Source organism: uncultured Draconibacterium sp. (assembly GCF_913063105.1).
In the GTDB taxonomy this organism is placed as follows: domain Bacteria; phylum Bacteroidota; class Bacteroidia; order Bacteroidales; family Prolixibacteraceae; genus Draconibacterium.
Genome location: NZ_CAJXYQ010000011.1, coordinates 1 through 115,343 on the forward strand (window position 1 = coordinate 1; position 115,343 = coordinate 115,343).

Annotated in this window: 90 protein-coding genes and 1 tRNA gene (1 of these 91 running past the window's edge); 20 read left to right on the top strand and 71 right to left on the bottom strand. The window is 41.2% G+C overall.

The window, feature by feature from the left end; genetic code table 11:
- Positions 1-347: superoxide dismutase (locus tag QZ574_RS11800; RefSeq protein ID WP_297089694.1), on the bottom strand; the 347-nt coding region annotated here is incomplete at its 3' end.
- A 219-nt stretch (positions 348-566) separates the two neighbouring features.
- Here QZ574_RS11800 and QZ574_RS11805 point away from each other — a divergent pair.
- Positions 567-1,877, top strand: a complete 1,311-nt coding sequence (locus tag QZ574_RS11805) for an MATE family efflux transporter (RefSeq protein ID WP_297089695.1) — start codon at positions 567-569, stop codon at positions 1,875-1,877.
- Positions 1,878-2,185: 308 nt separating this feature from the next.
- Here QZ574_RS11805 and QZ574_RS11810 read toward each other — a convergent pair whose 3' ends face one another.
- From QZ574_RS11810 to trxB, 3 genes are all read right to left on the bottom strand, one after another.
- Entirely contained in the window at positions 2,186-2,944 is a 759-nt protein-coding gene (locus QZ574_RS11810; protein WP_297089696.1) for a GDSL-type esterase/lipase family protein, read from the bottom strand.
- A 168-nt stretch (positions 2,945-3,112) separates the two neighbouring features.
- Entirely contained in the window at positions 3,113-4,252 is a 1,140-nt protein-coding gene (locus QZ574_RS11815; RefSeq protein WP_297089697.1) for a universal stress protein, read from the bottom strand.
- Positions 4,253-4,497: 245 nt separating this feature from the next.
- Entirely contained in the window at positions 4,498-5,499 is a 1,002-nt protein-coding gene (gene trxB, locus QZ574_RS11820; protein WP_297089698.1) for a thioredoxin-disulfide reductase, read from the bottom strand.
- A 177-nt stretch (positions 5,500-5,676) separates the two neighbouring features.
- Here trxB and QZ574_RS11825 point away from each other — a divergent pair.
- Positions 5,677-5,751, top strand: a tRNA-Pro gene (locus tag QZ574_RS11825).
- Positions 5,752-5,870: 119 nt separating this feature from the next.
- Here QZ574_RS11825 and QZ574_RS11830 read toward each other — a convergent pair.
- From QZ574_RS11830 to QZ574_RS11920, 19 genes are all read right to left on the bottom strand, one after another.
- Positions 5,871-7,157 (bottom strand): hypothetical protein, encoded by a 1,287-nt coding sequence (locus QZ574_RS11830; protein ID WP_297089699.1) that lies wholly within the window; start codon positions 7,155-7,157, stop codon positions 5,871-5,873.
- A 2-nt stretch (positions 7,158-7,159) separates the two neighbouring features.
- Positions 7,160-9,484 carry a hypothetical protein gene (locus QZ574_RS11835; RefSeq protein ID WP_297089700.1) on the bottom strand — a complete coding sequence of 775 codons (2,325 nt, stop codon included), beginning with the start codon at positions 9,482-9,484 and terminating at the stop codon, positions 7,160-7,162.
- Between the two features lie 42 nt (positions 9,485-9,526).
- Positions 9,527-10,966, bottom strand: coding sequence for a sulfatase (locus tag QZ574_RS11840; RefSeq protein ID WP_297089701.1), 1,440 nt, complete (start codon positions 10,964-10,966; stop codon positions 9,527-9,529).
- A complete protein-coding gene (locus QZ574_RS11845) occupies positions 10,966-12,069 on the bottom strand; it encodes a glycoside hydrolase family protein (RefSeq protein WP_297089702.1) in 1,104 nt (367 codons plus the stop codon). Before QZ574_RS11845 ends, QZ574_RS11840 begins: the two co-directional genes overlap by 1 nt.
- 7 nt (positions 12,070-12,076) lie before the next feature.
- Positions 12,077-13,201, bottom strand: coding sequence for a glycoside hydrolase family protein (locus tag QZ574_RS11850; RefSeq protein WP_297089703.1), 1,125 nt, complete (start codon positions 13,199-13,201; stop codon positions 12,077-12,079).
- Positions 13,198-16,365, bottom strand: coding sequence for a glycoside hydrolase family 2 TIM barrel-domain containing protein (locus QZ574_RS11855; protein ID WP_297089705.1), 3,168 nt, complete (start codon positions 16,363-16,365; stop codon positions 13,198-13,200). The genes QZ574_RS11850 and QZ574_RS11855 overlap by 4 nt, the downstream gene beginning before the upstream one ends.
- Before the next feature lie 37 nt (positions 16,366-16,402).
- Complete coding sequence (locus QZ574_RS11860) at positions 16,403-18,451, bottom strand: hypothetical protein (RefSeq protein WP_297089707.1); 2,049 nt, start codon at positions 18,449-18,451, stop codon at positions 16,403-16,405.
- Entirely contained in the window at positions 18,448-19,584 is a 1,137-nt protein-coding gene (locus tag QZ574_RS11865; RefSeq protein WP_297089709.1) for a glycoside hydrolase family protein, read from the bottom strand. Before QZ574_RS11865 ends, QZ574_RS11860 begins: the two co-directional genes overlap by 4 nt.
- Positions 19,585-19,635: 51 nt before the next feature.
- A complete protein-coding gene (locus tag QZ574_RS11870) occupies positions 19,636-20,745 on the bottom strand; it encodes a glycoside hydrolase family protein (RefSeq protein ID WP_297089710.1) in 1,110 nt (369 codons plus the stop codon).
- Between the two features lie 26 nt (positions 20,746-20,771).
- Positions 20,772-21,854, bottom strand: a complete 1,083-nt coding sequence (locus QZ574_RS11875; protein ID WP_297089713.1) for a glycoside hydrolase family protein — start codon at positions 21,852-21,854, stop codon at positions 20,772-20,774.
- A 40-nt stretch (positions 21,855-21,894) separates the two neighbouring features.
- Complete coding sequence (locus tag QZ574_RS11880; protein WP_297089715.1) at positions 21,895-24,852, bottom strand: glycoside hydrolase family 2 TIM barrel-domain containing protein; 2,958 nt, start codon at positions 24,850-24,852, stop codon at positions 21,895-21,897.
- A 65-nt stretch (positions 24,853-24,917) separates the two neighbouring features.
- Positions 24,918-26,018, bottom strand: coding sequence for a hypothetical protein (locus QZ574_RS11885; RefSeq protein ID WP_297089717.1), 1,101 nt, complete (start codon positions 26,016-26,018; stop codon positions 24,918-24,920).
- Complete coding sequence (locus QZ574_RS11890) at positions 26,018-27,121, bottom strand: glycoside hydrolase family protein (protein WP_297089719.1); 1,104 nt, start codon at positions 27,119-27,121, stop codon at positions 26,018-26,020. Before QZ574_RS11890 ends, QZ574_RS11885 begins: the two co-directional genes overlap by 1 nt.
- 16 nt (positions 27,122-27,137) lie before the next feature.
- The gene (locus QZ574_RS11895) at positions 27,138-27,791 is read right to left on the bottom strand and encodes a hypothetical protein (protein ID WP_297089721.1); all 654 of its coding nucleotides are present in this window, start codon (positions 27,789-27,791) and stop codon (positions 27,138-27,140) included.
- A gap of 21 nt (positions 27,792-27,812) precedes the next feature.
- The gene (locus QZ574_RS11900; RefSeq protein ID WP_297089723.1) at positions 27,813-29,732 is read right to left on the bottom strand and encodes a hypothetical protein; all 1,920 of its coding nucleotides are present in this window, start codon (positions 29,730-29,732) and stop codon (positions 27,813-27,815) included.
- Between the two features lie 160 nt (positions 29,733-29,892).
- Positions 29,893-31,563, bottom strand: a complete 1,671-nt coding sequence (locus QZ574_RS11905) for a RagB/SusD family nutrient uptake outer membrane protein (protein ID WP_297089725.1) — start codon at positions 31,561-31,563, stop codon at positions 29,893-29,895.
- Positions 31,564-31,587: 24 nt separating this feature from the next.
- Positions 31,588-34,623: a TonB-dependent receptor gene (locus tag QZ574_RS11910; RefSeq protein ID WP_297089727.1), complete on the bottom strand. Its 3,036-nt coding sequence runs from the start codon at positions 34,621-34,623 to the stop codon at positions 31,588-31,590.
- A gap of 30 nt (positions 34,624-34,653) precedes the next feature.
- Positions 34,654-36,936 (bottom strand): FAD-dependent oxidoreductase, encoded by a 2,283-nt coding sequence (locus QZ574_RS11915; RefSeq protein ID WP_297089729.1) that lies wholly within the window; start codon positions 36,934-36,936, stop codon positions 34,654-34,656.
- Between the two features lie 9 nt (positions 36,937-36,945).
- Positions 36,946-38,592 (bottom strand): sodium:solute symporter family protein, encoded by a 1,647-nt coding sequence (locus tag QZ574_RS11920; protein WP_297089731.1) that lies wholly within the window; start codon positions 38,590-38,592, stop codon positions 36,946-36,948.
- A 192-nt stretch (positions 38,593-38,784) separates the two neighbouring features.
- Here QZ574_RS11920 and QZ574_RS11925 point away from each other — a divergent pair, with 192 nt between their 5' ends.
- On the top strand, positions 38,785-39,804 hold the full coding sequence (locus QZ574_RS11925; RefSeq protein WP_297089733.1) for a LacI family DNA-binding transcriptional regulator: 1,020 nt from the start codon (positions 38,785-38,787) through the stop codon (positions 39,802-39,804).
- Positions 39,805-39,933: 129 nt separating this feature from the next.
- Here the strand turns inward: QZ574_RS11925 and QZ574_RS11930 are convergent, their stop codons facing one another.
- Both QZ574_RS11930 and rlmD read right to left on the bottom strand, forming a co-directional pair.
- Positions 39,934-41,478 carry an OmpA family protein gene (locus QZ574_RS11930; protein ID WP_297089735.1) on the bottom strand — a complete coding sequence of 515 codons (1,545 nt, stop codon included), beginning with the start codon at positions 41,476-41,478 and terminating at the stop codon, positions 39,934-39,936.
- 147 nt (positions 41,479-41,625) lie between these two features.
- A complete protein-coding gene (gene rlmD, locus QZ574_RS11935; RefSeq protein ID WP_297089737.1) occupies positions 41,626-43,038 on the bottom strand; it encodes a 23S rRNA (uracil(1939)-C(5))-methyltransferase RlmD in 1,413 nt (470 codons plus the stop codon).
- 413 nt (positions 43,039-43,451) lie between these two features.
- Between rlmD and QZ574_RS11940 the strand changes: the two genes are divergently transcribed.
- Together QZ574_RS11940 and rlmB are read left to right on the top strand one after the other, a co-directional pair.
- On the top strand, positions 43,452-45,398 hold the full coding sequence (locus QZ574_RS11940; protein ID WP_297089739.1) for an ABC-F family ATP-binding cassette domain-containing protein: 1,947 nt from the start codon (positions 43,452-43,454) through the stop codon (positions 45,396-45,398).
- A 61-nt stretch (positions 45,399-45,459) separates the two neighbouring features.
- Positions 45,460-46,215, top strand: coding sequence for a 23S rRNA (guanosine(2251)-2'-O)-methyltransferase RlmB (rlmB, locus tag QZ574_RS11945; RefSeq protein ID WP_297089741.1), 756 nt, complete (start codon positions 45,460-45,462; stop codon positions 46,213-46,215).
- Here rlmB and QZ574_RS11950 read toward each other — a convergent pair.
- Entirely contained in the window at positions 46,206-46,673 is a 468-nt protein-coding gene (locus QZ574_RS11950; RefSeq protein ID WP_297089743.1) for an Lrp/AsnC ligand binding domain-containing protein, read from the bottom strand. The genes rlmB and QZ574_RS11950 overlap by 10 nt on opposite strands.
- 362 nt (positions 46,674-47,035) lie before the next feature.
- Between QZ574_RS11950 and QZ574_RS11955 the strand changes: the two genes are divergently transcribed.
- A complete protein-coding gene (locus QZ574_RS11955; RefSeq protein WP_297089744.1) occupies positions 47,036-48,364 on the top strand; it encodes an ammonium transporter in 1,329 nt (442 codons plus the stop codon).
- A 48-nt stretch (positions 48,365-48,412) separates the two neighbouring features.
- Here QZ574_RS11955 and QZ574_RS11960 read toward each other — a convergent pair whose 3' ends face one another.
- The gene (locus QZ574_RS11960; protein ID WP_297089745.1) at positions 48,413-48,898 is read right to left on the bottom strand and encodes an Lrp/AsnC ligand binding domain-containing protein; all 486 of its coding nucleotides are present in this window, start codon (positions 48,896-48,898) and stop codon (positions 48,413-48,415) included.
- 151 nt (positions 48,899-49,049) lie between these two features.
- Positions 49,050-50,366, bottom strand: coding sequence for a mechanosensitive ion channel domain-containing protein (locus QZ574_RS11965; protein WP_297089746.1), 1,317 nt, complete (start codon positions 50,364-50,366; stop codon positions 49,050-49,052).
- Positions 50,367-50,421: 55 nt separating this feature from the next.
- On the opposite strand from QZ574_RS11965, the gene QZ574_RS11970 reads away from it, so the two are divergent.
- Entirely contained in the window at positions 50,422-51,696 is a 1,275-nt protein-coding gene (locus QZ574_RS11970) for a M64 family metallopeptidase (RefSeq protein WP_297089748.1), read from the top strand.
- Positions 51,697-51,754: 58 nt separating this feature from the next.
- Here QZ574_RS11970 and QZ574_RS11975 read toward each other — a convergent pair whose 3' ends face one another.
- Positions 51,755-52,081: a DUF6249 domain-containing protein gene (locus tag QZ574_RS11975; protein ID WP_297089750.1), complete on the bottom strand. Its 327-nt coding sequence runs from the start codon at positions 52,079-52,081 to the stop codon at positions 51,755-51,757.
- A gap of 282 nt (positions 52,082-52,363) precedes the next feature.
- On the opposite strand from QZ574_RS11975, the gene QZ574_RS11980 reads away from it, so the two are divergent.
- Both QZ574_RS11980 and QZ574_RS11985 read left to right on the top strand, forming a co-directional pair.
- Positions 52,364-52,930: a sigma-70 family RNA polymerase sigma factor gene (locus QZ574_RS11980; RefSeq protein WP_297089753.1), complete on the top strand. Its 567-nt coding sequence runs from the start codon at positions 52,364-52,366 to the stop codon at positions 52,928-52,930.
- Positions 52,927-53,334, top strand: coding sequence for a hypothetical protein (locus tag QZ574_RS11985; RefSeq protein ID WP_297089755.1), 408 nt, complete (start codon positions 52,927-52,929; stop codon positions 53,332-53,334). The genes QZ574_RS11980 and QZ574_RS11985 overlap by 4 nt, the downstream gene beginning before the upstream one ends.
- 239 nt (positions 53,335-53,573) lie before the next feature.
- Here QZ574_RS11985 and QZ574_RS11990 read toward each other — a convergent pair whose 3' ends face one another.
- The 3 genes from QZ574_RS11990 to mqnB all read right to left on the bottom strand — a co-directional run bounded on the left by QZ574_RS11990 (position 53,574) and on the right by mqnB (position 56,224).
- A complete protein-coding gene (locus QZ574_RS11990) occupies positions 53,574-54,224 on the bottom strand; it encodes a lysoplasmalogenase (protein WP_363314059.1) in 651 nt (216 codons plus the stop codon).
- An 83-nt stretch (positions 54,225-54,307) separates the two neighbouring features.
- Positions 54,308-55,273, bottom strand: a complete 966-nt coding sequence (gene rfaD / locus QZ574_RS11995; protein WP_297089757.1) for an ADP-glyceromanno-heptose 6-epimerase — start codon at positions 55,271-55,273, stop codon at positions 54,308-54,310.
- 264 nt (positions 55,274-55,537) lie between these two features.
- Positions 55,538-56,224 carry a futalosine hydrolase gene (mqnB, locus tag QZ574_RS12000; protein ID WP_297089760.1) on the bottom strand — a complete coding sequence of 229 codons (687 nt, stop codon included), beginning with the start codon at positions 56,222-56,224 and terminating at the stop codon, positions 55,538-55,540.
- Positions 56,225-56,409: 185 nt separating this feature from the next.
- Here mqnB and folE point away from each other — a divergent pair, with 185 nt between their 5' ends.
- Positions 56,410-57,033, top strand: a complete 624-nt coding sequence (gene folE, locus QZ574_RS12005; protein WP_297089762.1) for a GTP cyclohydrolase I FolE — start codon at positions 56,410-56,412, stop codon at positions 57,031-57,033.
- A 3-nt stretch (positions 57,034-57,036) separates the two neighbouring features.
- Here the strand turns inward: folE and QZ574_RS12010 are convergent, their stop codons facing one another.
- Entirely contained in the window at positions 57,037-58,149 is a 1,113-nt protein-coding gene (locus QZ574_RS12010; protein WP_297089763.1) for a lactonase family protein, read from the bottom strand.
- Between the two features lie 36 nt (positions 58,150-58,185).
- Here QZ574_RS12010 and QZ574_RS12015 point away from each other — a divergent pair, with 36 nt between their 5' ends.
- Positions 58,186-58,422 (top strand): CDGSH iron-sulfur domain-containing protein, encoded by a 237-nt coding sequence (locus QZ574_RS12015; RefSeq protein WP_297089765.1) that lies wholly within the window; start codon positions 58,186-58,188, stop codon positions 58,420-58,422.
- A gap of 12 nt (positions 58,423-58,434) precedes the next feature.
- Here QZ574_RS12015 and QZ574_RS19455 read toward each other — a convergent pair whose 3' ends face one another.
- Positions 58,435-59,175 (bottom strand): flavin reductase, encoded by a 741-nt coding sequence (locus QZ574_RS19455; RefSeq protein WP_363314063.1) that lies wholly within the window; start codon positions 59,173-59,175, stop codon positions 58,435-58,437.
- A 337-nt stretch (positions 59,176-59,512) separates the two neighbouring features.
- On the opposite strand from QZ574_RS19455, the gene QZ574_RS12030 reads away from it, so the two are divergent.
- Positions 59,513-60,874 carry a sigma-54 dependent transcriptional regulator gene (locus QZ574_RS12030; protein WP_297089767.1) on the top strand — a complete coding sequence of 454 codons (1,362 nt, stop codon included), beginning with the start codon at positions 59,513-59,515 and terminating at the stop codon, positions 60,872-60,874.
- 72 nt (positions 60,875-60,946) lie between these two features.
- On the opposite strand, the gene fabD is transcribed toward QZ574_RS12030, so the two are convergent.
- The 6 genes from fabD to QZ574_RS12060 all read right to left on the bottom strand — a co-directional run bounded on the left by fabD (position 60,947) and on the right by QZ574_RS12060 (position 68,310).
- Positions 60,947-61,834: an ACP S-malonyltransferase gene (gene fabD, locus QZ574_RS12035; protein WP_297089769.1), complete on the bottom strand. Its 888-nt coding sequence runs from the start codon at positions 61,832-61,834 to the stop codon at positions 60,947-60,949.
- A gap of 141 nt (positions 61,835-61,975) precedes the next feature.
- Complete coding sequence (locus QZ574_RS12040; RefSeq protein ID WP_297089771.1) at positions 61,976-62,500, bottom strand: VTT domain-containing protein; 525 nt, start codon at positions 62,498-62,500, stop codon at positions 61,976-61,978.
- 160 nt (positions 62,501-62,660) lie between these two features.
- A complete protein-coding gene (gene glmS / locus QZ574_RS12045) occupies positions 62,661-64,499 on the bottom strand; it encodes a glutamine--fructose-6-phosphate transaminase (isomerizing) (RefSeq protein WP_297089773.1) in 1,839 nt (612 codons plus the stop codon).
- A 68-nt stretch (positions 64,500-64,567) separates the two neighbouring features.
- Positions 64,568-66,601 carry a DUF4954 family protein gene (locus QZ574_RS12050; RefSeq protein WP_297089775.1) on the bottom strand — a complete coding sequence of 678 codons (2,034 nt, stop codon included), beginning with the start codon at positions 66,599-66,601 and terminating at the stop codon, positions 64,568-64,570.
- Positions 66,602-66,785: 184 nt separating this feature from the next.
- Complete coding sequence (locus QZ574_RS12055) at positions 66,786-67,775, bottom strand: PAS domain S-box protein (protein ID WP_297089776.1); 990 nt, start codon at positions 67,773-67,775, stop codon at positions 66,786-66,788.
- Between the two features lie 61 nt (positions 67,776-67,836).
- The gene (locus tag QZ574_RS12060; protein WP_297089778.1) at positions 67,837-68,310 is read right to left on the bottom strand and encodes a nucleoside deaminase; all 474 of its coding nucleotides are present in this window, start codon (positions 68,308-68,310) and stop codon (positions 67,837-67,839) included.
- 93 nt (positions 68,311-68,403) lie between these two features.
- Between QZ574_RS12060 and QZ574_RS12065 the strand changes: the two genes are divergently transcribed.
- Positions 68,404-68,586 carry a hypothetical protein gene (locus QZ574_RS12065; protein ID WP_297089780.1) on the top strand — a complete coding sequence of 61 codons (183 nt, stop codon included), beginning with the start codon at positions 68,404-68,406 and terminating at the stop codon, positions 68,584-68,586.
- A gap of 50 nt (positions 68,587-68,636) precedes the next feature.
- On the opposite strand, the gene QZ574_RS12070 is transcribed toward QZ574_RS12065, so the two are convergent.
- The 26 genes from QZ574_RS12070 to QZ574_RS12195 form a co-directional block, all read right to left on the bottom strand.
- Entirely contained in the window at positions 68,637-71,897 is a 3,261-nt protein-coding gene (locus QZ574_RS12070; RefSeq protein ID WP_297089782.1) for an ABC transporter permease, read from the bottom strand.
- Between the two features lie 17 nt (positions 71,898-71,914).
- On the bottom strand, positions 71,915-72,610 hold the full coding sequence (locus QZ574_RS12075; RefSeq protein WP_297089784.1) for an ABC transporter ATP-binding protein: 696 nt from the start codon (positions 72,608-72,610) through the stop codon (positions 71,915-71,917).
- Positions 72,611-72,650: 40 nt separating this feature from the next.
- Entirely contained in the window at positions 72,651-73,934 is a 1,284-nt protein-coding gene (locus QZ574_RS12080) for a glycosyltransferase family 4 protein (protein WP_297089786.1), read from the bottom strand.
- Positions 73,935-74,080: 146 nt separating this feature from the next.
- The gene (locus QZ574_RS12085) at positions 74,081-75,217 is read right to left on the bottom strand and encodes a PQQ-binding-like beta-propeller repeat protein (protein ID WP_297089788.1); all 1,137 of its coding nucleotides are present in this window, start codon (positions 75,215-75,217) and stop codon (positions 74,081-74,083) included.
- 20 nt (positions 75,218-75,237) lie between these two features.
- Entirely contained in the window at positions 75,238-76,782 is a 1,545-nt protein-coding gene (locus QZ574_RS12090) for an FAD-dependent oxidoreductase (RefSeq protein WP_297089790.1), read from the bottom strand.
- Positions 76,783-76,842: 60 nt separating this feature from the next.
- The gene (locus tag QZ574_RS12095; RefSeq protein ID WP_297089793.1) at positions 76,843-79,203 is read right to left on the bottom strand and encodes an NAD(P)H-dependent oxidoreductase subunit E; all 2,361 of its coding nucleotides are present in this window, start codon (positions 79,201-79,203) and stop codon (positions 76,843-76,845) included.
- A gap of 24 nt (positions 79,204-79,227) precedes the next feature.
- Positions 79,228-81,102 carry a PQQ-binding-like beta-propeller repeat protein gene (locus tag QZ574_RS12100; protein WP_297089795.1) on the bottom strand — a complete coding sequence of 625 codons (1,875 nt, stop codon included), beginning with the start codon at positions 81,100-81,102 and terminating at the stop codon, positions 79,228-79,230.
- Positions 81,103-81,133: 31 nt separating this feature from the next.
- Positions 81,134-82,486 (bottom strand): 4Fe-4S binding protein, encoded by a 1,353-nt coding sequence (locus tag QZ574_RS12105; protein WP_297089798.1) that lies wholly within the window; start codon positions 82,484-82,486, stop codon positions 81,134-81,136.
- A gap of 12 nt (positions 82,487-82,498) precedes the next feature.
- The gene (locus QZ574_RS12110) at positions 82,499-83,077 is read right to left on the bottom strand and encodes a 4Fe-4S binding protein (protein ID WP_297089800.1); all 579 of its coding nucleotides are present in this window, start codon (positions 83,075-83,077) and stop codon (positions 82,499-82,501) included.
- The gene (locus QZ574_RS12115; RefSeq protein WP_297089802.1) at positions 83,067-83,258 is read right to left on the bottom strand and encodes a hypothetical protein; all 192 of its coding nucleotides are present in this window, start codon (positions 83,256-83,258) and stop codon (positions 83,067-83,069) included. Before QZ574_RS12115 ends, QZ574_RS12110 begins: the two co-directional genes overlap by 11 nt.
- Before the next feature lie 30 nt (positions 83,259-83,288).
- Positions 83,289-84,254 (bottom strand): hypothetical protein, encoded by a 966-nt coding sequence (locus QZ574_RS12120; RefSeq protein ID WP_297089804.1) that lies wholly within the window; start codon positions 84,252-84,254, stop codon positions 83,289-83,291.
- A gap of 23 nt (positions 84,255-84,277) precedes the next feature.
- Positions 84,278-85,705, bottom strand: coding sequence for a PQQ-binding-like beta-propeller repeat protein (locus tag QZ574_RS12125; protein WP_297089806.1), 1,428 nt, complete (start codon positions 85,703-85,705; stop codon positions 84,278-84,280).
- A 33-nt stretch (positions 85,706-85,738) separates the two neighbouring features.
- Positions 85,739-86,980, bottom strand: coding sequence for a PQQ-binding-like beta-propeller repeat protein (locus QZ574_RS12130; RefSeq protein WP_297089808.1), 1,242 nt, complete (start codon positions 86,978-86,980; stop codon positions 85,739-85,741).
- A gap of 165 nt (positions 86,981-87,145) precedes the next feature.
- Positions 87,146-88,381 (bottom strand): PQQ-binding-like beta-propeller repeat protein, encoded by a 1,236-nt coding sequence (locus QZ574_RS12135; RefSeq protein WP_297089810.1) that lies wholly within the window; start codon positions 88,379-88,381, stop codon positions 87,146-87,148.
- Positions 88,382-88,385: 4 nt separating this feature from the next.
- Complete coding sequence (locus QZ574_RS12140) at positions 88,386-89,111, bottom strand: LytTR family DNA-binding domain-containing protein (RefSeq protein ID WP_297089812.1); 726 nt, start codon at positions 89,109-89,111, stop codon at positions 88,386-88,388.
- On the bottom strand, positions 89,104-90,159 hold the full coding sequence (locus QZ574_RS12145; RefSeq protein ID WP_297089814.1) for a histidine kinase: 1,056 nt from the start codon (positions 90,157-90,159) through the stop codon (positions 89,104-89,106). Before QZ574_RS12145 ends, QZ574_RS12140 begins: the two co-directional genes overlap by 8 nt.
- 126 nt (positions 90,160-90,285) lie before the next feature.
- Entirely contained in the window at positions 90,286-91,497 is a 1,212-nt protein-coding gene (locus tag QZ574_RS12150) for a PQQ-binding-like beta-propeller repeat protein (RefSeq protein ID WP_297089816.1), read from the bottom strand.
- A gap of 261 nt (positions 91,498-91,758) precedes the next feature.
- Positions 91,759-93,570: a translational GTPase TypA gene (gene typA, locus QZ574_RS12155; RefSeq protein ID WP_297089818.1), complete on the bottom strand. Its 1,812-nt coding sequence runs from the start codon at positions 93,568-93,570 to the stop codon at positions 91,759-91,761.
- Positions 93,571-93,863: 293 nt separating this feature from the next.
- On the bottom strand, positions 93,864-95,129 hold the full coding sequence (locus QZ574_RS12160; protein ID WP_297089820.1) for a PQQ-binding-like beta-propeller repeat protein: 1,266 nt from the start codon (positions 95,127-95,129) through the stop codon (positions 93,864-93,866).
- A gap of 158 nt (positions 95,130-95,287) precedes the next feature.
- Entirely contained in the window at positions 95,288-96,637 is a 1,350-nt protein-coding gene (locus QZ574_RS12165) for a saccharopine dehydrogenase C-terminal domain-containing protein (protein WP_297089822.1), read from the bottom strand.
- Positions 96,638-96,846: 209 nt separating this feature from the next.
- The gene (locus QZ574_RS12170; protein ID WP_297089824.1) at positions 96,847-98,388 is read right to left on the bottom strand and encodes an aldehyde dehydrogenase family protein; all 1,542 of its coding nucleotides are present in this window, start codon (positions 98,386-98,388) and stop codon (positions 96,847-96,849) included.
- 83 nt (positions 98,389-98,471) lie between these two features.
- A complete protein-coding gene (gene pcaF / locus QZ574_RS12175) occupies positions 98,472-99,674 on the bottom strand; it encodes a 3-oxoadipyl-CoA thiolase (RefSeq protein WP_297089826.1) in 1,203 nt (400 codons plus the stop codon).
- A complete protein-coding gene (locus QZ574_RS12180; protein ID WP_297089827.1) occupies positions 99,674-101,011 on the bottom strand; it encodes an aminotransferase class III-fold pyridoxal phosphate-dependent enzyme in 1,338 nt (445 codons plus the stop codon). The genes pcaF and QZ574_RS12180 overlap by 1 nt, the downstream gene beginning before the upstream one ends.
- An 11-nt stretch (positions 101,012-101,022) precedes the next feature.
- Positions 101,023-101,688 (bottom strand): 3-oxoacid CoA-transferase subunit B, encoded by a 666-nt coding sequence (locus QZ574_RS12185; protein WP_297089829.1) that lies wholly within the window; start codon positions 101,686-101,688, stop codon positions 101,023-101,025.
- Complete coding sequence (locus tag QZ574_RS12190; RefSeq protein ID WP_297089831.1) at positions 101,672-102,394, bottom strand: 3-oxoacid CoA-transferase subunit A; 723 nt, start codon at positions 102,392-102,394, stop codon at positions 101,672-101,674. Before QZ574_RS12190 ends, QZ574_RS12185 begins: the two co-directional genes overlap by 17 nt.
- On the bottom strand, positions 102,387-103,955 hold the full coding sequence (locus QZ574_RS12195; RefSeq protein WP_297089833.1) for a hypothetical protein: 1,569 nt from the start codon (positions 103,953-103,955) through the stop codon (positions 102,387-102,389). Before QZ574_RS12195 ends, QZ574_RS12190 begins: the two co-directional genes overlap by 8 nt.
- A gap of 471 nt (positions 103,956-104,426) precedes the next feature.
- Here QZ574_RS12195 and QZ574_RS12200 point away from each other — a divergent pair, with 471 nt between their 5' ends.
- Positions 104,427-105,758 carry a saccharopine dehydrogenase C-terminal domain-containing protein gene (locus QZ574_RS12200; protein ID WP_297089835.1) on the top strand — a complete coding sequence of 444 codons (1,332 nt, stop codon included), beginning with the start codon at positions 104,427-104,429 and terminating at the stop codon, positions 105,756-105,758.
- Positions 105,759-105,782: 24 nt separating this feature from the next.
- Complete coding sequence (locus QZ574_RS12205) at positions 105,783-106,034, top strand: hypothetical protein (RefSeq protein WP_297089837.1); 252 nt, start codon at positions 105,783-105,785, stop codon at positions 106,032-106,034.
- A gap of 43 nt (positions 106,035-106,077) precedes the next feature.
- Here the strand turns inward: QZ574_RS12205 and QZ574_RS12210 are convergent, their stop codons facing one another.
- The gene (locus QZ574_RS12210) at positions 106,078-107,001 is read right to left on the bottom strand and encodes an SRPBCC family protein (RefSeq protein ID WP_297089838.1); all 924 of its coding nucleotides are present in this window, start codon (positions 106,999-107,001) and stop codon (positions 106,078-106,080) included.
- Between the two features lie 143 nt (positions 107,002-107,144).
- Here QZ574_RS12210 and QZ574_RS12215 point away from each other — a divergent pair, with 143 nt between their 5' ends.
- The 4 genes from QZ574_RS12215 to QZ574_RS12230 all read left to right on the top strand — a co-directional run bounded on the left by QZ574_RS12215 (position 107,145) and on the right by QZ574_RS12230 (position 111,157).
- Positions 107,145-108,176: an AI-2E family transporter gene (locus QZ574_RS12215; RefSeq protein WP_297089840.1), complete on the top strand. Its 1,032-nt coding sequence runs from the start codon at positions 107,145-107,147 to the stop codon at positions 108,174-108,176.
- A 41-nt stretch (positions 108,177-108,217) separates the two neighbouring features.
- Positions 108,218-108,817 (top strand): carboxymuconolactone decarboxylase family protein, encoded by a 600-nt coding sequence (locus QZ574_RS12220; RefSeq protein ID WP_297089842.1) that lies wholly within the window; start codon positions 108,218-108,220, stop codon positions 108,815-108,817.
- A gap of 10 nt (positions 108,818-108,827) precedes the next feature.
- The gene (locus tag QZ574_RS12225; protein ID WP_297089845.1) at positions 108,828-109,637 is read left to right on the top strand and encodes a class I SAM-dependent methyltransferase; all 810 of its coding nucleotides are present in this window, start codon (positions 108,828-108,830) and stop codon (positions 109,635-109,637) included.
- Between the two features lie 65 nt (positions 109,638-109,702).
- A complete protein-coding gene (locus QZ574_RS12230) occupies positions 109,703-111,157 on the top strand; it encodes an aminoacyl-histidine dipeptidase (protein WP_297089846.1) in 1,455 nt (484 codons plus the stop codon).
- A 65-nt stretch (positions 111,158-111,222) separates the two neighbouring features.
- Here QZ574_RS12230 and QZ574_RS12235 read toward each other — a convergent pair whose 3' ends face one another.
- The 4 genes from QZ574_RS12235 to QZ574_RS12250 form a co-directional block, all read right to left on the bottom strand.
- Positions 111,223-111,705, bottom strand: a complete 483-nt coding sequence (locus QZ574_RS12235) for a hypothetical protein (protein ID WP_297089848.1) — start codon at positions 111,703-111,705, stop codon at positions 111,223-111,225.
- Positions 111,706-111,737: 32 nt separating this feature from the next.
- Entirely contained in the window at positions 111,738-112,304 is a 567-nt protein-coding gene (locus QZ574_RS12240) for a nitroreductase (protein WP_297089850.1), read from the bottom strand.
- A gap of 72 nt (positions 112,305-112,376) precedes the next feature.
- Positions 112,377-113,792 carry an arginine decarboxylase gene (locus tag QZ574_RS12245; protein WP_297089852.1) on the bottom strand — a complete coding sequence of 472 codons (1,416 nt, stop codon included), beginning with the start codon at positions 113,790-113,792 and terminating at the stop codon, positions 112,377-112,379.
- A gap of 182 nt (positions 113,793-113,974) precedes the next feature.
- Positions 113,975-115,003 carry an agmatinase family protein gene (locus tag QZ574_RS12250; protein WP_297089854.1) on the bottom strand — a complete coding sequence of 343 codons (1,029 nt, stop codon included), beginning with the start codon at positions 115,001-115,003 and terminating at the stop codon, positions 113,975-113,977.
- 104 nt (positions 115,004-115,107) lie between these two features.
- On the opposite strand from QZ574_RS12250, the gene QZ574_RS12255 reads away from it, so the two are divergent.
- Positions 115,108-115,343 carry the beginning of a saccharopine dehydrogenase family protein gene (locus QZ574_RS12255; protein ID WP_297089856.1) on the top strand. Its footprint extends 958 nt past the window's final position, so the window shows 236 of its 1,194 coding nt (coding positions 1-236); it begins with the start codon at positions 115,108-115,110; its stop codon lies beyond the right edge, outside the window.

The following is a 115,343-nucleotide window of genomic DNA, read 5'->3' on the forward strand; positions in this document are numbered from 1 at the left end:
TTGGTGAAGGCTTCCTGAAAATTTTCTATGCTTCCAAATGAATCATTTACTGCGTCTAATAAAACTCCTTCCGGAGCCGGTGCACCACCCGGTGCAATTACTTCCCAGTACAAATTGTGATTGAAAAAACCACCACCATTGTTACGTACTGCTACCGATTGACCAGACACACCACTTAAAATTTCTTCTATCGATTTTCCCGCAAGATCTGTTCCTTCTACCGCACCGTTAAGGTTGGTTGTGTAACCTGCATGGTGCTTGGTATGATGGATTTCCATCGTTCTTGCATCAATATGTGGCTCAAGTGCCTTGTAATCGTATCCTAATTTTGGTAATTCAAATGCCATTTTTGTATTATTAAAAGATTTAAATATATTAATTTCCTGTTAGCAAAAATATGCGCTATTTAGAATTATTCCAAATCTTTTGAATAATAAAACACATTGAAATCCTTTATTGTTCATAGACGGAACTAATAAGTGAGATTTAAGGTTCAAAAATCCTTTTAAACAAAGGGTTCAGCTCTTTTTTCAATAATATTAACTTTGTGCCTTTAGCTGTAAATTATGAATAGGAGCATCTTAAAACTCGCCATTCCGAATATCATTAGCAACATCACTGTACCACTGCTCGGGTTAATAGACCTCGCCCTGATGGGCCATCTTGGTTCAGAGGTTTATATTGGTGCGATTTCGCTTGGCGGTGTAATATTTAATATCATATACTGGGGCTTTGGATTTTTACGCATGAGCACATCGGGGTTTACTGCCCAGGCCTTTGGTAAAATAAATACAGCTGAAGCCATTACCATTTTAGCACGTGCATTGCTACTTACACTGGCAATAAGCATTTTTATTCTGCTGTTGCAAGCTCCAATTGCATGGGCAAGCTTTAAAGTTATTGGCGGTAGCCGCGAGGTGGAGACACTTGCCAACGAATATTTCCGAATTCGCATTTGGGCAGCACCTGCAGCATTGAGTCTCTTTGTATTTAGTGGTTGGTTTTTAGGAATGCAAAATGCGCGCTACCCCATGATTATAGCCATTTTGGTAAATATTGTAAATATTTTGCTAAGCGTATTTTTTGTATTTGGGCTGGGCATGAAATCAGACGGAGTAGCTATGGGAACAGCAATTTCGCAATACGCAGGCTTAATAACTGCAATACTTTTACTTCTTAAAAAATATCGTAAAATGCTGGCTTTGGTTACCAGAGCCGGTATTACAGACCTTAAGTTTATGGTGAACTTTTTTAAGGTAAATTCTGATATTTTTATTCGTACATTCTGCATCATCATTGTTTTTACTTTTTTCACATCTAAATCGGCAGGCATTAACGATACCATTTTGGCAGTAAACTCTATTCTACTGCAATTCCTGATGTTCTTTTCCTTTTTTATTGACGGCTTTGCTTTTGCGGGAGAGGCACTTGTCGGTAAATTTATTGGAGCAAAAGAAGTGGGAAACTTAAAAAAAGTAGTCCGTCTGCTTCTTTACTGGGGAGCTGTACTGGCCTTGTTATTTACTTTAGTTTATTGGGCAGGAACCAATTCAATTCTTAAATTACTTACCACTCAAATCGATGTAATTTCAACAGCACAACAATTCTTGCATTGGGTAATTTTAATTCCGTTTGCCAGTGTTGGTTCTTTTATTTGGGATGGTATATATATTGGGGCTACAGCTTCACGTGCGATGCGCAATAGCCTGTTAATTTCAACTTTTTTAATTTTTGCCCCGGTCTATTATTTTCTGAATCCGGTTTGGAACAACCATGCATTATGGTTGGGAATGCTTATGTTTATGTTTTCGCGAGGGGTAATTCTTACATTGCTTTATAAAAAGCGAATACTTATTCCCATTCAAATGCAAGAATAAAAAAGTTAAGTTACAGCTTATCTGTCATTAAAAGTAAGATAAAATGAAACGAGCATGTAAATTAATTACACCCAAGAGTAGAATTAAAATACTGCGAGTTCCATACTATACCCTTGAAAACAAACAATTATAATAGTATGAAAGGAGCATGGCCTAAGAAACACAAAAGGATATAAATAAATTAATCATGCGAGTTCCACGGGTATCTACCAGCAAATATTAAACAGACATCACATATGCCTGAAATGCAAAATGTTAACTTAATTACATTCAAGTAAAAAATAGAAACTGTAACTTGTTTTTTACGTTTATGCGCCCACTGCTTTTAACCAGGCTTCGGCCATAAGCTGTGCTCCTGCCATTGATGGATGCACACCGTCAGGAGTCCAATACGTTCCCGGTGCATGGTTCACTGCTTCATCAAATACTTTTTGAAAGGGTACCCAAATGGTTTCAAATTCTTCCGAAATTCTTTTGGCAGCTGCCTGGTATTTTTTCATGGGTTCAATCCATGTGTTATCAACAGCTCTGGTTTCCAGTACATAAAAAGGTTCGCACAAAATAAGTTTTATTCCCGGAAGAGCTTCTTGCGTTCGTTTTAAAAGGGCCCTGTAATCATTTTCATATATTTCAACGGTGCCATCGTAATTCCCATTGCGTTTGTGCCAATAATCGTTTACGCCTATTAAAATACTTAAAACATCAGGTTTTAACTGCAAACAATCTTTCTCCCAGCGGTCGGCCAGTTGAAAAACTTTATTCCCACTAATTCCGCGATTAAAAATGGTAAGCTGCTGTTCAGGAAATACATTCAGCAAATGCGATGCCGCAAGCAATGCATAACCATTACCAAAGGACCATGACCTGTTTGCCACTTCTTTTTGCTTGTCTCTTCCGGCATCGGTTATTGAATCGCCTTGAAAAAGGATGGTTGAATCTTTAGCAAAAACGGCTTGTTTTTTATTTTCAGGTTGGGTAACGCAAGCCGAAACGATTCCAGAGATACTTGCTGCCGCCACAACACCAGCAGATGATTTGAACAAAAAATTTCTTCTTGAAATACTCATTAAATTAAATTTTAGTTGATTGCTGAGAAGCAAATGTAAAAAATTTGGAGACGATTATAAAAGAATAATGCGTTGATTGTTTTACTATTTCAACGCATTATTTATTTCCACTTTTATTATGTAACTCTCTTGAGTTTACGCTACAGCTGCTTTAAAAGCTTGTCAACATCAACTTACAGTTTTAAAATTTCGCCTTACTTCTTCTTCAATCTTTCGATAAGTTAAATTGTTTTTTAGTAACTGCGAAAGCTCGTTATAGTGCTTAGTTTGTTCTTTATCTCCCATCTCATCATACGCATTGGCCAATGCCTGGATAGATGGAAGATGTAATTCGTTTAATTTTAAGCCGGCTTTGTACTGAATGATGGCTTCCTGCTTAAACCCGAGTTTGCGTAACTCATTACCCCTGTTAAAATGTTTTGCAATATTTTCTCCCCCTTTAGAAATACGTAATTTAAATACATTTTCGTTTTTAACGCTAACAACATTACATTGTACATTTTGTATAACATTTTCGCTTACCGAACCTTGAAATGCACGTTGGATTTCGGATTTTCCACCACTTCCAACATAAAGGATTGTTGCCTCATCGCAGAATTTTATTATTTGCTCATCGGCCTTACCCTTTAAAATATATGCTTCTGCATCCACATTTGAAAAGTCGAACTGCCGCAAAAATTCTTTCAATTCTCTCTTGAAATTCATGTGGTGCTGCTTGTTCTCTTTTTCAGGATCGAGTCCAAGACGTAATAACCTCGGCGAACTATATAATACCGGTTCAAAAACTGAAATAACCGACAGTTTTGCATCGAACTTTCGGGCATGCAGTATTGCAGATTTTAATGCAACTGCCGATGCTTTTGAATTGTTTACCGGGACAACAATATGTGCCTGCGAAGCGCTTTCAATATTGGAAATAACAGCAATTGGTTTTTGAATTTTTCGGTACGTACTCAATCCATTCGTTCCCAGAATTTCAGTCTTTCCTTTGTTTATTAGTACAATATTTACATTTTCTTCGTCAGCAACTTTGTTTATCTGATCGGCAATATTTCCGTACTCTATTCTTATTCTTACCTTGTACTCTTCAGCCAGGTTTAACTGACTAACTATCGTATTTTGCAATTCAAACCTTACCGATTTTTCAATTTTTTTTGCACTTGCGCCACCTTTAATATGTTTAGGAAGCACGTGTAATAAAATAATTTCGTTTCCGAAATTACCTGATATCAGACGAATTTTATTAATCGACTCGGAATGGTTATTGGCTAAATCAACTGCCCATAATACGCTGCTTAAAACTTTCATAACTTTACTTTTTAATGGTTAAACTTTGTTTTTATAAATTTTACAGCAGCAAAAATACCCGGTGCATGTGGTAAGTTTAACTCCAAAAAGCTCATCATAAAGCCCCAAACGGAATCAATTAAAAAAGAAAGCAGATTTGTGTAGGAAGGTTGAGATAAGAGTCACCGGAATGATCAAAAAAACAAACGGCCGCTTCAGTATTAAAATACTAAAACGGCCGTTAATAATTTATATAAAGCTACGAATTAAGCGTCTTTTTCAGAAAGGTACCTTTCAGCATCGATAGCAGCCATACAGCCTGATCCTGCTGCAGTTACTGCTTGTCGATAATGATCGTCCTGCACATCGCCACAAGCAAATACGCCGGGAACATTTGTTTTCGAGGTACCAGGTATTGTTTGAATATATCCCACATCGTTGGTGTCAATAAAATCTTTAAATATTTCTGAATTGGGTTGATGGCCTATTCCTAAGAAGAAACCGTCGATTTTAATTTTTACTTCCTCTTCTCCCTCTTCTCCCAGATTTTTAACCAGTGTTGCTCCTTCAACTAAACCATTATCGCCAAATAAACCTTTGGTTTGGTGTTTCCACAAAATTTCAATGTTTGGTGTTTTCATTGTGCGCTCGGCCATTACTTTTGATGCACGGAGTTCATCGCGACGCACGATAAGGTAAACTTTCTTACAAAGTCCGGCAAGATACATGGCTTCTTCAGTTGCGGTATCTCCTCCCCCAACAACAGCTACATCTCTTCCTTTATAAAAGAAGCCATCGCAGGTTGCACAAGCCGAAACTCCACCTCCTGCATATTTTTTCTCATCTTCCAATCCAAGATATTTAGCAGTTGCACCAGTGGCAATAATTACGGTTTCAGCCTCAATCAATTTCGAATCGTCTATCCATACTTTATGCACTTCGCCCGAGAAATCAACTTTTGTTGCCATTCCCCAGCGTACATCGGTACCAAAGCGTTGAGCTTGTTTTTTAAGATCTTCCATCATTACCGGCCCTGTAACTCCTTCCGGATAACCGGGGTAATTTTCTACTTCCGTTGTCGTGGTTAATTGCCCTCCCGGTTGCAATCCTTCGTACATTACCGGATTTAAGTTGGCACGTGCTGCGTAAATTGCAGCGGTATAGCCTGCCGGTCCGGAACCTATAATCAAACATTTTACCTGTTCTGCCTCCATAGCATCAAGGTTTTTCTTTTCTTCGTTTTCGTTAATATCAAGTGGTTTAAACATCTGCGTAAATTTTTAGTTCGACAAAAATACAAAACAAAGTGCATTGATTATCATAAATTCAATCGATAATAACAAAGTTGTGATAGTTGATTTCTATAACGTATAAAAAATTAGTTGCAAAAGCCCTAAAAAAGTTTTGTAAAAATCAATTGTAACACTACTTTTGCAATCCTGATTCGGGATGTGGCGCAGTCCGGTTAGCGTACTGGTCTGGGGGACCAGGGGTCGCAGGTTCAAATCCTGTCATCCCGACGGATTAGAAAGCCATTTGTAATTACGAATGGCTTTTTTTTATTTTACTGCAATAATCAATTCCGTGAAAACGCAAGAATTGTTTTCTGCCAATCACCCAATTCCAAGGCATTACACCTCTAATTTTTCGGCATCTTTAATCTTTTATTTTTTAGATTTCCTAAGCCTTGTTTAAAGTACACCTCGGGGCGGTGCCACACCCCGGTGCTTTTCAGCCACGGTTCATCTACATCCAAACTTAAATCGCAATCAACGCGGGCAATAATCGAATGTTTATTATCTGCAGAGGTTCCTGCGTTAATAAAATGACAAAGGCCCCAGGTAACACCTCTTCCATAATCTGTTCCGGTAAAAGCATCGGGGGTATAAAAACCGCAGGCAGTTGGTGTTAATTCAACTGTTGCTGCAATTTTAAAATTCACTCCATCCTCGGCATACTGCATGGTTTGCGCTTCGTTTCCGTCTTTTATGGCCATGGCGGCAATACCTTCTTTAAAAGGAAAGTAGCAGGTTTCGTGCCCCGAATTTAATACCGGATTCAGGGGATGCTTTTCAAACGGACCAAAGGGATTATCGGCAATGGCCAGACCATGAGCGACTGCATATTTATCGCGTACATCGGGCCATTTGTTGTACGCCGCTTTGTAATACAGGTAAATTTTATTTTTAAACACAATAAGGTGTGGGTCTTGAGTTTGATCCTGGTCCCACTCGCCTTTTTTACCAAAAGGTACAACCGGTTTCCCCACATGAGTCCAGGGGCCATCGGGCGAATCGGCATAAGCCATAGAAATGGGGCACCAGTCGCCACGAGTTCCACTTGGTTCGTTAAAGGCCTGAAAGTAGAGGTAATATTTTCCCTCCCAAACCAAAATATCAGGTGTTGCAACCGAGCGCCAGCCCAAAGCCGGTTTTTCGGGGCGGGCAACAGCAATTCCCTGTTCTTTCCATGTAAAACCATCTTGACTGGTGGCATACCAAAGGTCGCATAAATCCCAATCGGTTGAAGGAATTTTTTCAGTGGCTTCGTTTGCCCGGTTCCAGCCAATGGGCGGTACTTTTGTTTGGCGTTTAGTATACCAAATGTAGTATTTCCCATTCACAAATATAGGCCGCGAGGGGTCGCGCCGAGAAATAGTTCCATCTCCTCCGTTATAATCGAAACCTTCCAATCGCGTGTACTTAAACTGAGAAAACAGTTCATTGTCCTGTACCCGTGGTGCCGGATAGTCGAACATGCGTTCAGCAGCTGCACTCAAAGGAAAATCAGGTTTTGTTTCCGGCATTTTATGCGGAAAAACTTGATTTTCACCTACCACACCGGATTGTTCATGGTTCGTTTTTGTATTGGTACACGCACTTACTGTAAAAGCCATTACAAGCGCACTGAGAACAAGCTGCTTCATATTTATTGCTGTTGTTGGTTGTTTTGGCTGGCAATTCTTTCTTTTTGTTTTTCGGATAATCCCCAGCGGTAATAATCTTCAGGATTCCAAAGGTTGTTATGGTGTTTCATTTCGGGGTCGTGTATGTCAAGACTTAGGTCGCAATCGAAACGCGCCAGTTCCGAATGCATTTTTCCGTTAGGTCCGCGTACGTTTCTAAAATGGCAAATTCCCCATGTTATTCCACGCCCGTTTTTATTATCGGCAAAAGCATCAGGAATATAGGCATTGGGGCCAATAGGCATCATTTCAGTAATTGCCATAATTTCAAAATTCACCCAGTCTTTAGCATATTGAATGGTGAAATGCTCGCTCCCATCTCTGATCGTCATCGATGCTACCCCTTCTTTCCAGGGGAAAAAACAAATTTCATGTCCTGAATTTTGTACAGGATTTAGCGGATGCTTTTCAAATGGTCCAAGGGGATCATCAGCAAGAGCTAAACCAATCCCACTCCACACTGTTCCGGGGCGGTTAAAGGCAGCTTTGTAATACACATAAATTTTATCGTTATGCACCAGTGGCGTTGGTGCCTGAATGGCAAACTGGTCCCATTCGCCTTTTGCACCGGTAGGAATTACCACCTTGTCAACATGAGTCCATGGCCCGTCCGGAGAATCGGAATAAGCTACACCCACAGGGCAGTAATCGCCGCGCATACCACTGGGCTCGGTAAAAGCCTGGTAATAAATGTAGAATTTTTCTTTGTATTTCAGAATATCAGGCGTGGCTACCGCTCGAAATCCGGGAGTTGGTTTAGGAGGACGGGGAACGGCAACGCCTTGTTCTTGCCAGGTAAATCCATCTTCGCTGGTGGCATACCAAATTTCAGCTAGATCCCAGTCGGTGGAAGGGATGGTATCATTCCATGGAACTTTTCCCTCAATAATAAAACCTTTTGTATCGCGTGCAAAGGTTCCAACAGGTGGCGATGGGGTGTCGCGTTTGGTGTACCAAACGTAATACTTGCCGTTTTCATAAAGCACTTTTGATGGGTCGCGGCGGGTAATGGTAGCATCACCATCGTTGTAATCGAAACCACTTAAGCGAGTGTATTTAAACTGTGTGTATAGCTCATTCTCGGCATTTACATGCGAGGGATAATTGTTAAAACTGCGTTGCATGGCTTCGCTTAACGGACGTTGTGTACTTTCGGGGCTTACCGTGTAAGGGAAAGCTTCGGTGGTTTGTTTGGCTTGCTTCAAGGGAATAACCAGCGAAAATGATATTTCGCTGTCTTTAGGAAGCACGGCAATAATTAAAGCTTTGGGCACACCATTTTCCATATAAAACTTTGGCATATCGGCCGTGCGTTCGCAAAAGGTAGAAGTGCCATCTGTCCATTTAATTTCGCCGGCTTTAATGGCAAGTGGATTTTTGGCTAATTTCCAGTGTAGTCCCATGTCGTCAGACTCGAACAGCAGCGTGGATCCCTCGGGGCAATCACTCCAAACACCTCTGGAGTCTTTGGCAATACAATAAAAGTTTCCGTTATGCAGCCACTCCAGATGGTCGTCGCAGGCAAACGAAGCGGTTGGGTGTGTAATAAATGGTATGTCTGTGTCTTTAAAAGGCCCTAAGGGAGAGCTCGATATTGCGGTAACATGAATTACTTTCCCGTTTTTATGTTTTGGGTCGGCTTTTACGTATTTGTAGGCCATCAGAAATTTGCCATCCGTACGTTTTGTAACGGTTGGAGTTGAGGTCATCCAACGATCTCCGGTGGCATCAATCAGTGGTTTATCAAAACGTTTCCATGGCCCGTTTAAATCGTCGGCAACTGCAACACCAATGCGCTGGTTATTGCGATTTACCCACCATTCTTCGTCATCTTTTATCGATGGCATCCGATCATCAGGAGTATTCTCCCAATAGCCGCTACCCCGGTTTCCCATGTGATAAAGGTAGTATTTGCCATTGTGCTCAATTACATGCGGATTGTGGGTACAATCGCCATCCCAAAACTCGTTACCCCGTGGTGGCAGCACCAAATTTTTAAACTTATAAGGTCCGGTTAAATGGTCGGAAACAGCATGAGCAATTTCGGAATGGGTAACCCAACCATGATGCCCGCGGCTTTTTAACCAACGCGAATAAATAGCATGGTATTTCCCATCTTTTCCTCTTAAAATATTGGTTCCCCAAACATTATAATCTTCTTCTGCAATAATATTTGCTTTGTCAAATTTTTCAGGCAGCATCTCAGCAAAATCAAAATCGGTCTGCCCAAAACTATTTCCCGTTAAAAACAGGATAATCAGGTAAATGAAAACAAGTTTATAGTTCATCTTTTTCTTTGGTTTATTTTCAATTCTATTCTAACCATTCAGCTATTGTTCGAGCAATGTTTTTTCCCAATATTCCATCATTTGTTCATCGCTTATTTCTCCGGTGTAACCTTTATTTGCCATGGCGTTTTTAAACCATTTTGCCGAACTTTCCTTTGCTTTTGCAATAGTTGCCTCATCCTCGCTTATCATCCCTCGCTCATATACCTTTAAGGCCGATTGCAACTGTATTTTAAGTTTCGATTCTATTTCGCTGAATTCCTTTTTACCGGCCAGGTTATTAAATTCCATAGGATCTGACCTTAAATCATACAATTCAAATTCGGGTCGTTTTTTGGCCATAAACAAATTATATGGGTAGCCCAACTCCCCTTTCGAGTGGAGGTATTTGTATACAGTAAATGCCGGGTATTGTAAGCGTTTGTAACTGCTTAACTGCATATAGGGAATTTCAGGCATTCGGTTCCAAATCAACTTAAACTCTCCATTGTTTATACTTCTGATATTATCGGGAGCATCGCCACATCGCTGACGAAAACCATATACATATTCTCTTTTTACCGCATTTTCTCCTAAAAACACCTGTCCATGCATATATTCTGGTACCTGAATTCCCGCCAAATCAAGCGATGTTGCCGTAACGTCAATCATACTCACCAGCTTGTGACTCACTTTATTTTTTTCAGGTGTAAACGGATTGTACACAATTAAAGGAACATTTAATCCGCCTTCGTAAAGAAATTGCTTATCGCGTAAATGCGGACGGCCATTATCGCCGAAGAAAAAAATGATGGTATTTTCCCACAGGCCTTCCGCTTTTAAGCGCTCGGTGATGTTACCTATTACTTCATCCAAATGCTGAATACTTTCAAGGTACATGGCCCAATCGGCCCTTATTAATTCGTGATCAGGATAACAAGCAGGAACTGTTACTGACTTGTAATCAATAGGATGTTTGCTGTCGTGTTCAAAATCGCGGTGCGGATATTTTATATTAACCTGTGCATAAAAGGGTTGACCTTTATTCCTGTCCTTCCAGTCTATGGCATCGAAAATATTATCAGTTTCAAAATTAAAATCGGTTTTACCCATTTTTTCAAATGACTTATCCATATTGGAACAGAAATAACCTGCTGCTTTAAAAAATTCGGTAACAGGTTGAATATGATCCGGAAGAGGTAGCTTGTTAATGGTTCTGTGCTCGAGGCTGTTAATTGCCGTAGGATACATACCGGTTATAATTGACGATCGACTTGACGAACAAACGGAGGTAGTGGTATAAGCTTTTGTGTAACGAACGCCCTGAGCTGCAAGTGCATCAATATTAGGTGTTTTTACATCGGGGTTGCCATAACAGCCCAACTCCAAACCAATATCGTCGGAATAAATCCAGAGAATATTTGGTTGTGGTTGGTTTTTGCTGCAAGACGTTAATAATAGCGCAAAAAATAACCCGGTAAAAAGGCTTTTGAATTTTAACATTACTCCACTTCTTTAGTTACAATTAAAGGAATTTGCACATTAAACGACTGACGTACATTATTCTCATCGTACGCATCGGCAGCACAAATCAAAGCTATTGGTTCTCCATTTTCAATTAAAACCTGTGGGCGCTCGAGGTGGTCGTATTGAATAACTCTGCCATCTTCCCAGGTAAGCGTACGATCGGAGATCTTGAAATATTTGGCTTTTTCCCAGTTAATGCCATCAACCGAATCGTAGTGCACCAAGGAAAAAATGCGTTTGTGCTCGATGTGTTCAATTCGTTTTACAATGGCGCGGTACTTTCCATCCTGGTACCAGATGTACGGATCTTCTGCCGGAAATCGTTCCCCTTCGAAAGTAAATACCGGATCAGGATATTTTTTGAATGGGCCGGTTGGGCTGTCGGCAATAGCCACCATGTGCACCACAGGGCCACCTTGCGGCAGGGGAAATTTTTTACCAACAGCTTTGTAAACCATCAGAATTTTACCATCGGCCATTTGGCACACCGATGGATTGGACGTCATCAGTGCATCGTGCGCCGTTGAGTCGCCATGTGTTACATCCAAAACCGGTTTATCAAATCGTTTCCAGGGGCCCTTTGGGGTGTCGGCCACTGCCACTCCAATGCGCTGATTGTTACGGTGCATCCAGTTAATTTTTGCCTTACCCGGAACACTTACAATTTTTTTATCGCCAAAATTACCCATATAGTACAGGTAATATTTGCCGTTGAATTTATGAACCGTAGGATTATGGGTTGCCGAACCGTCCCAGAATTCGGGTCCGCGCTCCGGCAAAGCCACATCAACAAATTTGTAAGGGCCAAATGGCGAGTCTGACACGGCGTGGGCTATTTCGGAATAGTTGACCCACTCCCATCCAATGTTTTTTGGCCAACGCGAATACAACATGTGGTACAAGCCATCATCACCTTTTACCACCGAACCTCCCCAATGGCTCAGGCTATCTCCTCCGTCGAAAGCGGAATGTTTGGCCACTTTGCCAAATTCAATTTTATAATTTTCAATTACTTTTTCCTCTTGATGACATGCTGAAAAAATAATGACTAACACTGCCAGCAATCCAACTGTTTTCATAACTTTTCTATTTATTATTTTGTTTTAGCGGTATTTGCACATTAAACGAGTGCAACACACCATTTTCATCTTTTGTATCAGCAGCACATAATAAAGCTAAAGGCTTCCCGTCTTCGATGTACAATTGCGGGCGCTCAAGATGAGAGACATACTGTGTTTCGCCATTTTCCCATTCAATTTTCAAGGTAGAAACCAAGGGGTTTTTCGCCAGATTCCAGTCAAAACCATCTTCTGAGTCGAATAAAACCAATGACCGGCCAGCATTGGTAAAAGCGCCGTGCATGTCTTTTACAATGGCACGGTATTTCCCATCCTGGTACCAGATAAACGGATCTTCGGCCGGAAAATCGTGCCCCTCGGCCTGGAATACAGGCTTATCGTATTTTTCGAATGGCCCCGTTGGGCTATCGGAGGTTGCCACACAATGTACTACCGGGCCACCCCAGATGCCGGGTTTCTTTTTACCAACAGCTTTATAAACCATAAGGTAGCCCCCATCAGGCCGCTGCGTAACCGATGGATTGCTGGTCAATAAGGCATCCAGTGCTGCACTATCGGGGCTAACATCAACCAACGGTTTATCGAAACGTTTCCACGGACCGTTAGGAGTATCGGCAACAGCTACGCCAATGCGCTGATTATTCCGGTGAACCGGATTCAACTGAATCTTTCCCGGCCTGCTGTATATTTTCCCATCGCCGGTATTGCCCATGTAGTAGAGGTAGTATTTCCCATCGAATTTATGAATGGTTGGATTGTGCGTACATAGTCCATCCCAGTATTCGGCACCGCGAATAGGTAGAGCAACCTCTACATGCTTAAAGGGTCCAAACGGACTTTCGGCAACAGCATGGGCTATTTCAGAATGTGTTTCCCAAACCCAGCCCAGCTCCTTTTTCCAACGCGAGTAAAACATGTGGTATAAACCATCTTCGCCTTTTATAAGCGAACCTCCCCAAATGCTGATGGTGTCGTTAATAAATTTTGCTGTTGAGGGTACTTTCTCAAATTCAATTTTTAAATCAGCTTTTTTGCCACCCAGCAGTTCACCTGATTTTTGCTTGTTTTGCTTACCCGCACATGCTGCTAATAATAAAACAGCCGCCATTATAAATAGCAAGTTTCTTTTCATTTTGATTTTGTTTTAACAAGTTGTGACCAATTACTTTCTTCGCCTCCAAGGGTTCTTTTCATTTTAAAATAAAGCTCTTTTTCTCCATTCAAATCAATTGACACCATGCCTCTTACATTAGAGCTAAAAGTTTTGTCTAACTGATCTTTTGAAGTTCCATATTTTATGGTGTAAATACCATCAGCAAAATCGCTTGAATAGCCAATTACCAGTTTGTTATCGGTGATAAAAGAATCCCAGATAATTGGTGGTAAAGGTTTATTTACAATGGCTGTTTTTGCCATATCAGAGGGCTTGCTTTGCCCTTTATCGTTTAGGGCAAATAGTTTAACGCGATATGTTTTTCCTTCTTCTAAACCAGTAACATCAATATAGTTTGAAATTGTTTTGTACGACTCTTGTTCTTTTTCACCATCGGCTGAATAACGCACAAAGTATTCGCTTGCATTGGGCACATGCCCGAAAAGCACCCGCACAGCGCTTTTGCCGGGAATAAGTGCTGTAATTTTAGGAGTAATGGCGTTTTTGAACGATATGGTTTTATCGAGGCGCGAATAATTTGTTGGCGTTACAAGGCTTATGGTTAGGTCGAGTACATCGGCAGGTAAATTTTCCCAGGTGATTGTACCGTTCCATTGCTTGTCGGCAGGTTTTAAATCGGGTAATTCTTTTGCGTTCTCAAAAACAGTCTCGCCCCGGCTGTTTGTAAACTGATACACCAGTTTATAATTGCGCATGGCGTGGCTCGGATAATCACTTTCGCTACGAATTGGCAGACGAATATCAGCCGAATTTTTATCAAAATCGATGTTTGAAATTTCAATATCCAGAACAGGCGCATGTTCCTGCTTTATGCGCTTGAATAAACGGCGTTTTTGTCGCCAGGTAGTAATAACGCCCCAAACACGGTTTTCTTCGGCTGTTGTTCCGGCATAAGCGCTTCGGTAATCGTTAAAGGTCCACATGGATGTTCCGATTACAAACTCATTTTTATGTCTGAAATGATTGGTCCACTCTGAGAATATTTCTTTATCGGCATCTAAAGCTGTTGATGGCCACGGATCGAAACCAAATTCGGAAATAAAAACCGGTTTTTCGGGCCACTTCGTTCTTAACGCATTAAGTATGTCCTGTGGTTTGCCCTGCCAGCCATACATATTGTGCATAATCAAATCAACAAAAGTATTGGGGTCGGTTTCCGGTGTATATTCTTCTTTTTGCCCCGAGTTGCTCACACAGGTTACCAAACGATATGGGTCTAATTCCGTTTTTACATAATCGATGGCGGCTTCGCCGTATTCAAAATGATTATTCAACTCATTACCAACACTCCAGCCAATAATACTTGGGTGATTAATGTCGCGTTCAATCATCCCTTTTAACCAATATTTGGCAAGAAAATAGTTTTTATCCGTCATTTCCATGCCATGCTTTTCTGTCAGCATAACATAAGGCTCGTCAAACATCAAAATTTCTTCATCTTCCGGTTTTAATTGAATTCCTTTTTCTTTTTCAAGTTTCGCCAGTGGATAATAATTTGCACGAAACTCATCGTTATCCAAATCCCGAACATTAACCTCTTCAAAAAGCATAATTCCTTTTTTATCGCATAAGTCAATCAACTTTTCGTTTTGAGTGCCGTGCATAATCCGCATAAAGTTGGCTCCTGCTTCTTTCATTAAATCCACATCTTCTTCCAGTACCTCCAGTGGCTCAGAAGATCCCCAGAAACGGCTCTCGCTTACCCGGTTAAAACCGGCTAAACGAACAGGCTCGCCATTCAGCAACATTTTAGAATCTGTCAGTTCAACTTTTCGGATTCCAAAATTGTCACTCCTATTATTTAATTTATTATTCTTCTCTGAGATTGTAGTATGAACTTGATACAGCTTAGGATTATCAAAATGCCATAATTCCACATTTTCAGCATTTAAAACAGTTTCAAGATGAATATCTTTTCGCGAATTAGGTTCAATCTCAACAGAACCCGCCAAGGCGCCAATTTCCTTTTCATCCAATAATTTAGAACTAACTGTAATGGTTCTTTTTTTGTCAGAGTTGTTTTCAACCCTCACCTTTAGTTTTATATTGGCTGTCCCTGTTTCCAGGTTGGGGTCGGCATGAATATATTGATAATCGATTCTAACATCTTTGTTTTTGCTTAGAGTAACATCCCGGATTATACCGCCCCAATTCCAGGTGGCACTAACAATTGCGCTGTTATCGGCTTCAACTGCAATAACATTTTTCCCCTTGAAATTTAGTTCATCCGTCACGTCAAATTCGAAAGGCGTAAATCCTCCCCTGTTTCTTCCAATAAACTTACCGTTGAGATAAACTTTTGCGAGATGATAAACACCACCAAATTTTAAATAGTACCTGTCGCTTGCATCTTTTTTCCAGTTTTTTGGAAGATGAATTGTTTTCCGATACCAACCTTTTCCGGTATAGTTCGAGTACTCATTAATCATTCCCCAGTGCCCCGGAACGCTTAAGTTGTGCCAATCAGAATCATCAAAATCGCTAAGAAAAACCTGGCGGGGTTCTTCTTTTGCATTTAAATACTTCTCTTTGGGAATTTCGCGAAACATTACCGCATCTGCAGCAACATCACCACTTACTATCGCTGTTACTTCAACATAATTATCATCGTTGCTATTAAATTCAAAAATGCCAAGGCTGTTCCATTCGCCACAAAACACCCGCTGATTAAAATATTTGGTTGAAATGCCTTTTGCGTGTTTCACGTTGTATTGAGCTGTCATGTGAGATACAAAGGGGTATTTTGTAAACACCTCGTAGTAACCCGTTTTTTCGAAATTAGGATAAAACCGAACATTAGAATCATCGTTCCTGTCTGCATTTTCAAGATCGGTTATGGAAAAATAATGTTGCAAATAGTTTTCACCGTGAAACTTTGAATTAACCGCACCGAAATCAGACGTGCTCCAATTGCCCTTAACTTGTACATTTTCATCAATGTTATCAATTACGATATCATTTTCGGTTTCACGGATATTCATGTAGTTGGAACCTTCGCCATAAATGGCGTAAAACTTCCAATGACCATTTAACGAAAGTTGCTCATCAATATGCTTATCCTCATTATTACATGAGCTTAAGAATACGATTACACTTAATGCAAAAATTACGAATCTATTCATCTTGTTTTGTTTTGTAATTACAATATCTGTTTACTTATTATTCCTCGGTTAGAACCACCAGCTTAGCTGAAACCACATAGGTATCATTATCCGAAACGTCTTCTCCAAACTTAATACTTAACGTATTTTCACCTTGTCTCAAAAGAGATACCGGAAGTTCCACTCTTTCTACTGCATTGTACTTTGTGATTCCCCTGGTATGTCTGTGGTCAAGAATTTTACCCAGAACTTCCCCATTAAAAGTAAATTCGGGTGAATCATTCATACCTTCATCCACTGCTAAAGCAATATCTACAAAGCACTTTAGAGCATTTGCTGAAGCTTCTTTTAAACTGAACTTCATTTCATAAGGTGTATTCTTCTGAACCTTAGCCAGGTATCCTTTTGCATAATAAGCCTCCTCCACCATTTTTGATGATGGCTCAGTATCACTGTTCAATTCAATTCTAACAATTATGGTCTCTTCTCCACTAATATTAATATCATTCAATGATGCAAGCGATTGGTAATTGGAATCAATAATCAGCTTACCACTGACGTTCTCACTATTATGTGGCTCCGGATATTCACCTTCCCATTTAAGGCGTTTTATTCCTGTGGCTGTTATGTCATCTGCATCTATGCCCTCAATCGTCACATCCAAATCGAGCGTAAACTCTCCAATGGTTTTACCATAGTGCGCCAGCAGATATATGAATTTCCCATCTCTTATGACCTCATAGTTACTGAAGGTTTTCTGAGCAGTCTTTTCTTCAAAATACAGCCTTTCTCCATTTACATCTTTAAAATATTCATAGAATTGTAAAAACGGGGTTGAGGTGTGGTTTTTATTATCGGGATCATTTTGCAAATTATAAACGGCCTGCCCCCTATTTGGCGCGTACCCATAATCACTGTGCGCTAGGATAAATGGTACTGCTAATTGTACCTCCGGCACATCCATATAGAGCATCATTTGCCGAATTACTGTAGTCATATATAAGAAAAATTTAAAGTCATTTTCCCAGGGCCCAAATTGGGGTGTAATGGATTGCCTTCCGTATTCTGAAATGATTACAGGTTTTGGGCCAACATCGTACAAGGTGTTCTGCACCGCCTGTAACATGTTCAGTTGACTCTCTAAAGTGCCAAAATCATAAACCGTTTCATTCCCGTTATACATTCCTTTAAATAAGCTGGGATGATTTTGTTTTTTGGTCATGTCATTACGATTCCCTTTGTAATTAATAGAATCATACGCCCAGTATCCTTTTGAGTATGTATGCAAATCGTACCCACTCAGTGCATTTTGAGTTGCGGCTATAAAGTCAGCATAGAATTTCTGCCAGTCGCTCAAATCCTTCCCCGGAAAGGTCCACGCCCAGCAAGGGCCAAAAACGTGTACTTCTTTATGCTTTTTTTGTATAGAATTAGCCATAACCCTGTGAAACTCCCCGATATCAGTAATATTCCAGCTTTGTTTAGGCTCATTTTGTACTGTAAACCAAGTTGGCAAAGGTACATTATTTGATTCCAGTTCGTCCAGCCATGCATTGACTTGTAAGGCTGCTAACTCAAAATAGTTATTTTTTACTGCATCGTATACATCTCCGGATTCTCTCATCCAGGATGGATAAGTTTTTGAAATGCCTGCAATAGCCCATTTAAAATCCTGATTTGACCTAAATCCTTCCTCAAACGATTTGACGCGATCAAGAGTGACCTCTTTAACCTTTTTCTCAATAAGGTTCTTTTTTTTGTAATTTTTGTCTATAGCTGTTAAATGTGGCCCCAAACATCTTGTTGGTTTCATCATTTCCCATTTTGAATCTGTGTATCTGGTTCCGGTTAACGTGCCCATAGTGGTAAAATATTTTGACCTGTCAAGCCTGTTTTTAACAAATTCACCACTTCTCAGTTCTTTTTGTTGGTTTGGATATATAACAACTTCAGCATTGTCCTGGGCATGCAAGAATGAAGTACTCAATAGTGAGAAAAATAAAACAGTGTTTATCCAAATGTTAGTTATCTTTTTCATCTTATTAAAATTGTCTGTTTTTAAAGGTATAAGATGGAACTCGTCCCGACCAATCGGAACTCGTTTCATTTTAATTGAATTCTTAGGTTACAACAATGTCCACGGTGTACTCCATTAACGGTAATACCAAGAGCACCAAAAATGAATGTTGGCACACCATCTTCTACCAATAGTTGTGGCCGTTCTATCTTGTATTCCGTTCGTGTACCGTCTGTTTTTAAAATTTTACCCGGAACAACTAACGGATGTTTTGCCTGTACCCAATCGTAACCATTGTTTGATTCCATTAAAGCAATAGCTCCTGTGTCTCCGGTAAAACGTCCCTGAATGTCTGTCACCAAAGCATAATATAAGCCATCCTGGCTCCACACAAACGGGTCTTCAGCAATCATGTGCTCATCTTCAGAGCCCTTTAATTCAAAAATGGTTTCGTTATGCTTTTTAAAAGGCCCAAGCGGGTTCTCGGCAAAAGCCACCATATACCTCACCCGGTCTCCTTTTGAAACCTGCCATCCATCGGTGCTTTCCATATCTACTGGCTTCCAGCCTTTTTGTTTGCCAACCGCCTTGTATACCGCAAAAATACTTCCATCGGGAGCAATGTTAATGGCGGGGTTCGAGGTCATTAAAGCATCAGGTGCAGTTGGGTCGTCACTTACATCAATAACCGGTTTATCCAACCTGTTCCATGGGCCAGCCGGATTATCAGACCAGGCAACTCCTATTCGCTGACCATTCCTGTACATCCACCAGTCTTTATTTTTCATGGAAGTTGGCTGTTTGGCTTTTACCGATGATGTAGTGCCCATATAATACAGGTAATACTTGCCATCTTTTTTGAATACGGTTGGATTGTGTGTGGTTGTCCCATCCCAATACTCCTTACCACGTGCGGGTAAGGCAACACTTACATGCTTGTAGGGCCCCTCTGCTTTTTCGGCAACAGCATAGGCTATTTCCGAGTCGGTTGCCCAGCCAAAATGCCCCAATTCGTACTTCCACCGCGAATAATACATATGGTACTTGCCATCGTAACCTTTCACCACTGAGGCTCCCCAAATGTGGTAATCCGGGTCAATAAATTTATATTCCTCGGGAATGGGCTGAACCATTGCTCCAAGGTCTAAATCTTTTTTTTCCTGCGAACAAGCAGTAAAAACTCCCAAAAGTTGAACAAAAAGTAATATTACAATCTTTTGCATTTTATTTTAATTGATAAAATTCATTTTTATTATTTCAACAGTCATCATTTCTTAATCCTTTTGAAGTGGAATAACCACCGAAAACGAATCTTCGCATTCTTTTGGAAGAACTGCGATAATCAATGCCTTAGGCACACCATTTTCCATATAAAACTTAGGCATATCAGCCGTTCGTTGGCAAGAAGTTGAAGTACCATCGGTCCATTTAATTTCGCCGGCTTTAATGGCAAGGAAATTTTTGGCAGGTTTCCATTCCAAACCCATGTCGTCCGATTCAAACAGCATAGTTGAGCCATCGGGGTAATCACTCCAAACTCCGCGTGAGTCTTTAGCGATACAATAATAGTTTCCGTTGTGAAGCCATTCTAAATGGTCGTCGCAGGCAAACGAAGCTGTAGGGTGAGTTATAAATGGGATGCCCGTATCTTTAAAAGGCCCGAGAGGTGAACTCGATGTAGCCGTTACATGAATAACTTTTCCATTCTTGTGTTTTGGGTCGGCCTGAACGTATTTGTAGGCCATCAAAAACTTTCCATCGGTCCGTTTCGAAACGGTTGGTGTTGAGGTCATCCAACGATCACCGGTAACATCAATTAAGGGTTCATCGAAACGTTTCCAGGGGCCGTTTAAATCATCTGCAACAGCAACTCCAATGCGTTGGTTATTGCGGTTAACCCACCATTCTTTATCGTCTTTAATGGAAGGCATCCTGTCATTTGGAGTATTGTACCAGTAGCCACTTCCACGGTTACCCATGTGGTAGAGGTAATATTTGCCATCGTATTCAATTACGTGCGGATTGTGCGTACAATCGCCATCCCAGAACTCATTTCCCCGGGCTGGCAGCACCAAATTCTTAAATTTGTATGGTCCGGTTAAATGGTTAGAAACAGCATGTGCAATTTCTGAATGGGTTACCCAACCATGATGTCCACGGCTCTTTGGCCAACGCGAGTAAATGGCATGGTATTTTCCATCTTTTCCCTTTAGAATATTGGTTCCCCAAACATTATAATCTTCTTCCTGAATAATATTTTTTTTATCGAACTTTTCAGGAAGCAGCTCCTTAAAATTCAAATCATTTTGTGAGAAAACAGTACTGCTAACTGAGATTAACAATGTTATCAAAACCATAGATTGAACACTCTTCATCATTTTCATATCCGCATCAATTTTAATCTTTCTAATTATTCGCTAATAACAGGAATCTGAACATTCCATGAATGCAATACCCCATTGGCATCGCTTGTATCAGCAGCACAAAGCAGGGCAATTGGTTTACCATTTTCCATAAACAATTGAGGGCGCTCTAAATGTTTTAATTGAAGAACTTCGCCATTCTCTTTGGTTATTTGTAGCTTAGAAACCAAAGGTTGAGCTGCTAATTTCCAATCAAATCCATCTTCCGATTCAAACATAACCAGTGCCTGTCCGGCATCGGTAAATGCACCGTGCATGTCCTTTACAATAGCCCTGTATTTTCCGCCCTGGTACCAGATAGAAGGATCCTCTGCCGGGAACTCATGACCTTCGGCTGTAAATACCGGAAAATCATATTTCTTGAAAGGGCCCGTTGGGCTATCGGATGTAGCAACGCAATGCACAACCGGTCCACCCCAAATCTCTTTTGTCTTTTTTCCAACCGCTTTGTAAACCATTAAGTAACCACCATCTGGTCGTTTGGTAATTGATGGATTATTGGCCAACATGGCATCCAAGGCAGTTGTATCCTTACTTGCGTCAATTAAAGGAGTATCAAAGCGTTTCCATGGGCCATTGGCATTATCGGCCACAGCTACCCCAATACGTTGATTGTTTCGATGTGTCCAGTTGTACACAATTTTACCGGGAACACATGGATTTACCCCATCGCCAGTGTTACCCATGTAATACAAATAATACTTTCCATCGAATTTATGAATTGTGGGATTATGGGTACACAAACCATCCCAGTATTCAGCTCCTCGTGCCGGAAGTATTACGTCTTTATGTACAAACGGGCCAAAAGGCGATTCAGAAACAGCATGTGCTATTTCGGAATGAGTCACCCATGCCCAGCCCAGGTCTTTTTTCCAGCGAGAATAATACATATGGTATAATCCATCTTCTCCCTTAATCAGCGAACCTCCCCAAATGGTTAGTGAATCGCCACCACTAAAAATCGATTCCGGGGCAACTTTCCCCAGTTCAAATTTAAATTCAGTTGTTTCTTTTTCTGAATTGCAGGAGAAAAGTGTAATGATTATTAAAACTGCTATTAAGCTCTTCATATTCTTTTTTATTTTCAATTTTTTTTATTTATCACAGCGTTTATTTCGCCTTCAAATCAAATCCATTCAATCCGATGGTTCCTTTATTTTCTTCGGAACTAAAAACAATTTTTACAGATTGTCCTTTTGTTGCTTTAAACTCAAGTAACGAAAATCCTTTTGCCGCTTTGTTCGACCCTCCATCGCCACGATTTCCGCCACCGGCAGTGGATATTTGTATTTTTCGGCCATATGTTGGCTGATAATCTGATTTAACGATTTGAACTTCGCTATTTGCATCACTTACCTCAATTTTTAGAACCGGAGCCTCATCTTTTTCACCCGTTAAACGGTGATGCCAGCTTTTCAAACTGTATTCTCCTTCAGGAAGATTGTTGAAGGTTAGCATTATTTTACCTGGTGCATTTATTTCTACACCATCTTCAATCATAAAACTTAAATCGCCTGGCACACCCCAGGTGTGGGTCCATTTTAGGCTATCACCTACAGATTCGATGCTCACATTTATCTTGTTTTTATCTTCTACAATAAAGGACTGCTTAGCATTACCTTTATCCGACCAACTCCAGGCTACAAACTGATCCTGAACGTGCTGTTCGGGATTACCTAAATCTATTCTTAATCTAAGAACGTCTCTGATGGGCTTAGCATTTTGTAAAACATGGTTGCTGGTCCATGCTTTGCTGCTGATAACAGCATTTCCATTTTTCAGTCCTTTGGCGCTGGCTATAAGATTAATCTCCCCGGCTTCAGTACCCATTCTAACTAAAACAGGTGCTATTCCATTTTCCCACTTCACAGGGTTGGAACCAATATCTTCACCCCCAACAATACTTGCAGACCCCGATACTTCGAAACTTACCTCCGGGTTATAATCTACTACGGTGGTTCCGTTTTTATCACAAATGCGGGCAAATGCAAGTGCTATGCTCGACCCGTCGGCATATAAAGGTTGACAATCTTTATCAAATTCCAATTCTATATGGTGTGCTTCACCAGGCTTTTTTAGTGAGTGTTCAGCAACAATTTTGTTGTTTATATAACCTTTGGCGGTAATTGTTCCCGATTCCCAGGTGGAGTCAAAAACAAAAGCAGGAGAATTTAGATGAGCAACTTCAGGTGCATGGCACGGTTTAAGCCGGGCAATGGATTTCCCCTCAATCAATAACTCAACTTCATCGCAATTACTAAATACGATAATAGTAGAATCGTTTTGTGCACGATGATCCGGAATATGCACCATAGGTTCGGTGGTCATTTCCGATTTCATCCACCAATAAACAGGTTTTGGTAGTCGGAAGATATCCCAGGCCGCAGCACTCCAGCGCGACAGGTTTGGATATTGCTCACCTCTTTTTATAAATGAATAACTATCGTGGGCACTCCAAAGCGTAAGCCCGATTAAATCCGGATCGGCTTTGTAACGCGATACAATTTTTTGGTTGCCCCATGTATCTTCCGAACCACTGTGTTCCATGGCAAACAGGAATTGATCTTTCGGACGACGCGCCCCGCGATAATCCATTACTGCATAAAGATCGGTTACTCCTGCATGCTGAGGCCCCGTCCAAAGAGTACCATTGTTCATGGTGATACGGGTTGGGTCTTCTTCTTTTGCAGCATATTGTAAACGTTGAACAGGTCCACGGTGATTAATACCGGCTCCCCATCCCCAAGCTGAGGGGTGATTTCGGTGATTTCGAATTGTGCGCCTAAAAGATTCTTCCAATCTGTCCATCCAAATTTCAGGACCAAACTCAATCCATGTAGGCGGTTCTTCGCAAACCAGAATTCCCAGTTTATCGCAGGCGTCAAAGAATGCATTATCGTGCGGGTAGTGTGCCAGGCGAACCACATTCATTCCACTGGCCTTAAACTTATAGGCATCTGCCCAATGCAAGTTATCAGGAACTGCATCGCCTACATAAGGGAATTGTTGATGACGATTGGCACCAACCAGTTCTACAGGCTTACCATTCATGCAAAATCCTACTCCCGGTCGCATTTCAAACCACCTTAAACCTAATGGGTTTTCTACCATATCCACCACTTTTCCCTCATACAGAATCTGCGTATTCACCCGATATAAGTATGGATCATCAAATTCCCAAAGACGCATATTTTCGGTAATTCCTCCGGTTTGTATAAAGGTATGTTCTCGCCCCGGATCGATACTTGCTTTTTTATGAAGTTTAAGAACAACTATATTGTCTTTGTCAATTACCCGTGTTACAACCTCGCATTTTTTACTCTTTTCACCGGCATTGCGAACTGTAGTTCGAACTGAAACGGTCGCATTTCTGAGATTAACCGTTGGCGTGGTAATAAAAACACCAGCTTCTCTTTTCTCCCATGGGAAGGTAACGTAAAGGGGGTCGGTTACCACCAAAAATACATCACGGTACAATCCACCAAAAAGCACATAATCCCAGCGGTCACCGTCTGGTGGAATTTGGTCTGTTTTTCTGTTGTCGAGCTTGATGGAAACTTTATTTTCACCATTAATGTTTATCAGGTCGGTAATATCAAAATGAAACGGGGTATAGCCACTAATGGCATGTGCCCCTGCTTTTTTGCCGTTTACCCAAACTTCTGTTAACTGATGAGCCCCCTCAAATTCGAGGAAAACTCTTTGGCCGGGTTTGGCATTTACATCAATAGAGCGACGATACCAGCATATGTCGCGATGGAAGGTTTCCTGGGTGTTGTCATCGGTACAGTCGTCTAAATTAACAGAAGTTAACTGGTAGGTATGAGGCAGGTTCACATTCGCCCATTCGTTATCGTTGAATTGGCTTGCTGAGGCTTGATTACCTGCATCGCCTTTAAAGTATTTCCAATCCTGATTAAGAGATTGAACTTTTCTTCCCGTAGAAGGAACACCTTCGGGAAAATTTTGGCCTGTAGCGCTAAATTCAATTATAAAGAAGAAACACAACAGAATATGAAATGATTTCTTATGTAATGTTCTGATAGAAGAGCTGTTGTAAGGTTTCATGTTGAATATTTTTCATTTAGATTTAAGTTCTTACTATTTTTTCATTTTTGTTAAAGCAATTGCAGTTAATCCTTAGTCTTTTTATCAAGTTCTTTTATGATTAGCGGAATTTGGACATTTCGTAATATTTCCCTTCCGTCGTCAGTATAGGTAAGTGCAGCACAAAGTATAGCTGTTGGTTTCCCGTCTTCAATGTATATCTGTGGTCGTTCCAGAAAGTCAACTTGTTTAATACCTTTGTCTTCCCATTTTATTTGAAGTTTTGATGCCAAAGGATTCGTACTGTCAAGTTTCCAATCATATCCATCTTTCGACTCAAAATACACCAATGATTTTCCGGCTTCGATGAAGGCTCCATGCATATCTTTTACAATGGCACGGTATTTTCCGCCATAATAAAATATAAAAGGATCTTCAGCGGGGAAATCATGCCCCTCTGCAGTAAATACTGGCAAATCGTGCTTTTTAAAAGGGCCGGTAGGGCTATCGGAAGTAGCTACACAATGTACCACCGGGCCTCCGGCAATGCCTTTTCTTTTCTTACCGGCGGCTTTATACACCATTAAATACCCACCATCCGGACGCAGCGTAACCGAAGGGTTGCTAACCAGTAATGCATCGTGTGCTGTGCTATCCGGACTGACATCAATCAATGGTTCATCGAAACGTTCCCATGGCCCGTTAGGATTGGTAGCAACGGCAACGCCAATGCGCTGGTTATTTCTATGTACCCAGTTTATTGTTGGTTTAGTAGGGGTCGATGGTTTTTTCTCATCGCCCGTATTCCCCATGTAATACAAGTAATATCTGCCATTGAATTCATGAATGGTAGGGTTATGCGTACACATTCCATCCCAAAAATCAGCACCCCTGGCAGGCAGCGTAACATCTCTATGCTGAAAGGGACCATAAGGCGATTCAGATACAGCATGGGCAATTTCAGAGTCCGTTGTCCAATGAGCGGAATGCGATTTTGGCCATCGTGAGTAATACATGTGGTAAAGCCCATCGTTTCCCTTTGTCAATGATGCCCCCCAAATATGAAAGCTATCCGATTCAAAAACCGCCGAACTCGGAGCTGTTCCAAATTCGATGACAAGCTCTTTATTTGATTGACATGATAACAATCCAACGAATAAAATAATAAGTGTTATTAACCTTGCCATTATTCTACTTCTTTTGTAATAATTAAAGGTATTTGCACATTAAACGATTGACGAATGTTATTCTCGTCATATACATCAGCGGCACAGATAAGCGCGATTGGTTCGCCATCTTCCATTAATACCTGTGGACGCTCCAAATGGTCGTATTGTACAACCCTACCATCTTCCCAGGTAAGTATTCGGTCCGAAATATGGAAATATTTACCTCTTTCCCAGTGGATACCATCAAATGAATCGTAGTGTACCAAAGAGAATACTCGTTTATGGTCAATGTGTTCAATTCGTTTTACAATGGCTCGGTATTTTCCATCCTGGTACCAGATGTAAGGGTCTTCGGCTGGGAAACGTTCTCCTTCGAAAGTAAAAACAGGGTCTGGAAATTTTTTAAAAGGCCCGGTTGGATTATCTGCAATGGCTACCATGTGAACAACAGGCCCTCCTGCAGGCAAAGGAAACTTTTTACCTACTGCTTTATATACCATAAGTATTTTCCCATCTGGCATTTTACAAACTGATGGATTATTGGTCACTAAGGCATCGTGTGCCGTTGAATCGCCATGGGTAACATCCAGTACAGGTTTATCAAAACGTTTCCATGGGCCACAAGGGTTTTCGGCAACTGCCACACCAATACGTTGGTTGTTGCGGTGCATCCAGTTAATTTTTGCTTTACCAGGCACACTTACAATCTTCTTATCGCCAAAGTTGCCCATGTAGTATAAATAATATTTTCCTTTGATTTTATGAACTGTTGGATTATGGGTTGCTGAGCCATCCCAGAATTTTGAACCACGTTCCGGAAGTGCTATGTCAACGTGTTGATAAGGACCAAAAGGTGAGCTTGAAGTAGCATGGGCAATTATCGAATAGTTTGCCCACTCCCATCCAATATGTTTTGGCCAGCGTGAATAAAGCATGTGATACAACCCATCATTGCCTTTTATGACTGAGCCTCCCCAAAAACTTGCAGTGTCGGCTCCATCGAAACGAGAGTGCTTGGCTACTTTCCCGAACTCAATTTTATAATTCTGAATGATTTTCTCTTGTTGTTGGCATGAACTAAATATCAAAGCAACTAACACCAGCATAAAAAACGTTCTCATTTCTTAATTTTTTTATTTATTCACTCTTTAATGGAATCACCAGAGAAAAAGAGTCTTCACTGTTCTTTGGCAATGCCGCAATAATCAATGCCTTTGGCTTACCATTTTCGTAATATAATTTGGGCATGTCTGCTGTACGTTGGGTTTTAGTCACTGTACCGTCGGTCCATTTTATTTCTCCGGGCAACATTACCAATGGATTTTTAGTAGGTTTCCAAACCAAGCCTTCGGCATCCGATTCGAAAAGTAAGGTTGCTTCTTTTGGATGTTCGGAATAATATCCCTGACAATCTTTTGCTATACACCAGTATTTCCCGTCGCCGGCCCACTCAATATGGTCGTCAGTTGCAAACTTTGCTGTTGGATGCGTTATGAAAGGAACCTTTGTTTCAACAAAGGGCCCTAGCGGATTATCCGATAAGGAAGTAACATGAATAACTTGCCCTCCTCTGTTGTCTCCTATATCAACAACGTATTTATAGGCCAATAATACCTTCCCGTCAGGTCTCACCGATGCCACCGGTGTTAAAGTTATCACTTGTCCTTCGGAATTAATGTTGGCTTTATCGAATTTATCGGGTAGCAATTCTTTAAAGTTTAATTCGTTTTGAAAAAAACTTTGGGTGCAAACTATTGAAAATAACGATATTAAAACGGATACCCTACTCATGCGATTGATATAAAAGGTTAATTATTTTTTTACTTGAATTTCTGCCTCGTTTTCAAAACCTAAATAACCATAGCTTGCACTTAACTTTTCAATGTTATCTGGCACTATATATTTAGCAATAAATAAACCCGAATTTGGCTTACTTTCAAACACTTCGGTTTTTTCACCATTCAACAAAACCCAGCCTTTATCTTTTTCTTTTGCACTTTGGTTTAATGCAGCTTTTAATTCAATTATTATTGATTCCCCGGGTTTTGCTGTGGTGATTTCATTTTTATATGCTTCATCGAATATTTTTACATGTTGGCTTCCAAGAGTCGAAAAGGTTAGGCTGGCTTGCCATCCTCGATTAGAAACTCCCCAACCTTCTGTTGCGTAAGCGTTTTCACCAATTGCTTTTCCTTCATTTTTTCCTTCTACAGCTTCCATCTTTTCAATTATGGGAAACTGACTATCTAATGGAGAACCATCAAGCACTCCGCGTACTTTTCCGAGTTTTCCGTAGCCATGGGGGTGCGATTGAGGCCAACCGTATTCCACATCTTCCCAAAAGGCTCCAATTTCAACTCTTTCATCGCTTTTATTACTAAGATGTGTTCCGGCAGGATTTACTCCAAAAACAAAATCAACCTGCGCCCATCCAATCTTTCTAAGTTCCGGGTCGTTGAGTAAATGCGATACAGCAAACATTGAACCTGCCAATGCCGGAGCACCTCCCAATTCCTTTGTACGCGCATGAGCCCATTCAGTTTCCGAATGTTTTCGGTACATCCAAAAGTTATTGGTTTTTTGTTTCATGTGAATGGCCCATGCAGCTAATTTCTCTTTTGTACCTTCGGGAGCATGTTCAGGTGCAAGCATTAAAAAGTAAGCAAGAGCCTGTGGGGTTATGTGCTCTGCATTTCGTATCCACCACATGTGTCGTGAGTTATTAAAATCCCAGTTGGCTATAATATCTTTTGCTCCTTCCTGTGCCCATTCAAGGTATTTTTCAGCTTGTCCGCTTGCTTCATTCTTTTCACAGAAATACATAAAAATATTACGGAAAACCGACTGTCCAAAAGCGTTTCCCATTTCATTAAACTCCTGGAATCCCTCGTCCACCCATTTTGTACTGAAAGTCCAGTAACGCACTACTTTGTGCCTGTCATACGCTTCCCACTTCTCATTACAAACCGCACGGTATTTCTGGTATTTTTCTTCCGAAAGATAAGGTTTTAGAAATGAGTGGTAAGCCGCACAAACTGCTGCCAATTGGTCTAATGAGTTCCAATAATCATATTTCATACGTGGTTCTCCCCGGTAGCCAAGCGAGCCATGTCGGTTGGCAACATCACCATTATAGGTGTGGTATTTGTAAGCAAATTCGGCATGCCATAAAATAAGTTCAATCAAATCAGAAAGCTGTTCGTTATCCATTTCCTCAGTCCAGGTGTCAAACAAAGCAGGATTACTTGCATATTGCAAAATCTCAAAAATGGTTTCAAGTCCGTAAAAACCACCGTCACGAGTAGGCCCCCCGCCATAAACCTTGGTCATATCGTAATTGTCCAAATCTTCAAAACCACGGGCATCAATAAAAAAGCCATAGGCCATTTGGCTCGACTTTAGTTCCATAACATGGTCGCCAATTAAAAAGGGTACCGATTGCCCGTGACCTTCCACGTCAATGATATATTCTTCGTTTTCAGAAATCGGATTAAAAGCTGAAAACCATCCTTGAAAGTTTAGCACTTCCCCCTCGAATTCCACCTTTTTGGTGGTATTGTTTAGTATCCTGAACGGCGTATTATTTTCTGCGCCGTAACATACAAAACGTTTTGATTCCTTAAGATTATACCCCAACTGGTTTACATAGGGTGAGTAAACGTCTTTTTTGTTCTGGGCAACAGCACTTGATACAAATACCATGAAAATAAAAATGAATACAAATGGTCTCATTGGTTAATTCTTAGTTGGTTTCTATTTTTTTGAATTTACATTTTTTTTACGATGATATTTAGCCAAAGTTATTCCATCAGCTGTTATATCTTTTTGCAGTAAAGGGCCGACTCTAAAAGCCGGCCCTTATCTAACCAAACTATCTAACTATGCACATCCCTTAATAACCGGGATTTTGCACTAACTGATCGTTTACATCCATTTCTTTTTGAGGAATGGGCCAAAGGTAATTTTTGGAAGCATCGAAAGCACGTACCTGAATTACTTTAAACACATCATCCTGGTCGGCATAAACCGGATGCCCGTATTCGTTAATTGTTGGAATTCCCGGGTTAAACCATCTTTCCTGGAATTTTCGCCCTGGAAGTTTGCCTGGAATTACATGCTCCGCAATTTTCCATCTGCGTATATCAAATGTTCTCAAGCCTTCACCTGCCAACTCTATTTTACGCTCATTTCTAAGTACTTTTCTAAGTTCATCCTGAGAAAGTCCTGGTGTTACATCCGGCATGTCTGCTCTATTCCTTACCATGTTTATTGCATCATAAACCGATTGATCAATTTGATTTAACTCAATTTTGGCTTCGGCATATATTAAAAATACCTCTGCATATCGAATAAGTGAATAAGGCATATCCGTCCCGGTATATACCGGCATTTCATCAAAAGTCCTTTCATCGTTATTTTTCTTCCACAAGTAGCCGGTAAAGGTTGCATAAGGGTTGGTAACTTCCACGTTATTTACCCTGGCTCCTTTGTACACGGTCGTAGTACTATCAGGATGTGTTTCAAAACGATATTCCCTTATCCACGTACCTGGTACATAAAGACTACCTTTTAAGCGCGAATCACGGTTTTCATACGGATTGGCAGGATCATACAATGGAGATTCATCGATTGGCAAGCCATCTGTACATAAGTATGAATCAACTAACCATTTAGTAGGAACAGACAAACTCCACCCTTGTCCTTTACGGGAATTCATAATTACCGAATTTCTGTTCTTCATTACATCAATGTGAAATGAAAGTTTTAGAATAGCTTCTTTGTTATCTCTACCTTCATTCTGAAATAAATCGGTATAGCTCGGGTGCAATTCATAAACATCATCCATATCCATAACCATTTTTGCAGCGGTTGCGGCATCGTTATACATACCGTTAAACAATGCGATACGTGCTTTTAATGCCAATGCAGCTCCTTTGGTTATTCGTCCGTTGTCTTCTGAACCATATTCTTCCGGTAAAACAGATATACCATAATCTAAATCAGATAATAATAAATCAACAATCTGACTTTTAGGAGTTCTTGGAGTTTTTGATTCTTCAAGCGTTATCGTGCTTGTTATTAATGGAACATCACCAAACAGTTCGGTAAGATACATATATGACCAGGCTCTGATAAATTTAGCCTCGGCTTCGGCATTGTCGCAAACTGCGGCATCAATTGTTTCACGGGCCCTCTCCATATTTCCAATAATAAAGTTGGTCCGTTGAATTGTCCCATAATAGAATTGCCATGCCGTAGAATATAATGAACTTGTTGGAGTACCGTCACCCATTACCTCTGCACCAATTCCGTTTGCTCCGGCACGATTAAAACTTTCATCCGTGGCATCGCGAAAAAATAGTTCATTAGTTGAATATCCCCAATTCCATTTGTTATAATGCAAGCCATTGTATGCACCGTTTACTGCAATAATCAGCTCGTCCTCAGAGCCAGGGAAGGTAGCACTTGACGGAGCATCCAGAGGATACTTTTCAAGGTAATCTTCGCATGACATAAAACCTGTCATTACAATGATCAGTATGAATAATTTATATAATTTCATTTTTACTTAGTTTTAAATTAACGATTAGAAGTTTAAGTCAACACCAAATACATAGGTTGATGTAATCGGATAAACAGAAGTATTACCCTGAGGCTGTTCCGGATCCCAACCATCATGAAGTTTACTAGACGTAAACAGGTTGTTACCGGAGAAATAGACTCTTAGTTTATCTAAACCAATTTTACTTGTAAGATTTTTAGGAAGAGTATAACCAAACTGTAAAGTTTTTGCTCTGAAATAAGCTGAATTATATACCCAAAAATCTGAAGGTCTGAAATTGTTATGCGATGAACCATCGATTAAACGCGGATAAGTTGCATCGGTATTTTCCGGAGTCCATCGATCCATTTGCCATTCTTCTATGTTACCGAGGTTGTAAAATGCCCAACCGATATATCCATCAAGATAAGTATCGCGTTTGCCAACACCTTGAAAAAATACAGAAAAGTCGAATCCTTTGTACTGTGCACTTAAATCGATACCATAGCTGTAGCGAGGAATATTGCTACCCACAACTACTCGGTCGTCGGCATTAATAACGCCGTCTGTGGCATCAGGTACTCCATCGTCATCGGTATCAACAGTAATCTGGTCAACATACTTAATATCACCAGGTGCAACGCTTCCAAATTGTTTTGCATGGTTATCAATTTCTGCCTGAGTTTGGAATAAACCATCAGTTTCATACATAAAAAGTGAATTGATAGCTTCACCTTCCTGTGTGATTGTATAATTACCGATATATGGTCCCGAACCTTTCAAATCAACCACCTCGTTTTTCACATCAGACAAAACAAAACCAACGGAATATTTAAACTCGTGGTCATTATTCGTGTAACTCACGTTAAAATCCCAGCCCGTATTTTTCACTTTACCTGCGTTCTGGTAAGGTGCAGTTAAACCAATGGTCATTGGAACAGGAAGTTGAAGTAAGATATCGTCGGTATTACGAACATACCATTCAAATGAACCAGATATTTTATTGAAAATACCAAAATCTAAACCAATGTTCGTGGTTGTTGTGGTTTCCCAGGTAATGTCTTCGTTAGCCATATCGGTTAATGCCGCACCAGGAACAGGGGTATCATTAAATATATAATCATTACCCAAACTAACTACTGAAGCAAACGGATAGTTACCGATATTTTGGTTACCCAGCTGTCCCCATGAAGCTCTGAATTTTAAATTATCCATCCAATCCACATTTGACATGAAATTTTCCTCCGAAATTCTCCAACCAAATGAGAATGATGGGAAAACACCATATTTGTTTCCTTCCGAAAAACGTGATGAACCATCATAACGAACATTGGCTTCAACCAAATATTTTTCGTTGAAATTGTAATTCAATCTTCCAAAATATGAACGTAATGCCCATTCGTAACCGGTACCACCATTGTTCATGTTAATTACAGAACCATTATCCAATACCATATAATCGACAAAAGGGAAATTTTCGCGATAAGCATTAAAGTTATTGCTCTTATAGTCAATTTGTTCGTACCCCGCCAATGCAGTAAAATTATGCTGCTCTATTTGTTTTGTATAGGTTACCAGAGCATTGAGATTGTTTCTCCAATAACGATCAAATCTTTCTGTTAAAGTCGACATACTTGGAGAATACATAGCCACTTCTTCCTCTCCTTCATGATACATAGCTACTGGTTTCCCATCTACACGGTTGTATGTATAACCAAAATCAGGAGCATATGAAAACATAACATCCATTCCTTCAATTGGCTGAACATTTACAGCGAACTTCCCACTAAAGGCATATTTATCAATATCTCTGTTTCCACCATCGTAAAACCCTGAGATTGGATTTCCGTAATTCATAAAATTAGTAGAATAACGACCATCGGTTGTATAAACCGCCATTAGAGCAGGTAGCCTGTTTACATTCGTAAATACAGATGATTCATCTACTCTTGGTTCATCTCGAGGTGAGTAACGACCAAATAAATCAAGTTTTATTTGAACTTTTTCAGAAACCTTGTAATCATTATTTAATCGAACCGAATAGTTTTTATAATTGTAATTTGGTAATAGCCCCTCTTGGTCCATATAAGAAATAGAAGCCATTGAACTTAGATTACCACTACCACCGGCCACTGTTAAGTTGTGATGTTGTTGTAAGCCAGGTTCAGAGAATAATAAATCCTGGAAGTTAACGTCGGGATAAGTTCCCGTATACAGTCCACTGTTATTTTTGTATTCAGCCATGTATTCTTCACTCCAAATTGGAGTTTTACCTGCATTTATCATGGCCTCATTGTTTAGTTCCATGTAGGTATAACCATCTGCATACTTTGGAAGCCCCGTAAATTCCTGCCAACCTGCATATCCTCGATAGTTCACCTTAAGTTTTCCTTCTTTTGCACGCTTGGTGGTAATAAGAATAACACCGTTGGCAGCACGCGAACCATAAATAGCTGCCGATGCCGCATCTTTTAGAATTGATATTGTTTCAATTTCGTTGGGATCTACAGCATTTAAATCGCCCTGAATTCCATCGACTAAAACCAAAGGATTTGAATCGCCTAATGTTCCAATCCCGCGAATTCGGATGGTTCCCTGGTCGCCACCTGGTTTACCCGAATTTTGGGTTACGGTAACCCCCGAGGCAACACCTTGTAGTGCCATGGAAGCGTTCATTACCGGTTTTTCTGCCAATGTTTCACCTTCAACACTGGCCACCGAACCGGTTAGGTTTACTTTCTTTTGTGTGGCATAACCAACTGCCACCACTTCTTCTAATCCAATTACATCGGCTTTTAAAGTTACATCAACTTTTGTCGCAGCGCTGATGTCGACTTCCTGACTGGCAAAACCAATAAAAGAAATTAGAAGCGTTTGAGCATTTTGCGGAACCTGAAGAGCAAAGGTTCCATCTGCTTGGGTTATAGTTCCGGTAGTTGTTCCTTTAACAACAACATTTACACCTGGCAAGGCCTCGCCAGCCTCGTCGGTAACTTTACCATTAACGGACTTTTCCTGAGCCCATAACACAGAACTTACAAATAATCCCAGAATTAGGATTATCATTTTTTTGATTTTCATAAGTTTTGATTTAATTTACATTTTTTGTTTTTATACACATATAATTTCAAAAAGAGCAGCCGGAACGTTTGTCGCAGGATGTTCCGGCATTATTCTTAATTCATCGCATATTATTTTGTTTTTAAATTCAATTTCATTCATGGTTTGGTAGTTCCCCCTCTTCTCAAAAAGGAGCTTGCCTTGCTTATCGTAAACAGCGTAATTCTGCACGCAAAATGGAATAATATCTTCAGGATGCCCCATTTGCACACTTTCCATTGGGTGGTCGTAATCGGTATCGAAGAATAACTTAAGCTTATTTATTTGTTGTGGTTTATCCCACGAAAGGATAATTTCCGGAGAAGTGTCATTTAGGTCGGCAGCCCAGGCATTGCTTTGAATGTTGGGTCGTACAAATCCGTTTGTTAAGTTTTCTGCTGAAAACATTTCAATGGCAGGCTTCACTTCAAAAGCAAGGTTTTGTCCGTCGGGGCGGCGTTTGGGTGTCCAGAATTCGAACGACTCAACCCCAATTCCTTCGGGCGGAACTTGAGCCCCATTGTTCGAAACAGCCTTGTTCATTTTCTGAAAAGCGGAAACTGTTCCGGTAAGCAATTGTTTGCTGCTCTTAACTTTTGCATCATTGTTTGGTAAAATGGTAAGAAAGGCGTATTGATCGGCGTCCAGTTCTTTTTCGAACGTAAAACTTAGAAATTGTTTGCCTTCTGATAAAGCAATTTCCAAACTATCGATAATTACATCGGGGGTATAATTTCCGGCTTTCGATGATTTTCGAAGTTGAATTTTCAGCGAAGATGTGCAAGCTGATTCAACTTCAATTTTAAAATTGTATTTAGTTTCTGCTTTTAAAGGAAGTAATTGCGCAAAACCTTCGTGCAACGAAACCCAATCGCCATCGAATGAAAGTGTTTTCAGAGAAAAAGTACTCGACACTGAAACTTTAGGTTTCTCAACTCCCAATTTTTTATAATCGATTGGAATTTTAGGAATACTTTGCCCCATTAAATTTAGCCGATTCTGAAGTTCCGAAATATTTTCTTTTTGATGAATCGCGCTGGTTTCGAGCTTGTTTTCAATGCACATTACCGATGCCAAAGCTGCTGCCTGGGCAATATGCCCACAGGTTGCCATAACACGGGTTGAACCAAACGCTACGTGAGAAGCACTGATGATTCGTCCGGCAAAAAGCAGGTTATTGATTGATTTGCTGGTTAAGGTTCTAAACGGCACCTGGTAAATTCCTTTTGAATGCCATTGAGTACAGCCGGGCAATTTGCTGTAAACCCCATCGCCGGGATGCAAATCGATGGCCCAACCTCCAAAAGCAATGGCATCATCAAATTCGCGCTGCTCGATAATATCTTGCTGAATCAGCATATAATCTCCCTCGAAACGACGACTTTCGCGTTTGCCTGGAATATTTCCTACCCACTCTAGCGTAAGATTTTCGGCTTCGGGGAATTTGCCCGAGTTTTTGATGTAATCCCAAACACCATAAACCACTTTCCAAAGTTCCCACTTTATTTTCTCGCTGTTTTCGATGGTATCCTCAAAGCGTCCGCCATACTCGAACCACCAAAAGTTGCAACCGGTCATGTTGCTTTGAATATTTTGAAAACGAGGAATTTTGGTTATGTCTTTTAATGCATACGATGGAGCTACGTATTTCACCGGTTTGCCTGCATCTTTGCTGTAAAAATAAATAGTATGCCCAAGCATTTTACCGTAAGCCTCATCGGGGGCAAAGAGCTCTCCAAATTCCTCTTTTGTTTCGGCACCCATTCTGAACGGAGCACCTGCCAAAAATCCAACGACTCCATCTCCCGAAGCATCGATAAACATCGGAGCTTTTAAAATAAATTCTGTTGAAGTAAGACTGCAAAAGGCTTTTAGGCTTTCGATGTTCGATTCGTCTTTTTTTATAAGCTCATAAACCGAAGTATTTAACAGCAAAGTAATATTTTGTTCTTCCGTAACTTTCTCCAGCAAAATGGTATCAAAAATAATGGCATTGCCATCCTTGTTCCGAAATAGGTTTTCCACCAATATTTCATCCACTACCCCACCTTCGCGCGCCCATCGGTTGTTGTTTCCCATGTGCGAGGTAGCTCCTAAAATCCATAAACGCACTTCGCTCGATGCGTTTCCTCCCAGCACCGGACGGTCTTGAACCAACACCACTTTTGCACCAGCTCTGGCTGCGGTAATGGCTGCACACGTTCCGGCAAATCCTCCTCCTGTAATTACAATATCAGCTTGTAAATTTTTCTTGTAATTTGTTCTACCAATATTGTTTATTGTTTCTACAATCATGTTTTGTACCTATTTTTTGGGTTTGATTAATATTCCTGTCAAAATAATCGCTACACCTGCCGCGATTACTAACCACTTGCCGGTATCTGCAAAAACTCCAATAACCGAAACCAATAATCCCGTTCCTAAAATTCCAAATGAAATAACTTTACGACCGTGTGTGTTTTGCGAATCGGAAACGACTGCCTCTTCTGCCTCAATTTCCTTTTCCTCTCTCTGTTTCTCATATTTCGCAAAATGAGGGTTATCTTTTTTATTTAAGGTAAACCAAAGCTCGAAAAGAGTGAGCACGATAATCGGTACTGCCACTCCTAAAATCATTTCCTGTGAGCGATTTAACGAAAATGAGAATGCGTAAGGTGTTATAAATTTAAATACCGCGTTAATGGCCAAACTTACCAATGTAGCTGTTAAAATGCTTTTTCCATTCTGCCGTTTTGAAAACAGCGACCAGATTGGCGGAAGATATAAGGCTGCGCCGGTTATGGCCGCCACGCTTAAAACAACTTCAACTATACCCCCCATATTTTGTACCAGCAAGGCCACTACAATTGTGAGTATCCCAAAGGCAACTGTTGCCATCCGGGCTACCACCATTAACTGTTTATTGCTTGTATTTGGATTGATATTTTTATACAGATCGTTGGTAAAAACCCCGGCCGCAATATTTAATGTAGTATTAACCGAACTTGATGTTGCAAAAATCATGGCACCCAACATTAATCCCAGCATTCCAATAGGCAATACTTCTTTGCACATCATTAAGTAAGCACCTTCGTCTCCAAAGCCTTCGAGTCCGGGATTAAAAACCCTGAAAATCATTGGCGGAAGCATCCAAATTACCGGACTTATCAGATAAAGTGTTCCGAATAAATAACCTACTTTTTTTGCCTCGCGCTGTGTTGGTACACTGGTGTAACGCTGCACGTAGGCCCAGTTTCCGCTAATAAAAAATAGGTTGTACAGCCCAAATGCAATCATAAAACCTAAGGTGTATTCGCCCGAGAAAATATTGAAAAAGTCTTCGGGAGTATTTTGTAAAAAGCCTGAAATACCATCAACCTTTTTGAACGCAAGCGGCACAACTATTAACACGGCAGCAGTAAGAATGATAAACTGCAAAACATCGGTAACAATTACCGCCCATAAACCACCGGCTGTGGTGTACAGAATAATAATTAAGCCTAAAACAATAATGCACCAATGAAGTGGAAAACCGGTTGAGACTTCCACAATTTTAGCAACCGGATACAAAAAAGCGCCGGTAGTAAAAAGTGAAATAAACAGAAATAAATAAGAATAAAGCTTTTGAACATTTAATCCTAAACGCTGGGTAATATACTCGGCTGCTGTTAAAACTCTAGCCCGATGCCATTTTGGAGCAATAAAAAAACCAATGATAAAACCGGCAATGGCCATGGTCCATTGAATGGTAACCGAAACCCAGCCATGCGTATAGGCAATGGAGCCCCAAACCACAAAAGTACCGGCAGAAAAGAAACTCATAAAAAGCGAAAGTCCGCTAATCCACCAAGGCACAGCCCCACCTGCTGCAAAAAAGTTTTTCATACTTTTTCCTGAACCTGAAAAGGAAAGTCCGGCAACAAGAATGCCGATGGAAAAGATTACGATTACGATATAATCAATAAAATGCATAGCTTAAAACTGATTGTTATTATTGCTTTAGTCATTACGAATGTATCTACAGATCTTCATTTTTGAAGAATGATTTAAATATAAATCTTCGGAAACGTTTCCGAAAACGCTTTAATTTAACGGAAACGTTTCCGAAAATCGGCTAAGTTATTTGTTATCTTTGCTTCAAATCATCAATTAAGTATAAAAAAGATGAAACATGTCACCATAAAAGACGTAGCCAGGGCACTGAACTGTTCCATTTCAACTGTATCAAGGGCTTTTAACGACAAGTACGACATTCATCCCGACACCAGGGAACGCATATTAAAAGCTGCGTCGGAAATGGGTTACCAGCCCAATCCAATTGCTCGTAAACTTACACAACAACGGACCTACAATGTTGGTGTTGTTGTTCCCGAGTTTCTAAATCCCTTCTTCCCTGAAGTTATAATGGGCATACAAGATGTTTTGCTGAAAAAAGGGTACCAGGTATTAATAATGCAGTCAAATGAAAATGATGACACCGAGCGTGAGAATTTAAAAACACTGGTCGAGAATTTTGCTGATGGCATTATTATTTCCCTATCTCAGGAGTCTAAAAACATCGATTATATTCAAAGTCTTATCGACAAGGGATTCCCCATTGTTCTGTTTAACCGCTCCAACGAATCGTTAAATGTCTCTAAAGTGTTATTCGACGATTATAAATGGGCACTTTTTGCAACCGAACATCTTATACAGCAAGGGATAACCAATATTATACACCTGGCAGGAAAAAACCACCTCACCCTTTCCAAAAAAAGAATTCAGGGATTTGTTGATGCCCATCGGAAATACAAACTGCCCGTTGATAATTCTAAAATTATTGAAACCGGCTTTTTGGTTAAAAATGGGTTTGAAGCGATTGAAAAACTGATAATTAAAAAACAAATTCCGCAAGGCTTTTTTTGCGTAAACGACCCTACTGCCATGGGAGCCATCAAAGCTTTAAAAAAACATGGATTTCGTATTCCCAGCGATGTTGCAATTATTGGTTTTACGCAAACCCCCACATCTTCAATGATTTCACCTCCGCTTTCTTCTGTTATTCAACCTACCCGGCAAATGGGAGAAGTTGCTGCGGAGCTCTTGCTAAAGCAACTTGATTCCAGTGGTCTGATTGTACCGGAAACAGTGGTATTAAGTGGAAGTCTTAAAATACGGGAATCGTCGGTTAAGCTAAGCTCCTGATTTTAATTCGTACTGACCTGCTTAAAACATTACTGAATTTACTACAAAATAAGTTTTATCCTATAAATACAAAAAAAGCTGCTCCAAACTCGGAACAGCTTTAAATAGCACTATCTTAATTTTTTAACCTCAATTCATTTCCAATATTTTGAACTCGGTTCTACGGTTTTTGCGATGCTCTTCTTTCGAACAAGGAACACCATCATCGCATTTGTTTACCAATTGGGTTTCGCCATACCCCATTGCTGTTATTCTGTCGGCACCTATTCCCTTACTTATGATATAGCCAACTGCAGAATCGGAACGCTTCTGGCTAAGTTTTTTGTTGTAGGCATCACTACCACGGCTATCAGTGTGCGAACCCAGTTCTACTTTCCAGTCTGGATTATCATTCATTACTTTTACCAGTTTGTCCAGTTCTACCTCCGATTCTGGTAATATATCCCATTTATCAAAGTCGTAATAAATGTTTTCCATAACAAATTTCTGCCCCACTTCTACTTTTTCAACCCAAAGTGTATCACGAATTACTCCAAATGGTTTTCCAACAGTGGAAATTGTTTTTGAATCATTCATAAAACCATCGATATTGGTGGCTACAGTGTACGACTTGTCTTTTTCCAGTTCTTGCTTAAATAACAAACCTGCCAGGGCTTTCAAAGCTCCTCCGAATGTAATTTTGGCATCGCGAACAGGCTCCATGGTTTTCTTGTTCATCACTACCAATTCCAACTCGTATTTACCTTGCTTTTCGATTAATACCTTGTAAATATCGTCGCTTCCCAAACCTCCATTTTTGTTTGAGCAGAAATAGCCAACTTCCTCTTCAGGATGTATAACAAAACCAAAATCGTCACCATCAGAATTTAACTCCTTAATTTCGGCAACACCAGTAATGTTTTCGCCAAACAAACCAACATTATATATGTCTAAATCATCGCCCGATCCTCTTCCGTTTGATGCAAAAATTAACAGTTTTCCTTTGTAAATAAAAGGGAACATTTCATTCTTTTCCGTATTCACAGCATCTCCAAGGTTTTGCATTTCTCCCCAAACACCGTTGGTACGAACCGACATATAAATATCGGTGCCTCCCAAGCCTTTTCCTGGAATATCAGATACAAAATACAGAGTATCGCCAGAAACAGTAATACTTGGATGACCTACGGAATATTTTGGATTGTTAAACGGTAATTCGCCGGTTTTTTGCCACTGTCCATTAACTTCTTTGGCAATAATTATCTTCAGTCTGATATCTGCTTTTTGATATACCTTATTCCGAACATCAGGATTTTCAAAGTTACTTAACGTAACAAATAGTTCGCCGGTAGCTTGGCAATACGATACCGGTCCGGCGTGATAGTTTTCGCTGGCTTCTGCGAGCTGCACAGCCTTTCCATCTTTAACATTCCCTTTCGAATCGGTTGGTGTTGCATAAAGATTGTAAAAAATTTCCTTGTCTGTACCACTGTTAAGTTTCTCTATTTCTTCAGCGGTAAAAGCTGAATACCAAAGTTCGTTTTGAACGAAAGCAGGTCCAAAATCACTTTGTGATGTATTTAATTCCGTCTTTTCAGTCTCTAGTTTAACTTTCTTTTCGAAGTATACACACTTCTGTTGCGCAAAAGCCATCATCGGAACAAATGCAATAATAAAAAGTAATACTCTTTTCATAATTATTTGAATTTAGGATTCTCTGAAATTATCATTATACATTACTACAAATACAAATATTAAGAATGCATCCAGCTTCTTAATACGACCCTTATTTTCTGCAATATTACTTGCAAATGTTGAAGCAAGTTAGGCTATTTTACTTAATTAATCAAGTCTTTTTCTGAGCATTACTACATTTTCCACATGATGGGTGTGAGGAAACATATCAACGGGTTGAATTTTCTCAATTTGGTACAACGAATCAAGCATTGCAAGGTCGCGAGCCTGGGTTGCCGGATTACAACTTACGTATACAATTTTTTCGGGTTGCATGCTTATTATTGTTTGCACCACATCAGCATGCATTCCTGCTCGTGGCGGATCGGTAATTACCACCTCTGGTCGTCCATGTTGCTTTATAAACTCTTCATTCAGGACGTCTTTCATGTCGCCTGCAAAAAATGAGGTATTGTTTATTCCATTAATTTCAGCATTCAGTTTAGCATCCTCTATAGCTTCTGGCACATATTCAATACCCACCACTTTTTGGGCTTTACGGGCAACAAAGTTCGCAATGGTACCCGTTCCGGTATATAAATCGTACACGGTTTCTGTACCGTTAAGTTCAGCAAAATCTCTTGTTATTTTATACAATTCATAAGCCTGACTGGAGTTTGTCTGGTAAAAACTTTTTGGACCGATTTTAAATTTTAGCCCCTCCATTTCTTCAAATATATGATCGCGACCCGCAAATACTTTTATTTCCTGGTCGGTGATGGTATCGTTGCCTTTTTGGTTTATTACATACATCAGCGAGGTAATTTCCGGGAAACGCTCTTTAAGGGTGTTAAGTAGCGCTTCTCGTGCAACAGTATCCTCGTAATAAAAGCTTACAATTACCATTATTTCACCTGTTGAACTAGTACGGATAATAAGCGTTCGAAGAAATCCTTTTTGTTCCCGAATATCAAAAAACAACAATTCTTTTTCCAATGCATACTCGTAAATAAAATTCCGGAGTTGATTTGAGGGATCGGCCTGCAACCAACATTTTTCAATATTTACAACCTTATCAAATAAACCCGGAACATGAAAACCCAGGGCATTCGGATCTTTAATTTCATCCTCTGATTCAATTTCATCAAAACTAAGCCAACGTTTGTTTGAAAAGGTAAACTCCATTTTGTTTCGATAAAATTTTTCATTTTCCGACCCTAAAATGGGGCTTAACTCCGGTAGCTCGATTTTACCTATTCGCGATAACTGATCCTCTACTTGTTTCTGTTTGTAAAACAATTGTTTTTGGTATGGTAATATTTGCCATTTACATCCGCCGCATACACCAAAATGCTCGCAAAAGGCTTTTTCGCGATCCTGGCTGTAAACTTTGTACGCTTTCACGATTCCTTCCTGGTACCGTTTACGTTTTTTGGTCACCTGCAAGTCGACTACATCACCCGGAACTGCTAGTTTTGTAAAAACAACCATATCGCCCACTTTGGCAATAGCTTTTCCTTCTGCTCCTATATCTTCAATTTTCACATTCTCGTAGAATGGCTTCTTTCTTTTTCTTCCCACTTAAATCTATTTTTGCGCAAATATAAAGCATTAATAATTATTGCATTATTATTGCTTCCACAGTCATTTCCCATACATAGATACTTTTTCCCATTATGGGAAAAGCTACTCATATTGCCTACACAAAAGTGATTTTATGTTAGCCAGCACTTTCATGCTTTAATCATTTGCTTATATTTGCTATTGATTTAATGGTTGGTTTTATTTTCAATAAGTAAAACTTAAAAGGGGAAAGCGACTTCTGTATTTATGATTGGTTTTGTGTTTAGGGGTTTGTAAATTATCAATCATCTTCAAAAAGCGTCCATAGAGCTTTCCCCTTCCTTTTTTACCCGAGAGGGTATTTTTTTTGCCTAATTTTTAAAAAATGTGATGTGTCCGAAATAATTATCTTTGGGCAATTTTTGTTATTAATGATATCACTAGATAAAATAAATCTCAGTTTTGGAGGCTTTGAGCTGTTCAAAGAAATAAGTTTTCTTATCAATCCAAAAGACCGAATTGGCCTGGTTGGTAAAAACGGGGCGGGAAAAAGTACCTTATTAAAGATAATTTATGGTACAGAAACACCTTCGAATGGGCAGGTTGCTATTCCGAAAGAAGTAACTGTTGGTTATTTGCCACAGCAAATGAAAGTTTCGGATACCCGGAATTTAATAGATGAAGTAACCCTGGCATTTGAAGAATTACTAAGCATTAAGCAAAAAATTAATACTTTAAATACAGCAATTGCAGAAAGCGAAGATTATCATTCGGAAGAGTACCTGAAGAAACTAGACATGGTTAGCGAGCTGAATGAGCGTTTTCAGCTTTTGGGTGGCGACAATTACCAGGCAGAGCTTGAGCAAACATTGTTGGGTTTAGGATTTGAGCGAAGTGACTTTAAACGAATGACCTCTGAGTTTAGCGGAGGTTGGCGCATGCGTGTGGAACTGGCAAAACTACTGTTGAAAAAACCTGATATATTTTTACTGGATGAGCCTACCAACCACCTCGATATTGAATCCATTCAATGGCTGGAAGATTTCTTAAAAACATATAGCGGTGCTGTTATACTTGTATCGCACGACAGAACATTTCTTGATGCAGTTTGTAACCGCACTATAGAAATTTCGCTTGGAAAAATATCGGATCAGAAAATGAATTACTCGAAGTTTGTCAGCTGGAAAGCCGAACAAAAGGAAATTCAGTTGGCAGCGTATAACAATCAACAGAAAATGATTGATGATACCGAGAAATTTATCGAACGTTTTCGGTACAAAGCATCAAAAGCAGTTCAGGTACAATCGAGAGTAAAACAATTGGAGAAACTTGACAGGCTTGAAATTGAAGAAGAAGACAACACAGCACTTAAACTTAATTTCCCACCTGCGCCACGCTCTGGCCGTGTGGTTGTTGAAGCTAAAAACATTAGCAAATCTTATGGACAGCTGCATGTGCTTGACAGCATTGATTTAACCATAGAAAGTGGAGAAAAAATTGCTTTTGTTGGGCGAAACGGTGAGGGAAAAACAACCCTGGCCCGGATAATAATGAACGAACTCGAACACAGTGGAATAATGAAACTGGGGCACAATGTAAAAATTGGCTATTTTGCACAGAACCAGGCACAACTGTTAAATGAAGATCTGACAATTTTTGAAACAATAGACGAAATTGCCGTTGGCGATATCCGCACAAAAATAAGGGATATACTGGCGGCATTTTTATTCCGGGGCGAAGATATCGACAAAAAAGTAAAAGTACTAAGCGGGGGTGAAAAATCGCGCCTTGCCATGATACGCCTCATGCTTGAACCGGTAAATTTCCTCATTCTGGATGAACCTACCAACCACCTGGATATGCGCTCGAAAGAAATTTTAAAAAATGCGTTGATAAATTTCACCGGAACGGTCCTGGTTGTTTCACACGATCGCGATTTTCTTGACGGCCTGGTAAATTGTATCTATGACTTCCGAAATAAAAAAGCCAAGCAACACCTGGGCGGAATCTTCGATTTTCTGTATCGAAAAAAAATGGAATCGCTGAAAGAATTAGAAAGTAAAAAACAAGAACTAAAAACTGAAAAGGCCAACAAGCCCGCAACGCCGGGAAAAGAACTTTCTTTCGAAGAAAAAAAAGAAATTAACAAAACTATTTCAAGACTTGAAAAGAAAGTAAATCAAACCGAAGAAAAGATAGCAGAGATTGAAACTGCCATTGAAGAAATGGACAAACTGTTGGCTGCTCCTGAAAATATTAACGACCATGCAGTGTTTGAAAAATACGAACAACTAAAACAAGAATTGGAACAAACAATGACTGACTGGGAAGAATCCCATGAAGAACTGGAAAGCTGGAAAACAAAAAAAACGTGGTAGGTTTTAAAACTCTGAAAGGTAGATTTGCCACACACTATTGAAAATAAACAATTCCTATATCATGAAAAACAGAACAATAAATAAAGAAGATTTTTTATTTGGCACAAGAGCCTTAATTGAAGCCATAAAGAAAGGTAAAACAATAGATAAAGTTCTTATAAAAAAAGGCCTTCGCAACGAGCTCATTCTCGAACTTCAGGAGCTGTTAAAAGAAAATGGAATTGCAATCCAATATGTGCCTGTTGAAAAAATAAACCGGATAACCCGAAAAAACCATCAGGGAGTTTTGGCTTTTGTTTCGCCAATTGAATTTGACAATATTGAAACACTTGTTCCGGGAATATTTGAAAAAGGAGAAACTCCTTTGCTCCTGGTTCTCGACCAAATTACCGATGTGAGAAACTTTGGAGCAATTGCCCGTTCGGCTGAATGTGCCGGTGTACACGCTATTATTATACCAGAAAAAGGAATGGCCAGAATTGGAGCAGATGCAGTTAAAACCTCCGCCGGGGCTATTCACAACATTCCCATTTGTAAAACCAACAACTTATATCACACGCTGCGTTTTTTAAAAGACTCGGGCATTAACCTTGTTGCTGCCACCGAAAAAGGAACAAAACTTTATTCCGATTCAGACATGAAAACACCAATTGCCATTGTAATGGGCGCTGAAGATACCGGTATTTCACCGCAAATTTTAAAAATTACAGATGAGCAGTTAAAAATTCCGATTCTGGGCAAAATCGAATCTCTAAATGTTTCCGTTTCAGCTGCACTAATGATCTACGAGGCAGTACGACAAAGAAATCAGGAATGAACCGGAATTGTTCTTTTAAATGATTCTTCTAACGAAATAAAGGTTTCTGTACTTGCCACCCCGTGAATCTTCTGAATATCGCCACTTAAAATATTCTTAAGGTGCTCATTATCTTTTGCGTACACCTTAATAAAAATGGCATACGCTCCGGTGGTGTAATGGCATTCAACAATTTCCGGAATATTCTCCAACTCCTTTACAACCTCACTGAACAAGCCCCCTTTTTCAAGAAAGATTCCGATATAAGTACAGGTTTTAAAGTCAACTTTTTTGGGATTTATATGATAGCCACTTCCAACAATTACTTCAAGATCAACCATTCGATTAACACGCTGATGAACGGCAGCACGCGAAATCCCCACTTCTTTGGCCACATCCTTGAATGGTATACGTGCATTTTTTGTTATAATATCCAGAATTTTTAAATCCCAATCATCCAAATTATTTCTTAAAGTCATATTGTAACATTTTTCTACAAAAATATCAAAAATCTATCATTATTCAACAGTATTATTAACTGCAAAACATTATAGTAACAAAATGAAAACAAAAATGCCAGAACCTTTCAAAACCACCAAAATATTATCAGTTTGTTAATTTACCTATTAATATTCTTTCATTTTTCTATTTTATTATCGTTTAAAAGATTGATTTAATACTTTTATCTCAGATTTTTATCAAACAGACAGCAATAAAAATCTAACAACAGACATTTTAAAACAGGATTCAGCACGTTTAGCAGCATTCATTTTTGTAATAAAAATGAAGCCTTAATATGCTGGGCAGACTTAATTGCAAGTAACCTTAAAATTAAATAGACATGAAAAATTCAACAAGTTGGTGGTTTATTTTAGCCCTTCTGGTATTTGTCGCTTTTTTGGGCGTAATTATCCCGTCTGGTGTCGGCGACATTAATATTGCAGATCTTGATGCCGGTGACACAGCATGGATGTTAACAGCCACAGGATTGGTGCTTCTTATGACACCGGGTCTGGCTTTCTTTTATGGAGGTATGATTCAATCCAGAAACATTATTTCCACAATGCTACAAAGTTATATAGCAATGGGAATAGTTAGTGTTTTATGGGTTGTTGTAGGCTTTAGCATCGCCTTTGGAGATAGTATTGGAGCCGAAGGCTTTGGTTTATTCGGAAATCCGCTTACATTCTTTATGTTTAAGGGCGTTGGTGGTGGAACTCACCCCGATTTTGCGCCAACATTTCCGTTTGCAGTATTTGCCATGTTCCAACTAAAATTTGCCATTATTACACCGGCTCTTATTACAGGTTCTTTTGCAGGAAGAGTACGTTTTAGAGCCTACATGCTTTTTATGGTATTATTTATTATTTTCATTTATGCTCCTTTGGCGCACTGGACATGGCATCCGAACGGTTTTCTGCGTAACTGGGGTGTTCTTGACTTTGCCGGAGGTACAGTGGTACATATGTCGGCCGGATTTGCAGCACTCGCCGGTGCAATATTCCTGGGCAGAAGAAAAGATGCCAATAAAGAATTTAAACCAGCGAATATTCCGTATATTTTACTTGGTGCAGGTATGTTATGGTTTGGTTGGTTCGGGTTTAATGCCGGATCGGCTCTGGCTGCCGACTCGATTGCAGCTTCGGCATTGGTAAATACCAATACGGCATCAGCAGCAGCAATGTTAACCTGGATATTCTACGATGCAGCTCAAGGTAAAAAGCCATCTGCAGTTGGTGCTGCAATTGGTTTAGTTGTTGGTTTGGTTGCCATTACACCTGCTGCCGGTTTTGTAAATGTAGGATCAAGTATTTTTATTGGAGTAATTGCAGCTATTGTTAGTAACTACGCTATTACTTTACGCACAAAATCAAAATTAGACGATACGCTTGATGTATTTCCTGCACACGGAATGGGGGGTATTACCGGTATGATTTTCACCGCAGTATTTGCCAACGAAGTTGGTTTGATTCACGGCGAAATTACCACTTTCCTTTATCACCTGCTGGCACTTATTATTGTTGGGGTGTTTACATTTGGTGGTTCAATGTTGATGTACAAAATTACCGATCTTATCGTTCCATTGCGTATTTCTCCTCACGGTGAAAAGGTGGGACTGGATATCAGTCAGCACGACGAGTCATACAATTTTGTATATACAGAAGAATAAGAAGTAAATTATTTGCGATAAAAAAGGCCGGTAAAAACCGGCCTTTTTCTATTTTATAGGAACTTGTCGTTTAAAATCCATTTCAAGCGAAATAAAAGTCTCGGTTCGGGCAATTCCTTCAATATCCTGAAGTTGCTCATCAATTAATCGTTTAAGGTGTTTGTTGGTTTTGGTTTGTATTTTTACAAAAATAGCATAAGCACCCGTTGTGTAATGACATTCAACTACTTCTGGTATATTTCTTAATGCCTCTGCCACCTGAGTATGATATTTGGCCTTATCGAGGTAAATCCCCATATAAGCACAGGTATTATAACCAAGTTTTTGCGGGCTAACCACGAACTCACTGCCATGCACCACACCTATATTTAATAAACGTTGTACCCGCTGATGGATGGCAGCACCTGACACACCACATTCACGAGCAACTTCTAAGAATGGAATTCGGGCGTTTTTTGTAATAAGCTTTAATATCTTTTCATCCAGCTCATCAATATCTGCTGGTCTTTCTTCTAAATAATCATTCGACTTCATGCTTCAAATTTTCTGAGTTAGTTTCAAATTATAGCACAAATGTAGACAAAATTCACAATTACTAATCTGTGATGCTAAAAAACATATAAATACTTACAATATGTAAGTTTCAGATTATATGCGAAATACACAAAAAACCGCAAAAAACTTCCTAGCGAATACCTATTTTCTCGATATCTGCACCGGTAGGCTCCTGGAAAACCCGAAGTTCAAATTCTGGAATCACCGCAAAAATATGATCAAAAATATCGGCTTGAATGGCTTCGTAATTTGCCCAGGCCTGATCGTTGCTAAACACATAAATCTCGATAGGCAAACCTTTACCCTGCGGTGCAAGTTGACGCACCAAGAATGTTAGGTCTTGTTTTATTTTAGGATGCTGACGTAAATATACTTCCAGGTATTTCCTGAATATGCCCACGTTGGTTTGATGCCGGCCACTGATGTAATCCTCTTCTGCCAGATTTTTCCCCTTATTGTATTCTTTCAGCTCTTGTTCTTTTTCACGAACATAGTCGCGTATAAGATCAAACTTCTCGAAACGACTCAACATGGCTGCATCGCAAAATTTAATGGTATTAGTATCAATGGCTACCGAACGTTTGATGCGTCTTCCGCCCGATTCTTCCATTCCTTTCCAATTGTAAAATGATTCTGAAACCAGCGCATAGGTAGGTATGGTTGAGATGGTTTTATCCCAGTTCTGAACTTTTACCGTGTTTAAGGTAATATCGATAACTGTACCATCCGCCTTATGACTGGGCATTTCAATCCAATCGCCAATTTTAACCATGTCGTTGGCCGAAAGTTGTATTGACGCCACGAAGCCCAGAATAGTATCCTTAAAAACCAGAAGCAAAACAGCTGCCATGGCTCCCAAACCAGTTAACAAAACGGTTGGATTTCGGTTAAGCAAAACAGCCAGCACCATAATACCAGCCATAAAATAAATCAGAATTTTAATGAGCTGAATGTATCCTTTTATAGGGCGATGATGCGAATATTCGGTAGTGTTGTATATTTCCATACCTGAATTCAGCACCGCGTTGGCCACAAACACAATAATAAGTGTAAAATAAATCTTGGCAATTTTTATGAGAAAACCGGCCAGTTTAAAGTAATGATCCTTACTTAGCTCAGCCAATACTTCTGGCTCCAGCTCACTGAGTTCCTGGTGCAGCACCGGAAATGAAAAATTTGCGGTATATAAAATTATAAACGCAGGCACCAAATGAGCCAGCCCATTAAAAAGTTTATTTCCAACCAGTATATCGTCCCAGGTAGTTTTAGTTCGTTTTGCTATACGAACCACGATACGAACCAAAACCTGTCTGGTGACAAAATGAGCAAGCCAGGCAACAAAAATTATAATTATAATGGTAATTACGGCTGCAGTTGGCTTTACCCAAAATTCGCCACTGCCATACTCGCGAAAATATTCAAGCAAAAGTTTAAAAACCGATCTCATGTTTTATTGTCCTTTAATTTCTTATTTTAAGCCAAAAATAATAAACCGTTGTAAAATGAAGCTGAAGTTTTCTGTTATTCTTTTTCTATTGCCATTTATGGGCCTGGCTCAACACCATTATAACACCCATTTTAAAAACAATACCCTGCGTTTTGATTTTCTGCTGGGTGGAAATAAGGACGAAGTTGTTGTTTACCCGCAACAAATAAAAGAAGAACCCTATTGGGGCGGCTCAAAAACCAATCTCATTGATAGCTTTAATTACGGAAGTTATCGCTATCGGGTTTTCGATTTGAAAACCAACGAACTGATTTACAGCAAAGGTTTTAGTACCCTGTTTCAGGAATGGCAAACTACAGCCGAGGCAAAAACCGGCAACAAAACCTTTTACCAGGCAGCACATGTGCCCTTCCCTAAGAACGATATTCGGTTGGAAATTGATGCCCGCCAGTGGGACGGAACGTTTAAAACAATTTTCGAGACAACTATCAATCCAAAAGATTATTTTATTGTAAGAGAAAACACGCTCCATTTTGAGAATAAAACTATTGTACAAAATGGCGATCCGGCAACAAAAGTAGATATTGTTATCCTTGCCGAAGGGTACACCAGTGCTGAAATAAAAGATTTTTACTACGATGCCGAAAAAGTTTCAGACTACCTATTTGATGTTGAACCCTTTAAATCGGAGAAAGCAAATTTTAATGTCACAGCTGTTTTTACGCCCTCATCAGAAACGGGAACTGATGTGCCGGGCGAACACATTTACAAAAACACTTATTTTAATACCAGCTATTACACCTTCAATTTGCCGCGCTACCTGACTACTGCCGACATGAAAACCGTTTACGATGCGGCGGCCTGTATTCCTTACGACCAAATTTATGTGCTGGTAAATACCGAACGTTATGGCGGTGGCGGATTTTACAACTTTGTTTCGGTATGTACTGCCGATAACGAGTTAAGCAAACAGGTTTTTGTGCATGAATTTGGTCATGGTTTTGCCGGTTTAGGAGACGAATACTACAACTCGGCAGTAGCGTACGAAGACTTCTATAACCTAGAGATTGAACCCTGGGAACCCAACATAACAACTTTGGTTGATTTTGATAAAAAATGGAAAAACATGATTGACACGGACACTCCGGTTCCAACACCACGAAAAGATAAATATAAAAACACCGTTGGTGTATACGAAGGAGGTGGCTACATGGCTGAAGGAATTTATAGTCCCTATATTGATTGCCGGATGAAAAGCAACGTTGCAGAAGGTTTCTGCCCGGTTTGCGAGGAAGCGATTCGAAAAGTAATTCGCTTTTATTCGGAATAGCAAAAAAGCGGATGAGTTCTCAGGCTCATCCGCTTTTTCTATAATCTTCTCTTTTTTACTATTCTTTATTCTTCAATAATTTAGATGTAATTACGTAAGCTACAATTAAACCAAGTCCTCCAAGAACCAGTATTGCAGTAAAAAAGGCAACAACCTCATCCATTACGTTTGATAATGCATAACCTACAACTACTCCTAATCCAACTGCAATTAAAAAGATTCCCCATTTAACCAGCGATAACTGTGAACATTCTCCTTTAAAAATTCCGGCATCGAGCCCTTTTTCTACTAAGGCCAGGCGTTCTTTTGTACGTGTTGTCCAGTAAACATACAAGATGGCGAAAATTGCCAGAAAAAAACCGATTGGTACAAATAATCCTTCCATGATATTAAATTTTAAATTGTTTTTATTTCTGTTTTCGCTCTTTTGACGCCACATTGTTTCTGCGGTTACAACTTTTCCTGTTTTTTTTCTTGAAGATGAATCATTTCACGCAGATATCGCAGGTAAACGCGGATTTTAATACTATAATAAGACAAAAGTGAAATCCGTAATTTGTATCATTCTCCCTTTAAAATTATTGAATTTGCGATATCAGCGTAATCTGCGTGAAATTTTTTCTTAGTAACTTGTAACCTGCTAATCATTATTACGTCAAAAGAGCGAATGGAGCAAAAAGACGATATCTATTACATAGAAAAAGTAAAGGCCGGACAGACCAATTACTTTTCTTATATCGTGGAAAGATATCAGGATATCGTTTTCTCCATTGCAATGAAAGTTCTAAAAAATCGTGAAGACGCCGAGGAAATGGCACAGGAGAGTTTTATAAAGGCATACAAATCGTTGCACACCTTTAAAGGAAATGCAAAATTCTCGACCTGGCTCTACCGAATTACGTACAACAATTGTATCTCGGAAGTGCGAAAAAGGAAAATGCATTTTACATCAACCGATGATGTGCAGATTGCCGATGAAGCTGAAGAAATGAACCTGGATGGAATACCGGAAGAAAACAGGGCACAAGCCATTAAAGCCGCCATGGATAAATTACCGGAAGATGAATATACACTCATACTTTTGTATTATTTCGAGGAACAGTCGATTGAAGAGATTAGCAAAGTAACAAAGCTATCAGAAAGCAATACAAAAGTGAAACTTTACAGGGCACGTAAAAAGCTCTATACTATTTTAAATGAATTAATGAAAGACGAGTTATACACTATATTATGAACGAACTGGAAGACATAAAATTAAAAGCATTGCTGCAAAATATGAAACTGGAAAATCCGGGTACTGGTTTTACAGTTCAGGTGATGAACAAAATTTTTGAGGAAAATAGTGTGTTGGAAAAAATTAAATCGGAAAAGGTTTTGGGTAAAGGATTCTGGATTATTTCTATACTTTTTATCGTATTACTTGCAGCCATCTTTTTTGTAAATAATGCAGGAGTGCAGACCGACAGCCAGATTGGACAACTTCTTCCGGAGGCCGGACAGGGATTATCGGAAGGTTATCAATCATTCTTCAGTAAATTGGGAACATTGCCGTTAAGTATTGCCGGAATTACAATTGCAGTATCAGTGCTTATATTTATCGACAAATTTATTAGCTCGAACAGCAAAATTTTCGCCTGAACGAAATACACTTAGTATAGCTAATACAACGAGATAAATACAAATCGCTACCCTCTGTGGAAGGGAAAGACGATTGCCCTCAATAAGAAATAAACAATTAAAGAACATCATAGAATTTGTTCTAAACCAACAACCGATCGTCCTTCCTTGCTTGCAGGGAAGGATAAGAAAATGGAACAACAAATCCACTAGATGAGCTTCATCAAAAAGATTCATTCCGGCTGAAAAGTCGGGATATTTTATTCGTATTGTTTCAACAATCCCAACATAATAAGGTATTGGGCGGCAATATAGCACACCATTACCAACAATCCTTCGTATGGAATTGATACGAGAAAACGATTTACAGCAATCAGCGAATCGGATAATACAAAAAACAACGAACCTGCAAACACCAGACTAAAACTAATGGGATGACCGTTGCCAAAGCGGTTGAGAGCCATGGCCGACATAGCTAAAATTGCAAGCACATACACAAATATGGCAATGCGAAGAGCAAGCTCGAGTTGCGGAAAAAGCACAATATAAACGATAAGCCCAAAAGCGATGTACGGGATTAACCACATGGGTTTCTTTTTTAAAAATGGTTTTTTCCCTGAAAGATCGATAGTTCGCAAAAACAAAAAGGAATAAACCACCTGGGCAATCAAAAACGAAGCAATACCACAAACAAAGTATAAAAAGTCTGCGGCAAACATCATAAAAAGGTCGCCAATCCAGCTAAAAAGAAAGGCAATGCCTGCCAATACTACCACCTTCTTGTCAATATTTTTTGCATGTAAAAAAAAAATAACCCGCAATCCAAATGAGCAATAAAGGTTTGGCAAAACGATCAATCTGTGGATTATGTAAGAACTCGCCCAATAAATCGGCAAAAACAATTGCAACAAAAAGAATATGAAGCAAAATCTTTTTCATTAATTGCTGTTTGTGGTAAAAGTAAGACTATTCGGATAAAAAATGAAACCAATTGTTAAAAACAAGCTTCCTCCAACAAGTACTTATTTACATACTCGTTAACGCCGTCTTCCAATTCAAAAAACGGTTTATTATAGCCAACATCGCGTAACTTTTGCATTTCTGCTTCGGTAAAGTACTGGTACCTTCCACGCAAATCAACAGGTGTGTCAATAAATGATATTTCCGGATTTTTGTTCATGCTATCAAACACCGCTTTAGTAAGGTCAAGAAAAGAGCGGGCTTTTCCGGTTCCCACGTTATAAATGCCCGAATTATCCTGATTTTCCATAAAAAACATCATTACATCGGCAATGTCTTCAACGTAAATAAAATCACGGCTTTGTTCACCATCTTTGTATGCTTTGTGGTGCGAACGGAACAAGTGCATGTGTCCGGTTTCTTTTATGGTTTTGTAGGCATGTAACACTACTGAAGCCATCCTTCCTTTATGGTACTCATTTGGTCCGTACACATTAAAAAATTTCATGCCTGCCCAAAATGGTGGCGTACGAAACTGTTTTAAAGCCCAAACATCAAAATCGTGTTTCGACCAGCCATAAAGGTTTAACGGTCTTAAATCCCGTATTTTTTTATGTTCATCTGAAAAACCATCTTCTCCATTTCCGTAGGTTGCCGCAGAAGAAGCGTACAACAATGGCACCTGAATTTCGGAACAGATATTCCACAGCCGTTGCGAATAAATTAAGTTAAGTTGCTGATAAAGCTCCGGTTCCTGCCCAACGGTATCGGTTCGCGCTCCAAGGTGAAAGATAAAATCAACATCCCGGGCATTTTTTATTAACCATTTAAAAAAATCGTCGCGGTCAATAAATTTCTGATATTTCTTTTTTAACAGATTTAAATCTTTCCAGGGGTCATCAAATTTGTCAACCAATACCAGGTCGTTATAACCTGCTTTGTTGAGTTTTCCTACTAAATAACTTCCGATAAATCCGGCAGCTCCTGTTACAACTATCATCTTAACGCGGTTTCGTTTGGTACAGCAAAAAACTCTGTTTTCTGAAAAATGTGGCATCTGTATTTAAAACTACCTCCAGTGTTTTTTATTGTACGCAACGCAAAATAAATTTAACTTTTTTTAATAGACAAAAATATCTGTAAGAACAGACGGTTTAAACCTGTTTTTGGTTGCTTTTTTACATTGAGTTTTTATTTAAACCGTGTTGAGTGAAAATAGTCGAGGGCTGTTCTTTAAAAAGAAGGCACAATTTATAAACGCTTTTTAATTTACCGGCACAGGTATCAGCCTTAAAATACCGATTACTTCTTCTTTCAAATTTTCAAGAGCAAGCGGTATATTCCACTTTTCCGAATCGCGGGGTTCGACATAATTTGAAACCGATCGTAGCTGGTAACAGCTTACCCCCAGCCAGTTACACACGTAAAATACGGCAGCGCCTTCCATCGACTCAACGTGTGCGGTAAATTTTTCCTTAATTTCAGTAATACTGCTATCGCGGCCATAACTTTTATTGGTAGTAATGCCCTTTACTTTTTTTAACTTGATCCAGCCGTTTGAGTTACTTGCTTTTAGCTGGCCATTTTCAAAAGGAAACTCGTTAACATTTAAATACCCCGATTCAAAAAGGGTTAAAAATTCATGCTGTTTTTCTATACCCAGGTCGGCATATTCATCGCTGTAAACATTTACTACCTCACCAATTTTAAGCTCACGGGTGAGGCTTCCGGCTACACCAATGTTTATTACCGCATCATATTTCTTATCGCGTAAAGCATTTACCAAGTGAAAAGTGGTAAACGAGGTTCCGATTCCAGCTATCAGGATATCGATACTTAAGCCGCCAAGCCGATATGATTTTACCAAATGACTTAATTCTTCAACCTTCTCCAGCTCATCAACAATCAACTTTATTTCCATTGTAGTGGCTGCTACAATCAAAATTTCCATACAATTAATGTTTGTATTTTTTCATTTCTCTTCATCACAAAATCCACTCCCTAAGCTTCGTACTATCTGTATTTATCGCTCTTCTGCCAGGCTGCATCTTACTGCCTGGTTTTCATTCCATCTACTCTTTCATACTGATTTTATAAAAAAAAGTTAATCTTTGTAACTAATAAATTGTAAACAAAATGTGTTCACCTAAGAATAACAACTCGAATGGCTACCAAAGGAATGACCTTTTTAATGAAGAAGCAACACAAAAACTCTCGGGCCACTACAAAAAAATTTTAAGTATTGTTGGCGAAGATCCATCTCGCGAAGGTCTGGACAAAACGCCTGAAAGAGTAGCCAAAGCGATGCAGTTCCTGCTGCAGGGTTACCAAATGGATCCGGTGGAGATTTTGCAATCAGCCATGTTTAAAGAAGATTACCGCCAAATGGTTATTGTAAAAGATATTGAGATTTACTCGATGTGTGAACACCACATGCTTCCGTTTATTGGCAAAGCACATGTAGCCTACATCCCGAACGGCACCATTACCGGATTAAGCAAAATTGCGCGGGTGGTTGATGTTTTTGCCCGTCGGCTGCAAGTACAGGAACGTTTAACCACACAGATTAAAGACTGCATTCAGGAAACTTTAAAACCGTTGGGGGTAGCCGTAGTAATTGAGGCACAACACCTTTGCATGCAGATGCGCGGTGTACAAAAACAACATTCTATTACCACAACATCTGATTTTACCGGGGCTTTTGAGAAAGTAGCTACACGCGAGGAGTTCATTAAACTTATCAGCTCTAAATTGAGTTAACAACTACTGGTATTCAATACACACCGGTGCCGGTAAATCTATTTGTTTACCTGAAAACTCAGGCATACCGGTTTCGTGGTTCATCCGAAAAACAGTAATATTATGGCTTCTCTGGTTGGCAACCAACATCCAGTTTCCATCAGGGCTTATGCCAAAGTTTCGTGGCCAGTTGCCCTCTACCGGCACAGTTCCTAAAAAGGATAACTTCTGATTGGCATTAACCTTAAAAACAGCAATAGAATTATGCCCCCTGTTCGAGCCGTATAAATACTGGCCATCTTTTGATAAATGAATGTCTGCACAATTACTTTCCCCTTTAAAATCATCGGGCAAGGTTGATATGTTCTGAAAAACATACCACTTCTCGTTTTCTTTTTTTATGGCTGAAATTGTTGAATTCAGCTCATTTATCACATAGATAACTTCTTCTTCAGGATGAAAAACAAAATGCCGTGGCCCCGCACCTGCAGGTAGTTTCACAAATCCCTGCTCATATCTTCCAAAGCTTCCGTTCTCAAAATGAAAGATGTTTAGTTGGTCGGTTCCTAAATCGGCACTAAAAATACCCGGTCCTTTAAGCGAAAATTTTATGGAATGTGCGTGCGGGCTTTTCTGGTTGGGATGCGGCCCATTACCCGAGTTTTTAACAACCGTTAATGCCGGTTCTACACCACCATTTTCATTTACCGCATAAACCGATGTTGTTCCTCCGCCGTAGGTTGCGATAGCCACAAACTTTCCATCAGGCGCAACATCAACATGGCAGGGCCCGGCACCATTCGATACTTGTTTGTTTATGAAATGAAGCTCCCCTTTTTCTCCAACCTGGTAGGCCGAAATAAAACCTCCCGAAGGTTCAACCTGCGGTGTAGCCCGAGTTACCACATACAGAAAATCGTTCTGCGGGCTAAGACGTAAAAAAGAAGGATTATCAACCCCCTTAAAAGTATTTTCTAAAGAAATTTCTCCGGATTGTGAATTTAAACTGCAATAGTAAATTCCCTCAGCACCTTCCGTAGTAAATGTACCAACATAAAACATCTGTTTTTCCTGGGCATTGCCAATGGTAACAATAAACAAGAAAAGAACGTTAGCAAACAAAATATTCCGTATCATAGTTATATCTTTATTGAACACTAAAATTAACAAAATATGCAGAAGCCTGTAATTGCTGACAAAGCACCAAAAGCACTAACACTTGAACCCGGCACCTACTACTGGTGCGCCTGCGGAAAAAGTAAAACGCAACCTTTTTGCGATGGTTCGCACCGGGGAACTGAATTTGCGCCCCAGGCGTTTACCATTGATGTAAAAAAAGAAGTATGGCTATGCCAGTGCAAACATTCAAAAACAAAGCCATTTTGTGATGGCTCGCACCGGACACTTTAAGAACTACACCCCCTATACTTTGGTAAAATCCTCTTTTGAGGCATTGCACAAGGGGCATTTCCAATCGTCGGGCAAATCTTCAAAAGGTGTTCCCGGAGGAATACCCAATGCCGGGTCGCCCTCTTCCGGATCGTATTGGTAGCCACAAATATTGCACGAAAAAATGCCGTCATCGCCCGGCGTTTGGTCACTGGCTTCTTCGGTTACTTCTTCGTAAACTATCGGCTCAGGCTCATCGCCCAATTTTTCCTTTTCAATATAAGTTGGTGCGTTTTTAGGCGACAACATTTTGTATTTTGCATGATAATACGCATAAGTAAGCGGCTCTTCATCCGATAATTTATCACCATCAACCACCTCGGCTATAATCAGATAATGCGAACCCACATCACTGTAATCAAGCACTTTACAATCAAACCATGCCACCGATGAATCGACTACAATTGGCGCACCCGTTTTTGCTACAATAGTTTCAACCCCCTGAAATTTATCAATATCGGCCCCCGACATAAAGCCAAACTTACCTATCAGAGATGTATCGACTTCCTTTTTCAGAACCGAAATGGAGAATTTTTTACTATCAATTATTTTCTGGGCACTATGGTTGTTCTTATGACAACTGATTGCAATTTTGGATGGTTCGGCAGTAATTTGAAATGCCGTATTGGCAATGTAGCCCACTTTCTCTCCATTAAGCTCTGTGGCAATTACATACAATCCATATGACAGTTTATGAAATGCGGAATAATTCATAATTTCACTTATTTACAAATATTTGTTTTTGTCGGCAACTCCTATCATACATCATCAGCTACTTAAAATGATGCATGATAGTAGCTGTTTCATTTCGTTCGTTTAAATTTAACAATACAATTCAATATACATTAGGTATGACGCTGATATTTTATTTTTTCTTGCTTTTGCCAACAAATACAACAAAACGGCACAATTATTTCACTCCTAAATTTTAACAAATTCATATCCTAAAATTCTATAATGGGAATTTAGTCACCATTTTTTCCACAATGTGGACATATCTTTTGATTTGTCCCACGTTTTGAGTATTTTTAGGCTTTCTAAATTAGAAAATATGGCCAACCACAAACTAAAAAATCAGTACAAAGTTTTTATTGTTGAAGACAATGTACTTTATGCCCGGGTACTCAAAAAACAACTCTTAGACGACCAGCTGCAAGTTAAAGTATTCCATAATGGTACCGACTTTATAAATGCAATGGGAGAAAAACCCGATGTTGTAACGCTCGACTATACTTTGCCCGATATGACCGGGAAAGAGGTTCTTGCCAAAATTCAGGATAAAATTCCGAACACCCATGTAATTGTTATCTCGGCGCAGGATAATATTTCTACAGCAATTGAGCTGATGAAAAATGGCGCGTACGATTATATAATGAAAGCACCCGACACTCGGGAAAAGCTGAGCAACATCATAAAAAATATATACAAAACCGACCAGTTACAAACCGAAAATACCAACTTAAAAGAAGCCGTCAAGGAAAAATACAATTTCAAAAACCTGATTAAAGGCAACAGCCGCGAAATTGAGCATGTTTTTGAATTAATGAACAAAGCCACACAAACGAATATTTCGGTATCTATTTCAGGAGAAACAGGTACTGGTAAAGAACTGGTAGCCAAAGGAATTCACTATAACTCTCGACGCAGTGCCAAGCCCTTTGTTGCCGTTAACGTATCAGCTATTCCGGAGGGTTTAATTGAGAGCGAACTTTTTGGGCACGAAAAAGGTGCATTTACAGGTGCCGATTTTCAAAAAATAGGAAAGTTTGAAGCTGCCAATGGTGGGACGCTTTTCCTGGATGAAATTGCCGACTTAAACCTGAACCTTCAGGCCAAATTATTACGTGTGCTGCAAGAGCGCGAGTTGGTTCGCCTGGGTGGGCACGATCTTATTCCACTTGATGTACGAATTATTACGGCAACTCACAAAAACCTGGCAGCCCTATCTGCCGACGATAAATTCAGACAAGACCTTTATTATCGTTTACTGGGTTTGCCAATAGAGATTCCGCCCTTGCGCCAGCGCGGAAACGACAAAATTTTGCTGGCTAAGTTTTTTGTTGATGAATTTTGCCGCGAAAACGAAATGGACCAAAAAACCATATCAGCTGAGGCCAAACAAATGTTATCAAACTACCACTATCCGGGTAATATACGAGAGCTAAAAGCAATTATGGAACTGGCCTGCGTAATGTGCAGCCGCGATGTAATAAAACCCAGCCACCTTAATATGAATGTTGATGAAAGTGTACAAAACCTTTTGGCACAGGAAAAAACACTGGAAGAATACAACAACGAAATCGTAAAATTCTTTTTAAACAAATACAATCAAAATGTTCGTTTGGTGGCATCTAAACTGGGTATCGGTAAATCTACCATATACCGGATGCTGCAGAAACACATGGATAATTAATCAATCAGTTGATACCATAAAAAATCCCGGACCAGTTAAGTCCGGGATTTTTATTTGGATGTAAATAATGCTTTATCCTTCGTAGCTATTAACACCTATGGTTTCCATTTTACGATCTACTTTTTTTACCAGTCCCTGTAAAACTTTACCCGGGCCAACTTCGGTAAACGATGTAGCTCCATCGGCAATCATGTTTTCCATAATTTTTGTCCATTTTACCGGAGCCGTTAACTGGGCAATCAGGTTTTCTTTAATTACAGCAGGATCAGAAACCGGCTGTGCATCAACATTCTGATAAACCGGGCAAGCAGGTGTATTAAATGTAGTCGCTTCTATAGCAGCTGCCAACTCTTCGCGGGCAGGTTCCATAAACGGCGAGTGAAAAGCACCGCCAACTACCAATTTAATGGCACGTTTAGCTCCTTTTTCAGTTAGCAACTCGCAAGCTTTATCAATTCCGGCAACCGAACCAGATATTACCAACTGCCCCGGACAATTGTAATTGGCGGGTACCACAACATCATCAATTGAAGCACAAACTTCTTCCACCACAGCATCTTCCAACCCAACAATTGCTGCCATTGTTGATGGCTCCACTTCGCAGGCTTTTTGCATAGCCATGGCACGCTGGGCAACCAGCTTTAAGCCATCTTCAAAATTTAATACTCCGTTTGCTACCAGTGCCGAAAACTCGCCCAACGAGTGACCGGCAACCATATCAGGAGCAAAATCTTTTAATGTTTTTGCCAGTAAAACCGAATGTAAGAAAATGGCGGGTTGAGTAACTTTAGTTTGCTTCAGGTCTTCAACCTCACCCTCAAACATAATATCGGTAATGTTGAAACCTAAAATATCGTTTGCTTTTTCGAATAATGCTTTTGCTTCAGCAGAATTTTCATATAAATCCTTTCCCATTCCGGGGAATTGAGCTCCCTGACCAGGGAATACAAATGCTTTCATCTCATTAAAATTTTTAGTTTTTAAAAATCTGGCGCAAAGTTAAATTAAATTTACAACGACAAAATTCCTTCAGGCACCATTTCCCATAATTTGACACATTCTTTGAAACGGAATCGAACATCAGGTTATTCGGGTCGAGAATTAAGAAAAACACCAGAGAATTACAAGATACTTTATTAACAATCCCAAAATGCTTACCACAAAAAATCGTCGAAAATTATAACGCAGCATGCCGGCCGCCAAAGCAATTACCGGCGACGAAAGCGGAAACAGGTTAAAAAGAAAGATGGTAAGCATTCCGTATTGTTTTATTTTCCGTTCTGCTTTTTCAATCCGTTCGCGCCCCATAAATTCAACTATTTTTAGTGGACGAATTAAGCGGCCTATCCAATAGTCAATAAACTGTGCCACCACTGCTGTTGCCAGCGCCACACCTAGTAATATTTCTGCCGGATAATGGGGCAGATAGTAAATAAAAGCCAGCTCAACCGGCATTAATAAAAAAAATAGGTAACCCGAAAAATGAATGAGGCCAAAAGAAAAAAGGCTTTCCGTTTTATCGGCATAAAGCTCGCGACCAATGGTAAACGAGAACAGACAAATAGCAATTACCGAAGCAAACAGGATAAAATAGAACTTCTTTGGTATTGCTATTTTGTCGTTCATCTACTCAACAGGATTAAAAGTCAATTAATCTGTTAGTAAAGTTACGCAAATGATTTTATGCTGATAATTTTATCGACCATCGGGCTAATACCATCGTTAACCGGGCAAAAAAGTGGGTTATTATTCCCTGTTGCGACACCAAAAATCCGGGCACGTTTACCTATTCAACCGTTACACTTTTGGCCAGATTACGGGGCTGATCGACATTACATCCTTTTAGCAGGGCAATGTGGTAAGCCAGCAACTGCAGGGGCATAACGGCCAGTAGTGGTGCCATGGCCGGGTGCGATTTGGGTATTTCAATTACATCGTTGGCGAGGGCTTTCAGGCCGGTATCGCCCTCGGTAACCACCGCTATAACATTTCCTTTACGGGCTTTCACCTCCTGAATATTGCTTACCACTTTCTCGTAATAATCGTCTTGCGGCGCCACCACTACCACGGGCAAATTGTTATCAACCAGGGCAATTGGGCCGTGTTTCATTTCGCCGGCAGCATACCCTTCGGCGTGTATGTACGAGATTTCTTTCAATTTTAATGCCCCCTCTAAAGCCACCGGAAAAAGGTAGCCACGCCCGAGATAAAGTGCATTTATGGCTTCGTGGTATTTTTCGGCTATCTGGCGTATTTTTTCATTTTCCTGCAAAATAATACGGCCTTTTTCTGGTACGGCAGCCAGCTCTTTCACCAACATTTTATAGTCGGCATCGCTAATGGTTGCTTTGCGTTTGGCCAGTTTTAGCGCAATCATGGTAAGTACGGTTACCTGCGCGGTAAAAGCTTTGGTTGAAGCTACGCCAATTTCTACCCCGGCATGGGTGTACACCCCGGCATGGGTTTCGCGCGCAAGGCTTGAGCCTACCACATTACAAATTCCCAACACTGTTGCCCCTTCGGCCTTTGCCAGGTGCAGAGCTGCCAGGGTATCTGCCGTTTCACCACTCTGGCTAATTAATATCACCACATCATCAGGCGACAGCACCGGCTTGCGGTAACGAAACTCCGAGGCATATTCCACTTCAACCGAAACGCGCGCATACTCCTCAAACAGGTACTCGGCAATTAAGGCAGCATGCCAAGAGGTACCGCAGCCAATAATTACAATACGCTGTGCTTTCTCAATTTTCGGAAACACCTGCATTAAACCACCCAACACAATTTCAGAGTAATCGTTTTGCAAGCGTCCTCTAAATGTTTCCTCAATGGTTTTTGGCTGCTCGTAAATTTCTTTTAGCATAAAATAGTCGTAGTCGCCCTTATCCATTGCCCCTATCTCCAGATTGAGATTGCTTATTTTTAGCGAAACCGGGTTATTTTGAACGTTTTTTAGCGTGAAGCCGTCTTTTTGCAAAATGGCAATATCTTCGTCGTTCAGGTAAATTACCTGGCTGGTGTATTCTACAATTGGCGAGGCATCGCTGGCAATAAAATACTCGCCGTCACCCAGGCCAACCACCAGGGGGCTGCCTTTGCGCGCCACCACAATTTTGTTGTTTTCGTTTTTACACAACACCGCAATACCGTAGGCTCCTACCACTTTAGAAAGCGCCAACTGAACAGCTGCCTCGGCCGACATGGTATCGTCCTGCCGGTAAAAAAACTCGATAAGATTAGCCAATACCTCGGTGTCGGTATCGCTGGCAAATGTGTAGCCATGTGCCTCTAAATCGCTTTTTATTTTGGCGTAGTTTTCGATTATCCCGTTATGCACAATTGAAAAGTAGCCGTTTAACGAGGTGTGCGGATGTGCATTTTTATCGCTGGGCTCGCCGTGTGTAGCCCAACGGGTATGACCAATACCCACTGTGCCGTTGCAGTTTTTTTCGCTAACAAACTGCTCGAGGTCTGCCACCTTGCCTTTTTTTCGGAAACACTCGAGCGTACCATTTAACAAGGCCACTCCGGCCGAATCGTAGCCCCGGTATTCCAATCGTTTCAGGCCGTTAATTAATATCGGAAAAGCCGCTTTATCGCCAATGTATCCAACAATTCCACACATATTTTTCTGCTGTTTATTTTTATATCGAGAAGCAAACTACTTTCAACAAAAGCATACTACCCAATGTTTTAGTTTGCAATTTCTACCGAATTTTTATTCTCCCTAACCTGCATCATCAGTTCAATCATCTGGGTGCCGAGCTGTTCCTTTTTCTCCATGTGCTCCCGAATCTCTTTAACGGTAACATTACTTTCAAATTCGCCACGAACTTCTGCAAAGTCCAGTTCGCGTGCTTTGTTTTCACCGTCAACACCAAAACCGGTCATTTTACTCATCGAGAATTCTTTTCGTGCATCTTCGTATAAAAAGCGGTCGATACCCAACACGCTTTCTTTCCATTTTTTTACGATGGTAATTACATCGGCTGCCTCAAACGCGTTGATATTTTTGCCGTAAAACTGCTCCAGTACTTCTGCTGCCCAGGTCCATTCGTAATTGTAATAATTTTTGTGTAGGGTTGCCAGTGCCGAGTTCAACTCCTCGAGCGATTGCACAGAACCATCCTCAACCGAGGCCAGCAACTGATCGAGCGCTTCAAAAGGACAAATCATTCCGCAGAGGTCGACCCAATAGCCCTTGCCAAATTTTGTAGTAGGCTGTAAACCGGCTCTAATTTCGGTGGCCGAATTGTACTTCCCTCCTATTAAACGGGTAATAACCGAGTTGCCCAAAAATTTCCAGATGGCCATTTCGTAGAGTTGAATCCCCCTGTCGAGCGCGCGTTTTTCAATTTTCATTTTTTCGTAGCTGTAGTGGGCAGCATTCTTTCCCGATGATTGGCGCAGGGCAAGTAATTTCTTACGTCCCTTAATCATTTTATCGATGGTATAAGGACTTAGCAGATTAAAGTTAATCAGATCGAGCAGATTTGAATCGGCTCGTTTGTCGCGCTTGGGCCACTTTTGTGTATCGCGAATGGTACCAATACTTTTTAGATTAATTGCCGGCACCAAAATACTTTCATCTTTGCTCTCAATTAAATACGAGAAAGGAAAATCGGTGGTATCGCAATGTTTGTAGTGTCGTCCCATAACCAGCGAAAAAGCTCCAATGCGCGATGGCCACAGCAGATACGAATCGCTGGTGGTTTTTGCCCCACGCTCCATTATTCCCTGGTGAATAGGACCAAGCTTATACAAATGATTACTCTGATTGGAACCGCTACCCGCATTTAAAAACGAAAACATTCCGGCAATTAACAATGTAGATTTGTGATGGGTAACGGTGTAAGGCCCTGCAAAAATAGAGCAAGCTTCGCCATGGAAGCCCTGACAGTTGGCAAAAAACAGAGAGTTTTCAGCCGAATAATGCTTATCGAGTACACAACCCTGCCCCACAAAACATTTTGAAACCAGCGTGGCGTCGGCAATTGTCGTTCCCGAGCTAACAATAAAGTCGTCCATTATAACGCCTTCGCCAATATGTACCGGCGCTTCGTAGTTACTGTTCAAACTTCCGTTTTGCAGTTTTTTAGCACCATCAATAGTGGTAGCCGGACCAGTTTTTACATTCAGAATGGTATTGCAGTTCACAATCCTGGAATCGGCTCCAATAACACCAAGGGTATCGGTAACATATTCGGTATAATTGGCAACCATACTTTTAAGCGAGCGCACGAGCGCCGGGCGGTGACGATACAAAGCCATCATGTAGGCCACATGTGCCGAAAGGTAATCGTAAATAGGAATTTCGCGTCCTCCGCCTTCGTTAATAGCTTCAACGTTAACACCGTTACCAAACGAGGTTTCGCCATCAACCGCCAGCGTTGTTATGTTATGTATAATTACATTTTCCTCAATGCGATAATTGGCAATATAACTGCGTACATTGTGAATAAGGGCATTTTTACCCACCTCGCAATTGTGCAACCAGGCATTGTAAATTCCGGTTTTAAAGGTTATTCCACCCACCAGTTTTACGCTGCCGGTAAATCCATTTAAACGAATTCGCCCGGTAAACTTGCTGTTTTCAATACTGTCGGGTATAAAATCGGGTGCCACCTTAACCAGGCTCCAATCGGTTGACGAACAGCCCTGATGCACCAACTGTCCAATCTCTTCGTCCAATAAGTTTCTGTAATTGTTTTCTGCGTTTTGAGTCATAATCTGACGATTTTGTATTCAAAGGTATAGCAAAAAACAAAACCGCTAGCAAACAAAAACATAACATATACACATCATCACACAACATTAACAAAACACAAATCTTATAACAAATTGTATTTTAATAGATTAAAACAACTCAAACCACTACATACAAATCTAAACACAAATACAAAACTTAATATCAAAGCTGCTCCAGGTAGAACACGAGGCGTGTTTTTACATTAATTCCGAGCTTTTTTCGTAAGCGAACACGCGAAACCTCAACACTTTTTGGTGTAATGTTTAAAAGGCCGGCAATTTCTTTACTCGACAAACCCAAACGAATGTAAGAGCAGATCTTTTTGTCGTTTACAGAAATTAAGGGATGTTTTTTTTGCAAGCGCTCCAGAAACCCGGGGTGAATTTTATCGACCTGATTCTCCACCATACTCCAATCAACGGCCTGAACCGAATTGGTCTGCAAAAGGTCTTTTAGTTGCCGAAGCGTATCGGGCGCTTTCTTTGCACCACTTTTGTGTTCCTGCTGAAGAAGCGCAGCGGCTTTGCTTAACAACTCGTTTTTCTGCGACAATTGCAAGAGAAAAGATACCAACTCCCGGTCTTTGAGCTCGAGTTCTGTTTGCAAACGATTTTTATTTCGGCTATCAAAGGCTTTGGTTTTTTCAAGCTCCAGAATATGCCCCATGGCTTGTTTCAGGCGGGTAATATCGAGCACCGAAGCCCGAATTCCGAGGTACTTGCCTATTTTGTCGTAAACACCACGCACGTTCATCATAAACCAGCGCAATTGCTTGGTGCGGGTAAGCACTCTAAATTCGAGGGTTTGATGAAGTAAAGTTTGATTGAGTGCCCCTTGCAGAAAGTTAGTGTATTTTTCTTTGTCGGCATCAAAAACCAGCAATTCGTTAATCCCGGCCGATGCTATAATTTGATTTGCCGAGTAACCGGTTAGGTCGTAACACGAGGGCGAGCAATATTTTATGGCTCCGTTGGATTCAAACCACAACTCCCATGCAAATGCAAAATCGGCAATTTGCTGGTAAAAAGCACGTTTAGTTCGCTCCTGCTCTTCCTGAAATTTCAAGTGTTCGAGCTCAAGCTTTAACTTCGACACCTCGCTCTCGAGTGCCTCTATTCGTTTTATTTTCGCATGATCTTTATCGCCTGCCATGCAATAAAATTAAAAAATATTGGCAAGTATGGCTTTGTCTATCCGCAATTAGCAAAAAGTATTAATACTGTGTTTTGTCTTCCTTGCTTTTCCAGCCTTGAAAAACCTCCTGCGCTTCTTTGCGCATCAGGTTTTCGAATTTTATTTTACGCTGAACGGGTTGCAGTTCCATTTCTTCGTAAATAAAATGGTCGTCGAATTGTGCATCGGCAGCATCTTCTTTTGTAGCGGCATAAATTACCTTATCCGGACGGGCCCAGTAAATGGCACCCAGACACATGGGGCAAGGCTCGCACGAAGTATAAACCGTACATCCTGTTAGCTGAAAAGTATTTAACACCCTACAGGCTTCGCGAATGGCCACCACTTCGGCATGGGCCGTTGGGTCGTTTGATGATGTTACCCGGTTGCAACCTTCGGCAATAATTTCATTGTTTTTTACAACCACTGCACCAAAAGGTCCTCCGGTGTTGCTCTCCATTCCTTTTTGGGCCAAATTTATTGCGGCCTGCATAAAACGTTTATGATTGTTCATGGCTTTGTTTTTCGTCTATCAAATATACAAATCTGAAAAGTAAACACAATTTTACATTTTTGATTCATCTTTACATTTCACAAACATGCACCGATGGCAACTTTTACAAGTACGCTTCCAAATGAAATTTTAGTAAAGCGAAATGCAATGGCGCAGAAACTTTCGATGCCTAAAAACAAAACCATGGAGAATCATACTGGAACTCAAAACACAACCGCCCCGGAAAATATTATAATATTCTTAAGTACAAAATTGCTGGACTTAACAATATGCTAACCGAAAGAGAATTAATGCACAAAACAATTTCGAAGTTAATGTATTAATCTTTATTCAACTCTCAATCCCTCAACCAACACCTTTTTCTTCAACGAAAACCAACTCAAGCCAACAATCCACCCCAAACCGTTGATAAGAATTAATGCCACAACCATGGCAACGGTTGAAAATGAAGCATCGGCATTTGTGGATAAGAAGGCAGGTAGCGTGGCAATAACAGCGCTAATAAACCCAACTAAAACACCCACAAAGAGTAAAATGAGGTATTCTTTCACCAGTATTTTAAATATAAGCCGTGCGGTATAACCAACGGCCAGCATGAGTGCAATTTCGCGGCGGCGCTCGATTATGGTACGGGCAAGAATTACTGCCAGGCCAATGGTTCCGAGCAACAAGCCCAAAGCGCCCAGTGCTAAAAATATCGAGAGATAAGTATTGGTTACCGAATAAAACTCTACGAGGCGTTTGGCTGTGCTTTCCATTTCCCAGCCATAATCGCGAAACACCAGTTGCAACTCCTCTCCAATTGCTTCCTGATCTTCAGGTGCTCCATTCACCAAAAACAAACTGGAACCGCTACTGCCAGGGTAATTTCTTAGAAAATGTTTATTGGAAATGATTACAAAGCCCTGAAATATGGACGGTGTTGTTCCGGCAATCAGCTTCAGGCGGAGCGTGTCGCCCAATTCATTTTGATAAAGCAACACATCGCCAACCTTCATTCCCAGTCCCCATTGAATTACAGTCTGATCGGCAATGGCCGGGATGGTTCCGTCGTCAAAATCCATATCCAGCATCCGCCAGGGATCCTCCTTTATTCCATTTAAAGTAGCGGCAAAAGCAAATCGCCCTTCCAGGTTCTCCGGATCTACGCCCAAAACGGCAGGTTGCACAATTCGGTTTAGGTTTAAACAACTGGCATCGTCGCCCTCAACTTTTCGAAACTGCACCACATCAAAGGTTTCGTACATTCCTTCTTCGGCACGTTTTTCCCCGGCATTAATATCAAACAAAACCGGCATTGTAGTTTCGGCAAAATACAGGAAGCCTCCTGTTCCACTCGATTTCTCGTTCGCATTGGCAAACAAATCGAGCTTATTTGAACCGGTTGAAACCACCAAAAAAGTCCCCAGTGCAAACAAAACAACCACTGTTAACGAGCGATTAATATTACGCGAAAGATTAATCCGGGCCAATTCAGAGAGACGGAACTCAGTCTCTTCCTGCAGACCCTGTTTCAAAACTATTTGCCTGAACAGCAGCAGTAACCCGAGGAGCAACAGCCCACCCGAAAGGAAGAACATAGACGGATTCAGCTGAGCTGCCAACAGCTCCGAAACTGAAACTCCGGCAGCAACTCCCAGCGAAAGATAAAGCACAATTTTATACAATAAGCCGGTTGTCTTTTTTTGTTTTATGTGAACTCGTTTTTGCAGGTCGGCAGCCATTTTTTGCTGAAACTTGCGAATGGTATTAAAAATAACCGCCAACGACACCACCACACTTATTAGCAAGCCCAGCACCAGGGTTATAGGAATAATTTTTACCTCCAAAACATTGGTTCGAACAATGTCGAACCACAGCGAATTAAGCACCCGAAAGACCATACGTGTATAAACGAGCGAAGCCAGCAGTCCCAAAACCGCACCAAATACAGCCACAACAAAACCTTCAAAAAGGTAAAACCAACGAACTTGTTTTTGCTGAAAGCCAAGTGCCACCAATAAACCTACCTGTGCCGCACGGGTTTCGAGATTAAGGTGAAACAGCAGTGCTGTTAAAATTATGGATGCCACCAGAATAAAAAAGCTCAATCCGATAAACAAGCCGCTAAAATCGGTGCCGTTTTGTGCAGCATGCACCCCTTGTTCGCGAATGGGTTCAATGGCCATTCCCAGATTAGCAGGCGTAATATGTTGTGCAAATAATTCCTCATACTGCTCCTCATTAAAAGTTTCGGCAGGAAACCGGACAGCAGTATAATTTCCAAAACGGTTGGCCCAAATTGCCACCGCTTTTTCTGTTGAAATATAGGCCTTGGGTGTACCTTTATAATCGTCCCAGTATTTTTCGTCTTTCTCGCTTATAGCATCCAAATCGATTGGCACTCCGGCCTCCCATTCGCGACAGTGCCCGGCATCCGACAAGCCTGGCAAATGAGGAACACGACTGGGATCTGCCAACTCCGAATCCATCGAAATGATTTCTTTAAGAACAAATTCCGTTTCCCTGTTCAGCAGTTTCCGCAGCGGGCCTATTTCAAAATATTTCAAAACGATGGCATCGCCAACTTGCGCCTGCAACTCATCTGCTGCCCAGCGATTCAGAATAATTTCATGGTCGGCCAGCCGCGAATCAGAAAGCGAGGAAACAAACGAATAAGGAATTGACATTGAATCCTGCCTGCTATTTGAAGGCCGAACAATCCCATTCACAAAATAGGTTAAAATAAGTTCAGCATCAGGCAGCATCTTTAAGGTCTGCGAAACCTTTTCTTCCATAAAAACCCGCTCGGTAGAAACCTCCACTTCATTAGTAGGTTGAATTAATTTAAGCGACAAACCGGCATCAACAGGACTAAGGCAATTTTTTACTGCGCGGGCGACATCTGCCGTTTCTTCAGCTGTGGAAATCAACAAGTGATTAGCCTTTCCTTCAAACTCCATTAGCCGGTTTAAGCGTTCAATGGAAACAAAAAAATTGTAGGGTGCGGTTTGCGAATTTTTAAGATTAAAACGCCCAAGCTCTTCTTTTGAAACAACCTTTTTGATGGTGGCCCGCAAAGCTACACTGGTTTCTTCAGCCGAAACAAACGGAGCATTCATTGGGATAAGACTGGCTTTTTTTATTCGTACCAAAATATTATCACCTTCTCCTTTTTCAAGGCGATCAGCGAGGTTCTCACTGATGGCAATTTCGTTGTTTTGTAATTCAGCAAATACCTTGCTGTTTGCAATTTTATCGAAACCATTTGCCACGCCAAGCACCTGAACCCTGTTGGCACGTAATTGTCCGCCATCGGCAATAGCCATTCCCTCCAACAACAACACCGGAGTTGCTTTAATTGCTGGATTATCAGCTTCAATTTCAGCAGCCATTTCCTGTCTGAAGTAGCGCTCAGCCACTGAAACAAGATGCGTTGTTTCGCCTAAACGATAAAAGGTGGCTTGGGTTAAACTAAAACGTACCGAATCGCCAATAATTAATGAACCGGTTAAAACCATGGTGCTAATTAATACGCCCAGGGCCACCAATAAATTGGCTTTAAAATAATGGATAAAAGATTTTATTATGTATTGAAGTTTCGTCATACTTTCAGCCCTCGCTACTACTTGCTGCTTCTTGTTTTATCAGTTTCCAGTTTGCCGTTTCTCAACAAGTATTTTTTATCCATTTTCTGCGCCAATTCCGAAGAGTGGGTAACCGTTATCAGGGTAAGATTTTCTTCAACACTGAGTTGGATTAACAATTCAGAAAGCGCCATGGCATTATTTTCGTCCAGGGCGCCTGTGGGTTCATCGGCAAGAATAAGCTGGGGTTTATTGATTAATGCCCGAACAACAGCGGTGCGCTGGCATTCGCCCCCCGACATTTCAGCCGGTTTTTGTTTGCGCTGCTCCCAAATTCCTACTTTTTTAACGAGGTACTCGGCCCATTCTTTTTGGTCCGCAGAAATTTTTCCCTGGGCCAACAGCGGAAGCAATACATTCTCCCAAAGCGTTAGCTGTGGCATGAGATGATGCAACTGAAAAACAAAGCCCAGGTGCTGATTCCGAAAATTCGCTAATTCCTTTTTTGAATAGCCCGTAATGTTTTGACCACTAAAAACAACCTCGCCCGAGTTGGGCAAATCCAGTGCACCAATCATGTTCAGCAAAGTTGTTTTACCCGATCCACTGGGCCCGATTATGGCTATTTTTTCACCTTTCTCAATTTCAAGGTTTAACTCGTTTAGCACCTGACGAAAACTATGGGTTCCTTTTTCGCCGTAGCCTTTACTTATGTTTTTTAATTGTAGCAACATTTTGTATCTCTCGCAAAGGCGCAAAAACGCCAGCTATTTTTTAGTTGAAACTTTCGTACAATCCCACAATCTCTTGTGCGTGATTATGGATATTGAATTTCTCTTTTGTTCCCTTATAACCGGTTTCACTTAATTGTTGCAGCTTTTCCGGATTATTTAGAAGCCCTGCCCAGGCCTCACTAAGTTGTTCCGGCGAATTGGGTTCATAAACAACACCTCCTCCCGACACGTCAACCACTTCGGGGAAAGCCCCCAGCGCCGGCTGAACGATTGGCACACCCGAAGCCATGGCCTCCAGCTGATACATGCCAAAAGCTTCGCCAACACGTACCGGCACCGAAACCAACGCAACTTTTTTAAAGAAATGATGCCGCGCATCTCCTTCAAATTCTTCAATTATTTCAAAATCCTTCTCCAAACCGGCCGTCTTTATTTTTTGCTTTTGTTCTTTCAAAAACTTTTTATCATCGCCTGTTAATCCACCGGTTGCAATAAGTTTAACATCATCAAAACCCGTTTTTTTCTTTAAGTCAATAAAAGCATCTACCACAATATCAAAACCATCTTTGTAACACATGCGCGAGATGTAACCAACATTTCGTGGTTTTTCCTTTACCGGTATAAACGGATAATCTTCCACATCAACCCCCAGGTAAAAAGTGTGCATTTTGTCGTCGGATATCCGCATGCGATTTTTCATGGTTTCAGCAAAGAAATTGCTTACCGCTACCAGGGCATCCACATCTTGAGCACGCTGGTGCATTAAATCCCATATTTTTTGCTGAAACCTTGGTTGCATAGCATCTACCCACACATCTTCGTCTTGCAGCGAACACACCACCGGCACACCCACCTTTTGTTTTAAACGTTTTGCCAGCCCCAATAATAACGCATTTGAAATATGAATCACATCGGGTTGGCAATGCTCTGCAATCCAGTCTACCATTTTTTCCAGCTCCTGTTTTTGCTCACCTTCTTCACCCAGCAGCATCGAAATGGTCATGTCCTCCAGGCCTTTTGCCCGGGTAGAACCGGCCTGCGATGCCGCAAGTTTCATCATTGGTTTTGAATTCAGCAGCTTATCAAACCAAGCCGGTGCTTTTCTGAAAATGGGGTAAACCTGTTTTAAATAGGTGCTGATGGCTCCATAAAAAATCGGAATATCATTAATGTCCTGCTCATCAGAAAATAAAGGCAGGTACATGGGGACTTTTATTACCTGATGCCCAAGTTTGCGCAATGCATCAACGTATTTACTGTCGCGCAGGCAATTTCCACAATAAAAACTGCCCCCGGAACCGGGAATAATTTGTATAATATTCATCTTGTTTCTTTTATCCACAAAGACACTAAATCGCAAAAATCTATTCAGCTCAACAATGCTTTCTTAAACGTCCGGCTTCTGTTCATTTCATCCATACTAACGAGATGACACTTAGCCACAGACTTCTCACCGTATTTGTGTTTATCCTATTCGCCAAAACAATACACATTTCCGTCGTAGGCACCAACAAACAACCTGCCGTTTGCCACTGCCGGATTGCTTATAATCTGACTCCCTATCTCGTAAGTCCAAACAGGCTTTCCGTCTGAAAGGTTCACCAAAGCCAGGTCGCCGCGCATGTTTGCCGCCAACACCTTATTTTCTATTATTACCGGAGAAGCTTCCACCTGTCTTCCGGTATTGTATTCCCACAATTTTTTTCCCGTATTTTTGTCGAAACAGTACAAAAATTTATTGTGATTGGCTGTTAGCACCTTTTCGCCTGAAAGGGCCGGTGAGGCAATAAACTGAAGTTTTGTTTTTTCGTGTTCCCATACCCAGGTGGTTTTATCGGTTTTTAAATCAACCTGAAAGAAACGCCCATCGTAATCTCCGAGGTAGGCTTTGTTGTTTTCTACAGCAATGGAGCCGGCCACATAGGTTGCCACATCAATTTTCTTCACCATTTTTCCGGTTTGAATATCAACCAGGTGCAAAAAACCATCGCAACCACCAAACATTGCTACCCCATTTGCACAAGCGGCAGCACCGTTAATAAAATTATCAGATTCGTATTTCCACAGGCCTTTACCGGTTTGGGCATCAACGCAATGCAGGTAGTAATCGTAACTGCCAAAAACCAGGTAGGTCTTTTCACCAACTTTCCAAAAGTTTGCCGAGCCTATTATCTGATTATCACACTCGTAGTCCCATATTTTTTCACCTGAATTAAGGTCAAGGGCTGTCATCACTCCATCAAGGTTACCAATGTAAACCGTTTTTTCAAGGAGGAGTGCAGGAGCTTCAATGGAGTTACCGGTATCGTATTTCCAAAGTAACTTCCCATTAAAATCAAGGCAGTACATCCAACCATCTGTTGAGCCAACCACCACTTTCCCCTTGGCAACAACCGGAGCACCTTTTATATTGTCGCCGGTTTGGTAGGTCCAAAGCAAATTGGGCGACTCAGAAATACTTGTATTTGCAACTCCCGTAAGGTTTTGATTGCCACGAAAAACAGGCCATGAATCAGCAGTTTGGGCAAATGCCTCCATCCCCGCTACAAGCACCAGCAGAAATAGAAAAAATTTGTTGCATCTATTTTTACATTTTGTCTTTTCCATCCTAACTTCAGCTAATCTATTTATTCTTTTTTAAGCGAAATGGCTCCTGTGGGACAGGCATTGGCTACTTTTACCGCTGTTTCTGTCAAGCCATTTTTCAGGGCTTCGTTAAAAGGTACACCAATTTCCACATCAAAACCACGGCCAATAAAAGTAAAACCAAATTTCTCGCGGTATTTACCGGTGAGTCGCACGCAAATGCCACATTTTATACATTTTTGCGGTTCGTACACCACCGCCCCATGGTTTATTTGTTTTGTAATCGTTCTGCGTTCGCTTGTTTTATAACGTTTCTGGTCGGCATTATACGCCTCGGAATAATTGCGTAGTTTGCAGTTATCAATGGCACGGCAGTCGCAATGCAGGCACCTTTTAGCTTCGGCCACTGCCTGCTCATTTGAAAAGCCTGTACCTCCTTCGGGCCAAATTCGTTTCGCATCAACCGACTCTTTTAAATATTCGGCCAGCTCGTTTTTTACCAGGCGCCCAAAACGCGAATTAAACAAACGAGGTTCTCCTTTAACTGCATGTTTTTTTAGAAACTGTTGCACTGCAAAGGCCACCTCTTTGCCCTGCCCCACCGACCGAACCGCGAGGCGCGACGAGCGCAATACATTACCAATGGCAAAAACTTTTTCATCGGAGGTTTGATAGCTGTTTTTATCGGCAACAATTCCTTTTGGCCCGGCTTGCAAACCAAAATTCTCCGTCTCGCCTGAAATTACACCGGTAGCAACTACCAATGCATCAAATTCCGCTTTCATTTCTTCAAAAACATTCAGAGTTATTGCTGTTCCGCCCTTAAAAATTACACCTGTTTTAATAATCTCTGCAATCTCCCTATCTAACACCTCAAGTGGCAATACCTCAGCCGAGAGGGAGGTACGGAGCAAACCTCCGGCCTTTTCGTTTTTATCAAAAAGCGTAACCTGTATTCCTTTTAACTGAAGATAATAGGCGGCAGCCAAACCTGCAGGGCCGGCGCCAATTACAGCCACTTTTTTGCCGGTTTGTTCAAGCTCGGGAACAGGTGCGGGGTTTCCTTTGTCGCCAACTATTTGTTTTAGCAGACAGATAGAAACAGGCTCATCAACCGTTTTCCGATGACAGGCACCTTCGCATGGAGCCGGGCAAATGCGTCCCAAAACAGCGGGTAAGGCAATGTCTTTTTTTACCACAGCCAAAGCCTCATCAAATTTTCCGGCGGCAATGAAACGGTTCATTTTTGGAATATCCATGTGGGCAGGACAAGCCACCTGGCAAGGTGCTTCGCAATCGCCAACATGCTCGCTCAATAAAAGCTCCAGAGCAGTCTTTCGTGATTCTGCAATTTCATCATCATCAGTAATCACCTCCATTCCTTCAGTTACCTTTACCGAACACGACGGATAAAGTTTCCCGTTCTTTTTGTCTTTCACCATACAAAGCATGCAGGATGTGAAGTGCTCCAGCTCGTCGTTCCAGCACATGTTTGGTATATCAATTCCCATTTGCTGCGCTGCTTTCATTACTGAAGTCCCATCTTCAACCGCAACTACTTTGTTATTTATTTTTAGTTTAATCATTTGTTTTTTAGATACTAGATACTCGTTTCTGTATACTTGAACTCTTCACAATCCAGCAACTCATTTTACATCAATGGCATCAACCGGGCATGCCGCTCTGCACGCATCGCATTTTATACAAAGCCCGGTATCAATAGTATGTTTTTCGTGTGGGGTAAATGGTATCGCATCTACCGGGCATTTTTGCACACATTTGGTACAGCCAATACAATCGTCGTTAACCGAGTAGGTTATCAGGTCGGTGCACTTACCAGTTGGGCAGGTACCGTTTATGTGCGCTTCGTATTCGTCTCTGAAATACCTTAAAGTACTGAGCACCGGGTTTGGTGCTGTTCTTCCGAGTCCACACAGACTGCCTTTGCTCGTCCAGGCCGCCAGGTGTTCCAATTCTTCAATATCTCCGTTTTTCCCTTTGCCTGAAACAATACGATCCAGAATATCAAGCATGCGTTTGGTGCCTACCCTGCAGAACGTACATTTTCCGCACGATTCTTCCTGGGTAAACGACAAAAAATAACGGGCAATATCCACCATACAGTCGGTATCGTCGAGCACCACCAGCCCTCCGGAGCCCATCATAGCTCCCATCTCTCCGAGCGATTCAAAATCGATTGGCGTATCGGCATGTTCTGCCGGAATACACCCTCCGGAAGGACCACCTATTTGTACCGCCTTAAATTTACGACCGTTGGCAATGCCGCCACCAATTTCTTCAATCACCTGCTTTATGGTAATTCCCATGGGTACCTCAATTAACCCGCCGCGAGCCACCTTTCCGGCCAAGGCAAAAACTTTTGTACCGGTACTTTTTCCCGAACCAATATTTGAAAAGCCTTCGGCTCCTTCCCGAAGAATGTAGGAAATCTGGGCGAGGGTTTCGGTATTGTTTACCAGCGTTGGCTTGCCCCACAATCCGCTTTCAGCCGGATAAGGCGGACGCATTCGTGGAAATCCCCGGTTGCCTTCGATGGAGGCAATAAGTGCACTTTCTTCGCCACAAACAAAAGCTCCGGCACCTTCGTAAATTTGCAAATTGAGGCTAAAACCGCTACCAAGAATATTTTTGCCCAGGTAGTTTTTGGCCTCGCATATTTTTATGGCCTCGCGTATACGTTTTACAGCCAGCGGGTACTCGGCCCTTATGTAGAGATAACCCTGATGAATACCAACGGCATAGGCTGCCATAATCATCCCCTCAATTACGCGATAGGGGTACGATTCGAGCAACATTCGGTCCATAAATGCACCGGGATCGCCCTCGTCGCCATTACAAATAATATATTTCGTTTCGTCTTTTTGTTTTTTAACAAGCTCCCATTTTACACCTGTTGGAAAGCCGGCTCCCCCGCGTCCACGAATTCCACTGTCTTTTACCTGCTGAATTACTTCATCTGGCGACATGGTTTTTAACATTTTCGCCAATGCCGAGAAACCTCCCCTACTCAGGTATTCTTCCACATCAAGGGGATTGATTATGCCGCGATACTCGGTAGCAATTGGCACTTGTTTCCCCAGAAATGAGGCGACAGGTTTTTCGCGCATGCTTATTTCGTAGCGCTGAATTCCCTCCCAGTTACGGTCGGTTTGTATGGTTTCTACCGTATGCAACAATTTATTTTTTAAGCGGGTAAACATTCCCGGTGCTTCAAAATGGTTCTCAACAATATTTTTAACATCCTCGGGTTTTACCTTGGCATAAAGTGTAGCTTCGCCATCGTTAGGTACAATCTCTACCAGTGGCACCTGGTGGCACATGCCTACGCAGCCTACATGCTTTAAATTTACGCGCAAACCACTTTCGTTCACCACACTTTCCACCTCTTGCTGAATTTCCTGGCTGCCACTGGCCACACAACACGAACCGAGCCCGATTCGTATTTCACCCTGAATTTCGGAACCATCGGCTTTACGTGCTTTTTTCGCACTTTTTGTACCTTTTATACTTTCAAAATCGGCAATAATTTGCTCAACCTGATCGGAGGCTACATGCCCGTAGGTAGTTTCATCAATTTGAACGACAGGAGCCAGGGTACAACAGCCCAAACAAGCCACTTGTTCCAGGGTGTATTTACCCGACTCTTCGGTGTCTTCACCATCAGCCAGTTTTAATTCGCGCCGGAAAGCATCGTACACCTGGCCTGCACCTTTTACATGACAAGCAGTACCCACACACACTTTTATCATGTGTTCGCCAACCGGTTGAAGCCTGAATTGTGAATAAAAACTGGCTACTCCGACAATTTCAGCTAAGCTGATTTCTGATTTATCCGCCAGGTCTTTCAGCAATTCTTCGGGCAGGTAGTTGTGCTCTTTCTGAATGGCTTGCAAGATGGGGATAAGGCTTTTTTTTGTAGCGCCTTTATCCGCTATTATCTGATTGATATTATTCTTTTCTTCCGTCATTTGTTGTTCTGTTGTCATTCTGCTTTGGTAACAGTTCTGAAACTACTTTCCGATGCCGAACAAGTGTTTTTCGCCGCGTATGTAAATTCGGCCATCAGCAAAAGCCGGTGTTGGCCCCGATAGCTCTCCCAGTTCGTTTTCGCCGAGCAGTTTCATCTCGCGTGCAGCTTCATAAATCCGCATCACACCATCGTTGTCCATCAGAAAAACATTTCCTTCGGCCACCACCGGCGAAGAATACACCGGCAAACCAAAATCGTGCTCCCAAAGTTCATCTCCGGTTTTCAGGTCGTAGCACACAAAAACGCCATAACTTGTTGCAATAAAAACCAGGCCATTATAAACCAGGGGACTGGCAGCCTCGGGCAGGTACATATCGTCTTCCCACAAAACTTCCTGCGTTCTGATATCAATAGCTACCATTTTAGCGTACTCGTTGGCTGCAACAACAATGCCATCGCCATACCCCACCGAGGGGCCAACTTCGCCCATCATACATTCAACTGTCCACAGTTCCTCTCCGCTTTCGGTGTCGTATCCACCAACAATCGGATCGGTAGTTAATAACAGTTGGTATTTTCCATCAACTTCTGCCAAAACAGGGCTAGCCCACGATATTTTTGCTTCACGTGCTGTTTCCCAAATTGTTTCTCCGGTGGTGGTACTCAGCGCCAACACTTTTCCGCTTTTGTTGGTATCGTATTGAACAAACAGTTTTCCATTCCAGGTTAGTAATGATGATGAATGACCGTAGTGATTATCGGGAACGCCAAGATTTTTGGCCCACAAGCGTTTGCCGTTCATATCAAAAGCAATTACATCTCCGGTTCCGAAAATGGCAAAAACAGCTTTTCCATCGGTGGTTAAAGTTGGAGCCGAAAGCCCTGTGTCTTCTGTTACTCGTGGGGGTGTTGCAGGCGACCCTGAAATATTATCTGCAATACCTGTCCAAAGCAATTGGCCATTGGTACGGTTATAACAATACACCTCTCGTGTAGCATTATCAGCCCCGGCAACAAACAGCTTATCGCCCCAAATTATTGGCGAGTTAAATCCATGCTTTGGTGTTTCAACTTTCCACAACACATTTGTTCCGGCAGCTCCGTCCCATTCTGTAGGGATGTTTTTATGAGCAATTATCCCTTGTGCGAACGGCCCGCGAAAAGAGTTATGATTCTTTTTCAAATCGGCAATAGTTACTCCCGTAACTACGGGTTTTGGCTTCGGTTTTTCTTCCGCTTTAATTTGTTGTTCTTCAGGTGCTGCAGTTTCAACAACAGTTTCCTTTTCAGGTGCTGGTTTCGTGAGCTCTTCGTTTTCTTCGTTTAGCACTTCAGCAACTTCTTCTGGTGTAGCTTCTGGCTGGGCAGGTGCTACCTCAATAACTTCTACCGTCTCTTCTTCGGGCGTTGGTTCCACCACCTCTGTTTCTGCAACTTTCGGATACGATTCTAAATAATCAACAGTTGCAAACGAAGCCGCAAGAGCCAGGACCATAACAATAAGTCCTACCCAAATTATTCCCTTTTGGGCCAATATACGGCTGGCTATTTCGTTTTCCAATACTTTCTCTGGCTCCTCAATTTTACTTTTTGCTGCATAATAAACCCTTAAGGCAAATGCAAGTACCACGGCCCCAAAAAGTAACATCCAGGCTCCGGTTTTAACCTGCCACTGACTGTTGAAATAGGCTTTGCGCGCCAGCAAATCAAAGTTCCGAATTTCTTCTTTTAATGCTTCGTTGTTGGGTTCCTGCTTGAGGCGTTGCACCAAGGCTTCTAACGCCTGGCTTTCAATGGGATCGGTTTTTGAAACCTGCCAAAAATTCAACAACAACAACAGGGCAACAGCCGTACAAAACACTCCGGCTATTAAAGCTATATTCTGCGAAAGTTTTATTTTATCCTGGTTACTCATATTTTCGTTCTTCTGATTTTTCGTTTCTTTTTTATTTTTCAACCGGGCAATAATCAACACATCTGGCGCAGCTGTAACAATTTCCTTTGTGCGGTTCGTAATCCTGTCGTTTGCGGAAAACAACTGTATTTAGCAGAGTCATTCCGATTACCAAACCAAGAAAACCACCGGCAATCATGCTTCCGGTATAAAACTTCTTACGAATTAAATTTGCATCGGCCACCAACTGCTCCATTGATTTTCCTGCAGCCAGAAAGGTTTGCACATCAATGTTATCCGGATCATTTTTTAATTCAGGTTTCGAAATAAGCAATTCTGCCAGGTAAACATCCTGATTAGCTTTGGATAAAAAAGTATGTGATTTTGCCCCCACAAATACGCCCAGGGCTATCCACAAAGGAACTACCAAAGCATAAGTGATAAAACGTTTTGGTCCTAAACCGGATTTTACCACTTCTTTTTCGTTGGTTGGAAAGTCGATTGCATCAAAGGGGCACGAGTGGGTACACAGCTTGCACTGAATACATTTTGATGGAGTAATGGTTAGGTGCCATTTTGAAAAGCGTGACATCCAGCTAAGCAACACCCCGTATGGACACAGAAAACGGCAATAAGGCCGCGCCACAAACATCCCCATTAATAAAAATGCGATGCCCAGAATTATCATATGAAATTTGGCATCCATACGGAATATTCCCACAAAAGGATCGTAACGGCAGATGATAAAATCGGTTCCGGTTGCTGCAAAAAGCACGGCCAGCGCCAAATAAATGTAGGGAATCAAGCCCAGCGTTTTATTCAACCATTTGGGCAAACTTATGGGTTTTATAACTACAAGATCCTGAATGGCTCCCAGAGGACAAGCTCCGGCACAAAAAGTTCTTCCAAAAAAAAGGGTAAACAGCAATGGCAATATAAAAAACAATAGTGCAGTTAACGAAATGGCATAACCCGAATCAAAAAAAGTTAAGGTAACATTTTGTATGGCACCAATGCTGCAAATACAGCCGTTGCGGTAAAAGCCAAAATAAACCAGTGTAAATACCGATAACCACAGAATGCCTTGCCGCGAGCGGCTTTTTAAAGCGAAATACGTGGCTGCTGCCAATACCAACAGCAAAACCAAAACATCAAAATATTCCATGGCCAAAGCCCGAGGCTCGGGCGTAAGCGGTGATGGTTGCTCGTATCCTGTTTCAAATTCGGGTTTTGGAAAACGCTGCTGCTGGGCCGACAAGTTAAAAGACAAAAGATTAAAGGCTAAAGTGAAAAGTATAAAGACAAAAGTAAAAATCACTGGTTTTAACTTAAATCCGTAGATTCTCCTTTGCTTGCGACTCCTGGCTCGTGGCTCGTAACTATTTTGGTTAAGTTGATCTTTCATTTTTTTTTAGAATCAGGCTTCAGAATGGTTGGTAAAATCGCCTTTAACATTGTAGGCTTCGCTGGCTTTAACACGGCTAATGGCATCCGACGGGCATACCCGGGCAATGGCGCATTCGTTACAATTTACACAAATGTGGTGCATAATCTGTAAATGCATCGAGCCGTTACCAAACGAGGTACATCCGGCCACACATTTTCCGCAGCCAATACACAAATCTTCATCAATATGGTATTCAAAATAGGGCTCTTCAATAAATTTGCGCTCAATAGCAGCCGTTGGACACAACTGGTTTTCGGCGGCTGTACTTTGTGCATTGGCATCGGGTTTCAGGTAGCCGCCACACAGGTCGCAATAACCACAAAGATCAAAAGCATGAATACATTTTACGGCAGATGGGTTTAGCACACACTCGGTGGCACAGCGCCCACATTGTGTACACTTAAAGGGGTCGATCTGCCAAACGTAACCTTCGCCACTTACTTTTTTTAAGGCCGAAACGCTAAGCGCCCCTAAAGACAAAAGCAAAGAAGCCCGTACACCGTTTGTAATAAATTTCCTGCGGCTTTGCGCCTTGTTTTTATTTTCCATTTTTCACCTCCTTTGCCTGTGGTAATTCGCATTTTTTAAACTTCCCGCAATTCTCGCACCCTGGTGAAACCGAACAAGTGGCCGAAACTTTTTTATTCATCAATAAATAACCTGCTGAGGCAGTAATTCCGCCCAGCAATAAAAGTCGTCCTGTTGTTTTTATAAAGTCTTTTCTTTTCATATTCCTGGTAAAAAAACCTGAAAAATTATCTTACTTCTTTTCGAATACACGCAAGACATTTCTATCAAAATCCAAGGCATAAATATGGCCTTCCTCATCGGCAGCCACATCGGGTGCCTGTCCTTCAATTTTTTCATCGAATTTGGCAGGAGGTGCTACCACCCCCGCAAATTCTCCGGAGGGCTTATAAACTTTCACACGCACCAGGCCTTTTTCGCTGGTAACAAAACTACCATCGGGTAAAAAACAAAAATGTGCCGGATTACAACAGCCGCTAAAATTTTCGGTTTGGTTTCCCGAGGCTTTCCAATACTCGCGCAAACGCCCTTCAGGCGAATAATTTTCAAGGGTGTGCATACCCGGATTCACCACCCATAAATCGCCATAAGCATTAATATCCAAATCAAAATAAGGGCTTGGAATGATAAAACCATGGGCCAAGTCGTCATCGGTTTTCCCCTCAAAAGAATTCACCAATTCTCCCTGATGGTTAAACCGAAGGATGCGTCGGTTTCCGGCATCGGCAACCATAATATCGTCGCCAAAAACGGCAACAGAAGTTAAATAGGTATCCTCCCCATCGAGCTCCCATTCGTGCAGGGTTTTCCCTTCACCATCAAGTATCCAGACAAAGCGCTCAAAAACAATATAAATACTATCGCCTGCCGCATCCAATCCGTGCGGTTCGTCTAAAAAACCAACCTCGGTTAGCAAGGTTCCTTTAAAATCTATAATTTTCAGCTCCTGATCGCCAATCGCATAAATTTTGTTATTGGCAATTTCAAGCGCTTTAGCATTTTCAAACCCTAGTTTAAAGTTGCGTGTTTCTTTATAATGAATAAGCTCTTCTGGTACATTCCGGAACTGCTCAAGGCTGTATTCAAACTTATTGGCTTCCATGTTATCGGGTCGTTTTGAATACCAGTCGCCAACCATAACGGCAACAATTACCACTGCCAACACAATCAGAAAAAATACGATTCCTTTGTTTTTCACACCTGTTTTTTTTTTGCTGAATACTATTTTACATTCAAATCAATACAAACCATTGTTTTCGAGTCGCGCAACAACAAATAACCATCGGCCAGAGCAAATGGTGCCCAGGCATCGTGGCCATTTTCTATAATTTTCACCTGCTCCAATTGGATATATTTCTCCACGCTTGGTCTGGCAATTGTTAAAGTTCCATCGTCGCTCAGAATAAACATTTTATTATCGGCAATAAAGTAAGGTCCCAAACCAAAACGGCTTTCCTTTCCGCTTGACCATACTATCTCTTTGGGATTATTTGGATGCACGCATACCAGCTGGTTACGGTTGGCTCCACCGTCTTTTGGCATAATACCAAACAAATGGTCGTTCCACAAAACCGGGGTTTGCTGTTCGCAGGCCAATCCATCCTTTGGCGCGTATTCATCAAGAGTTTCAATGGTAAATGCTCCATTATTTTCGCTAAGCTGAAGCAGCATGCTTCCGGCACCATAACCGGCGGTCATAAAAATCTTACCATCGGGCAAACACACCGGCGAGGGTGCTACCACCGAGTGATTCCATGCTGATGTTTCCCATAAAATCTGGCCGGCATCAGGTCCGTCGGCAGCTACTGCCAGCATGCCTCCAACCGGGCTGTACACATACATTTTTCTTCCGCCAAAGGTAAAAGGCATAACCGACGAATGCGACATTTTCCATCCCTTAGGATTTGGAGTCTCCCAAAGTTTTTCACCGGTTTCGCAGTCAACAGCCACCATCATTTTGCTACCTCCTGTTGCAATTATTGCCACACCATTGTCGATTAACGGACACTGGCCGGTGTACCAAAAGGGTATTTCATTCTGATATTCTTTCACCACATCGAGCCCCCATCGCATTTCTCCGGTTTCCCGGTCGAGACACATAACATGGCATTTGGGGCCAATGGTAACAATGTAATCTTCGGTTACTGCCGGTATTGTTCTCGACATTCCGTGATTGCGTTTTATGGCTACATCGTAACCGCGTTTCCAAAGTTCTGTACCATCGGTTAAAGAAATGCAGCGCAAAAAATCAGCACGTTCCTCTTCATCGTAATCAAGAATGTAAGCCAGGCCTTTCCAGATTGCCGCTCCCGAGTGTCCTTCGCCCAGTTCCATCGACCATTTAATATCGGGGCCTTCGATGCCAAAGCCATCCACCAGTTTTACAGGCGATTTTGAAATATTATCGAAATCGGCTCCCCTGAAATTGGTCCAGGTTTCTGTTAACGGAGTAAAGTCTTCTGAAAAGGACTCAAAATGTTCACCAATAGCAACTTCCTGCACAAAGGCATTGCCCTCGCCACGGTTATCGGCTCCTTCAAGGTTTACAATAAAATCTTTTGTTGGATCGGCGTTAAGCCACCAAAAAACCGTAACAAAACCAATAGTTCCGGTTAAAATAAGTATGATATTTATGGTTCTTTTTGTCATTAAATCATATAAAAATAGTAAGTAAAAAAATGATTACTCCCTGATATTGTATATTAAAAGCACATCGCCGTGACGGATAAAAAGTTTCCCATCGTAAATGGCCGGATGAGCCCAGTGCGGTCCGGCTCCATCGTTGATTACAAAACTTCCTTTTATTTTTAATTCTTCGGTTGATGGTTCAACCAGGGCAACGTTACCTCTTTTTTCTTCGTACAGGTACAACATATTATCTGCAGTAATAATAGATCCTTTGTTCTCATATTCGCTCTCCCAGTTAACTTTTCCAGTCTCCCAGTTCAGGCTCACCCATTTGCCGCGCGAGTTGTGTTGCCAGTTGGCTCCATAAATATTTCCGTTTAGCAAAACAACACCACCATGATGATTATCAAGGGTATCATTCTGCCACTTTAAACGAATAGTGTTTCCATCTTCCGAAAGAGAGAACATGAGGCCCGGATGATCGTATCCGCTGGTTACAAATATTTCGCCGTTGTGATACAAAGGCGGATTGGTATTACCTCCAACTCCCTGACGGCTAGTGTGATATTGAATAAGATTATAGTTCCAGAGTGTTGTGCCATTTTTGGCATCAATTCCAATTAAATTATCGGTGGTTTGGGCCAGAATTATTGGCCGGTTATTATGCTGAATTAGCGAGGGTGAAGCGTAGGATTTTGCGCCCCCCAGGCTTTTGCTCTGCCATATTTCTTCTCCGTTGTTTTTATTAAAGGCAACCATGGTATTTTTTTCACCACCTACCATATAAGCCACCATATTGTGCACAACAAGCGGGGCTTCGGCATCGCCATGCCGGTGAATCTCTCCACCATATTTTTCAACCGCATCAACTTTCCAGATGAGTTTTCCGGTTTGCGCATCAATGCAACTTAACTGTCCTGTTCCGCTTGACACGTAGAGTTTTCCATCGGAATAGGTTGGTGTACTTCGGCTGTCGGTGTACGAACGGGTCCACGAACGACCATAGGGAGTATCCCACAATAACTCTCCCTTTAAACTGAAGGCCGACAACATGTCGGTGGTATCGGTTTTTATGCCGGTAACATAAATTGTTTGGTTTACCACAATGGGGGTTGAATAGCCCTTACCTACTCCTTCAATTTTCAGCAATAATTCGGGGCCGTTTTCGGGCCATTGTTTGAGCAAACTTGTTTCAGGGTAATGCCCTGAACGCCCGATTCCGCGAAACTCAATTAAATCTTGTGCACACAGATTAAATGCAACGAAAATTGCTATTAAGGTTAAGGTTGGCTTCATCCGACTTTTTGTTACAATTTTTGGTACTTTACAATTTCATTTTTGTCAAGACGCAAAGGCTTAAAAATAACCTTTTTTTACAAGAATACCGGGTGTTAACAATGCATTAACACCCCTATCGTGCTTAATTAGAGCCTTTTTAAATACCCGTAGTAAGCATTGCCACTATTCCGCAATATTGTATACCATCAGGGCATCGCCATGTCGAATCAGCAATTTATGTTCGCCAATAAACGGATGTGCCCAATGCGGCCCTGCGCCTTTTGTGATTTTAAATTCGCTTATCGGTTCAAAACCATCGGGATCGGGTTTTACCAGCCCCACACTTCCGCGTTCGTTGTAACAATACAGCAAACCATCGGCCATCACCATCGAGCCTTTGGTGTCCCATGCTTCCACATACATTATTTCGCCCGATTTCCAGTTCATACACAGCCATTTCCCTTTTTTATTGTTTTGCCAGTTTGAACCGTACAAAAAACCGTCGTGCAAAATTACTCCATGGTGGTGATTATCAAAAGTCTGGTCGCGAAACACTTCCGTAACGCTAGTCGCCAACGAATCCATTTCCAGCATTACAGCAGGGTAATCGTACCCCATCGACAGAAAAATACGATTATCCTTAAAGGTTGGCGTATTGGTCCAGATTAGTCCGGGTTGTGGCCATTTTTCGGGGTCGTGCCACCGGTAGGTCCATAACAGTTCTCCGGATTCGGGTTGTAAGGCCAGCAGGTGCGTTCCAATAGTTGCCAAAATAAAACGATGTTGGTTCCAATGGTAAACACAGGCCGATGCGTAGCCGCGTGTCCCCTCAAAAGGTTTTACCTGCCACACGGTTTCACCAGTCATTTTATTCAGTGCAACAACACTGGCCTTTTTACCTCCCGGCGAGGCAATTACCAGGTCGTCTACTACCAGGGGAGTTTCTGAATTGCCCCAAATGTGGTATTCCGATTCAAAATCCTGATCCACATTTACGACCCATATTTTTTCGCCCGATTCTTTATCAATACAGCTTACGGTTCCCATTCCGCTTTGCACGTATATTCTGTCGTTTTCAATAACAGGTGTACTGCGCGTATCCGGGAACGACTTGCTCCAGGAACGTCCATAAGCCACCTGGTACTTAAACGATCCATCCGGATTAATGGCTGTCAGATAATCGAGCGTGTCAATCATTCCAGTAGTGTAAATCATCTCTCCATCTGCAATGGCTGAAGAATACCCTTTCCCAATTCCCTCAACTTCAAGCAACAAGGCAGGGCCATCCTGTGGCCATTCTTTCAACAGTGTGGAATCGGTGAAATGGCCATCCCGATTGGGGCCGCGCCACTGAGTAACCTGTGCGGTAAGCGAGAAACTTATGGCCAGTAATAAAAAAATTAGTTTAATTTTTCGCATGGTTTTATTTATTTAAAAATGAATTGTAATCCAGGCTTTGTAATGTTTTTTCGCGATAGCTTACTCCTATGGGAAATTGTTTTGTGCCAACAACAACCATTACCGGACTAAAACTTGTAATCCGGTTAATGGCTACCAGAAATGAACGATGAATTCTGATAAAACTTTTTTCGGGCAAGGCCTTTTCGATGGCTGCCATGGTGTACCTGCTGTTTATTTCGCGCTCGGGGGTGTGTACTTTCAGGTAGTCGCCAAAACTCTCGACATACTCAATTTCTGAAACAGGAATTTTATGAATTACATTTTTTTCGCGCAAATAAATGGTTGTTCCACTACCTGTATTTTGTATAACACGAACTTCGTTGCTTACTAAATTCTGGCTTTTATATTTTTCAACAGACTGCAAAAAACGCTCAAACGATATGGGTTTTAGCAGGTAATCGAGCACATTTAAATCGTAACTCTCAATGGCATATTCGCGGTGCGCAGTGGTAAACACAACGGCCGGTGGTTTTTGCAGTGTTTTTACCAAATCCGTACCTTTCATTTCGGGCATATGAATGTCTAAAAACATCAGGTCAACTTCGTTCTTAGTTAAAAAATCAAAAGCTTCAATGGCATCCGCACAACTACCAACCAGCTCCAGTGAATCGACCTTACTGATGTGCGACTTCAACACCTCAATGGCCAAAGGTTCATCATCAACAATAATGCATTTTATTTTATTCATTTATTCCGCATATTAAAAGATTAACTTCGTATTCATCGCTGCGCTCTTCAATTTCAAGATTATACGTATTCGGATAAATCAAATCCAGTCTGCGTTTTACATTTTTTAAGCCAATTCCTTCGCTCTCCTTTTCTTCCTTTTCAGCAATAGCATGCACCGAATTCAGCACCCTAAGTTTCATGCATTTTTCATCAATTTTAATACTAATATCCACCTTCGGATTCGTACGATCTTTGCTGGCACCATGTTTAAAGGCATTTTCAATAAACGGCAATAATATCAGTGGTGCAATGCGGTTGCGATTAAGGTCTCCATCGATATTAAATGCCAGGTCGAGCCGATTATTGTAACGCATACTTTCCAGTTCAACATAACTTTCAATAACCTCTATCTCCTTTATTAGAGGCACAAAATCGTCGTTGCTTTTGTAAATCATATAATCAAGCAGACCTGATAATTTTAAAACAATATCGGGTGTTTTTTCCGACTTAATAAGCGTTAAAGCGTACAGGTTATTTAAGGTATTAAAAAGAAAATGCGGATGTACCTGCGACTTTAAAAAGTTAAGTTCGGCTTCCAGTTTTTCTTCGGCTAACTTCTTATTTTTTTGTTCGTCAGTGTACCACTTTTTAAAAACAATTATAGTGGTTGCCAACACCGGAATACCGTAGTTTGAGATGATTTTGCTTAATATTTTGGGAACATAAAAAAGTGGCAGATCGGAATAATCAAAAAATTCAGGAAATAAATTTGGGAAGTAATAGGAGATATAGATTAGAAACCCGAAAAGCGGCGCGTGAATAAGAGTAAGTATGCCAAAGGTTACGAACTTTTTTTTCTCGATTGCGAAAGGCAAAATCCAGTATACCAGGGTGTAGGTACCAATAATTCTTGCCGGCAACAAGGTAAGTCCAATAACAAATTCTTCGTAATAATGCTCGAGGTATCCACCATATGTGAGCCAATACCCCATAAAAACCACCAGCCAAAAAAGCACATGCCACCCAAAACGATACTTAAAAAATATAGGTTTTTTGTTTGCTGCCATTTGCTTCCATTTCTGCTTTAAATCTACACATGAATTTATACATAGCTAAATGCCTGAGATAAACAGAACGCAAAAAGAGATGTTTAAGCATTTAAACACCTCTTTTCAATATCTTGTAGAAAAATACTACTGAATTTTATAGGCTATTAAAACATCGCCATGGCGCACAAAAAGACGCCCCTTATTAATGACCGGATGTGCCCAGTGTTGCGCTGTTCCGAGTTCAACCTTGGTTTGGCTTACTACCTTAAAAGCCTCGGGAGTTGCTTCCACCAATGCCAGTTCTCCTCGGTCGCTGTAGCAATACAACATACCATCGGCAAAAATAGTTACCCCTTTCCCAATGGCATCCGACACGTATGCCTCCTCACCGGTTTCCCAGTTTACGCAACGCCACTCGCGTGCTTTATCGCCCGAGCCATACATATAGCCATCCAGCACTACCATTCCGCCCATACGGCTATCGAGTTCCACTTTTTCCCACTGTTTGCTAACACTGCTTCCATCGTCGCTAAGGTCGAGTTTTACTCCACCTTTGCCGTAGCCACTAAAACAAAACAAGTCGCCATTGTAAAATAGCGGAGTGTTCGGATGCACTTTCCAGCGGTTGGTATGCGGAAAATCCCACAACATTTCTCCGGTTTTGGCATCAAGTGCAATTATGTGGTCGGCAGTGTGTGTTACCAGTAATTTTCGTGCAGGTAATTCGAGCAGTAAGGGAGTGCAATAAGCTGAAGTTTCGCCTTTACCTGGCGAGCTCCAGATTAATTCGCCGGTAAACCTATTGAGTGCAACCACATTATTTTTTGCTCCTCCCGGTGTTACATAAACCACATCGCCATCCACTACCACGGTTTCGGTAACTCCCCAGCGGATATTTTCACCATCGAAATCTTCAAAGGCATTTTTGGTCCATTTTTTATCGCCATTTTTGGCATCCATGCATATTAGTTCGCCGTAGCCGGTGTACATATACATTAAATCGCCGGCAACAACCACCGATGAACGCGAACCCGGATAGCTGTCTTTAAAATCTTTGCCATAATTTACTTTCCAGGCCACCGTTCCATCCTGGTTAAAAACAACTATAAATCCATCCTCTCCCTGCAAAGTGGAAAGATATATTTGGTTGTTGGCAAAAACCGGCGAGGAATGCCCTTCTCCAAGTCCTTCAAAAGTCCAAAGTATTTCGGGGCCATTGGCCGGCCATTCTTTTAATAAGCCGGTATCGGGATAAATACCATTATTTTCGCCCCGCCAAACCGTTGGCTTTTGGGCAAACAGAATTGTTGTAGTAAACAACAGTGTAAAAGCTACAAGTAAACATTTCTTAATCATGACTTTAAAGTTTAGTTTTGATTCTAAAAATAGAACCAAAACACCATATTAGCAAAGCCCACATTCAATTTATTAACTATCTAAATAGTAAAGAATATTTACAAGTTGTTTACATCTCATTAACAACTACATGGGGGCACAAAAAGATTTAAAACATATGATTGTTTTATTTAATAAAAACAGGTTAAAAAAGGTAGGCAACAAAAAAAGAGGATCTTTTAACATCCTCTTTTTTTCTATTATGTTCTATGTATTAAACTTTTATTCTGTAATAGCTTTTGCCTGGCGTTTACGTTCGTGTTCATCCAAATAGATTTTACGAATACGCATATGGTTAGGCGTTATTTCAATGTATTCATCGTTGCGGATATACTCCATGGCCTCTTCCAGTGAAAATTTTATGGCCGGTGCAATTCCTGCCTTATCATCCGAACCAGATGCGCGCATATTTGTAAGTTTCTTGGTACGGATAATATTAATGGTTAAATCGTCCTGGCGTGTATATTCTCCGATAACCTGACCGGCGTACACTTCTTCTCCGGGATCAACAAAGAATTTTCCGCGGTCCTGCATTTTATCCAGCGAATAGGTAATGGCTGTTCCGGTTTCGAGCGAAATTAATGCACCGTTACGTTTTACACCAAGCTCTCCTTTCCAGGGTTCGTAACCTTTTAAGCGGTGAGCCATAATGGCTTCGCCCTCGGTGGCAGTAAGCATTTGGTTACGCAAACCAATTAAACCACGTGCCGGAACAAAAAATTCCAGGTGAGCACGCTCGTCTTTCACCTCAATATTGGCAATTTCACCTTTTCGAGCGGTAACCAGTTCAATTACTTTACCCGAGAATTCGTCGGGCACCTGAACGGTAAGTGCCTCAATGGGTTCGCATTTCTTGCCGTCAATTTCTTTTATAATTACCTGTGGTTGTCCCAGCTGAATTTCGTAACCTTCGCGGCGCATGGTTTCTACCAAAATTGACAAGTGAAGAATTCCGCGGCCGTACACCAAAAACGAGTCGGCTGAATTGGTTTCTTCCACCCGAAGTGCCAGGTTTTTTTCCGTTTCTTTAAACAGCCTGTCGCGTACCTGTCGCGAGGTTACAAATTTACCGTCTCTTCCAAAAAATGGCGAGTTATTAGCCACAAACAACATGCTCATGGTAGGCTCGTCAACCTGAATTGGTGTTAATCCTTCCGGTTCTTCAGCGTCGGCAATGGTATCGCCAATATCAAAACCTTCCAGCCCCAGTACGGCACAAATTTCGCCCGACGGCACAGGGTCTTTTGTTTTTTCTTTTCCCAATCCTTCAAACAAATAGCACTCTTTGGCTACAGCTTTTATTTTTCTTCCATCGCGTTTTACGAGCGTTACCGGCGATCCGGGAATTAACTCGCCCCGCGAAACTTTTCCTACAGCAATTCGCCCGGTATACGATGAGTAATCCAGCGAGGTAATACGCATTTGCAAGGTTCCTTCTTTGTGTGTTGCCGGCGGAATGTGTTCCAAAATCTGATCGAGCAGATAAACCACATCTTCGGTTGGTGTTTGCCAGTCGGGGCCCATCCATCCGGCCTTTGCCGATCCGTAAACGGTTGGAAAATCCAACTGCTCTTCGGTAGCATCAAGGCTAAACATTAAATCAAAAACTTTTTCCTGGGCAATATCGGGTGTACAGTTTTCTTTGTCTACTTTATTCACCACCACCATTGGTTTCAATCCCAGTTCAATCGCTTTTTGCAGCACAAACCGGGTTTGTGGCATAGGGCCTTCAAAGGCATCAACAATAAGCAAAACGCCATCGGCCATATTTAAAACACGCTCTACCTCGCCACCAAAGTCGCTGTGCCCCGGTGTATCAATAATGTTAATTTTGGTGTCTTTATATCTAACCGAAACGTTTTTCGATAGAATGGTGATTCCACGTTCGCGTTCCAGGTCGTTATTATCGAGTAATAACTCCTTCACTTCCTGGTTATCGCGGAACAGTTTTACCTGGTGAAGTATACGATCAACCAAGGTAGTTTTGCCGTGGTCGACGTGTGCAATAATTGCAATGTTTCTGATTTCTGCCATTTTACTATTTTCTAATCCATTTAGCTAACATCGGAATTCACGAATTGTTTTCTGCATCAACATTTTACAGAAACAATCCATTCCCCGAAATCGGCGCGCAAATGTACGAAAGTTTTAACTACCCGAAGTAAAGCACGCGTGAAATGCATTTAAATTTAATGTTGAAAACGTGAACAGCACATTAAGAACATAAAATGTGTTGATTGCCAAGGAATAAAACGAAATGTTTAGAGGTAATTCCCAACACCCCTCGTTATAAACGAGGGGTAGATTGCCTAAGAAGCCGTTGATTCTTATTTTATCGCATACAAAAATTTATCTGTTCGCAGCAGCATTTTATCACCCACAAAAGCAGGAACAGCTTTTACCGTCTCGCTGATATCGTTTTCTGCCACTTTCTGAAATGAGTCGCCCGGTTTAATGATCGTACAAAATCCTTTTACGTTAATAAAATAGATATTTCCACCGGCATAAATGGGCGAAGCATTAAAATTACCTCTTAATTTTTCCTTCCAGATTACTTCACCGGTCATAGCATCAAGGCAAGTTACCATTCCGCGATCGTGAACCATATACATCAGCCCATCAACAATTACCGGTGTTGGAATTTGCGGAACTTCATCTTCGTAAGTCCACTTTACATGTGTTTGTGTTACATCGCCCTTGCCGGTTGGGTTAACGGCATACTGGCGTGTCCAAAATGGTTTGCCGTCTTCGAACAACCAACCTGAATTTACATACACCAATCCGTTGTAATAAAGTGGTTGGCTTACGGTTGAATCATCGCCATAGGTAATGGTCCAAACTACCTCGCCTGTATTTACATCGTGGGCATAACACTGATTGGCAGCGTTACTTATTAGCAATTCATTACCATTTACATTTATTACAATTGGTGTTTGGTACGACTTCCGGTAAACCGGCTCTAACAGGTCGTAAATTTCCTTTGGCCGAACACTTTTCCAAATCGTTTCGCCGGTGTTTTTATCAAGGGCCGCCACATAAGGATCTTCTGTTCCCTCCAGGTGAACAATCAGTTTGTTGTTATAAAGAATTAACGAAGAAGCAGGCCCCTGCATATGCTGGCACGGCATGTCTTCGCGTTTCCAAATCACTTCGAAAGTTTTTGTATCAATACAAGCCGTTCCGAAACTTCCGTAATGCACATAAACCCGCCCACTTTCGATGCAAGGTGTTGGCGTTGCATACGAGTTGGTTCCATGAATACGCTGTGGATCGTCTGCTGTAAATATTGCCTGTTCATTCAGTAATTTGCCGGTTTCCAGGTCAAAACAGACGACATAAAATTCATGACCTTCTTTATCGGCTGAAGTGAGCCATACCTGTTTGCCATACACCACCGGTGACGACCATCCATGCCCTTTTACCGGAACCTTCCAAACAATATTTTCAGTATTGCTCCATTCTAAAGGAGCTGTTTCCACACTGGCATGGCCATTCATGTTAGTGCCACGAAAATGGGTCCAGTTGCCTGATTCGTTTTTACAGGAAATAAAAAACAGAAACAAAATAAAAGCCAAAGGCAATGCGGTTTTCATGTTGATCGTATTTTGTGAATTTCAAAGGTAACATAAAATACAATTCTAATATCCTTTGAAACAGTAATCGGATGACCCTGCCGAAACATGAAGTCATCCGATAAATTAAGAGAAAACAGCCTTGTGCACCTCAGTGCACAAGCCATATATTGAATAGTTTAGTTTTGTATTTCTACGCCGCTTTCTTTTTCTGTTTCCGAAAATTTAATTCCATATTGCTCCAACTCATCCAAAATTGGCTCATAAATTTCTTTATTGGTTGGAATATACATACCCACCAGGGGTAATTGTCCGGTTAAATAAAGTTTTGCAGCAACAGCCAGCGGTAATCCTACTGTTTTTGCCATGGCGGTTTTTTCTCCCGATTCGCCAGTTACCACCAGCGAACTGTTCTTCTCACGCTTTTTTTGATTTTCTTTATCAAGATATTCAAACTTGTGCCACATTACAATCATATCCTTGTCGTGTGGCATTAATTGCCATTTCTCGGTCAGTAATTTTTCCATCACTTGCGCGGGAGTTGCCTTTTTCAGCCCTATTTTTCGTTTTTCAAAAATACCCAGCCATTCCAGTTTCGGGATAATCTCTGAATCCATTGGAATTTGCAACGAGTGATACAGCTTCAAATCGATGGTATCAGCAGCATGATAATATAAAAATGAGTTAATAAACTCGCGATAGGTCATGTCTTCAACATTGTCGATAAAATAATCGTCGCTGGTAGCCCCCAACTGTACAAATATGTTCCATGCTTTACAAAATCCCGGTCGACGCAAGGTACCCCTGTAAACAGTTGGCACACCTTCCAATCCGTACTTTTCAATATAACTCATCGAGTCGCGGTTAGCATACCCTTCAAACCAACCAAATTTGTCGATCTTTATTAACTCTGTCCTTCTAAAAAGCCGGTTGTAAGGGATATACTTTACTTTTCCGTTCTGGATAAATTTAGCGGGACCACCCTGCCCGGCCAATACCACGTTTCGCGGATTCCAGCTAAACTTATAGTGCCACGGGTTATCATCCGATTCGGGGGCAACAAGCCCGCCTGTAAACGACTCGAATGCTTCCAGCTGGTGGCCATCAGCTTTAATCTGGTTAATCATGCGCATAGCCGACATATGGTCTAACCCGGGATCCAGCCCACACTCGTTCAAAAAAAACAGACCTTTACTTTTCACTTCCTCCTCTGCCAGTTTCATTTCCTTACTTTCGTAGGAAGCGGTGAGTAAACTTTTTGAAAATTTAAGACACGACTGAACCACCAGTTTATGAAAACGTGCCGGAAGCATTGAAATAACCAGATCGGCCGCCCGAACCTCCTGGTCGCGGGCAAATTCATCTTTTACATTCAAAATGGAGAAAGGCAGATGAAAAGATTTTACCAGTTCACTCTCGGCTGCATCAACCACTTTAATATTCCAGTGGTATTTTATTGCGTGTTCGGCCAGGTAAGCGAGCAAAAATACACTCGATCTTCCGGCTCCAAATATTAATATGTTCTTCATATTTTTATACTATGAGATATTTAGATTTGAGTATAGAAGCTTTTTCAATCAACAGTTCTTATTAAACATTTGGTAATCCGTCATTCCGCCCGTCAGCTGACGGATCTGGAATTTTTTAACAGATGCTGAATCCGCCAGCTGACAGACAGCATGAGGTTCACCTGTTAAAGTAAATTTGCATACTGAAGATTGCCTATTGCCTACTTCTCTTAAACATTAAACTCAATTCCCTGAGCCAACGGAAGTTCTGTACTGTAATTTATTGTATTTGTTTGGCGACGCATGTAGGCTTTCCAGGCATCAGAGCCCGATTCGCGGCCACCGCCAGTTTCTTTTTCGCCACCAAATGCACCACCAATTTCAGCACCCGATGTTCCGATATTTACATTGGCTATGCCACAATCAGAACCTTCGTGCGACAGAAATTTTTCGGTTTCAAGCATGTGGGTAGAAAAGATGGCCGACGAAAGGCCCTGCGGCACATCGTTATGCAAACGAATGGCTTCATCCAAATCGGTATAACGAATCATGTACAATAGTGGAGCAAAAGTTTCGTCCTGAACAATTTTGTAATGATTTTCTACTTCTGCAATACAAGGTGTAACGTAACATCCCGATTCGTAACCTTTTCCTGAAAGTTTCTCGCCGCCAATTAAAACAGTACCACCTTCAGCTTTCACTTTTTCAACTGCTGACAGGTAAGTATCAACTGCCCAATTATCAACCAAAGGGCCAACCAGCGTATTTTCATCCAGGGCATGACCAATGGGCAGCTTGTCGTAAACGGCAATCAATCGTTTTTTAAAGTCTTCGTAAACTGAATCGTGCACAATAATACGGCGGGTAGATGTACAACGCTGTCCGCAGGTACCTACAGCGCCAAAAACCACGGCCCGCAGCGCCATTTCAAGGTTGGCATCAGGGGTAACAATTATGGCGTTATTACCGCCAAGTTCCAATATGGCTCTACCTAAACGTTCGCCCACTAAAGCGCCTACTTTTTTACCAATTTTTGTTGATCCGGTGAACGATACCAACGGAATATTTTTGTCGCTGAAGAACTCGTCGCCCAACTCGCGCGAACCTGCGGCAACCAGATTAAGCACCCCTTCAGGAATGTTATTGGCTTTTAAAACCTTTGCAACTATGTTATGCACAGCTATGGCACACAGCAACACTTTTGAAGATGGTTTCCAAATTACCACATCGCCTGCAACCATCGCAATCATAGCATTCCAGGCCCATACTGCCACCGGAAAGTTAAATGCCGAAACCACGCCAACAATTCCCAGTGGATGATACTGATCGTACATGCGGTGTTTTTCGCGCTCTGAATGCATGGTAAATCCGTAAAGCTGCCGCGACTGCCCCACGGCAAAATCGCAGATATCAATCATTTCCTGTACTTCTCCTAAACCTTCCTGATAAATTTTACCCATTTCGTAGGATACCAGTTTGGCTAGTGGTTCTTTGTATTTTCGCAGCTCCAAACCAATTTGTCGCACAATTTCGCCACGTTTAGGTGCGGGCACCATACGCCAGGTTTTAAAAGCTTTTTGGGCAGTTTCAACCACATCGCGATAGTCGGCTGCCGTTGCCTGGTTTATTTTGGCAATTAATGCCCCATCCGATGAGGAATATGATTCGATGACAGCTCCGGTGGTTTTCTTCCAAACGGTACCGGTGCATGCACCATTGTTTAAGTCGTTAATTCCTAAAACTTTTAATTCTTTTGAAATGTCAATTTTCATGATTTTCTATTTAAATTTATTTACATTTTATTACTTAAGAAGCGGGCTTGGCCCTTCATAATCTTCATATACTTTTGTCTCAACTACACTTTTTGCAACACCATCGACAGCCCCTGCCCAACTCCCACACACATAGTGCACAGGGCATATTGGCGACCTGATTCGTGCAATTGATGCCAGGCGGTTGTTACCAATCGGGCTCCTGACATTCCCAAAGGATGCCCCAGTGCGATTGCACCTCCAAGCGGATTTAACCGGGGATCGTTGTCGGCTATGCCAAATTCACGGATACAGGCCAATGATTGAGCGGCAAAGGCTTCATTCAGTTCGATAATATCTATCTGTTTGAATTTCAGCCCCAAACGTTTTAACAACTTATCAGTTGCAGGCACGGGACCAATTCCCATAATTCGAGGGGGCACCCCGGCAGCCTGCATACCCAAAATTTTTGCCCGTGGGGTTAGGTGGTATCTTTTCACAGCAGCTTGTGATGCTACAATTACAGCTGCCGCCCCATCGTTTATTCCCGACGCATTTCCGGCAGTAACTGTTGTTCCAGCACCATAAACAGGTTTTAAGGAGGCCAGTTTTTCGAGCGACGATAAACGGGGGTGCTCGTCTTTGTCAACAAGCATAGCTTCGCCTTTTTGCTGTGGAATAGCCAAGGGCATTATCTCTTTACCCAGAGATCCGTTTTTCTGCGCTTCGGCAGTTTTTAGCTGGCTGTGATGCGCAAATTTATCCTGATCTTCGCGACTTATGTTGTATTCTTTTGCCAGATTTTCGGCAGTGCAAATCAGCGGATCGGTACCAAACCGCGCTTTAAATTCTGGATTCACAAAACGCCAGCCAATGGTAGAGTCGTACATTTCGGCATTTCGCGAAAAAGCCTGTGTTGACTTAGCAACAACCATTGGCGCCCGCGACATACTTTCTACACCGCCGGCAATAATAAGATCGGCCTCACCAGTTTTGATGGCCCTTGCTGCTATGCCAATGGCTTCCATTCCCGACGAACACAGGCGGTTAACCGTAAGCCCCGGTACACTTTCGGGCAAGCCGGCCAACAGCAAAGCCATACGTGCCACATTTCGGTTATCTTCGCCGGCCTGGTTGGCGCAGCCCAAAATTACATCATCAATGGCTACGGGATCAATAACAGTATTTCGTTCCAGCAACTTTTTTATGGGCATGGCTGCCAAATCATCGGTTCGTATTGCTGATAAGGCTCCTCCATATTTTCCTACCGGTGTGCGAATAGCATCGCAAATAAAAGCTTCATTCATTATTCTGTTTCGTTTAATTTTACAATTGGTGCTTTATATTTTTTAAAGGCGCGGTACAAACCATCTGTAAGCTTATCTATTTCAGCCTGAGTAATTACTGTTGACAGCATGCACGAGAAGGTATTAATCATTAATGTATTTTCCTTGTAATACATGAAGTCGAGCAAATCGTTAATTATTTTTTTGGCAGGGGGACTGAGATATGCTTCGCGATAGGTAAGCGGAGCATTGGGGCGCAAATGCATACGGAACATTGAGCCTGCACCGGTAAGCGACACCGGCACATCAGCTAGTTTTATGGCTTCGCGGATTTGCTGAACGGCCTTTGAACTTAAGGCATTAATAGTTTCCACGGCCTTCTGGTTAAAATGTTCCATGGCCACAAAACCGGCTGTCATGGTAATTGGGTTTGCCGAAAATGTGCCGGAGTAAGGCAATAAGAGGTTCTTTTCGTGTGGATCGAAAACCCGCATTACATCTGCTCTGCCGGCAACTGCGCCAACGGGAAAACCTCCACCGATAATTTTTCCCAGTGAAGTCAGGTCTGGTTTAACCGTATAATTTTGTTGTGCTCCACCGTAATTTACCCTAAAGGTTACCACCTCGTCAAAAACCAGTAAAGCTTCGTTTTTACGAGTCCAACTGTAAAGGGCTTCAATAAAACTTTCATTTCCGGGCATCAGACCAACCCGGTGTGGAACCGGATCGACAATTACACAGGCAATATCAGCAGCATGTTTGTCTAAAATACTTAAGGTACGCTCGATATTATTATACGGGTAGATGATTACATCTTTTGAAACGCATGGCGGTGTACCGTGTGCTAATGGCACGCTGCTTGGCTGGTCTTCTTTTCCCCAGTTTGAAGGGTTGGCCATTTGACTAACTTCAGCAAAATCGTAAGTACCATGGTAAGCCCCCTCGGCCTTAGCGATTTTGGGTCGACCGGTGAAAGCCCTTGAGGCTTTAATCATTGCCATTACCGCTTCCGTACCTGAATTGGTAAATCGTATACGCTCAAAACTCTCTACGCGTTGGGTAAGGTGAGTAGCAAAAGCTACTTCAATTTCGGAAGCCAAGGTATAAGCAGTGCCCTTACGTAATTGATTGATAACAGCCTCGACAATAGGCTGAAAAGAATGCCCATGAATTAAGGCGGCCATATTGTTTGCAAAATCGGTTCGAACCGTTCCGTCAATATCGGTAATAAAGCATCCGGAAGCGGTATTAGCATAGTTTGGATAAGGTTTTCTGAAAACAGTGTTTCGGCTAACGCCTCCACTAATTACCTGCTGAGCCCGGTTATAAATCTCTTCGCTTTGTTCTTTTTTTGCCATCGTTTTATGGTTTACTGTTTTGATGACTCTATTAATTTTGCATCGGTATGTTGCTGCAAATATTTAAAACTAACGTTTGGTGCCAGCTCACGTACCTGAAGCTTTTTATTCACCACATCAAGAATAGCCAGGTCGGTGTAGATTCTGCTTACCACATTTTTTCCGGTTAGCGGATAAGTGCATTGTTTTACAATTTTTGAGAGCCCGGTTTTTGTGGTGTGTTTTGTAATTACAAAAATTGTTTTTACCCCTGCCACCAAATCCATAGCGCCACCCACCGCCGGAATATCATCAGGATTACCGGTTGACCAATTGGCCAGGTTGCCTTCTTCAGAAACCTGGTAGGCTCCTAAAACACAAATATCGATGTGTCCGCCGCGAATCATGGCAAAGCTGTCGGCATGATGAAAATAAGCTGCACCCGGAACTGCCGTGACGTATTTCTTACCGGCATTTACCAGCTCCGGGTCTTCGGCACCCGGAGGAGCTACTTTGCCCATTCCCAGCAAGCCATTTTCGGTATGATAGATTACCTCCCGGCCTTCAGGAATATAACCTGCTACCAACTCGGGAATCCCGATACCAAGGTTTACGTAGGCGCCATCATGAATATCCATGGCTACTTTTTGTGCCATTTGGGCTGTACTCCACCCTATAGTTTTATTGTTTGATTCCATGATATTTTTTGTTTTCTGCTACCAGTTTTGATTCGTCAACCGGATGAATAATTTCAACCACACGGTGCACAAATATTCCGGGAGTTACCACGTGTTCCGGATCAATTGCTCCGGGATCTACCAGCTTTCGTGCCTGCACAATGGTGGTGTTTGCAGCCATGCACATTACCGGTCCAAAATTGCGGGCCGTTTTATTGTACACCAGGTTACCATATTTATCGGCAGCAGCACATTTCACCAAAGCAAAATCGGCTTTTATTGCCTCTTCCAAAACATAACTGCGGCCATTAAACCTGCGTATTTCTTTACCTTCAGCCAAGGGAGTATTTACGGTTGTTGACGTAAAAAAAGCGGGTATCCCTGCTCCGGCGGCCCTTATGCGCTCGGCCAGTGTACCTTGCGGCACCAGCTCCAGCTCTATTTTGCCGGCGCGGTACAGCTCCGGAAAAACAACAGAAATAGCTGTTCGTGGAAAAGAACAAATGATTTTTCGTACCTGGCGGTTTTCGATTAAAGCAGCCAATCCCACATGCCCACTTCCGGCATTATTGCTTACCACAGTTAAATCCTTTGCCCCCTGATCAACCAGGGCATGGATAAGCTCAACCGGGCTGCCGGCTTCGCCAAAGCCGCTAATCATTACAATGGCGCCATCAAAAATATCCGAAACGGCTTCTTTTACCGATTGTACCTGCTTGTTAATCATCGTTTTGTTGCTTTAACGATTCGAGTTTTAGTGCCTCTTCCAATTTACTTTCAATAATTTCCAGTTCATCTTCGTAGAAATATTTTTCAGCCTTCCATGGCATTAATTTCTCGATGGTATTTTCCTGCTCATCGTACTTTGCAAAATATACGCGATCCATCCACTCCATGTTCCGTGCTTCGTTAAACTTTAGCACAAAAACTTTCTCGCCGTTAATTTCGGCTGTTCCCATTAAGGACGTTTTTCCGGCAGAAGAGGTCATGGTTATATACCGCGATGGGCGGTTTATTGATGCCAGGCTTCGATATACTTTGCTGAATATTTTTGTTATATCGGCAAGGGGAGCTGTAAAATGATGATGTTCGCCGGTAGGACGTGCACAATACATGGAATGAAAACCAATGCCGGTAATAGCCATAATATTTCCAAGGTCGATCCAGTTTTGTGCCGACCGGTCAATATCCACCTCCCCTTTTTCGTTTTTATATAAACTAATGGTGTTCATTATCGGGCTTTGGCTTTTAATTTTTATGCCATATTTCTTCAAACGCTGAACTGCTGCCAATGCTCCGGGGTTTGTTAACTCGCGGGGAGTCGACAAGTGTGCCATCCATACCACCTGAATACCGTTGTTTACCACCTTTTTCAGTAAGTGGAGAATTGGAGTAAAATGCTCGCTCAATAAAAACTCGGGGTGAAAAGATATGGCTCGTGAACCTATTCTCAGGGTTCGGATATGTAAAAGCTCTTCATCTTCAATTAGCGGCGTAACATAAGCTTTAAGGCGCTTATGCGAAATGTATCCGCCATCGCCGCCGGTAATTAAAATATCGGATATTTCAGGATGTTTTTTAAGGTACTTGTGCACCTGCCCGATATCGTGCTGCACAAACATATCTTCATCACCACGCACCTGTGCATGCCTGAAACAATAGGTACAAAAAGCAAAGCAGTTTTGCGTGCCTGCATCCAAAATAAGTTTTATTGGCGGGTATTTGTGTTGACTTCCATCTAATATTTCCAGCTGTCCCAGCTCATTATAAAAAAATGGTTTGTTCAGCTTCTGTTTGCCATCGTGCGGGTTGGTTTTGAGCTGGTAGGCCTCCACCACTTTTAATCGCTGTTCATCATCAGCCGCATCCAGGTATTTTTTCGTGTCTTCAGCATTTATCATTCCCGGCTGCGGAAATATCAGGTAATAATTTGGGTCATTGTGGTAATTGCTCCAGTTGATGGTATTTAAAATATGCTTGGTTGCCATAAACCGGTATACCTCGAGAAAGAATTCGCGTTCCTTCACTCTGTCGAGCACAATGCCATTCTTTTTTAGTACATGCAAAATTTCGCGAAACCCGATTAAGCCTGTATAGTGTGTCTTTCCTGTAAACATGGGGGTTTCTGTTTGCTTAAAGCCCGAATACTGCGGATAACACTTTTGCAAACGGTTTACAATACCGGCTGGTAAAAGTTGCTCATTAAGAATAGTTTGTACGGTTTCGGGGGCAAAATCATAGACACGCGTCAGATCTTTAACATCATAAGCATCTTCTATTCTGTTCATTTTAAGTTTTTTAATGAAAATTTTCGTTGTTAATAAAGCCGACAAGTTGATATAAACCGGCTGTATCGGTTATCACACCTACTGGCATAGCAACATATTCCGCATCCCTCTTACCGAAACCGATTAGAAAGAACAGTAATACCACTGGATTTACCAGCCGATTATTGGATAAGAGTTTTGAAAAATAATTGCTGGGGTTGCAGCTAATGTGAAACCAAATCTTCATCGAGGCACTCAGGCATGCCTTGATAGAAAAAAACCGGACATGAATACGATTGTACCATGTGCACAATTTATGAAAATAATAGTTTGCAGACTATGATATTTTTGATGTTTTATAAAACAGATATCTATCAGGAATTATTCAATAAAATTTCACCATCTTAACGGGCTTTTTGTATAAACCACAAAAATCAGAACGAAAGCCACTAAATTTCGTTCATTTAATGAAACAATTAGGAGACAGAAAAGATGAAAGTATTATTACTTGGCGCCGGAATGGTAGCCAAACCTTTAGCCGATTATTTAATTAACAACCACATATTTTTAACTATTGCCAGCCGAACGCTGGCAAAAGCAGAGCAACTTGTTAATAAACGTGCAAATGCAAAAGCGGTGCAATGGACAGTTGACAACACGAATGAACTGGAAAAACTAATTAAGGCAAACGACCTCACCATAAGCCTCTTGCCCTATAAACACCATGTAAGCGTTGCAAAACTTTGTATTAAGCATAAAAAAAACATGCTTACCACTTCTTACGTTTCAAAAGAAATGGAAGCCCTGAATGCCGAAGCAACAGCTGCCGGAATTGTTATTTTGAATGAGATTGGTGTTGATCCGGGCTTTGACCACATGACAGCCATGCGGATTATAGATAAAGTACAGACTGATGGCGGAAAAATTAAAGAATTTTATTCGCTTTGTGGAGCTTTAGCTGCTCCTGAGGAGGCCGACAATCCATTTCGATACAAATTTTCGTGGTCGCCAAGAGGTGTTATTATGGCCGGAAATAACGGTGCAAAGTATAAGAAAGATGGTAAGGTAGTTGAAATTCCTTCAGAAAAATTATTTAAAAATCCATTAAAAATCAGTTTCCCCGAACTGGGAGAAATGGAAGTATACCCAAACCGCGACTCGCTGCAATACATTAACATATATAATTTACCTCACGTAGAAACCATGTACCGGGGAACCTTCCGCTATCCGGATTGGTGTGAAATAATGGATGCGTTAAAATCGCTGGGCTTGCTTAGCTACCAGAAGCAAAGTTTTGCCGGTAAAACCTATAAAAAAATTATGGCCCGGCAACTTGAAGTTTACCCGGCAAACATAAAAGAAAAGGCAGCAGAACGCTTAGGCCTCTCCATCGACAGCCCCGCAATTTTGGCTATGGAATGGCTGGGCTTGTTTAGCGATTACCTGGTATCGATGGACGAAGGGTCAAACTTTGACCTGACCACCGATTTAATGCTAAAAAAGATGATGTTACCTAAGGGAGCACGCGACATGGTAATTATGCTCCATGCCTTTGTGGTTGAAAATGCCGATGGAAGCAAGCAGGTAATAAAATCAAGTTTGCTGGATTTTGCCACCGAAGAAGACACATCGATAGCGCGCACGGTTGCTTTACCGGCTGCTATCGCCGCAAAAATGATTATAGAGGGTAAAATCTTAGAAAAAGGAGTACTCCGCCCGATAATGAAAACGGTTTACGAACCGGTGCTGACGGCATTAAAAGAAGAGGGAATTGCAATGACCGAAGAATGGGGCTTGCCGGAAAATGAAAAAATAAGCCTGTAATATCCGGTGTGAAGAAGAAAACGTATGAGCACAAAACAACAGCTTTTATCGGCACTGGAGGCCGAACAGGCAGGCGATTGGGACAAAGCTCATGAAATTGTCCAGGTAATGCAGGATAAACAAGCTTTCTGGATTCATGCCTACCTGCACCGCAAAGAGCCTGATGTTGGAAACGCGGCTTATTGGTACCAGCAGGCCAATAAACCTTTTCCGCATTGCAGCTACGATGAAGAGTGGCAGGCCATTTTTAATCACATAAAAAAACTGAAAGAGTAAAACCAACGTTGTTTCTCTTTCAGTCTTTTTATGGCATCACATGCTATTTTACTGCCATGCAAATATCTGATATTAAATCGTTAGGATCGGTTTCGCGCGGATCGTTACGATAAAACTCGATGGGCGAAACCTTTTTGTTTTGTTTAAATTCTTTAGCTCTTTCCATGGCCATAATTGCGCTCCAGCCATTACCCGATAACTCGTAAGGTCCAATGTGTCTTACGGTTTGCATTTTTGTTGCCGGAATAGTTCCCAAAATAAAATCCTGCTCCAAATCACCTGGTGTTTCCTTTACTCCAATTCCGCCGGTATAAACCACTTTATTTTTGTTAAAGTCGAATTTATGATAAATGGTAAACCATTCATCGGTTAGTAGCTCTCCGTTTTCTTTTGCAAAAGCAGCCAGTTTTTCAAAGTCAGCTTCCATTACTTCGCCAACATCATCCAACGAACACGTATTTTTTATACCAATATACTTACAACCGGCATAATCCGATTCGCCTAAAAACTCCAGGTGGGCTGCAACCTTATCGTTTTCAATGTAGTCTTTTAACATCAACAAACCCCGGTCGTAATCCATCCCAATCATTCGCTCCATCATGGTTTTCATCCAAAACATAAAAAAGGGTAACGTACTATGCATGCTCCAGGTAAGCCTGGTGCTATTTTCGGTTAATGCTTCAACAATAAAATCGGTTTTTGCTTTCGATTTCCAGGGCTTTAAAAACAACAAATCATAGTTTATTTCAGTCTCTTTTTCGTTAGCAACACTAATTTCTCCGGAGCCAATACGCTTTCCGTCCCATTCCTGTTTTTTACCGTCTTTTGTAACTTTTACCGTAGCATCGGGTTCAAGTATCAACCAGGGCGACCAATGCCTCCAATGGTTAAAATCAGAAATTATGGTTTTAACTTTTTCAGTACTGGCATTAATTGTAATCGATTTTTCAACGTAAGTTTTTGGCATAATTTGAAGTATTTTAGTTATTAAACCCAATTTCTTTTATAAAGTTTCATTCAGGCCAAAAGGTTCAGTAAGGATGTAATAAAATTTAATTATTGAATTCAGGTGCTCAGATTTTTGTATTTTGCCGTCAATTATTACAAACAATGGAAACCAGCAAAAAAATCTACCTGTTTTTAATCGTTATTACAATAGTTGTGGTGTGCATTTATGCACAGTCAATCATAATCCCTTTTATCCTTGCTATTTTGTTTTGGTTTCTGATCCGGGTAATTAAAAAACTGCTGCTAAGAGTAAAATTTGTAAGCCGTTTACCCAAATGGATTATTTCACTGTTTTCAACACTTGTACTTATTGGCATTTTAGTTTTGGCCGTAACTATGATCTCGAAAAACATACAAATTCTATCGACTACGCTGCCGGTTTATGAGGCCAACATTAATAAAATTGCCCGGCAAATTAATCAGCAATTTGATATTGATGTGTTGGATATGGCAGGCGATTTTGCTAAAGGATTAAATTTTGGAAATATTTTATCGTCGCTTTTTAGCACACTTACCGGTTTATTTGGCAATGCTTTTACCGTACTGCTTTACCTTTTATTTTTGCTGTTGGAGGAGCCTATTTTACCACGAAAATTAAGGGCAATGTACCCCGATAAGGAAAAACACAACCAGGTACGGAAACTGGTTGATAAAATAGACCACTCTATTGGTAACTACATCGCCTTAAAAACCCTGACCAGCTTACTAACAGGTTTTTTAAGTTATTTTGCCTTGCTGTTTATCGGTATTGATGCCCCCCTGTTCTGGGCCTTCCTTATTTTCGTACTCAACTTTATTCCAACCATAGGGTCGCTAATTGCAACAGTATTTCCATCGGTTTTTGCCATTTTGCAGTTTGGTGAATTAACGCCCGGCATTTTGGTTCTATCCATCGTTGGTGTTGTTCAGCTTGTAGTGGGGAACCTTGTTGAGCCTCGCTTAATGGGCAACACTTTAAATATTAGTCCGCTTGTAGTTTTTTTAACCCTGGCTATCTGGGGAGTAATTTGGGGCATCTCGGGGATGTTGCTTAGTGTTCCTATTACAGTTATTCTAATCATTATAATGTCTGAATTTCCGGGCACCCGTCCATTTGCAATTCTGTTAAGCCAACGGGGCACGCTCAACAAATAAAGGCAACACTTGTTAAAAAACTTACTATTGAAAACATATTTATGAAAAAACCACTTGTTTCTCCAAAAAGCGGAGATTCTGATCCTGAATTGCAAGCGTTAATCTTGTTTTACGAGGAGACATTGGGATTTTGTCCGAACAGTGTAAAAACCATGCATCATCGCCCGCGTATTGCCTATGCATTTATTGAAATGAACAAGGCCGTAATGGAAAACCAAGGCAAGGTAAGCAGTGCCTTAAAACGAATGATTGCCTACATTAGCAGCAATGCTGCTGGTTGCAGGTATTGTCAGGCACATGCCATACGAGCTGCCGAACGGTATGGGGCCGAGCAGGAAAAACTTCAGAATATTTGGAATTACCAATCGCATCCGGCTTTTTCAGCAGCCGAACGGGCAGCACTTGATTTTGCTCACGCCGCCTCGGTTATTCCGAACAGTGTTGATGATAAAATTGCTGAAAACCTAAGAGCCCATTGGAACGAAGGAGAAATTGTGGAAATCTCAGGGGTTGTTGCCCTTTTTGGTTATTTGAACCGCTGGAACGACTCAATGGGCACCGAAATTGAAAAAGGGGCTATCGAGTCGGGAGAAAAACTGTTGGGAACAAAAAAATGGACCCCGGGAAAACACACTTACTAAAAACAAATTAATGCATTACTGTACCTTAAACCTTAATTGCTCAGCAAAAGACCGAACGGTGTATTCAAAAGACAAAAACCTGATTTTTGAACAATGCAACGACTGCGGAATCATTTGGAGAGCGCAAGACTCCATTGAAATAACAAAACCTTATGAGCAAGATTATTTCGACTCAAAAAAGTACGAAAATAAGCGAAGCCATAAAGTAAAAAAGTCGGGCTGGCTTATCGACCTGGCAAGAATTCATAATCCCAATATTAATTCCTTGCTTGAAATTGGCTGCTCAATTGGCTATACCCTCGAAGCAGCAGCCCAGCGCAATATTAAGCACCTGGGCATCGATATAAGCACCTTTGCTGTTGAGTATTGTAAAAACAAAGGATTAAATGCCAGCAACCAAACCTTTGAAGAGTTACTTGATGGTAATTACAAATTCGACCTGATATATCAACAACACGTTTTAGAGCATTTTCAGAACCCGTTCAAGGTGTTGCACGATTGCCACAAACTACTAAACACCAATGGCTTAATTTTAATTATGGTGCCAAATTCGAAATATCGCCGTGCTGAAAAAAAACGCAGCAAACACCGGTTTTACAGTAAAAAAGGTGTAGGTGCCGAACATTTTGTGTATTTCGATTACACCAACCTCGAATCTGTTCTTGAAGCCTCAGGTTTTAAAGTGGTTCAGAAAAACTATCCGGTGCTCACCACCTCATTTTTTTCACTCAGTTTTTTTATTAACCGCATTGGCAGGCGCTTGTTGAGTGTTTTTGGCTCCGATCAGGAGATACTCATTATTGCTCAAAAGCAACAATAAAGCTGTCATCTGTCAATATCTATTTCTTTCCTTTTTATCATTTTTGAAGTTTAATTAAAAGAACAATGAAAACATTAGAACAGTTAACACCGCAACCCCTTTTCAGCTATTTTGAAGAAATATGTCAGGTTCCCCGTCCGTCAAAAAAAGAAGAAAAAATAAGGCAATACCTACTCGATTTTGCCAAAGCACACGAACTGGAAGTCGTATGCGATAAAATTGGAAATGTTGTTATAAAAAAACCGGCCAGCAAAGGAATGGAAAATGCGCCAACGGTTATTCTTCAAACTCACATGGATATGGTTTGCGAGAAAAATTCGGATAAAATATTTGATTTTGACAACGACGCCATTGAACCACTGGTTGTTAATGGCTGGGTAAAAGCCAATGGCACTACATTAGGCGCCGACTGCGGCATTGGTATTGCAGCCCAGCTGGCTGTACTAAGTTCTGGCGAGCTAAAACACGGGCCAATAGAATGCCTTATTACCGTTGATGAAGAAACAGGCTTAACCGGTGCTTTTGAGCTGGATAAAAATTTGTTATCGGGCGCTGTTCTTTTAAATCTCGACTCGGAAGATGAAGGGGAAATTTTTATAGGCTGCGCCGGCGGAATTGACAGCCTGGCTACTTTTACCTACCAAACTGAAAAACCGGGAAAAAACACATTGGCACTAAAAGTTGCTGTTTCCGGCTTACTGGGTGGCCATTCAGGCGACGACATACATAAAAACCGCGGTAACGCCAATAAAATCCTGAACCGTATTTTGTGGAACTGGAACCAGAAATTTAGAATTAACCTGGCCGATTTTAATGGCGGCAATCTTAGAAATGCTATTGCCCGCGAGGCCTTTGCAATAATTACCATCGCTACTGAAAACAAAAGTCAATTGCTGGCCTCGTTTAATGAAATGAGCGAAAATTTAAAGGAAGAATTTAAGTTTGCTGAACCGAAATTAAAAATAGATTGCGAGGAAACGACCTTGCCTGAATTGCTTATTGATGCTGCAACAAAAGATAATTTGCTTCATGCCATTTATGCCTGCCCTCATGGTGTTTTAGAAATGAGTTCGCGCATGGAAGGCATGGTTGAAACATCAACAAATTTGGCTTCGGTGAAGTTTACCGATGAGAATAAAATTGTAATTACCACCAGCCAGCGAAGCGAAATTGAAGGGCGGAAATTTTTTGCCGCTGAAATGGTGGAATCGGTTTTTACCCTTGCCGGAGCACAGGTAAAACATGGCGATGGCTACCCCGGCTGGACACCAAATCCCAATTCGGAGGTTTTAAAAACAACCGTGCAGTCGTACAAGAAACTTTTTAATGTTGACCCGATTGTGCGTTCGATTCATGCAGGGCTGGAGTGTGGTTTATTTCTTGAAAAATACCCACATCTCGACATGGTGTCGTTTGGCCCATCCATTCGGGGTGCCCACTCGCCCGACGAGCGATTGGACATTGCCACCACCGATAAATTCTGGAAACACCTGATTGACGTATTGGAAAATATAAAATAACATCCGCTTAGGACATGCGAATGTGAATTCTTAAGGAGCTTTAATTAATTACAAAGCTCCTTTTTTTATTTTTGATTGACGTAGAACGACCGAAGTAAAACATGGCCGGTTAGCTGTTTTGAAGCTTTAGGAATGCGAATTTGTAAAGTATGCTTACGGTTTTTCAGGCCGTTGTCTAAAGTAAATCCCTTTAACTGCAGTTCCTCTGTTTCTGCAGCAAGTTCAATTTCCATCCAGGGTTGACCATCAACGCTGCATTCAATATTTGCTGAATTTTTATTGGTGTAGGCCAACATTCCCACAGCTGTTCCTCTAAACCTGAATTTTATTATTTGTCCATCAGGGCTGCCTTTCAGAATATTCTGCTTTTCGCCACCCATTGGTAGCTCCTGTATGTTCCAACCTTTAATTGGCTTAGGCGGATTTGGAACAATAAACACCGGATGAGGAAAAATAGCTTTATCAACCAGACTGTTTAATTCTGGCACACTTTGGGCCATTAACTGGGTACTAAGGAACATCATAAAAAAAACAACAAGTGTTCGCATGATTTTAATTTTAAGCTGCTGAAGTTACAACTTTAATGCTTCCATTCCACTTTTTTATCCAGGTCGCCTCTTCCTGGCGATGGGTAATCCATCATCACCTCTCCTGCATAAAAAAAGCCAAGGCTCTTCTGGTGTTCACCCAACTCCAGCAGTTCATCAAACAATTCAGTAAATGCCGGTGTTGCCCAAAAAGCAGCCAAATTTAATTCGGTAGCCGTTAGCCACATGTTTTGCACAGCCATCGATACGGCCGCCACCTCTTCCCACTCCGGTATCCTTTCAGCAGTATCGCGCTGTAAAACAACCGCAATTACCACCGGAACACGTTCGAGTGTCGATGCAAATTTTTCAATTTTTTCCAAAGCAACCGGATAGCCCTCTTGTTGCTTATGCAAAAGAATATTTCGAGCCCCGGCAGCTAGTTTAGCTTTGGCTTTGCCCTCGTAAACTTTAAATCGCCAGGGTTCTGTTTTTTTGTGATTAGGTGCCCAGTTGGCACTTTCGAGCAAGGCCTGTATGGTAGCTTTTGGCAAACTTTTTTTCGAGAATAAACGCGGTGGTGTAGCTCTTCGGTTCTTTATTATATTAGCAACTGACATACTTTTTTTGTATTAGATGAATTGAAAACACAACACGCCTTTGCACAAAAAAGTTGACAGACCCGGCTGATTTTACTCCTCGTCCTTGGTATATCCCAAAATTTTAAACATCTCGTCGGCCGATTGCTCGTTGCGGTATACGTAATCGAAAAAATTACCTTTTTCGTCGCGATCGATAATAACATGTTTTGGCGCCGGAATGAGGCAATGCTTTATTCCTCCGTAGCCGCTAATGGCATCCTGGTAGGCACCTGTGTGAAAAAAGCCCAGGTACAATGGCTCTTTATCCTCATCAGCGTACGATGGTAGCAACACTTCCTGGTTAAAGTCTTCAGAGTTGTAATAATCCGAATGATCGCAGCTTATTCCACCAATATTTACACGTTTATATTCGTTGTTCCACTTGTTAATGGGAAGTAAAATAAACTTCTCAAAAATCGACCAGGCATCCGGAATGGTGTTCATCAAACTATTGTTTACGATGTACCAGCATTCCGTGTCGTTTTGTTGTTTTTGTTCAAGTACCTCAAAAATAATTGCCCCACTTTCGCCAACGGTGTATTTACCAAACTCGGTATAAATATCAGGATCTGGCAAATTCTCAGCCTCACAAGCTGTTTTAATGTTCGAAACAATTTCCTTAATCATGTACTCGTAATCGTACTCGAAACCCAGGTGGTTACGTATTGGAAATCCTCCGCCCAAATTAAACGAATCAAGTGTTTCGCATTGTTTTTTCAGGTCAACATATAGTTTTAGTGCTTTCTGAAATTCGCCCCAGAAATAAAGGCTGTCTTTAATTCCTGAATCAACAAAAAAGTGAAGCATTTTCAGCTCAATATTTTTCCTGTCTTTTACGTGTTTTTCAAAAAATTCAGGAATTTTGGTATGCCTTATTCCCAATCGCGAGGTGTAATAAGCCGACTGCGATTCTTCATTTATGGCCATACGGATACCAATTTTAACTTTCTCGCCATTAGCCAGTTTCTCCACGCGTTCCAGTTCGTTTATACTATCCAGTACAATGATATTATTTTTGAAACCAATACGCTGAAGTTCGATAATCTTGGTCAGATACTCCTTCGTTTTATAACCGTTGTGGATAATCTTACGGTTTTTATCAATTTTCTTGTCTTTAAAAAGATGGAGAATTAAATCAATATCGTACGACGAAGAAGTTTCGAGGTTGACATTATGCTTTAAAGCTTCGTTAATAACATGAGAAAAGTGGTTACACTTTGTACAATAGCAGTAGTAGTATTTGCCATTGTAGTTGTTCTTTTTTATAGCCTTGTTAAAAAGGTTACGCGATTTTTTGATTTGTTCTCCAATTTTAGGCAGGTATATAAACCTAAATGGAGTTCCATACTTTTTAATCAGATATTTTAGAGAAATGCCGTGAAAAGTTAGGGTATCTCCTCTTAAATCAAAGCCTTCCTGCGGAAAATAGTAGCTTTGCTCAATCAAATCAAAATAAGTGTTTTTCATCTACGTAACCATAAAAAATTATAAGTGTTTATTGCATTTTGCTTCAAAACGCAAATAAAAATATTTTTTTCGAATAATTCCGGTAAGCAGGAATAAAAACTAAAATAAGCGCCTTTTGATACTCTTTTTTTATATTTCAAGCGCTGTAACATTCAAAAAAATTGTATTTCAGCTTCCTGCGTTTAACCGGCCAAACAACAAAGTTTATAAAGTAAGCGGGCTGCAACATTGGCATCCCACTCTGCATTGCCTGTTTCGCACACATCAAAACCAATAATTCGTCTGCCGCTTTCAAGTACTTTTTTAAATAAATAAATGGCCTGATTAAATTCCAAGCCTCCCGGCACGGGTGTTCCTGTAGCCGGGCATAATTTCGAATCCAGTCCGTCAACATCAAAACTTATGTACACATTACCTGGCAATTCGCTGATTATTTCTTCGCATTGTTCATCCCAGTTTTCGCCTTTGTATTGTTTTTCTTTTAGCTGCTGGTCGAAATAAACTTCAATTCTGTCATTGTTTCTACTTAATTCCACCTCTTCCTCGCAACAATCACGAATGCCAAGCTGCACCAGTCTTTTTATTTCCGGAAGTTGCATGGCGTTATAAAATACTGAGGCGTGTGAGTAGGTGAAACCTTCATAAGCATTTCTTAAATCCAAATGTGCATCAATTTGCAACACACCAAAACGTTCGTATTTTTCTGAAAGGGCTTTTAAATAACCCAGCGGAGTGCTGTGGTCGCCACCAACCAACCCGACCAGTTTCCCTGACTCCAACAATTTTTTTGTTTCGCGGTACACAAAAAAATTCATGGCCTCGCACTGTTGGTTAATTTCGGCCAGTATTTTTTGCATTTCCGGGTTATCCGGAACTTGTCCCCCATTTTCAAGAAAATCGATATATGCCGTAGCTTTGGGTCTCAATTCATGGCGTATTTGCAACACAGCATCGCTAATGGGCTGAAAATAAATACCACGCTTCCAGGCATCTTTTAAGTCCAAATCAAATAAATCGAGTTGTGCTGAGGCTTCCAGTATTTTTGCAGGTGCCAGGGCTGTGCCTTCGCCATACGAAACAGTAACATCCCAGGGTACGGGAAACAATATCACCTCAGCTTTCTTTTCATCAAATGGCAAGCCAATAAAGTTTCCATTTTTCAATCCAACCCCGTTAGGATTAAATTCCTCATTTCCGTATGGTTTATTCATCAAAAAAATGCTTAATTTGTTTCCGTTTTTACAGCGTATATTTATACGAAAGTACAATAATCGAGTGAAATTTTGATGCAATTTTATTAATTGACTAAAGAAAAATGAGTAAAGTTTTAATTATTGGAGCCGGTGGTGTTGGGCGTGTAGTTGCCAGCAAATGCGCCGATAATCCTGATGTTTTTTCAGAAATTCTATTGGCCAGCCGTACAAAGGCAAAATGCGATGTTATTGCCCGGGAAGTAGGCAAAGGCCGGATTAAAACCGCCCGCCTTGATGCGGATAACGTTGCCGAAACCGTTGCGTTAATTAACGAATTCAAACCTGAACTTGTTATTAA

Excerpts from the sequence above, each read along its gene's own strand:
- QZ574_RS11890 (WP_297089719.1), bottom strand. The coding sequence starts at position 27,121 with ATGAGAACGTTTTTTATGCTGGTGTTAGTTGCTTTGATATTTAGTTCA.
- QZ574_RS11815 (WP_297089697.1), bottom strand. The coding sequence starts at position 4,252 with ATGAAAGTTTTAAGCAGCGTATTATGGGCAGTTGATTTAGCCAATAAC.
- QZ574_RS11860 (WP_297089707.1), bottom strand. The coding sequence starts at position 18,451 with ATGAAACGAGTTCCGATTGGTCGGGACGAGTTCCATCTTATACCTTTA.
- QZ574_RS12105 (WP_297089798.1), bottom strand. The coding sequence starts at position 82,486 with ATGAAAGATCAACTTAACCAAAATAGTTACGAGCCACGAGCCAGGAGT.
- QZ574_RS12245 (WP_297089852.1), bottom strand. The coding sequence starts at position 113,792 with ATGAAAAACACTTATTTTGATTTGATTGAGCAAAGCTACTATTTTCCG.
- QZ574_RS12040 (WP_297089771.1), bottom strand. The coding sequence starts at position 62,500 with ATGAACGACAAAATAGCAATACCAAAGAAGTTCTATTTTATCCTGTTT.
- QZ574_RS12135 (WP_297089810.1), bottom strand. The coding sequence starts at position 88,381 with ATGCGAAAAATTAAACTAATTTTTTTATTACTGGCCATAAGTTTCTCG.
- QZ574_RS12150 (WP_297089816.1), bottom strand. The coding sequence starts at position 91,497 with ATGATTAAGAAATGTTTACTTGTAGCTTTTACACTGTTGTTTACTACA.
- QZ574_RS12015 (WP_297089765.1), top strand. The coding sequence starts at position 58,186 with ATGCAGAAGCCTGTAATTGCTGACAAAGCACCAAAAGCACTAACACTT.
- QZ574_RS11910 (WP_297089727.1), bottom strand. The coding sequence starts at position 34,623 with ATGAAAATCAAAAAAATGATAATCCTAATTCTGGGATTATTTGTAAGT.
- trxB (WP_297089698.1), bottom strand. The coding sequence starts at position 5,499 with ATGTTTAAACCACTTGATATTAACGAAAACGAAGAAAAGAAAAACCTT.
- QZ574_RS12215 (WP_297089840.1), top strand. The coding sequence starts at position 107,145 with ATGGAAACCAGCAAAAAAATCTACCTGTTTTTAATCGTTATTACAATA.
- QZ574_RS12230 (WP_297089846.1), top strand. The coding sequence starts at position 109,703 with ATGAAAACATTAGAACAGTTAACACCGCAACCCCTTTTCAGCTATTTT.
- QZ574_RS12225 (WP_297089845.1), top strand. The coding sequence starts at position 108,828 with ATGCATTACTGTACCTTAAACCTTAATTGCTCAGCAAAAGACCGAACG.
- QZ574_RS12030 (WP_297089767.1), top strand. The coding sequence starts at position 59,513 with ATGGCCAACCACAAACTAAAAAATCAGTACAAAGTTTTTATTGTTGAA.
- QZ574_RS12115 (WP_297089802.1), bottom strand. The coding sequence starts at position 83,258 with ATGAAAAGAAAAGACTTTATAAAAACAACAGGACGACTTTTATTGCTG.
- QZ574_RS11985 (WP_297089755.1), top strand. The coding sequence starts at position 52,927 with ATGAACGAACTGGAAGACATAAAATTAAAAGCATTGCTGCAAAATATG.
- QZ574_RS11855 (WP_297089705.1), bottom strand. The coding sequence starts at position 16,365 with ATGAATAGATTCGTAATTTTTGCATTAAGTGTAATCGTATTCTTAAGC.
- QZ574_RS12060 (WP_297089778.1), bottom strand. The coding sequence starts at position 68,310 with ATGAACAATCATAAACGTTTTATGCAGGCCGCAATAAATTTGGCCCAA.
- rlmB (WP_297089741.1), top strand. The coding sequence starts at position 45,460 with ATGAAAAACAGAACAATAAATAAAGAAGATTTTTTATTTGGCACAAGA.
- QZ574_RS19455 (WP_363314063.1), bottom strand. The coding sequence starts at position 59,175 with ATGAATTATTCCGCATTTCATAAACTGTCATATGGATTGTATGTAATT.
- QZ574_RS11915 (WP_297089729.1), bottom strand. The coding sequence starts at position 36,936 with ATGATTGTAGAAACAATAAACAATATTGGTAGAACAAATTACAAGAAA.
- QZ574_RS11950 (WP_297089743.1), bottom strand. The coding sequence starts at position 46,673 with ATGACTTTAAGAAATAATTTGGATGATTGGGATTTAAAAATTCTGGAT.
- QZ574_RS12190 (WP_297089831.1), bottom strand. The coding sequence starts at position 102,394 with ATGATTAACAAGCAGGTACAATCGGTAAAAGAAGCCGTTTCGGATATT.
- QZ574_RS12090 (WP_297089790.1), bottom strand. The coding sequence starts at position 76,782 with ATGATTAAACTAAAAATAAATAACAAAGTAGTTGCGGTTGAAGATGGG.
- QZ574_RS12200 (WP_297089835.1), top strand. The coding sequence starts at position 104,427 with ATGAAAGTATTATTACTTGGCGCCGGAATGGTAGCCAAACCTTTAGCC.
- QZ574_RS11810 (WP_297089696.1), bottom strand. The coding sequence starts at position 2,944 with ATGAGTATTTCAAGAAGAAATTTTTTGTTCAAATCATCTGCTGGTGTT.
- QZ574_RS11975 (WP_297089750.1), bottom strand. The coding sequence starts at position 52,081 with ATGGAAGGATTATTTGTACCAATCGGTTTTTTTCTGGCAATTTTCGCC.
- QZ574_RS11880 (WP_297089715.1), bottom strand. The coding sequence starts at position 24,852 with ATGAAACCTTACAACAGCTCTTCTATCAGAACATTACATAAGAAATCA.
- QZ574_RS12145 (WP_297089814.1), bottom strand. The coding sequence starts at position 90,159 with ATGGCAGCAAACAAAAAACCTATATTTTTTAAGTATCGTTTTGGGTGG.
- QZ574_RS12075 (WP_297089784.1), bottom strand. The coding sequence starts at position 72,610 with ATGTTGCTACAATTAAAAAACATAAGTAAAGGCTACGGCGAAAAAGGA.
- QZ574_RS11835 (WP_297089700.1), bottom strand. The coding sequence starts at position 9,484 with ATGAACTATAAACTTGTTTTCATTTACCTGATTATCCTGTTTTTAACG.
- QZ574_RS12205 (WP_297089837.1), top strand. The coding sequence starts at position 105,783 with ATGAGCACAAAACAACAGCTTTTATCGGCACTGGAGGCCGAACAGGCA.
- QZ574_RS12055 (WP_297089776.1), bottom strand. The coding sequence starts at position 67,775 with ATGGCAGGCGATAAAGATCATGCGAAAATAAAACGAATAGAGGCACTC.
- QZ574_RS12220 (WP_297089842.1), top strand. The coding sequence starts at position 108,218 with ATGAAAAAACCACTTGTTTCTCCAAAAAGCGGAGATTCTGATCCTGAA.
- QZ574_RS12095 (WP_297089793.1), bottom strand. The coding sequence starts at position 79,203 with ATGACAACAGAACAACAAATGACGGAAGAAAAGAATAATATCAATCAG.
- QZ574_RS11805 (WP_297089695.1), top strand. The coding sequence starts at position 567 with ATGAATAGGAGCATCTTAAAACTCGCCATTCCGAATATCATTAGCAAC.
- glmS (WP_297089773.1), bottom strand. The coding sequence starts at position 64,499 with ATGTGTGGAATTGTTGGATACATTGGCGATAAAGCGGCTTTTCCGATA.
- QZ574_RS12180 (WP_297089827.1), bottom strand. The coding sequence starts at position 101,011 with ATGGCAAAAAAAGAACAAAGCGAAGAGATTTATAACCGGGCTCAGCAG.
- QZ574_RS11965 (WP_297089746.1), bottom strand. The coding sequence starts at position 50,366 with ATGAGATCGGTTTTTAAACTTTTGCTTGAATATTTTCGCGAGTATGGC.
- fabD (WP_297089769.1), bottom strand. The coding sequence starts at position 61,834 with ATGAAAGCATTTGTATTCCCTGGTCAGGGAGCTCAATTCCCCGGAATG.
- QZ574_RS11980 (WP_297089753.1), top strand. The coding sequence starts at position 52,364 with ATGGAGCAAAAAGACGATATCTATTACATAGAAAAAGTAAAGGCCGGA.
- QZ574_RS11895 (WP_297089721.1), bottom strand. The coding sequence starts at position 27,791 with ATGAGTAGGGTATCCGTTTTAATATCGTTATTTTCAATAGTTTGCACC.
- QZ574_RS12125 (WP_297089806.1), bottom strand. The coding sequence starts at position 85,705 with ATGACAAAAAGAACCATAAATATCATACTTATTTTAACCGGAACTATT.
- QZ574_RS12235 (WP_297089848.1), bottom strand. The coding sequence starts at position 111,705 with ATGCGAACACTTGTTGTTTTTTTTATGATGTTCCTTAGTACCCAGTTA.
- QZ574_RS12065 (WP_297089780.1), top strand. The coding sequence starts at position 68,404 with ATGGCAACTTTTACAAGTACGCTTCCAAATGAAATTTTAGTAAAGCGA.
- QZ574_RS12010 (WP_297089763.1), bottom strand. The coding sequence starts at position 58,149 with ATGATACGGAATATTTTGTTTGCTAACGTTCTTTTCTTGTTTATTGTT.
- QZ574_RS12195 (WP_297089833.1), bottom strand. The coding sequence starts at position 103,955 with ATGAACAGAATAGAAGATGCTTATGATGTTAAAGATCTGACGCGTGTC.
- QZ574_RS12110 (WP_297089800.1), bottom strand. The coding sequence starts at position 83,077 with ATGGAAAATAAAAACAAGGCGCAAAGCCGCAGGAAATTTATTACAAAC.
- QZ574_RS11970 (WP_297089748.1), top strand. The coding sequence starts at position 50,422 with ATGAAGCTGAAGTTTTCTGTTATTCTTTTTCTATTGCCATTTATGGGC.
- QZ574_RS12050 (WP_297089775.1), bottom strand. The coding sequence starts at position 66,601 with ATGACTCAAAACGCAGAAAACAATTACAGAAACTTATTGGACGAAGAG.
- QZ574_RS12240 (WP_297089850.1), bottom strand. The coding sequence starts at position 112,304 with ATGTCAGTTGCTAATATAATAAAGAACCGAAGAGCTACACCACCGCGT.
- typA (WP_297089818.1), bottom strand. The coding sequence starts at position 93,570 with ATGGCAGAAATCAGAAACATTGCAATTATTGCACACGTCGACCACGGC.
- QZ574_RS11885 (WP_297089717.1), bottom strand. The coding sequence starts at position 26,018 with ATGGCAAGGTTAATAACACTTATTATTTTATTCGTTGGATTGTTATCA.
- QZ574_RS12250 (WP_297089854.1), bottom strand. The coding sequence starts at position 115,003 with ATGAATAAACCATACGGAAATGAGGAATTTAATCCTAACGGGGTTGGA.
- QZ574_RS11840 (WP_297089701.1), bottom strand. The coding sequence starts at position 10,966 with ATGTTAAAATTCAAAAGCCTTTTTACCGGGTTATTTTTTGCGCTATTA.
- QZ574_RS11925 (WP_297089733.1), top strand. The coding sequence starts at position 38,785 with ATGAAACATGTCACCATAAAAGACGTAGCCAGGGCACTGAACTGTTCC.
- QZ574_RS12210 (WP_297089838.1), bottom strand. The coding sequence starts at position 107,001 with ATGCCAAAAACTTACGTTGAAAAATCGATTACAATTAATGCCAGTACT.
- QZ574_RS12085 (WP_297089788.1), bottom strand. The coding sequence starts at position 75,217 with ATGGAAAAGACAAAATGTAAAAATAGATGCAACAAATTTTTTCTATTT.
- QZ574_RS12100 (WP_297089795.1), bottom strand. The coding sequence starts at position 81,102 with ATGAGTAACCAGGATAAAATAAAACTTTCGCAGAATATAGCTTTAATA.
- QZ574_RS11940 (WP_297089739.1), top strand. The coding sequence starts at position 43,452 with ATGATATCACTAGATAAAATAAATCTCAGTTTTGGAGGCTTTGAGCTG.
- QZ574_RS12080 (WP_297089786.1), bottom strand. The coding sequence starts at position 73,934 with ATGAATATTATACAAATTATTCCCGGTTCCGGGGGCAGTTTTTATTGT.
- mqnB (WP_297089760.1), bottom strand. The coding sequence starts at position 56,224 with ATGGAAATTTTGATTGTAGCAGCCACTACAATGGAAATAAAGTTGATT.
- QZ574_RS11930 (WP_297089735.1), bottom strand. The coding sequence starts at position 41,478 with ATGAAAAGAGTATTACTTTTTATTATTGCATTTGTTCCGATGATGGCT.
- QZ574_RS11850 (WP_297089703.1), bottom strand. The coding sequence starts at position 13,201 with ATGAAAAGAAACTTGCTATTTATAATGGCGGCTGTTTTATTATTAGCA.
- QZ574_RS11955 (WP_297089744.1), top strand. The coding sequence starts at position 47,036 with ATGAAAAATTCAACAAGTTGGTGGTTTATTTTAGCCCTTCTGGTATTT.
- QZ574_RS11905 (WP_297089725.1), bottom strand. The coding sequence starts at position 31,563 with ATGAAATTATATAAATTATTCATACTGATCATTGTAATGACAGGTTTT.
- QZ574_RS11845 (WP_297089702.1), bottom strand. The coding sequence starts at position 12,069 with ATGAAAACAGTTGGATTGCTGGCAGTGTTAGTCATTATTTTTTCAGCA.
- QZ574_RS11920 (WP_297089731.1), bottom strand. The coding sequence starts at position 38,592 with ATGCATTTTATTGATTATATCGTAATCGTAATCTTTTCCATCGGCATT.
- rfaD (WP_297089757.1), bottom strand. The coding sequence starts at position 55,273 with ATGATAGTTGTAACAGGAGCTGCCGGATTTATCGGAAGTTATTTAGTA.
- QZ574_RS12170 (WP_297089824.1), bottom strand. The coding sequence starts at position 98,388 with ATGAAAATTGACATTTCAAAAGAATTAAAAGTTTTAGGAATTAACGAC.
- QZ574_RS12160 (WP_297089820.1), bottom strand. The coding sequence starts at position 95,129 with ATGAAAACCGCATTGCCTTTGGCTTTTATTTTGTTTCTGTTTTTTATT.
- QZ574_RS12165 (WP_297089822.1), bottom strand. The coding sequence starts at position 96,637 with ATGAAGAACATATTAATATTTGGAGCCGGAAGATCGAGTGTATTTTTG.
- folE (WP_297089762.1), top strand. The coding sequence starts at position 56,410 with ATGTGTTCACCTAAGAATAACAACTCGAATGGCTACCAAAGGAATGAC.
- pcaF (WP_297089826.1), bottom strand. The coding sequence starts at position 99,674 with ATGAATGAAGCTTTTATTTGCGATGCTATTCGCACACCGGTAGGAAAA.
- QZ574_RS11900 (WP_297089723.1), bottom strand. The coding sequence starts at position 29,732 with ATGAGACCATTTGTATTCATTTTTATTTTCATGGTATTTGTATCAAGT.
- QZ574_RS11960 (WP_297089745.1), bottom strand. The coding sequence starts at position 48,898 with ATGAAGTCGAATGATTATTTAGAAGAAAGACCAGCAGATATTGATGAG.
- QZ574_RS11865 (WP_297089709.1), bottom strand. The coding sequence starts at position 19,584 with ATGCAAAAGATTGTAATATTACTTTTTGTTCAACTTTTGGGAGTTTTT.
- QZ574_RS12185 (WP_297089829.1), bottom strand. The coding sequence starts at position 101,688 with ATGGAATCAAACAATAAAACTATAGGGTGGAGTACAGCCCAAATGGCA.
- QZ574_RS12070 (WP_297089782.1), bottom strand. The coding sequence starts at position 71,897 with ATGACGAAACTTCAATACATAATAAAATCTTTTATCCATTATTTTAAA.
- QZ574_RS11830 (WP_297089699.1), bottom strand. The coding sequence starts at position 7,157 with ATGAAGCAGCTTGTTCTCAGTGCGCTTGTAATGGCTTTTACAGTAAGT.
- QZ574_RS12130 (WP_297089808.1), bottom strand. The coding sequence starts at position 86,980 with ATGAAGCCAACCTTAACCTTAATAGCAATTTTCGTTGCATTTAATCTG.
- QZ574_RS11870 (WP_297089710.1), bottom strand. The coding sequence starts at position 20,745 with ATGAAAATGATGAAGAGTGTTCAATCTATGGTTTTGATAACATTGTTA.
- QZ574_RS12140 (WP_297089812.1), bottom strand. The coding sequence starts at position 89,111 with ATGAATAAAATAAAATGCATTATTGTTGATGATGAACCTTTGGCCATT.
- QZ574_RS11875 (WP_297089713.1), bottom strand. The coding sequence starts at position 21,854 with ATGAAGAGCTTAATAGCAGTTTTAATAATCATTACACTTTTCTCCTGC.